The sequence below is a fragment of the Collinsella sp. SGI.184 genome (genome assembly GCF_050313415.1).
GTDB lineage: Bacteria > Actinomycetota > Coriobacteriia > Coriobacteriales > Coriobacteriaceae > Collinsella.
Genome location: NZ_JBNPLJ010000002.1, coordinates 1 through 115,343 on the forward strand (window position 1 = coordinate 1; position 115,343 = coordinate 115,343).

The following is a 115,343-nucleotide window of genomic DNA, read 5'->3' on the forward strand; positions in this document are numbered from 1 at the left end:
CATCGATAACGGGATACGCTTTCCGTTTCGGCGTCCGCGGGAAACTGCGTCCCGGAATCCACGCTCAGACCGGGATACGGTTTCCCGATGGGGCGGGTTTCGGAAAGCGTGTCCCGCTCTGGGGGCTCATTCCGGGATGGATTTTCCGCATGGGGGCTCATCTGGAAACTGCGTCCCGTTCTGTTGACTGATTCCGGGACGCAATTTCCGCTAGGACGGTGTTACGGAAGCTGCATCCCATTCTGAGGCTGCAATCTGGGATACACTTTCCGGAACGGCGTTCATGGGGAAACTGCGTCCCATTCATGCACCGTAGCCCGCCTTCCTCGGCAGACTCTGCAAACAAAAACCGGTTGGAACGAGAATTCCAACCGGCTGCGAAGCGAGATTATGTTGGGCCGTCTACGACCGTGCGCCTTCGAGGAAAAAGCGACGGCTAAAGTAGTTGTACCAGGTGACCAGGAACGTGGCGATGGCCTTCATGGCCTGGTAGCCGATGCTCAAAAACGTGACGCCCACAAACATGTACAGGTCGTTGAGGCCCAGACCGATCACCGACAGGATGGTAAAGATCGTGAACTCGCGCTTACGGCTCATGCCCTCGCGATGGTCGAACACGTACTTCATGCTGAGCCAGTAGTTAACCACGACGGACGTGGTAAACGAGACCGTCGTGCTCATCAAAAAGTCGAGGTGGAACAGCTCGACGAGCGCAATAAGCATGCCCCAGTCGACGCCAAAGGAGATAAGGCCCACGACAGCGAACTTGAGGAACTGCTTGGTATGAGGTTGTGCCAGCGCGTTACGCACGTAATCACATCCAATGCGTTGATGAATCGAGCAACGAGATACTTTAGAGCTTTTGCATGGCAAACGTAAGGTCTTTGGCAAGAACTATACGAACTCGCCAAATATTCAAGAGGTAATCTGCAAACGTTGCAAATCTACCCGTAAACGAGCAAGGCCCAGGCAACGCTGCGCTCGACGCGCGTCATCCGCAGGTCCCCGTAGTGCAACGAGGAGGCCGAGCTATTTGGTCTGCTCGCCCTCTAGGAAGATCTTTCGCGTTACAAAGTTGTAGACCATGACGAGTGCGGTAGCGCAAATCTTGGCGATATTGGCCTCGAGGCCCAGGCCGGCGTTGAGGGCAAGCACGATGCCGTCGTTGAGCGCCAGGCCAATAACGGATAGCACGACAAAGATGATGAACTCGCGGCGGCGGCTCATGCCCTCCTTGTGTGCAAACACGTACTTCATGCTCGCGACGTAGTTAAAGATGAGCGAGACGATAAAACCGCTGGTGTTGGCGATCAAGATGTTGAGGCCCAGGCCGTAGTGGAGCAGATTCATGATGCCAAAGTCGATGACGGTGGCAACGACGCCGACGACGCCAAACTTTATGATCTGCGCAAGGAGCTTTTGCATGGTACCTGCCTTAGGGTGGCGCCGGGGCGCCGCGGGGATGACAAACCCAGCAAGTTTAACCAATCCCCGCAGGCGGGGCTAGGCGCGCTCCTCGATAGCACCGTTTCTATATGCATCGAGGAGTTGGCGCAGGTCTTGGATCTGACTGCGAATCTTGACGCCGGTATCGGTGTCGCTCACCATGCGGCGCCGGTCGGCCTCGTCAAAGCGGTTGGTCTCGCTTTCGATGTCGACATTGCGGGTGAGCGCCTCGGCAACGCTGGTAAAGGCCTGGTGCGACTTGAGGCGGCATCCGCGCGAGCTCGAGATGAGCGTGTAACCGGCGATGCCCGTTTTGGGGTGGTAGGCGCGACAGAAACCGCCGTCGATGACCAGCAGCTTGCCCTCGGCGCGGATGGGCTGCTCGCCCTTGGTGGTCTTGACGGGCGTATGGCCGTTGATGATATGGCCCGTCGGCGAGCAAGCCATGGGGGCGACGCCAAACTCCCGCATGATGTCGTCGCAAACGGACGAGGACGTGGTGAGCGTGTAGTACGGGTCCATCGGCTCGACCCACGTGCTCTTGTCGGCAATGTAGGCGCGCTCGAAGGTGCGCACCACGCGTCCGCTGGCGGGTGAGTTAAAGCCGATCCACAGGTACCACATCCAGTCGAGGGCATCGCGGTCGCCGACGCGCCAGGCGCGGCGGGCGATATAGTCGCAAAAATCAAAATAATCGCGGCCGGCGTGCCAGGTACCCAGGCAGTTCATGCTGCTAAAGGTGCCGTCTTCGTTGAGCGGTACGCAGCCGTGGAACAGCAGATTGCCGTTGGCGACCTTATACATGGAGCCGTGGGTATAGAGGAAATCGATGTGGCGATGCAGATGATCGGCGGTGACAAATTCGGACACGAGCTTGTCGATGATGTGCTGCTCCTCGGGCGTGAGCGTGTAGGGGTCCGTTGGATCGACGGTGGGGAAGTCGTTGGTCGTGAGCGGCCACACGCTGCCGTCGGCGAGGGTGACCGTGCCGGTGTCGTGATCGACCTTGTCGAGCAGAAGACGGTCGGCCATGTCGAACTCGGGGTGGCGCTGGATAATCTGGCCCTCGAGCTTAAAGAGCAGAACGTTGATGGCTTTGATGAGCGGGCTGATGGGCTCGCCGGCGGTATAGGTGGCGTTGGCAAAGGCGACAAGCTCGCGCAGCGAGATGCCGTAGTCGTTCTCGAGAATCTCGTAGTTGTCGTAGCGCAGGTTGTTGCGTAGCACCGTGGCGATGCAGGCGGGCTCGCCGGCAGCGGCGCCCATCCACAACAGATCGTGATTGCCCCACTGAATATCGAGCGAATGATAGGTGAGCAGGCGGTCCATAATCTTGGCCGCGCCGCCGCCGCGGTCGAAGATGTCGCCCACCAAGTGCAGGTGGTCGACGGCGAGGCGCTTGATGAGTGAGGCGAGCGACTCGATAAAGTCGTCGGCGCTGGCGGTCTCCAAGATAGATTCGATAATGCGCTCGTGATAACGCACGCGGTAGTTGTTCTCGTCCGGATGCGTGTGCAGCAGCTCGTCGATGATGTAGGCGTAATCGCGCGGGATGGCCTTACGTACCTTGGAGCGGGTGTAGCGGCTCGAAAGCGAGCGGGCAACCACAATGAGCTGGTTGAGCATGGTCTTGTACCAGGTGGGCGAGTCCTCGTGCCGGCTGCGGACCAGATCGATCTTCTCGCGCGGGTAGTAGATGAGCGTGCACAGCTCGCCCTTTTCGTTAAAGGAGAGCGTGTCGCCAAAGATTTCGTCGACATGCTCGCGCACGACGCCCGAGCAGTTGTTGAGGATGTGCATAAAGGCTTCGTACTCGCCATGCACATCGCTCATAAAATGCTCGGTGCCCTTGGGCAGGTTGAGGATGGCCGAGAGGTTGATGATCTCGGTGAATGCGGATTGCTCGGTGGGGAACTGTCTCGACAGCAGGCGCAGATACTTGAAGTCTTGCGGATTGCGATCGAATGCGACCATGAAACACCTTCCGATGTGGTTGGTAAAACCGATAAACATCGTCAAACGTTTATCAGTATGCGCTGCTTTTGTTTCGATTGGGGTTAGGAGATTGAATTGTTGGCCGAACGGTTTGCTAAATCGATTTAGTCAAGGTAGATATGGCGGTTGAGTGGAGACGTAGGGTCGTTTTTGCAGGCGCATACCTCCGGGATCGCTAGAGATGATGACGGTAAAGATGTTCACTACCTTTGGTTCAATTTGGTAAATAACGGACATTTGTACCGTATTCACGCATGCTGTGCGATAATTTGCGCAGCAATGAGTAAGGAGCCTCATATGAGTGATTTTGTCCTGACCTGTGAATCCGCTGCCGATCGAACCCGTGAGTTCTTTGCGTCGCGCAATATTCCTGTCGTGTGTTTTCATTACGAGATCGACGATGTTGTCTATACGGACGATCTGTATCAGTCGATTACGCCGGACGAGTTTTTTGCTCAGATTGCCGCGGGCGCCATGCCCAAGACGTCTCAGGTGAGCGTGGGTGAGTACGAGGAGTTTTGGGAGCCGTTTGTTGCCGAGGGTAAAGACGTGCTGCACCTGACGTTGTCGTCGGGTATTTCGGGCACGTATGGATCGGCCTGCGTTGCGGCGCAGATGCTCGCGGATCGCTATCCCCAGGGCGGCAAGGTGCGCGTCATCGATTCGCTGGCGGCGTCTTCGGGCCTTGGCCTGCTGGCGGAATGTGCCGCCGACGTTCGCGATAGCGGCGCTTCGCTCGACGAGACGGCCGCTTGGATTGAGGAGCATAAACTCAACCTTCACCACTGGTTCTTCTCGACCGATCTGTCGAGCTACCTGCGCGGCGGTCGCATTTCGGCCGCGAGCGCGATCATCGGCACGGCACTCAAGATTTGCCCGCTTATGACGGTCGATTGCGAAGGTGAGCTGGCGCCGCGTGAGAAGATTCGCACCAAGAAGCGCGCGATTTCCGAGATGGCTAAGACCATGATGGCACACGTGCAGGGCGGTGCGGATTATTCGGGTAAGTGCATCATGTCGCACTCGGCGTGTCGCGAGGATGCCGAGGCAGTTGCGGCGCTGATCGAGGAACAGGTTCCGCAGCTTAAAGGCAAGATTGAGATTAATGACATCGGTGCTCTGATTGGCTCGCATACCGGACCTGGTACGGTGGCGCTCTTCTTTATGGGCGACAAGCGCGTGGACTAACGTTTGTGGGCTGGCTGACGGTTTTAACGGCTACGCCTGTCCTCCTGACATTTGATAGCAGAAAAAGGCCCGTCCCGTTGTTTGCGGGGCGGGCCTTGCTGTTGCGGCTAGCGTTTCTTTCCGCGGAAGAAGAAACCGTGTAGCGAGGGCTTGAGTCCGCGGTTGGCACGACGCTCCTCGATATGATCGTGGATCGAGGCGACGCGTTCGATGACCTCGTCGGGAATCGGCACGTCGGGATTCATGTTCTCGACCTGGCTGACCTCGGCGGCGGCGACCTGGTCGATAATGGGCACATCGTCGCGCGAGATGACAGGCGTGGCGTCTTCCTTCATCTTGCGGTAGCGCTCCATCATGTCGGTTTGCAGCTGCTGGGCCGAAGGCGGCGTCCAGATGATAGCGTTGGCGCCGGCGGCGATGGTTTCACGGATGCTCTCGGGCGTCTTGCCACCCGGTGCGATGAGCGGCAGGCTGGGATAGTGCTCTCGCAGCTCGCGTAGGACCTGGGGTGTGTTTTTGCCGGCGGCGATGTTGAGGATCTTGGCCCCGGCGCGCACCTTGGCGTGGGCATCGTCATCGCAGCGAACGACCGTGGCGATGACGGGGATGTCGGCGATGTTGGTGATGTGCTCGACCATCTCGGCGGTAGCGGGGGAGTTGACCACGCAGCCCGCCGCGCCTTGCATCTCGGAGACGGCCGCCATCTGCACGGAGCGCTTACCGGTGGTGGTACCGCCGCCAACGCCCACAAAGACCGGGCACTCGGCAACAGTCAGCAGCGCCTGCGTAATGGCGGGCTGCGGCGTGAAGGGGTAGACGGCAAACACGGCGTCGGCATTGGAGTTGCGGATGACCGCCACGTCGGTGGTGTAGATGAGCGATTTGATGCGGCGTCCAAAGAGCGTAAAGCCGCTGGCCTCCTCGATCTCATCGGGCATGCGGAGGGCCGCCTTGCGCAGGCGCCCATCGATGGGCAGCGGCTCCATGGGCAAAAGGCCGCTGGGGGTTACGGCCACCTGGGGCTCGGTAAATTCGTCCGCAAGCTCAACCTCTGAGAAATCGACCGAGGCGACGATGTCCTCGTGAACCTCGGCGGGAACATCGATGGGGGCGTGGTCGTTCGTCGCGGCGGGCGTGTCGAAGGAGCTGGTGGCGACAAAAGCGTCAACACGCTCGTTCAAATCGTTGAGAGAATCCATTGCGGTCCGTTTCTATAATGTGCGGTCGGCAGCGTGCGACCGGCGCTACGTTGCTAAAACGTTTGACGAGTTGATTTTTCCCCGCCGCGCTATCCGTTAGACCGAAGGGCCGCGAACGTGAAGGAGCTGTGGTGGCGGGAATCGAGGTGCTATCTTGGATGTCCCGTATACAAAAGAGAGGTGACGCGGTATGGAAATCTCGACATTATTGGGCTCGATTGGCCTATGCGTGGGCGCAATCGTAGCCGCCGCGGTCATCTACTTTGTGGTTACGGCCATTAAGAGCAAAAAGGCCGAGCGCAAGGAACGCGAGGCACTTAAGCGGCACCGTGACCAGCAGGACAGGCGCGCACGGAGATAGCTTGTTGAGTTGGTCCGTGCACTAACTGCGTTTTCGGATCAGAGCGATGTAGAAGCCCTCAAAGTCGCGGCTGGGCGGGATGGTCAGCGTGCCGGGCATGCCGTTGGCGACGGTCGAGACGTGGCCGGTGGCGATGGCCTCGGTGAGGGCGTTGCTCTCGACGCGTGGCTCTTCGCCAGCTTCCTGAGCACGGCGCGTTTCGCTTTCGCTCGGCGTGCCGTCGAGGGGGATGAGCTCGCAGTCCATGTGTTTGTCGAGGGCCTCTTGCAGGGCGTCCTCGTTTTCCTGCGGCATGATCGAACAAGTGGAATAGACGAGCGTGCCGCCTGGCTTGAGGGCGCCCATGGCGCGGTCCAGAAGCGCGCGCTGCGAGCGGGCGCACTTGCAGAGCAGCTGCTCGGTCAGGCCGCGCAGGCTTTTCTCGTTGCCGCTGATGACGGTGCCCGTGCCGGTGCAGGGGGCGTCGAGCAGGATGCGGTCAAAGCGAAAGAACTCGTCAAGCTCACGTGCGTCGATGCGCATGACGGGCACGTTTTTGGCGCCCTGGCGGCCCAAGTTGGCCTCGAGCTTTTCGGCGCGGGGAATGCTCATCTCGCAGGCGGTGAGGTGCGCCTGTCCCCGGGTAAGGGCGGCGATCTGCGTCGTCTTGCCGCCGGGGGCCGCGCACATGTCCAGGATATCCTCGCCGGCCTGAGCGCCCAGCACCAAAGGAGGCATCATGGACGACAGGCTCTGCAGATAGATTTTGCCGTTGCGGTAGATGTCGAGATCCCACAGATCGGATACCTGGGCCTCGGGCAGGATGAAAGCGTCCGGGTACCAGGCAACGGTTTGGTGGGCGATGCCGGCTGCGTCGAGCGCGGCGGCGATGTCCTCGGCGGTCGCCTTGAGCGTGTTGGCGCGCAGCGTGACCGGGCGTGTCGCCGCGGCGCCAAAGCCCTCGATCATGAGCTCGGCATCGGCAGGCGCATAGGCGCCGGCGACCGTGTCGACCATAAAGCGCGGCAGGTCGGCGGCGGAGTGTTGGGCGGCAAGCTGGTCGGAAAGCTCGGTAGCGGCAAACTGCCTGAGCTTGAGCTCGGGCTTAACCTGCTTTTTCTGCTTACGACGACGCGGCTTGGACATCCGTCTTTCCTTCCCATTCCATTAAAAGTAGTCAATTTGGGACGGGGCTATTTTAGCTGCCCGTCCGTTTCGGCAGGCGTTGCAGTTAAATTTGGGACGGGGTAGCTAAAATAGCCCCGTCCCAAATTGACTAGTCTGCCTTGGCGTTTGTCTAGTACTGGCTCTCGTGCTTGCTAAAGAAGTCGAAGCGCGGGGGCAGCGGCTTTACGCGGTGCTCGCCGGGCTTCTCGCCCAGGCTCTCCACAAACTCATCCGTGGAGGCAAAGATGTTATCCCAGCTAAAGAAGGCGACCGGGTCAACGTCGAAGTACTCGCAGATGAGCTCGCAGCCGGCCGGCACAATACCGTGCATGAGCACGGTCGCCACGCGCAGCTCGGTAAAGGCGTCGACCAGCGCCTGCGTCATTGCGGCGTTTGCCTCGCTACCCTCGAGCTTGTTGGCAGCCTTGGAGGCATCGCTCCAGCGCTTGTTGGCGGCACGCAGGTAGTCGTCGCACACGGCGAGCGCGCGGTGCGTCTCGAACTTGTACATGGCCTGCTCAAAAGCGAGAGCTGCCTGCTGGGCGGCTTCGACAACGGTGGCGGAGGCGGCGCCGGCGGGGATGCAGCCGTTGCGGTAGGGGCTCTCGTCGCCCTCCTTGACGGCGACGCCGTAGAAGCAGCTGCGGGCCAGGCGGTTGAACACGCCGGTCAAAAGCGCGCTCTCCTTAAGGGCCGGGTCGATAACGCGCTTGTCGTCGCAGGCGCGCACCTCGTTGCCGTCCTTGTCCTTGCCGGTCACGCGTGTGTCATATGCCTTGGGGCTAAAGCTCACCGGCTTCTCGGACAGGCCGAGCGACAGCCAATGCGCGCGCATCTGCTCGCAGGTGTAGTGGTTGAGCAGGTCGTCTGCCGGCGGGGGAGGCGTCTGCGAGGACGAGCTGGCCTTTTTGCCCATGTAGAGCAGGTGATAGCAGGCGCTGACGGTGCTCTGCGTGAGGTTCCAGCCCAAGGCCTCCCACATGGCGGTCTGCGCGATGCAGTAGAAGTAGATGTTGTCCTGACCGATAAACTGGTAGATCTGTGCGTCATCCGAGCACCACCAGTCGCGCCAGTCGAGCGAGCTGTGCTGGTAGGTGGGCGCGGGGACCTGCGTGGAATCGGCGGCGGGCTCGCCCATAAGGGCGGCATCCTGGGCGGCGACACCTTCGGTCACGCCGGCGGCGCGGGCGTCGCGGGCGAGCACGGTGCGGGTGTAGCTGATGGGCGCCCACAGGCTCTCGGGCCAGCACCAGCAGGTGACGTCGGTCACGCCATCGACCTCGGGCACCGGAACGCCCCAGTCGATGTTGCCGGTGATGCGGAAGGGCACGAGCGCCTTGCCGCTACGGAAGCGCACGCCACCGTTGGTGAGCACCGCGTGGGCGTCGTCGCGCTCCTTCCAGCTGGGGAAGGTGACGGTAAAACTGCTCTTGTTGCCCTCGGGCTCCAGCACGGTGTGCTCGGGGAGCTGGTCCTCGACGGCGTCGAAGGCCTCGCGGAACTTGTTCTGGATGTAGAGCTGTGCCGGCAGCAGCCACTCCTCCATGGTCTTGGAGACCACGGAGCGAACCTGTGGGTTCTGGGCGAGCTTGGCAGTATAGGTCTTCATAAAGTCGAGGTAGGCCGGCAGGTCGAAGTAAAGGTTGTCGACCGGGCGCAGCTCGGGCACCTCGCCGGTGAGCTGGCTCTTGGGTGCGATGAGCTCCTCGGGCTCAAACTGGTGGCCCAGGTCGCACTCGTCGGCATAAGCCTTCTCGGACTTGCAGCCTTGGATGGGGCAGCGGCCGATGACCTGGCGACCGTTGAGGAACGTGCCGGCCTTGGCGTCGTAGAACTGCAGGGTAGAGCGCTTGGAGATGGTGCCCTGCTCGTGCAGGCGCTCGATAATCTCGGCGGTCACCTTGTTGTGAATCTGCGCAGCCGGCTCAAGGCCCGAGCCGCCGTAGATGTCGCAGCTGATGTTGTAGTTGTTGAGGGTCGCGGCCTGACGAGAGTGATTGGACTCGACATACTCGCTAATGGACTTATCGTAGCCCTCGTTCTCCTTGAGCTTGCGGTAGCTCTCCATGATGGGCGAGCCGTAGCAGTCGGTGCCAGAGGTGAAGATGACGTTCTCGCGGCCCAGGCGGTCGCGCAGGAAGCGGGCGAAGAAGTCGGCCGGAACAAAGACGCCGCCAACGTGGCCAAAGTGAAGGCCCTTGTTGCCATAGGGCTCGCCGGCGGTAACGATGGCGCGGCGAGGCCAGCTGGGACGGTCGTTCATGGAGTATTTGGATGCCATGGGACTCCTTCGCATATGGTAAGAGCGTGGCCGGGCGCAAGGCCTGGCGACGCGGTGGTCAATTCGTGCATATCGTTCGACATTATCGCACATGCGGGCGGGTGCGTGGCAGGGGCGCTATCCTAAGATGCTATGAATGAGATTTCCAACATACATGCGTTTGAAGACGAGGATTTCCTGCACGCTTGCTTTGTGTGGGGGATTGCCGTGCTTGGTGCATTTGCCGTGTGCCTGGTGCCGGTGTTTGTGCTGCTGGGCGGGCCCGCGGACTTGGATGCGGCTGACGCGGGTGGCTGGATGGCTGTCTTGGGCTGGATAGGTGGCTTGGCTGCGGTTTCGGCGGCGTCATTTGCCGTGCACGAGTTGGTGCACGGCGTGTTCTTTAAGCTGCTGGCTCCTGCGGGCGCACAGGTGACCTTTGGGGCGAACCTCGAGACGTGCATGATCTATGCCTGCGCCGAGGGCGTTGTGTATTCGCGCCGGCGGTACGTGGCAGTTTGTCTGGCGCCGACGGTTGTCGTGACGACAGCGTTTACCCTGGGGTTTGCGTTTTCGGGCTATCCGCTGCTGTGTTACCTGGCAGCCGGCTTGCATTTGTCGGGCTGTGTGGGCGACTGGTACTACGTGCGGACCATTTTGCGCGACCGCCGCATTGTCGCCTGCGAAGATACGTCCTTTGGCGTGCGCTTTTTTGGTCAGTAGTCTTTTTGGGACGGGGCTATTTTGACTACTTTCCTGTTGATGCAGGTATTTGGAACTGCTTGACGTCAAAAGTAGTCAAAATAGCCCCGTCCCAAAAAGACTACCCTGGGCAAAGATTGGGAGGAGATGTCCATGAAGCCGTTGCTGTTGCACGCCTGCTGTGCGCCGTGCTCGCTCGAGCCGGTTCGTCTGCTGCGTGAGGAGGGGTTTGAGCCCACGATTTGCTGGACCAACCCCAATATTCAGCCGCGCGATGAATGGCAGCGCCGTTTGGACGAGCTGCGCCGGTGGTGTGCCGATGGCGACATCGAGCTCATCGAGGCGGGGGAGGACCACGAGCGCTGGGAGGCCGGCGTGGCCCCGCTGGGCGCCGATCGACCCCGTCGCTGTCGCGCGTGCTATGCCCTGCGTCTTGCCGAGGCATGCCGTGTGGCCCAGGAGCGCGGGCTTGAGTTTGTGGGCACGACGCTCGCCGTCTCGCCGTATCAGTTGTTCGACACCTGCAATGACGTGCTTGAGCGCTTGGCGGCGGCACATGGTCTCACCCCGGTCATTCGCGATTTTCGCCCGTATTATCCCGAGGCGACGCGTCGTTCGCGCGAGCTGGGCATGTATCGGCAGAATTATTGCGGCTGCCGATTCTCGGCCGTCGAGGCGGCCATGGACCGCGCCCGCATCCGCGACGAGCGCAAAGCCGCCAAAAAGTAGTTCTTTTGGGCTGGTAGCCTGCTAGGATGTAGAGCGGATTTTAGCTATATAAGGAGTATTCGACGTGTCTATGCGTACCGATGATTTTGACTACAACCTTCCTGAGGAACTGATTGCCCAGGCTCCTGCTGAGCCGCGTGACTCCTGCCGCCTGCTGGTGGTGGATCGCAAGGGCTCCCAGGCGGGAACGCCGCTGGAGCATGGCGGCACCGTCGAGCACCGCATCTTCCGCGACATCATCGACTATATCGAGCCGGGTGACGTGCTCGTCATCAACCAGACGCGCGTGATGCCGGCCCGTCTTATCGGTCGCAAGGCCGGCTCGGGCGGCGTGGTCGAAACGCTGCTGCTCAAGCGCCGCGAGGACGTGGATCCTCTGGGTCACGTTTGGGAGTGCCTGGTCAAGCCGGGCAAGCGCCTAAAGCCCGGCGCTCAAATTGAGTATTGCGCCGGTGGCGCCCATGCGCCCGAGGGCGCGCCCGTGGTGCTGACGGCCGAGGTCGTCGACTTTGTCACCGATAGCCGCGGCGGCCGCCTGGTGCGTTTTGAGCCAGCCGGTTGCAATGCCGCCGGCGACCCGCGCACGCTCGATGAGGCCATCCATGCTGCCGGCCACGTGCCGCTGCCGCCCTACATTACCGATTACGAGGGCGATCCCGAGAAGTACCAGACCGTCTACGCCATGAAGGAGGAGCACTCAGCTGCCGCTCCCACGGCGGGCCTGCACTTTACTCCCGAGCTCATGGCCGCTATCGAGGCCAAGGGTGCGAAGTTTGCCGCCGTCGAGCTCGAGGTGGGCATCGATACCTTCCGTCTGGTGGAGGAGGACGACCCCACGCAGCACGTGATGCACACCGAGCGCTATCACGTGTCGCAGGAGGTTGTCGACGCCGTGCATAAGGCTAAGGCCGAGGGGCATCGCGTGATTGCTGTCGGTACCACCGCAGTCCGCTCGCTCGAGAGTGCGTTTGACGCGGACGCGCCGGTGTCCGATCCGGCTGTGACGGCGCGCTATTTTGAGGGCCGTGAGGACGGGGCCGACACGCTCGGCCGTGGTGACATCGTGGCGCGCGAGAACGCGACAACGCAGCTCTACCTCATGCCCGGCTCGACCTATCACGTGGTCGACGCGCTGATCACCAACTTCCATGTTCCGCGCTCCACACTCATGATGCTCGTGAGCGCACTTGCTAGCCGCGACCAGATCATGGATGCCTATGCCGTCGCTATCGAGCAGCGCTACCGCTTCTTCAGCTTTGGCGACGCCATGCTCATTTGTTAGTTACGCGGTTCTACGAACCGCGTAACTGCTCGACGCTGCGCGGGCCGCATTTGGACAATCTGACGTTCAACTTCAAGGGCGCGACCAGAAGGTCAGCGCCCTTTCGTTTCACGTCACCTTGCCTCAAATGCGACCCGCTCGCTGTCGCTGGCAAAACATCGGCATTTCTTTGGTTGTCAAGAGATTGCCGTTCTGGCGGGTTTTCGCTGACTTCGCCAAATCATTGGCGTTGCCGTGGTTCAACCTGCCAAAAAGGGACAGGTTTATTTTGGCAGGTTTTATCTGGGCAAACGTTGTTGGTGCAATGGGGACTGCTTTATATGCACCAAGTTGGTGCAAAGTAGCCTGGCCCCTTTGCACCAATCAAAACGTTGCGGTGAGTGTTTTTTGGCAGCTGGTTTACTTGCTCGCGAACAGCCAGATCAGGACGATCACGAGGATTACGGCAACAATGCAGACGATTGCGCCGGTGAATTTGACGCGTGAGTCGCGGGTGCGCTCGCGCACGTCGTTCTCGGCGGCTTCGAGCTGAGCCACTTCGCGCTCGGTTTCGGCACGCTCGTCCTTATCGCGAGCCAGGGAGCCCGCGAGCGATTCGGTGATCTCGGGATGGTTGTGCACCTCGGTCGCCTGCTCGATGATCGACTGCGCATGCGCGACGTCCGCCTGGGCATTGGCGATAGCCTGCTCTTGCTCTTGACGCGCTTTGTCCTCGGTGACGATCTTCTCGCGTAATTCGCGCTGGCGCGTTGCAGCGGCCGCCTTTGCGGTCTGCAGCTCGTCGCGCGCGGCATCGGCCTCGGCCGTCACGGCCTGATGGGCGCGTTTGGCGTCGGCGATGGGGGCTTGCGCCTGCTCGACGGCGTGCTCGGCGGCTGCGAGCGAGTGCTCAAGATCGGCGGTGATGCGCGGGACATCTTCCTCGGCTTTACGCAGGGCATCAGCCGTGTCGGAGATCTGCATCGAAAGCTCGCTGGTGCGCACCGTATAGTTGGCGGGATTTGCCGAGGGATTGCGCTGCAGCTCGGCATACTCGCGGCGCAACGTTTCGAGTTGAGCACGCGTGGCGTCGACGGTTTGCTGCGCTGCGGCAACGCCGGCGTCGCGCTCGGCCTGTACCTTGTCGCGGATGCGCTTGGAATCTTCGAGACGTCGTACGAGGCGGTTACCGGTCTCGCGCGAGCTGGCTTCGCGCGCTTCGACGGCATCGAGTGCGGCTTTGAGACGCCGCTCGGTGGCGTCGTCCTCTTCTTTTATTTGTTCGAGCTGCGCTTTGAGCTCTGTTGTCTTGGCGGCATGGGCGTCGCGGCCGATTTCTGCCGCCGCGGCGGCCTTTTGTGCCGTGTCGATAGCGTGGCGCTGCTCGGCGACGATTTGGTCGTAGCGGCCTGCGATATCCTGGCGCGTCTCGAGCTCCTCGCCTTGATCGGCGATGCGCTGATCAAGTTCGGCCAGATGGGCACGAGCATCCGCGAGCGCCTTCTTTGCGGCGTTCATCTCGCGCATGGCAGAGGCGCCCTGGGCGATAAAAGTGCCTACGGCGTTTGCTGTATTTGAGACGGCGGTTCCCAGATCGCGGCTGGCTGCAGGGGCGTGTGGAGCGGTCGGGTGACCGGCGTCGGCCGTACCCGCATCGGGCGCCTGCGACGTGGCGATATTGCCGGTGCCACCCTCGATCACGGAAAAGCCGGCAGTGTGCGGGTCGACTGCATCTGCGCCAATTGTAGGGTGCTCGAGCTGTAAGAACGAAGGTACGGTGCTGCCTTGGTCGGCAACGGGGGTCTCGCCAGGCACGAAGGTCGATGCGGCCTCGGCGGCCTTCTCTTCTTCGGCGTCCACATCGGCGTCGGCCACGGCGTCTTTCATCGCTTTGACGGCATCCATCATGGAGTCCATGACGGCATCGAGCTCTTCTTCCGAAGACACCTCGATGGGGCCTGCCGCCTGTGACGCGGGGTCCGCGTCGGGCTCGGCGTCGTTCGACTCCGGTTGCTCGCCTTCGTCATGCTCGACGGTATCGCCTGTGTCTGTTGCCTTATCCGCACCGGCGTGCGCATCTTCGGCGGATGCATCGACGGAAGCGGCGACGCAGGTAGGAGTGCTGCAGCCGTCGGCGGCGTCTGCGGAATCATCAATATGCTGCTGAGTCTGGGGGTCCAGCTCGTCTGTCATAGGCATGTGCTCCTCATCGTTGATTGTCACCCTATGATAAAGTCTCGCGCCGGCATCCCGCGCGCCGCAGCAAAGTTTCAAAACGTGTTCGATGGCTCGCTTGGATAGCAAAAATTTGGCCGCTCTATTCAGTTTGCGCTTGACATTCCCTTCTCCGAAAGACGTTATGCCGTTCACCTGCCGCGGTCTTTATAATGGTTTGCGTATGAACCGCAACCAAGGAGTTCCAGTTTATGGACCAGAGCCTATTTAAATTCGACCTGATCGCTGAGGATCCGACGACGCATGCGCGTGCCGGCGTGCTGCACACCCCGCACGGCGACATCGAGACGCCGATCTTTATGCCCGTGGGCACCAAGGCAAACGTCAAGGGCATTCCTACCGAGACTGTCAAGCAGCTCGGCGCCCAGATCGTGCTCGCCAATACCTATCACCTGTCCATGCGTCCCGGCGAGGACACCATCGCCGAGTTGGGTGGTCTGCACAAGTTTATGAACTGGCATGGCCCCATCCTCACTGATTCCGGCGGTTTCCAGGTGTTCAGCCACAACGACGCCGTCAAGCTCACCGACGAGGGCGTGCGCTTTATCGTCAACGACTACGACGGCCGCCACGTGTTCTGGACGCCCGAGGACAACATGGAAATCGCCATGAAGCTCGGCTCTGACATCTGCATGCAGCTCGACCAGTGCCCGGGCTATCCCGCCACGCGCGCCTACGTTGAGCGCGCCGTTGAGCTGTCGAGCATGTGGGCCGAGCGCTGCTATAAAGCTCATACCCGCGACGACCAGGCGCTCTTTGGCATCGTTCAGGGTGGCATGCATCTGGACCTGCGCCTGCGTTCGCTGCGCCATCTGGAGGAGTGCGGTGACTTCCCCGGTTACGGCATTGGTGGCTACTCGGTGGGCGAGGACCACGAGACCATGTTTGAGACGCTGGCACCGCTCGCGAGCGAGTACATGCCCAAACATAAGCCGCGCTACCTGATGGGCGTCGGCAATCCGACGACGCTCGTGCGTGGTGTAGGCGTGGGCATCGACATGTTCGACTGCGTGCTGCCGACGCGCACCGGCCGCATGGGGACGGCGTTTTCGAGCGAGGGTCGCCTTAACTTCCGCAATGCCCGCTTTGCGCACGACGACGGCCCCATCGATCCTACCTGTACCTGCCCGGTGTGCACGGGCGGTTACAGCCGTGCGCTCATTCGCCACATGGTCACGCAGAAGGAGATGCTCGGCGGCATTTTGCTTTCGATGCACAACATCTACTACCTGCTCAACCTTATGCAGCGTGCCCGCCAGGCCATTATCGAGGGCCGTTACGGTGCGTTCGTGAGCGACTGGATGAACAGCCCCGCGGCAGTGGATTACTAAGAGCTGCGGGTGCGCTTACGGGGGCGCTCGCGCGGTGTCGAGGCTACGTGCCAATCGACCGTGCGTAGCCGGCGCCGGGCATCGCATGCGTCGGCATCGGTTGCACGACCTCTGACCGATGCCTTGCAAGCGCTTGATGCATCGTGGGTACCATACCGAATGGTTGATGTTCGGGCGGGTGTTTGACGCATGGCGTCGACCCCGCTCGTTTCTATTTTCGATAGGAGTATCCCATGATTAAGAATGAGAACGTCGAGGGCGAGCCGGCCTACGACGAGACGTACCGACGCGGCCCCGTGGTTATGCGCGGCCCTATGATTCCTAAGGACAACACCTACGCCAACCTGCTGGCGCCCGAGGACTCGACTGACTGGTTGCACGCCGACCCGTGGCGTGTGCTGCGCATTCAGGCCGAGTTTGTCGATGGCTTCGGCGCGCTTGCCGAGCTCGGGCCCGCGGTGACCATCTTCGGCAGTGCCCGCACGCCCAAGACCGATCCGCTCTACAAGGCGGCGCGCACGGTCGGCCGCAAGATCGCGCAGCGCGGCGTGGCGGTTATCACCGGCGGTGGTCCTGGCATTATGGAGGCGGCCAACAGGGGAGCGGCGAGCGCCAACGGCAAGTCGGTCGGCTTGGGTATTGAGCTTCCGCACGAGCATGGGCTCAACAAATACGTGAACCTCGGCATGGACTTCCGTTACTTCTTTGTGCGCAAGACCATGTTTGTCAAATACAGCTCGGGCGCCATCGTGTTTCCCGGTGGTTTTGGTACGCTCGACGAGATGTTTGAGGTGCTCACGCTGGTGCAGACGCACAAGGTCAAGCGCATGCCGCTTGTTTTGGTGGGCAGCGAATACTGGCAGGGCCTGTTCGACTGGCTCAACGGCCCGGTGATGGATGCCGGCATGATCAGCCCACTCGATCCAGACCTCGTCCACATCACCGATGACCTCAACGAGGCCGTCGATATTGTCCTGAGCGGGCTGATGTAGGGCGAGCGTGCCTGTCGTTGTGGAATGTGAACGGCAGACTGATGCTATTTAACATCAGCCTGCCATCTAAACGGGGTATACTGATGCAAAAGACGAGGGCGAGGAGGTCGCATATGTCTACTGCAGCGGTTAAGCCTACGACGGTTCGCATCGAAGAGGGGCTCAAGGAACAGGCGACTGAGTTCTTGGATACGGTTGGTCTGAGTCTCAATTCGTATCTCAACCTTGCTGTCCGGCAGCTGGTAAATCAACGAAAGATTCCTTTTGAGATCGTAGGAAGGGCGGAGGTGCCCAATGAGGCGACGAGGCGCGCCATGGTGATTGCCGAGGCTCATGAGTTGGGGATTTTGCCGGACGACAGCCCGTCATTCAATAACGCCGATGAGCTTATATCGTTCCTCGATGAGGGCTAGCGATGTTTGAGATTAAAGTCGAGGCTCAGTTTAAGGCGGATTACAAACGGACGATGCGCGTCCATCCGCAGCTAAAAACCGAGTTTAAGGCGGCAGTTGCAGAGCTTGCGGCTCACGGCTCGCTTCCCGCGGAATATGGCGCCCACGAGCTTTCAAACCCGGGTGGCAACTACAACGGCCACATCGATTTCCATCTATCCGATGGCTTGGTCGATGTGGTCGTTCTCTACTTGCCGCATAAGACTAATCCGGTGATCAGACTGGTCAGAATGGGCTCACATGATGAGCTATTCCAGGGCCCACAGGGCTGAGTGCCCGTTTTTAAGTTGCGGTGGAATAGGGATTGATTTGCGGTTGATAAGCCAAAAACAGTCCCTATTCCACCGCAAGTGGTAAAGGTGCCCCTAGTGGATGGGCTGGTAGCGGGGACAGTAGCTGATGGCGATGGCGTCGACGCCTACGTGGGTGGCGATGGTGCAGCCGATGGGGCCGGTGCCGGCGTCTACGTAGTTCTGGCCTGCGAGCGCTTGGTTGACGAGCTCCTGCTCCTCGGCGGCGCCGGTCGTGAGCACACGTACGCTGGAGCCCGGGTGCTCGGCCAAAAATGCGAGGCAATCTGCCATGGTGTTGGTGACGATGCGCTTGGCGCCACGACCCTTTTTGATCGCCTTGATCTCGCCCGATTTCCACTCCGGCGAAACGGCCAGGCGAATATTGAGCATCTGCGTGAGCTGGCCGGCGAGCTTGGGCGCGCGGCCGTTCTTAACGAGGTTCTCGAGCGTGCGGGGAATCAGCAGCAGATGGGCGTCGGGCAGCGTCGCGCGGATCTGCGCTTCGGTCTCGTCCAGGCTGCGGCCGTCCTCACGCATGGCTAGCGCGTACTCCACCAGCAGGCCCTCGGCACCCGAGCCGGTGCGCGAATCGATGCAGCGCACGTCGAGCTCGTGCGCTTCGGCCGTCAGGCTGGCGTTGGCATAGCAGGCGGACCACTCACTGCACAGTGAGATAAAGATGGCGCTATCGTGGCCGTCGGCGCGCACGCGGTCAAAGAGTGCCTTGAACTCGCCGGCGCTTGGCTGCGAGGTGTGCGGCAGCTGTTCGGATCCGGCCATGCGGGCGACGTATTCCTCGGCGGTAATCTGCACCTGGTCGAGCAGGTCTTCGCCTTCGATAATCACATGAAGTGGAATCACGTAAATGCCGAGCTCTTGGGCGCGGGCGGGGGAGATGTCCGACGTGGAGTCGGTTATGATGGCAAAAGACATAATTGCACCTTTCGTTGGGGCGCGACGGCGCCGCCTTCTGAGAGCAAAGTGCGACAAGTATAGTAGAGTCGCTCTACATTGCTAGGTTCAATTGTTGAATAGTCAACAGTTTGAAGTGTCGGTGTGGAAATCTTCAACTGGGGAAGAGGGATGTCGATGGAGGCACTGGAGATATGCAAGCGGCCGGTCGTGCTGTTTGATTTTGACGGCACGGTGGCCGATACGGGCCGGGCGGTGATGACCTCGACGCGTAAAGCGCTGGCTGCGCGCGGGTTTTCTGAGGCGCAGATGGGTGACCTGCGCCGCATGATCGGGCCTCCGTTGTGGAAGAGCTTCCACGACTTTTACGGCTTCTCGCGCGAGGAGTCGCTTGTGGTGGCCGACGAGTACCGTGCCTTTTTTGATGAGCTGGGACCGGAAGAGTACCCCGTGTTCGATGGAATCCCCGAACTGCTCGATGGCCTGGCCGCCCAGGGGCATCACTTGGCCGTGGCGACGTCGCGCATGGAGGCAAAGTGCATCGACATGGTGGGCGAGCTGGGGCTTTCGCAGTTTGAGGCGGTGGTCGGTATGAATCCGCCGCAGGGGCGCGAGACCAAGGCCGATTCGGTTCGCGATGCCCTGGCGGCGCTCGGCGCGACGGCGGACGATGCCGTGATGATCGGCGACCGCTTTAACGATGTGGAGGGCGCGCACGCAAGGGGCGTGCCGTGCATTGGCATCTATTCGGGCGCGGCGGTGCCGGGCGAGCACGAGGCGGCGGGTGCCGATGCAGTGGTGCACTCGGTGGCCGAGCTTGCTAAACTTTTCGCCATCTAATGACGTTATGCGAGGGGCGGGTGTGGCCGTCGCTCATTGGTAAGGAGGTCGTCCATGAATCAGGTGGAACAGAGCGTTACCGAGTATGTCGACGAGATCTGGGAAGATGTCGTTGCCGATATCGAGCAGCTGGTGAGCTATCCGTCCATGGCCGTTGCTGCCCATGCGGAGCCCGGTGCGCCGTTTGGCCGCCCGGTCCGTGATGCGCTCGATTGTGCGCTCGGCATTGCGCAAAAGCTCGGCTACCAGACGAGCGACGACGAGGGCTATGTGGGCATCGCCGACATTCCCGGCCGCGGCGATAAGCAGCTTGCGACCATCTGCCATGTGGATGTGGTGCCCGCCGGTCCCGGTTGGAACACCGACCCGTTTGCGATGGAGCGCCGCGAGGGCTGGCTGCTCGGTCGTGGCGTGATCGACGACAAGGGCCCGGCCGTGTTGTCGCTCTACGCCGGTGCCTACCTGATCAAGCACGGCATTGTGCCGCGCTATACCTTCCGCGCGCTGCTGGGCTGCGATGAGGAAGTGGGCATGTCCGACGTTCACCATTATCTGGAGAACCACGCAGACCCCGACTTTTTGTTTACGCCCGATGCCGAGTTCCCGGTCTGCAATGCCGAGAAGGGCCAGTTTGGGGCGACGTTTGTGAGCTCCAAGATTGACGGCGGGCGCATCGTATCATGGAGCGGTGCCGAGGCGAGCAACGCCATTCCGTCGCAGTCTATCTGCGAGCTCGCGATTGCCGCCGATGAGCTGCCGGCGCCCGTTGAGAACGCCGACCGCCTGGAGATCACGGCGCTCGATAACGGGCATGCGCGGATTTTCGCCCACGGTATTGGCGGTCACGCTTCGATGCCCGAGGGAACGATCAATGCCGTCGGCCTCATCGTGGCGTATCTGCGCGAGGCCGAGGACGCGTTTGGTGCACGCGACGAGCGACTGCTGACGCCCGCCGAGCACGAGTTTGTCAAGTTTCTGACCTTTGTACATGCGGATGCCTATGGCCACGGCCTGGGTATCGACGCGACGAGCCCGGCGTTTGGCCCGCTCACGTGCAACCCCGGTGTTATCCGTGTGATGGATGGCCATATTGAGCAGGTCATCGACGTACGTTTCCCCGACAGCACGAGCGCCGATACCATCTGCGAGCAGCTCGAGCCGCTCGTGGGCCGCTTTGGCGTGACGTGCCGCGTGGGTCGTGCAAAGGTGCCGTTCTCGGTGTCCGCCGACGATCCGGCCGTGAAGGCGCTTATTGATACCTATAACGAGTTTACGGGCAAGCATGCCGAGCCCTTTGCCATGGGCGGCGGCACGTACGCACGCAACTTTGCCCGCGCCGTGTCGTTTGGCCCCGAGGAAACCGGCCTGGAGCTGCCCGCATGGGGCGGCCAGATGCACGGCCCCAACGAGTGCGCCAACGAGGAACAGCTCAAGCAGGCGCTCAAGATCTACATCGTGGCGATTTTGCGCTTGAATGAGCTGGAGCTTTAAGGTTACGCGGTTTCCTAATCTAAGTTGCGATGGAATAGTTCCTAGAATGGGCCATTTGATGGCCAAGCAGGAACTATTGCACCGCAACTTTGTTTTTATTGGTGTAAAAGGCGGGCCATGCTTGGGGGCGGGTTTGTTATTCGTCTGTAAAGCCGAGTCGCGCTTGCGGTAAGGGTCTATCAAATGCCCGTAAGAAACCGCAGTTGGCGCGGGCACCGCCCGATCGAGGCTGTATCTTTCCAAACAGCAAAGCGGGCAGGGTGCCCGCGAGTCGCATGTATGAAAGGAAGATCATGCTCGATCAGGCTTATTCTCGTCGTCAGTTCCTCGGCCTCGCTGGTGGTCTTGCCAGCTTCGTGGGCCTCGGCCTCGTTGGTTGCGGCGGCGCAGGCGCTTCCAACGCCGCCGACAAGGGCAGCGCCGCTGCCGAGTCCGTCTCCGGCGAGGTGACCTACGACGGCGCCTCCTCGTTCCAGGCTCTCGTCGAGGCCGCTGCCGAGAAGTTCATGGACGCCAACCCGGACGTCTCCGTCTCTGGCTCGGGCAACGGTTCGGGCAAGGGCCTGACCGCCGTTGCCGCCGGTACCGTCACCATCGGTAACTCCGACGTCTTCGCCGAGACCAAGCTCGAGGCCGACCAGGTCAAGAACCTCGTCGACCACGAGGTCGCCGTCGTGGGCATGGGCCCCGTCGTCTCCAAGAACGTGAAGGTCGACGACTTGTCCCTCGAGCAGCTCAAGGGCATCTTCTCCGGCCAGATCACAAACTGGAAGGAGGTCGGCGGCGACGACGCCACCATCGTCGTCCTCAACCGCAAGGCCGGCTCCGGTACCCGCGCCACCTTCGAGGCCGCCGTCTTTGGTGACGAGGCCGTCGACTTTAAGGGCGACGCCGAGCTCGACAAGTCCGGCGACGTCCAGACTCAGATGGCCAGCACCGACAACGCCATCTCCTACCTCGACTTCTCGCACTTCGACGACTCCAAGTTCAACGCCATCAAGGTTGAGGGCGTGGAGCCCAAGAGCGCAAACGTCACTGACGACTCCTTTAAGATCTGGGCGACCGAGCACATGTACTGCGCAAAGGACGCCGACGATGCCACCAAGGCCTTCTTGGAGTTCATGCTTTCCGACGACGTCCAGGGCAAACTCGTCGAGGAACAGGGCTTTATCCCTGTCTCTGCCATGAAGGTCGTCAAGGACGCCAGCGGCAAGGTCTCCGCTAAATAAGTAATCGCCCCGGAAAGGTTTGCAATGGCAAAACAGCTGCCAAAGCGCGACCTTGAGAACGTGGGCCTGGGCGTCACGGGCGCGTGCGTAGCGCTCGTGACGCTTGTCGTTGCCGCGCTCATCTTTATGGTCGCCCAAAAGGGCCTCTCGGCTTTTCTCAAGGACGGCGTTTCGGTCGTCGAGTTCTTTACCGGCACCAAGTGGGACCTGGCCAACACGGCCAAAAACGGCCTGCCCTATACCGGCGCCCTGCCCCTGATCGTCACCTCGTTTGCGGTCATGGTGCTCTCCACGCTTATCGCGCTGCCCATCGCCATCGGCTCTGCTATCTTTGCGGTCGAGATTAGCCCTAAGTTTGGCTCCAAGGTGTTTCAGCCGCTTATTGAGCTTTTGACCGGCATTCCCTCGGTCGTCTTTGGCCTGGTCGGCTTTCACGTGGTCGTCGGTCTTATGAAGAGCGTTTTCCACGTGAGCACGGGCCTGGGCATCTTGCCCGGCGCCATTGTGCTGGCCGTCATGATCTTGCCGACGATGACTACCCTTTCGGTCGATGGCCTGCGTGCCGTGCCCGATAGCTACCGTCAGGGTTCGCTCGCGCTGGGCTACACCCGCTGGCAGACCATCTGGCACGTGGTGCTCAAATCCGCCATGCCGTCGCTCATGACCGCGGTCATCCTTGGCATGACCCGCGCCTTTGGCGAGACGCTCGCCGTGCGCATGGTTATCGGCGGCATCGAGGCCATGCCGACGTCGCTGCTGTCGCCGGCCTCCACCATCACCACCACGCTCACCACGTCCATGGCGGTCTATACCGAGGGCTCGGCCCAAGACGACGTCCTGTGGGCGCTCGGTCTGCTGCTGATGGGCATGAGCCTCATCTTTATCCTGATCATCCACCTTATCGGCCGCAAGGGGGCGAAGGCTCGTGGCTAGCACGCGCATTCATATCGACGAGGCGAGACTCAGGCGCGTCCAAAAGCAGGACCGCATCGCCACGGGCGTGCTGGCGGCAATCGTCGCCATCGTCATGCTCATCGTCGTCTCCATGGTGGCCTATATTCTGTTCGAGGGCATCTCGACGCTGTTCCAGCCGGGATTTCTCACGCAGCCCGCGCGCGCCAACGGAACCCAGGGCGGCGTGCTCTACCAGCTGTTCGACTCGTTCTATCTGCTGTTGATCACCCTAGGTATCTCGGTGCCCATCAGCTTGGGCGGCGCGGTCTTCCTGGTTGAGTACGCGCCGGACGGCCCCATCCGTGACATCGCCTCCACCGCCATCGAGACGCTGTCCTCGCTGCCTTCCATCGTCGTCGGCATGTTCGGCTTTCTGGTGTTCTCGGTGCAGCTGGGCTGGAAGTACTCCATCATCTCCGGCGCCGTCGCGCTCACCATGTTCAACATCCCCATCCTGGTGCGCGTGATCCAGCAGGCGCTCGAGGACGTGCCGCAGGCCCAGCGCGATGCGTGCCTGGCCATGGGCCTCACCCGTTGGGAAGCCACGCTGCACATCCTGATCCCCGAGGCCATGCCCGCCATCGTGACCGGTATCGTGCTTTCGGCCGGCCGCGTGTTTGGCGAGGCCGCGGCGCTGCTCTTTACCTCGGGCATGAGCTCGCCGGTGCGTCTGAACTTCTTGAGCTTTAACCTGTCGAGTCCCACCTGTGCCTGGAACGTGTTCCGCCCCGGTGAGTCGCTCGCCGTGCACATCTATAAGATCTACGGCGAGGGCAGCCCCGAGGCACAGCAGATTGTTTGGGGCACCGCGGCACTGCTGATGATCTGCGTGCTGCTGTTTAACGTAGTCGCCCGTATCGTGGGCAAGCAACTGGCAAGGAGGATGACGGCCGAATGAGCGAGATAAATGCAACGCCCGCAACCGAGGCGGCCGCGTCCGAGACCCAGGACTTTTTGTTGAGCGTGGGGGAGAGCGAGAAGCGCGTGCGCGTAAGCGGCAAAGCCGTGAGCGACGAGGTCGTGCTTTCCACCAAGGACGTCAACGTTTACTATGGCGACCACCATGCGCTGCACGATACGTCGCTCGACTTTCACAAGGGCGAGATCACGGCGCTCATCGGGCCTTCGGGCTGCGGTAAGTCGACTTTTTTGCGCAGCCTCAACCTTATGAATCGCGAGATTCGCGGCTGCCGCGTGGAGGGCGAGATCAACTATCGCGGGCGCAACGTGAACACCAAGACCGAGAACACCTACGAGCTGCGTCGATCCATTGGCATGGTGTTCCAGCAGCCCAACCCCTTTCGCAAGTCTATTCGCGACAACATCACGTTTGCGCCCAAACGCCACGGCATTACTGACCGCGACGAGCTCGATCGCATGGTCGAGGAAAGCCTGCGCGGCGCGGCGCTGTGGGACGAGGTCAAGGACAAGCTCGACAAGAGCGCCTACGCGCTTTCGGGCGGCCAGCAGCAACGCCTGTGCATTGCGCGCACGCTGGCGCTCAATCCCGACGTGATTCTGTTTGACGAGCCCTGCTCGGCGCTCGACCCTATCTCGACGCTGGCGATTGAGGACCTGATGTCATCGATTGTTGCCGATCGCGCCATCGTCATCGTGACGCACAATATGGAGCAGGCGTCGCGCGTGTCCAACCGCACGGCGTTTTTCTACATGGGCGATATGGTCGAGTACGACGAGACCGACGAGATTTTCCAACGGCCCAAGGATAAGCGGCTGAATGATTACCTCACCGGCATGTTCTCCTAGTCCGGGACATGCTTGAGGCCCGCGGCGGCCATGCTTGCCGCGGGACTGATTGGAGAGGCGGGTCATCTCTTACGGGAGATGGCCCGCCTTTTTGCTCTGCGACCGAAACGACCACCACAAAGGGGGCAGGCACCTTCGTGGTGGTTTGGGGTGGGGCTCGCTGCTATCATGGACAACGTTGAATTTCTACGAAGGAGCAGGGCATATGGCGATTCTTTTGGGATGCGATTCCGTCAGCCTAGAGTTTCCCACCAAGCATATTTTCGATAGCGTGACGCTTGGCGTGGACGAGGGTGACCGCATTGGCATCGTCGGTAAAAACGGCGACGGCAAGTCGACGCTGCTGAGTGTGCTCGCCGGTACGCTGGACCCCGACGACGGCCGCGTGACGCATCGACGCGACACGACGATTGGTTTGCTCGGCCAAAAGGACAACCTGGTCGATACCGACACCGTGCATCATGCCGTCGTCGGCGACACGCCCGAGTACGAATGGGCGTCGAGCCCGCGTACGCGCCAGATCCTGGCCGGCCTTATTAGCGATGTGCCCTGGGAGGGCACGGTGGGCGAGCTTTCGGGCGGTCAGCGCCGTCGCGTGGACCTCGCGCGCCTGCTGATCGGCGACTACGACGTGCTCATGCTCGACGAGCCCACCAACCACCTGGACATGCGCACCATCAACTGGCTCGCGCGCCACTTAAAGGCCCGCTGGCAGCGCGGCCAGGGCGCCATGCTCGTGGTCACGCACGACCGTTGGTTCTTGGACGAGGTCTGCACCAGCATGTGGGAGGTCCACGACGGCCAGGTCGACCCCTTTGAGGGCGGCTACTCCGCATATATCCTTCAGCGCGTAGAGCGCGACCGCATGGCCGCCGTTACCGAGGAGCGCCGTCGCAACATGGCGCGCAAGGAGCTCGCATGGCTGAGCCGCGGCGCACAGGCGCGCTCCACCAAGCCCAAGTTTCGTGTGGAGGCCGCTCGCGAGCTCATCGCCGACGTACCGCCCGTGCGCGACGAGCTGGAGCTCAAGCGCCTGGCGGTGAGTCGCCTGGGCAAGCAGGTTATCGACGTGGTCGACGTGGACGCCGGATATGCCGATACCGACGGCGCGCCCAAGCAGGTGCTCACCGACGTGACCTGGCTCATTGGTGCGGGCGACCGCTATGGTCTTTTGGGCGAGAACGGCGCCGGCAAGTCCACACTGCTCGATGTGATTCAGGGCAAGATCGCGCCCCTGCGCGGCCGCGTGAAGATTGGCCAGACGGTGCGCTTTGGCGTGCTGTCGCAGCAGCTCGAGGAGCTCGAGCCCTACATGGGCGACACGATCCGCGAGCTGCTCAGCAACTACAAGAAGTACTACGTTATCGATGGCAAGGAGACCTCGCCCGAGAAGCTCTGCGAGCGTCTGGGCTTTACGACGCAGCAGCTCTGGAGTCGTATCGGCGATCTTTCGGGCGGACAGCGCCGTCGCCTGTCGCTGCTGCTGACGATCCTGGACGAGCCCAATGTGCTCATCCTGGACGAGCCCGGCAACGACCTGGATACCGACATGCTGGCGATTGTCGAGGACCTGCTCGACGGCTGGCCCGGCACGTTGATTCTGGTAACGCATGACCGCTTTTTGATGGAGCGCGTGACCGACCAGCAGTGGGCGCTGCTCGACGGCCACCTGACGCACATGCCCGGCGGCGTCGACCAGTACCTGCGCCTGTGCAATGCCACCGCCGAGGGCGAGCCCGTGGGTGCGCCGAGCGCCAAGACCGGCACGTTCGACACCGGTGCCGCGGCAGCTGCGGCCGAAAAGCCCAAGGCGAGCGGTCAGCCCAATGGCCTTTCCAACGCCGAGCGCCAGAAGCTCCGCCGCGAGGTGAGCTCGCTCGAGCGCAAGATGGAGACGCAGCGCGCTCGCGTGGAGGAGGCCGAGGCCGCGATGGCGCAGGTCGATCCCACCAACTACACGGCGCTGGGCGAGCAGCAGGCAAAGATCGACGAGGCTCACGCCGCTATGGACGAGCTGGAGATGGCGTGGCTCGAGGCGAGCGAGAAGCTCGAGGGCGAGGAGTAGACGAGGATGATCAAAGCCGCGTTTTTCGATATCGACGGCACGCTACTGAGCTTTAAGACGCACCGGATTCCGGCGTCGGCTCAGCAAGTGCTCGACAGCTTTCACGAGCAGGGGATCGCGTGCGTGATCGCCACGGGCCGTCCGACCTACCAGATGCCCGATTGGCTGTTCGATCTTGGCTGGGATGCGTATATTACGCTTTCGGGCCAGCACTGCTTTGATGCCGAGGGCGTCTACCGCAGCTGTCCGATTGATCCGGAGGACGTTGCGGTGATTGTGGACCAGGTGGCGCAGGGGCGCTATGACTCACTGTGCATGCAGGGCGAGAACTCGTTTGTGAACCGCCTGTCCGAGCGCGTGGTGACGGCCGGTAGCAACGCGGGAATCGTCTACCACGAGGAGCCGTTTGAGCATGCCTTCGATGCGCCGGTTTACCAGTTTTGCGCCTTTGTGGATCCGGCCGACGAGCATATCGTGACCGATGCCGTGTCGCATTCGCTCACCACGCGCTGGTGCGACCTGTTCTGCGACATTATTCCGGCCAACGGCGGCAAGGACCTGGGCGTGGCGGCGACGCTGGAGCGCCTGGGCATCGACGCGAGCGAGGCGATCGCCTTTGGCGATGGCGAGAACGACCTGTCGATGTTTGCCGCCGTGGGCACGAGCGTGGCCATGGGCAACGCGCAAGACACGGTAAAGGCTGCGGCGAGCTACGTGACGACCGCCGTGGACGACGACGGAATTTACAACGCCGCAAGGCACTTTGGGCTGCTATAGCTGCGGCTCGGCACGTGGGGACGTTCCTTTTCTGCCGGCAGTTGGGGACGCCCCTTGCGCGTGGTGTGCCGCGTCGCCCGGCCGGACAGCCACGTATGCTACAGGTTCTTGACACCCATCGCGCGCATGGCGTTCAGGATGGCGATGATCGCCACGCCCACGTCGCCAAAGACGGCGAGCCACATGTTGGCAATGCCTAGTGCCGCAAGTACCAGAATCAGCATCTTAATACCCAGTGCAAAGATGATGTTCTGCCAAACAATCGTCATGGTCTTGCGAGCCACGCGGATCGCGCGGGAAATGTTGGACGGCTTGTCGTCCATGAGTACAACGTCGGCGGCCTCAATCGCGGCGTCGGAGCCCATGGCGCCCATGGCAATGCCCACATCGGCACGGGTGAGCACGGGCGCATCGTTGATACCGTCGCCCACAAAGGCGAGCTTGCCCTTGCCCGATTCGGTCGCCAGCAATGCCTCGACGCGCTCGACCTTGTCACCTGGCAGAAGCTGCGCGTGAAACTCATCGACTCCCAGCTGATTGGCCACGGCGGCGGCCACTTCCTCGCGGTCTCCCGTGAGTATGACGGTGCGCTTGACGCCGGCGGCGTGCAGCTCGCGAATCGTTTGCTCGGCATCGGCCTTGACGGTGTCGGCAATTACGATGTGACCGGCATAGACGTCATCGACCAGCACATGGAGGATAGTGCCGACGACTTCGCAATCGGGCGCTTCGATGCCGGCAGCGGCGAGCATCTTGGCGTTGCCGACGACGACGTGCTTGCCGTCGATGGTCGCCGTCACGCCATGGCCCGCGTCGTTGGCGGATTCGCATACACGCTTGGGGTCGAGTTCGCCCTGGAAGGCGGCGCGCACCGACTGCGCGATGGGATGGTCGGAGAACGACTCGGCGAGGGCTGCGACTTCAAGCAGCGATTGCTCGGTATAGCCGTCCTCGGGGTGCACCGCGACGACCGAGAACGTGCCGTTGGTGAGCGTGCCGGTTTTGTCGAAGACGACGGTATCCACATCGGCGAGCGCCTCGAGGTAGTTGGAGCCTTTGATGAGAACTCCCAGCTTGGACGCGCCGCCGATGCCGCCAAAGAAGCTCAGTGGCACGCTAATTACGAGTGCGCACGGGCAGCTGACGACGAGGAAGGTCAGGCCGCGCAGGATCCAATCGGACCAAGCACCGGTCACCAGGCCGCCGCCGAGCGCGAGCACCGCTGCCGCGCCGGTGACGGCGGGCGTGTAGACGCGGGCGAACCGTGTGATGAAGTTTTCGGTGCGTGCTTTCTTTTCGCTGGCGTTTTCCACAAGCTCCAGGACGCGCGCGACGGTGGACTCGCCAAAGGGTTTGGTGGTGCGCACGCGGATAAGACCCGTCATGTTGATGCAGCCGCTGATGATATCGTCGCCGGTCTTGGCGGTACGGGGGACTGACTCGCCGGTGAGGGCGGCGGTGTCGAGCTGTGTCTCGCCATCGACGATAACGCCGTCGATGGGCACGCGCTCGCCGGGCTTGATGACAATGACGGTGCCGACGGCGATGTCATCGGGAAAGACCTGCTCGAGCGTGCCGTCAGCCTGCTCAACGTTGGCGTAATCGGGCGCGATGTCCATCATGGCGCTGATCGATTTGCGGCTCTTGCCCACGGCGTATGCCTGGAACAGCTCGCCGACCTGGTAGAACAGCATAACGGCGGCGCCTTCGGCCATGTGCGGGTCGGTATCGGGGAAGAGCACCATGGCAAACGCGCCGATGGTCGCGACGGCCATGAGGAAGCTCTCGTCGAAGGCCTTGCCGCGGCGGATGTTGCTGAATGCCTTTTGGAGCACGTCGTAGCCGGCAATCAAAAACGGCACGAGGAACAGCACAAAGCTGGCGTAGATGTTGCTGGGCTCTCCAAATGCGATAGTGAGGGCGCCGAGCTCATCGAGGGCGTACACCACGACAAAAATACCCAGCGCTACCAGGATGCGGTTGCGTTTATGTTCGAGTGACTCTTTTTTCTTGCGCTTCTTCTTTTTCTTCTTGGGGTCGGCGGTGGCCATGACTCGTATCCTCCCATTTGAATGTATGAACACCCGCTCATATAACATCGCGACAAAGGCCGCGACAAGCGCGGCCTTGCGTATCAGCGTATGCGCAGGCTAGAGAATGATCTCGCAGTCCGGCTCAGCGTCGGCGGTGAACTCCACGACGCGATCGAGGACCTCGTCGAACTCAGCGTCGTCGGCTTCGAGCGTCAGCTTCTGAGTCATAAAGTTGACCGAAACGGATTTGACGCCCTCGAGCTTAGCCAACTCGTCCTGAAGCTCACGCGCGCAGTTGGCGCAGTCGATCTCGTCGAGCTTGAACTGCTTTTTCATGATGGGTTCCTTTCCCTGTATTTGCGGCTTGGGTGCAGACCGCGCTGGTACCGTGGTTGGTCGCTATTCGCAGATGTGGCTCATGCCTTGGTTGAGCATGGTGTAGACATGATCGTCGGCGAGCGAGTAGAGGATGTTGCGCCCGTCGCGCCGGAATTTAACCAGGTGCGACTGTTTGAGCGTGCGCAGCTGGTGCGACACCGCGGACTGCGAGGTCGCAGTCGCCTCGGCGATGTCTGCCACGCAGAGCTCGCGGCCCATGAGAGCGTAGAGGATCTTGATACGCGTGGTGTCGCTGAAAACCTTGAACAAGTCGGCAAGGTCGTACAGCAGCTCCTCGTCGGGAAGGTCCTCGGGCGAACAAGTGGTGGGGATGTCGGGCACGATGGCGGTGTCGATGTCGGTCCTTATTTCATCGGCGTGTTCGCTCATTGCAATATCCTTTCATATGAACATGTGCTCATATAACTTACTTCCGAGTATATGAGCGCATGTTCATATGTCAATATAATTTGCGAAATTTTTTGCTATCGGATGGCTCTAGAGGCGGCTAAGGGCATTGGTTGGTGCTGATAAGGCCGCCGATGCCAACGTGGGTACCCTAGCGACGTGCAAAAACGGGAGTTTTCAGCATCGACGAGGGGTTATTTATTGCATGATACGGCGTCGTTTGCCGCCACAGGGCTTTACTGGAGTGCAAATGGCAATAGATATTCCTCAGCTGTTGCCTAACTTACATCGAAAACAGCGGCTTCGGTGCAAAATGGGGCAATTCGGCCGCCCTCGGATACTCGGCTCTGCTGAAAACTCCCGTTTTTGCACGTCGCCGGGATACCCACCTTGTCAGTCCGCCTCTGTTCTGGCCCCGTACACCCTGCCTTCGGGTGTGGAGGTGCTTGTTTGGGCGAACTCTGGGCAATCCAGCTCGATGACTTGCATGTCGTCGATGGCCGGGACATCGTTGATCGTCGGGTCGTCCAGCGAGATGCCCTCGAGCACTGCGCGCTCGAGCTCAAGTGCATTACCCTGCGCTGCGTCTTGACGGAGGAGCTCCTCAATACGCTTCTTTTCCTCGATAAATCTCCTGAGCACAAATTGTCGCAGCTCTTCTTGCTTGATTGCGAAATCTTTGGGCAGGCGCGATGGGCGAATGCCCTCCTTTCGCTGGATTGCCTCCATAACCCTGGCGAAGGCGCTGGCGTGCATAAAGGAATAGCGACTGACGGTAATGATTCCGTAGCCCATGGACGCCAGCGCGTTCTTGCGCTCTTCGTCAATGGCGCGGTCTTCTTCGGCATCGTGCTGAAATCCGTTGTATTCGATGTCGGTTCGGGACCGCTTGAGATATGCATCCATATAGAACTTTTCGCGCCGCGTGAGATTCTTTGCGGCAGCTGTGACCTTTACTTCGTAGTCGGTCTCGATCTCGCTAATGCCAAGACCGCCCTCGTGCCTGGGTAGCGTGAGCATCATGACAAACGCCGTTTCCATCGGCGATCGGCATCCGTCCCGCACGCATTGGATGGCTTTTCGGGCAAGTTCGAGGCCCTTGCAGTCGATGAGGGAGTTAAAGAAATGTTTAAGGCTCGAAGTCGAGGTGAGCGCGAAGCGCTCGGTATAGGATGTCGAGGCATCGTGCCCAAGGGAATAGGCTCCACACAGTTCGAAGTAGTACTCCACAAGTTCTCGAAAGGGAAGATAGGTTGCGGCCTGAAGCGCACAGAGTTCGACGCCGACAATATAGATGTCGTCGGCAAGCTTGATAAAGCGCGAGCCCGCGAATCGCTTGGATGATACGTGGCACTTGCAGCCCGTCATGCTGCGCACGTTTGCGCGCTCGAACACCGTTGTATCGAGCGGCGCGCCGTCATCAAGAGCTACGTTGTGCCTGGCGAGCCAGTCGGCGGCAGAGTCGAGCAGCTCCTTGCTGGGGCGCGCCCCGTAGATCTTGGCAGGGCTGCAGGGCTCGGTGCCAATTGCGGATACCGAGTATGCGGCTTGGTAGACCGCTTTTGCCGTGTTATGTGAAAGCACGATACTCATACAGATAGCATGGCAGACCAGGCGGCGGGGCTCGCAATGAATGCCAAGGCAAAATGGCGCGGCATAACAAAAGCTGTCCAAGCGCTTGACGCCAATGATGGAGAAAGATGCTATTTGTAGCATTGTCGCAGCTCGCTGACTACGCAGACCTCCACAACTGATGCTGGTCAGCATCGTTTTGATGCAAAGACGGCGTCAACAAAAATGTGCAATTTGGCTTGAACATGAGCAGATGAAGTTCTTGGTTATGCGGCGGCTAGACATCGGGGGCTGGAGGGCCGCGTTGTACGGCGCGAAAAACGGGCCGATATCCGCTTGGACATCGGCCCGTTTTTGCGTCGCTTGAGAGGAGCGCCTCGGCGTGTCGCTTTTGCGCGGGGCGCTATGGTCCGGCAAGTATTGCTCGCGAATGGCGCCTCTGCTTGGCAATCTACTTGGCAAACAGGTTCTTGAGGTTGAACTCGGCCTGCACCGTGCGGAGCATGAGGTCGGTGTCGTCGAGGCCCAGGTGCTGCTCGTTGGCGTCGGGCGCGAGGGTGCCGCGACGGCGTGCCCAGTTCTCGAGCGCGGCGGGCGCGGACTCGCGGGGGAGCGAGCGCACGTCGGCGTCCAGGCTGCGGCAGATCTGGCGCGAGTCGATGACGATAATCTTGCCGGCTCGGCGCGCCTCGGCATAGCCGTCCAGATGGATCTTGAACCAGCTGTCCTCAAAGGCGGCGTTGTGCGCCATGTACGGGTATTTCTTCATGAGCTTGAGCAGCTGCTTTTGCAGCTCCTTGTTCTCGCGGAAGGGCGTTTTGCCGTCGATGTCGTCCCAGGTGATGTGATGGATATTCGACAGCGGCACATCTTCGCCGCGGTAGATATCGGGCAGGCCGCAGTAGTGTGCCTCGGCGTCGTGCGGGATGGCGTCGCTGGTGAGCTCCATGATCTCCCAGCCCACGTTGATGATGTAGCCGCGCTCGGGTGCACGGCCGGTGGTCTCGATGTCGATCCCGAGCACCGTGCCCTGGATGGGCTTGCGGGCGTACGCCACGCCGAGCGCATCGCGGTCGCCGCGGATCTCGCGCATGACGGACGCGGCGGTGCGCTTTTGCATCTTGCCGATGGCGGCGCAGGTATCGGCGTCGGACAGACCGCGCGAAAGCGTCACGGGCGTCACGTTGCGCAGGCGCGCCTCGCCAATCTGGTCGCATAGGTCGCGGTTGCGGTCGGCCAGGTCGCGCACGGTGGCAAAGTCGAAGCCAGGGTCGCCCTCGGCGGTAAAGTACTCGGTCTCGAGCACCTTGAGGGCCTCTTCGCCTTTTTGACGTTCGGACTCCATGGCGGCGTGATCGCCATAGATGAACATGGGGATAAACGGCTGGCGCTCGTATTCGAGTGCTTGCGAAACGTTCATATACTGCTCCTTGGACGGGCCGCGTCGTGCGGCTCGGGGTCATTGAGATGTGGCGAGATGATAGTTTACCACATGCAACTATTGGCATCACGCCTAGGACAACTACAATACCCTAGTTGACCGCTAGGACTTTTACAATGCTGCCGAAAGACACGAAAGGTTCCATCCGTCATGGATTTGCTGATTGATATTTTGCTCGACGCCGGCAAGGACACGCTCTCGCTGGTGCCGTTCTTGTTGGTGACATATCTGGCCCTCGAGACGTTAGAGCATGTGGCGGGCGATCGCGTCAACGGCGCCATCAAGCGTGCCGGCGCCGCTGGCCCCGTGGTTGGCTCGTTGCTGGGCATGGTGCCGCAGTGTGGCTTTTCGGCGATGGCGGCAACGCTGTACGCCGGTCGCGTCGTGACGTTGGGCACCCTGGTGGCGGTGTTTCTCTCGACTTCCGACGAGATGCTGCCACTGCTACTTGCCGAGCAGGTTCCCGTGCAGACCATGGCGATGCTTTTGGCTTCGAAGGCGCTGATCGCGCTGGTCACGGGCTTTATCGTGGATGCCGTCATTCGCGGCCTGCGTCGCAACGCCCGTGCTCATGCGGCGATCCGCCGTACCGTGTTGGGAACCGCTGCCAATCCGGCGCACGTTAACTGCGCGCATGACGATCACAGCGGCGGTGACATCATCGACGAGGTGGCCGAGGCGGGCGTGAGCGCCGACCACATCCATGAGCTGTGCGAGCGCGACCATTGCGGTTGTGATGAAGACGAGGATGAGCGTGACCACGGACATGGCCACGACCACGGACACGAGGGCGAGCACGAACACCACCACGGTCACTCCCACTCACACAAAGGCGCGCCTGTCCTGTCGATTATCCGCAGCGCGATCTCGCACACCGTACAGGTTTCGGTATTCATTTTCCTGGTGACGCTGATTCTGGTCGCCGTGCTCGAGACCTTCGGCGAGTCCGCGATCGAGCAGTTCCTGCGTGGCAACGAGACGCTCGCTGTCCTGGGTTCGGCGCTTGTCGGCCTCATTCCCAACTGCTCGGCGAGCGTGGTCATTACGCAGCTGTATCTGGAAGGCGCGCTGCAGCTGGCACCGATGCTCGCCGGTACACTCATTTCTGCCGGCGTGGGTTACCTGGTGCTGTTCCGCACCAACCGCAGCGCTCGCGAAAACGCGGTGTTCCTGGTCATGATGTACGTCATCGGCGCGGGCTGGGGTCTTATCCTTTCCGCCTTTGGCCTCTAAGTAGATGTTTGAGGTATCCCGTAAAAACTGGGGCATGCCTCAAACATCTACCGCCATGACCGGCGTTGGATGCGCGCCAATCGCCAAAACAAAAAGGTAGATTTTTAGGCATGTCCCAAAAATCTACCTTGGTTAGCGCAGCAGGTCGGTGAGGTTGCGCTTAAAGCGGGCGCGGTCTTCGCTGGTGAAGGCTGCCGGTCCACGGGTGCGACCGCCGGCGCGGCGCACCTTCTTTTCTTCGTGAGGAATAAACAGCTGCATATCGATGGTGGCTTTGTCGTACACGCGCCCGCGCACGCCGATGGCGGCGGCATCGCGACCGAGCACCATGCTCGCCAGGCCAATGTCCTGTGTCACGACCGCATCGCCTGCCCGCAGACGCTCGATAATGGCAAAGTCGGCGCTATCGGCGCCTACGCTCACGTCGAGCGTTGTGACCCAAAAGCCACGTCGCGCGTGCTCGGCATCGCGCGGGTCGTCACGGCGAATGTGCCGCTCCAGGTTTTGCGTGCTGTTGCCGGCGACAACCACGGCAACACCCGCCCGTCGCGCGCAGTCGATCGACTCACGCGTGACCGGGCAGGCGTCGGCATCAATAAACAGCGTTCGCGGCATCTAGTGCACCAGCTTGCCAAAGCGGATAGCGCGAATAACCAGCGTCACGCCAAACACCAGGAGTGCAGCGCCGGTAAAGATGACGAGCATCTTTGCCGACCACAGCGGATAGATGAACACGAACACGCCGGCGATGATGGAGAGCGCGCCGCTCAGGATGGCGAGGGCGCGGTTGGAAGAAAGCTCGGACTCCAGAATCGACATGATGCCCTCGACAATCCAGCCAAAGCCGGCCACGACCACCACAAGCGTGCTGAGCGTCGCGGTCGAAAGCGCCTGGTTGCGCAGGATCACCACGCCGCCCAAGATGATGAGCAGGTTGGCGAGGATGCTCGTGACGCGCCAGCCGGCGGGCAGCAGCGGCTCAAAAATGGCGGTGAACAGCCTGACGCCAGCCGTGATCACAAAGTAGAAGCCCAGTACGGTCGTCAAAAAGACGAGGGTCTTAGCGGGTGCAAACAGCAGCGCGATGCCGGCGATGAGCGCGATGACACCCGTGGCGGCGTAGATCCAGCGCACGGCTTTAATCGCCTTGCCTGCCATGCTTTTCTCGTCAAATCCAAACAGACTCGATTGTTGGTCGTCATTTTTAAAGATGCCCATGAGGCCTCCTTTCTGTGCGGCGTAAGCCGCGATCGTTACAACCAGTATCGCCTAAAGGCGCTGGCGTATGGGCCGGGGAGGGCGAAACGCAACTCAAAGGCCCCGATTTGTTTCCGTTGTTCCCCACGTTGCGATTTTCTATTCAACAGGTGTAGAACATTGCAGCCCTGTTCGTTATTGCCTGCGTTTTAGGTTAGATTTTCCTAAGAACAATTGGCTTTTTGGGGGTCCCTATGAACGAAGCAGTTCCCGCGGCGCCGTCGAGCGCCGAGTCGATGGCAAAGCAGGGTTGCGAAAAGCTTGGCCTGGATGCGTTTGATGCGCTGGTCCGTCGCGCCCGCACATGCCGCCGTTTTGACGAGTCCATGCGCGTGCCGCGCGAGTTTTTGCTCGAGCTGGCAGAGCTGGCGCACCTGGTCCCCTGTGGCGCCAATGCTCAGCGCTTGCGTTTTCATGTGGTGAGCGGTGCCGAGGACTGCGCTCGCGTGTTTGACGAGCTTGCATGGGCCGGGGCGCTCAAGGACTGGCCGGGTCCTGTCGAGGGCGAGCGTCCGACCGGCTACATTGCAATTCTTGCCGAGCGCGCCGTTCCCGGCAAGCCCGCCGCGCCTATCACCGAGGTCGACACGGGCATCGCGGCTCAGACGATGATGCTCGCCGCGCGCAGCGCAACGCCCGAGGTGGCGGCTTGCATGTTCAAGGCCTTTACGCCCCGCGCGATCGATGCGATGGGGCTCGATAACGACAAGTACGAGCTCAAGCTGATCATGGCCTTTGGCGTGCCGGCCGAGACCCAGGTTATCGACGCGATCGATTCCAACCCCGACGGTTCTATTAATTACTGGCGCGACGAGGCGCAGGTGCATCACGTGCCCAAGCGTCCGCTTGCCGACGTGCTGGTGTAGTTGCGTCGTTGCGGCGCGATCCGGCGGCAAACCACCACAAAGGTGCCTGTCCCCTTTGTGGTGGTGCGAGGGGAGGGCGTGTGTCCGATCTGTATTTGGTTCGGCATGGGCAGACCGAGCTTAACGTGCAGAACATTTTGCAGGGCTGGCAAGACTCGCCGCTCACGGAGCGCGGGCGCGAGCAGGCACTGGCGACGCGCGCGGCGTTTGAGGCGCGCGGCATCTCCTTTGACCACGCGTATTCGTCTCCGTTGGGTCGGGCGCGCCACACGGCCGAGCTGATCGTTGGCGAGGATCTTCCCATAGAGCCGGTCGATGATTTGCGCGAGTGGCGCCTGGGCACGCTGGAGGGCACATCAAATCGCGATATGCCGCCGCAGCCCTGGGGCGATTATCCGGTGGCCTTTGGTGGCGAGTCGGAAGGCGAGCTTCGGGCGCGCATGGTCGCGGCGCTGTCCCGTATTATGGCCCGACCGCAGCACGATCGTGTGCTTGCGGTCTCTCATGGCTCTGCCTGCCAGGAGTTTCTTAGATGCGTGACCGGCGGGGGAGAGCAGCCCGACAACGGTGCCGTGCTTCATTTTGGCTATTGCGACGGGGCGTTTTCGCTCCTTGATTGGTAACGAACGAAAGGACCCCTATGAACAAAGATCTGTATCTGGTCCGTCATGGACAGACAATATTCAACCTTAAACGCATTATTCAGGGATGGAGCGATTCGCCGCTCACGCAGTTGGGCTGCGAGCAGGCGGCGCGTGCCGGTATGTTCTTGCGTGCGCGTGGCGTTGAGCCCGATCACGCCTACACCTCGACGCTGCACCGCACCGAGCAGACTATCGCCAGCCTGTGGCCGGGCCTTGCCTACGAGCGTCTGGATGGCCTGCGCGAGTGGTTCTTTGGCGACTTTGAGGCCGAGCGCGTGATGCTGATGCCCGAGCGTCCGTGGCGTGAATTTTATCGTCAGTTTGGCGGTGAGGGCCAGATGCAGGTACGCGAGCGCATGGTGACGACGTTGACCGATCTTATGCGACGCCCGGACCATTCGTGCGTGCTCGCGGTGAGCCATGCCTCGGCCATCAAGGAGTTTTTGGATCACTCTAGGGGAGCGGCGGCCGACGAGCGCGAGCGCGTGCCGGGCAACTGCTCGGTTCTGCATTTTGCGTTTGACGATGCAACCGATACGTTTGAACTGGTCGAAGTCTTTACGCAGGAGGATTACGCGCGTGAGCTGGGGCTAGAGCCGCTCGTGGCGGCAGCGGGCCCGCGGCGTGGGTAGCGCGGGCGTTGCGGCGCGGTTTGCCGGCGTAATTGTTTGATGCGAAAGGGGCGGGGATGCATGCGCATGTATCCCCGCCCCTTGCTTGTTGAGCTGCCGAGTCTTTGTGCTGGGCGTTTAGGCCCCGTTAGAACCGTGAGATCTGGTGAGTGAGCAGACCCGTCGGAACCTGCGGCGCGCCGCCGCTGACCTGCGCGGCGGGGAACAGCACGGCCACGGTAAAGTTGAACGGCTCTTTGCCCGTGTAGGTGCCGGCTGCGCGGGCCTCGTCTGCCAGGAGCTGCGCCGCCCCTGCCAGCGCGGCAGCGTAGGCGGGGTCGTCTGCCGGCTCCGGCTCCGGTGCCTGATCGAGCATGGCTCGGATGGCGGCAACAGCGTCCTCGCGCTTGACTTCCCATACGCGATGCGTAATACCGGCGGGGTCGGTGACGGCGTAGAGCGACGCGCCCTCTTTGGCGGCGCCCAGGATGATATCCATGACGGGCGACGCCTCGTAGGCGAGCGACACGGGGCGCGGCTGCACCTTGAGCTCGGCGATCGCGCGCGCGGCGGCGAGTGCGTCGACGCGCGCGGCGGCGGCCTCGTCGCTACCCGTCAGCACGCCGACCGGGCAAATTGCCACAACGCCCGTCACGCGCCCTGGCTCTCCGGAGCATTCGTACACGTAATACGCCGCACCCGGATCCTTGAGCATGAGCCCATCGGCAATCGCACCGCGCAGGGCTTCGTTGTTACTCAGAATGCTGTCCATCGCAGGCAGCGCCTCGAGCGCACGGTCCTGAGCCGGGCGGATGCAGGGAAACGGAAGAGCTTTCATGGACAGTCCTAACGCGCGAGTCGGTTTGTTCGCGGCTTATTATGCCCCAACTTGGCTATTCGCGCCCCAGAGCGTGTTGTCGGCGAGCGCGATCAGCACCCGCTGGCATTGAACGATGTCGGCGTGGGGCACATATTCGTTGGGCTTATGGGCGAGCGCGAGCGAGCCTGGGCCATAGCTCATGCAGTTGCGGTTACCCGTCTTGCCGGCAATGACGGCAGTGTCGGTGTAGCCGGTAAAGAAGCCGACGGTCGCGTCCGCGCCTGTCACGTCATCGGCGGCACGCTTGAGCGCGGCTAGAAGGGGAGAGACCGGATCGCGCTCGATGGCGGGGCGGTCGCCTGTCACGGTATAGCTTCCATGGCAACCGGGGACTGTGGCTTCGGCGCCGGCGATGGCCTGCTCTACCATGCGCGTCGCGGCGGCCGTATCGGTCGGCGGTGTCAGGCGCATATCGACCCAGACCTTGGCACGGTCGGGCACGACATAGGGGCGATAGCCGCCCTCGATCTGTCCAAACGTGATGGTCGAAGCCCCCAGCTCATCATGCACGGGCAGCGCCGCGAACGCATGGCGCAGCGCACAGACGGCCTCGGCCATGGCGGCGACGGCATCCGCTCCCTTCCAGGGCTGGCTCGCATGCGCCGTGACGCCGGTCATCTCGATCTCGAACCACGTGCGACCCTTGTGCGCCACCTGAATCTGTCCGTCGGTGGGCTCGATGTCCAGCACCCATTCGCGCGAGCCGACCCAGCCGGCATCGATGGCGGCCTCGGAGCCGCGCATAAAGTCCTCTTCGTCGACCGAGCAAATAAGCGAGAAGCCGCGGTGGGGCAGCTCGCCCTCTGCCGCCACGCGCTCGAGTGCGTGGACAAGCGCGGTAATGGCGCAAGCCAGGCCGCCCTTCATGTCGCAGGCGCCGCGGCCATAGAGTTTGTCGTCTCGCACGGTCGCCCCGAGTGGCGGTGTGTCCGCGTTCCAGCCATCTCCTAGGGTGACGGTGTCCATATGGCAGATATAGACCAGCCGCGGCTCGTCGCTCACACCCGGTACGGTGACCATAAGGTTGCGGCGCCCGGGGAGTACTTCGAGCTCTGCAATCTGCACGGCATCGAGTGCAGGACTATCAAGCTGCGCCAGCTGCTGTTCAATGAGCCTCTTAATGAAGTGTTCGATCTCTCCTTCGTAGGCGCCCGGGTCCGAGCTATCAATCTTCACGAGCTCCTGCGTAAGCCGCCAGGCAAAGTTCTCATCAACCATATGCAACCTCACAATCAGTTTGCTTCCAAAACCGATTGTAAGCCACCTGGAGGATTCGCGACGTGTGCGTAGCAGTATTAACCGTTCGCAGGCCGAGCCATCGCGTTTGGCGTCCGGGCAGGCTCACAAACGACGCAATGGGTACGTATCCTTCATGGACGACATGCTGTGCGACATATCTGCCTTTCGGTATCACCGGATACCTCCACAGGTCTTGGCAATAATGCCGGACCTGCCCGATTCTGCGGACGATCCGCGCAGGGAGCATCTTTGTGAGCACCCGCTTGTCAAGCATTTCCTGGGCACCCCGTTACACGTGTTGGCGCGGGGCGGCTGCGGGCGTAAGGGCGGCCGCATTGTCAGGCATGTTTGGAACGGGGAGAGGCCGTTTGGCTCCGTGCGGCAGACAGAGTTTGGCCTTGATGTTGCGTCCCCGCTCTTTACCCTGCTGACCCTGGCTTCCTCGGTCTCAAATGAGCGCCTGATCATGTGCATGTATGAGATGTGCGGCACCTTTGCCGTGTGCAAGATTGCGCCTCAGGTAAAGTCGGCACTTGAGCAGGCGTATGGGAGCCGGTGGGGTGACGCACGGTTGGGCTGGGAAAACGTAAAGGATACCTCGGGGAATCCAACGGACCTGTGGAAGCGACCTCCCTTGATTGAGCTCTCTGAACTTACAGAATTCGCCAATAAGATCCAGGGGCTCCGCGGTGCTAAATCGTTCACGCGTGCCGCGAAATGCATTACGGGGGTTGTGGCATCGCCGCTCGAGGTCCAGGCTTCGATGCTGTTTGGCCTTACGAGGTTGCGCGGCGGCGAAGGGCTGCGCCTTACCAATAACGTCGAGATTCGCATGACGCGCAGCGCCCGCCTGATTTCGGGGCTTGATAGGCGCTACGCCGATATCTTGCTGTCAAATAAGGACGGCAGCAGAGAGTGCTTGGTTGAATGTCAAGGTAAAGCCATTCACGGATCCATAGAATCCAAGATCTCGGACTCCGATCGAACGACGGCCCTTCAAGCGATGGGATATCCTGTCGTTCTGATGACCTATGGTCAGCTGGTCGACTCCGATGCCTTCCGCGTGGTGATGGAACTCATCATGTCCTATCTCGATGTGCCGTTGAAAGACAAGACGCCGCGGCAGCAGGAGCTCGAACGGCGGCTTCGTGAGGAGATTTTTATCGATTGGGCGGGAATGTAGCCGTGCGGGTGGAAAACGGTCGCGTGAGCTAGGGTTTGGTTACGAAAAGGCTTCAGTTGCTCTTTGAAATAGGCTTTAAAAACGCTACCCAGAACAAGTTATTTCGGAAAATGGACAGTCAACTTAAATTTGGCATATAGAGATCGATTTTTACCTACTAAAACCACTGATAAAGGTGTTTATCAAAGCAAGTGTGCTCAGCGACTTGGGCCTAACCGTCGATTATCCGAAATAACTTGTTCTGGGTAGCACTTTTCCAACCGTCGGGAACAACGAAATTCGCCCCCATTTCGTTAAAACGGGGGCGAATAGACTTCGTGGCTTGTCTGGCAGGCTTGGCGACGGCGCTACTTGATCACGCGTACGCGATACATCGACGGAATCTGCTTGAGCGCCTCGATGGTGCTGCTGTCCAGGTGCTCGTCGGTGTCGAACATGGTGTAGGCGTTCTCGCCGGCAGACTCGTTGGTCATGCGCTGCACGTTGGCGTTGTCCTTGGCCAGGATGGCCGTGATCTGGCCGATCATGTTGGGCACGTTGGCATGCAGACAGGCGATGCGGCTCGCGGCGCGCGCCTTGCCCATGCTGCAAGCGGGGTAGTTGACGCTGTGCGCGATGTTGCCGTTCTCCAGGTAATCCTTGAGCTCGCTGATGGCCATATCGGCGCAGTTGGCCTCGGCCTCGCCGGTGCCGGCGCCCGAGTGCGTGGTGATAAACGTATTGGGCATCTTGACCGTCTTGGGCGTGGCAAAGTCACAGCTAAACCAGCTGAGCTTGCCCTCGCGCAGGGCGGCGTCAACGGCGTCCTCGTCAATGATGGTCTCGCGCGCGTAGTTGATGAGCACGGCGCCCGGGGCCAGTAGGTCGATCTGCTCGGTGCTGATCATGCCGATGGTGTCGGCCTTGCTGGGCACGTGCACGGTGAGGTAGTCGCAGCCGCGGCAGAGGTCCTCGAGCGTGCCCACGCGCTGCACCTCGCGGCTCAGTACCCATGCGTGCTCGACGGAAATGAACGGATCGTAGCCGTAGACGTCCATGCCCAGATCGACGCAGGCGTTGGCGACCTTGGAGCCCACGTTGCCCAGGCCGATGACACCGATGCGCTTGCCCTTGAGCTCACGGCCCACAAAGGCCTTCTTGGCCTTCTCGGCGTCGACCTGAATCTCGGGGTCGTCGGCGTTGTCGCGCACCCAGTTCATCGACTGCACCACGCCGCGGCTCGAGAGCACCAGCATGCCCAGGACGAGCTCCTTGACGGCGTTGCTGTTGGCGCCGGGGGAGTTAAAGACGACGACGCCCTTCTTGGCGTACTCCTCGACGGGGATGTTGTTGACACCGGCGCCGCAGCGGGCGATGGCGCGGATGCCCTCGGGCAGCTCGTAGCCGTGCAGGTCGGTGGAGCGCATCAGGATGGCGTCGGCCTCCTCGGCGGTGCCCACAAACTCGTAGCCCTCGCCAAACTCGACCTTGCCGTCTTTGGTTATGTCGTCGATGGTTTTGATCTTGCGCATGAAAAACTCCTTAGCGGGTTTGTTTATAACAAGTGGTTCGAAGTGGCTGGTCGGCCCGCGGGTTGCGGGCTAGTTAGATCGCGGACTCAAACTATGCTGCGCTTCGAAGTCCTTCATGTACGAGGCCAGTGCCTTCACATCTTCCATGGTTACGGCGTTGTAGACGCTGGCGCGCATGCCGCCCACCAGGCGATGGCCCTTGACGTTTTGAATCTGGTGCACGGCCGCGCCTGCGACAAAGGCCGCGTCGAGATCGGCGTCGCCGGTGCGGAAGGTGACGTTGGCGATGGAGCGGCTGCCGGCCTGCGTGGTGCCATGGAACAGCTCGCTGTGCTCGAGCAGGTCATAGAGCAGGTTGGCCTTGGCCCAGTTGCGCTCGGCCATGGCGGCGAGTCCGCCGGTCTGCTCAACCCAGCGGAATACCTTGCCGCATACGTAGATGCCAAAGGTGTTGGGCGTGTTGAGCATGGAGCCCTTGGCGGCCTGGGTCTTAAGGTCCAGGTACTGCGGCGTCTGCGCAAAGGCGGGGCCATCGGCGATGAGGTCGTCGCGCACGATGACCACGGTCACGCCCGCGGCACCGGCGTTTTTCTGCGCGCCGGCATAGATGAGTCCGTAGCGCTCAACGTCGAGCGGCTGCGACAGGAAGCAGCTCGAGACATCGGCGACCAGCGGCACATCGCCGCAAGCGGGCAGCTCGTGGTACATGGTGCCAAAGATGGTGTTGTTCTGGCAGATGTAGACGTAGTCGAGCCCGTCGCCCGCGGCCTCGGCGGCAATGCGCGCGTTGATATTGGCCATGGTGGGAATGCGGTCGAAATTGGTGTCCTCGGAGCTCGCGAGCAGCACGGCCTCGCCGTACTTGGCGGCCTCCTTGTACGCCTTGTTGGCGAAGTTGCCGGTGACGACGTAGCCGGCGCGGCCGCGGCGCATGAGGTTCATGGGGATGCCCGCAAACTGCAGCGTGGCGCCGCCCTGCAAAAACAGGACACGGTAGTTGTCGGGGATGCTCAGCAGGCGGCGCAGGGTTGCCTCGGCGTCGTCGATAATCTGCTGGTACATGCTAGATCGATGGCTCATCTCGAGCACGGACATGCCGCAACCGCGGTAGTCCATCATCTCGTCGGCGATCTCGGCGAGCACGCTTGTAGGCAGCGCGGCCGGGCCAGCTGAGAAGTTGTGCACACGTGCCATCTTCTAGTTCCCCTCGTAGTCGTTTGAACGTTCGGGATACTTTAGCACAGTGGAGCGCCCGGCGCGACCGCATCACGGTAAAACTCGACTGCGCCGCTATGATTTACAGGATGGTTACATGGGGGAGAGGGCCTACTCCTCCGGCAAGTCCAGGTCTGCGAGCGATGGCATCAGGCTCTCCAGGCGTTTGATTTCTTCGTCGAACATGGCGTTGAGCTGTTCTTGCTTGACCTCGAGCTCGTTTTGCATGTCGGCTTCAGCGGCGGCGGACTTGTCTGCAAAGGCATTGAAGTCACCCTGCTTGCGCTCGAGGATCGACATGATGCGCTCGTCGATCGTATCCTTGCACAGCAGACGATAGACCAGTACATTGCGCGACTGGCCCATGCGGTACGCGCGCGAAATGGCCTGGTTTTCGATCGAGGGCTTGTACTGCGGCTCGCACAGCACGACGACGCTTGCCGACTGAATGTTGAGGCCCGTGCCGCCCGACTGAATCTGCGCCACCAGGACGGAGCCCGCGGGCGCCGCGTCAAACGAGTCGATAATCTGTTGGCGTTTATTGAGTGGGGTAGAGCCGCTAATGGGGCCGTAGCACGCGCTGCCAAAGGCATCCTGCACCACTCTGATGGTATCGAGGAAGAACGAAAACACCAGGACCTTGCGGTTTTCGTCCTTGGCATCGGCGACAATCTCGCGCAGGCGTTTGAGCTTGGACGAGTCGCTGGGGTCTGGGGCGTTCCACGACAGCCGTCGGACCTGCATCGGGTTTCGCATCCGCAGGGTTAGGTAGTACTGCTGGAGTTCCGAAGATCCCATCTGGCACCACTCGCTGTTTTCGATAAGGTCGGGCAGCTCCGAGAGCACGTCCTCGCGCTTGCGGCGGTAATAAACCGGTGCCAGGGCATCTCTAAACCCCGCCGAACTAAATCTGCTGGCGTATTTGCCCGCTTCACGCGCAGCCTTTTTGTTGAGATGCGACACAAGCCCGATCATCTCGTCGACCTTATTCTCGAGCGGCGTGCCCGACATAAATAACACGTGCTTAGCCTGCTTGCACAAGTTGAGCGTGTTGATGCTTCGCTTGGCGCTCGGGTTTTTAATGTAATGGGCCTCGTCGACTACGACTAGGTCGAGTTTCACTGACGGGTCCAGCTCAATATAGCTTGTGCTCTCATAGTTGGTGACGCCCACATCCAGCCCCGCCAGCCATGTCCTTGCATGGAGATCCTTCGCGGGCCCGTGGATTTTAATGCATGTAAGGTCGCTGTGCTTGTGCACCTCGCGCACCCAGTTTTCGAGAACACTAGCAGGGCAAACGACCAAGAACTTCTTGGCACCCTTGTTTTTGAGTGCGGTCATCACGGCGATAGCCTGGACCGTCTTGCCCAGACCCATCTCATCGCCCAGCAGCGCGTTGCCTTGGTGCAAGATGTAGCGGACGCCCCATGTCTGGTATGTACGGAGCTCGCACTTAAGGCCCGTGGTGTCGAACGACGTCGTTTTAATCTGGTTGGCGAGCTTCTCGGGCAGGCCATATCCGTTGGAAGTCGAAGAAAACGCCTTGGGCATCAGCTTTTCGAGTAGGCTATACACGCGGATAGGATCGGCCCCGAAGAGTTTCCACACGGTCTTTTCGTCCGGCTCGATTAGGCTCTGACTCGCATAGCCATTGACCTTCTCGAGCTCTGCGCCGTTGATAAGATCGTTGAGCTTTTCGTACGCGCCGTAAACCGTGTCGCGATCCTTGTAAAAGAGCCAGGTGTACGCATCGAGCGCCGGCAGAATCTGGCCTTGCAGCTCCGAAAGCTCTTCGGTAATGCGCGCGAGCGCAGCCTTGGCCTCGCTGAGCAGATCTTCGAGCTCAAAGTACTTATAGACTTCCTGGAGAAGTGCCGTGTCCTCTGGCTTTTTATTGTCGGGGGTCAGTTTTATCTTGCCGCTTTTGGCAAGCATGTCGACCTGCTGTTCAATGGCATCGACAATTCTGCCGGCAGCATTTTCGCTAATGCCGTTAATCTTGCTTAGTTCCCAACGCTGGCCATAGTTGTCCCAGGGCTGCCTTTCGCGCCCGCGCAATCTTCCGTACATAATCTTGCCGAGCGTTGTGTACCCGGCGTCTTTAAGGCACTTAACGCGAACGCCTGGAACTAGATCTTTAAGCATGTCGACCGATTGCTCCGAAACGTAGTGCTGAGCGTCGGCGTGGCGGACCTTGTCTACTTGTTTACGGATTTGGTTTTGGCTGCGCCTACGCTTTTCTTCCAGTTTGGTAATCGCGCGCTCGGGAATTTTGTCTTCGGCGCCATAGACCGCTGCTTCAATTTCGTTTCTGTTGGGCTTAGCGTCGGATGAGAAAAGGTTCTCGCCGGCGTCCTCGGCGATAACCCTTACGGCCCTTTGCTTGGTTTCCGGTCCAAGTGGGATGCTTGGGTCCATGCCGAGGATACTGTTCGCCTGAAGACGTCCATCTTTTATAAACTTGCTATTGGAGTTGTCCGTAAATTGCACGAGGCGCCGATACGCCGCTTCCGTCGCTTGCTTATCAGCAGCATTCAACAAAAGCCAGCGGAGCCTGCCGCAGTTTTGACTGACAAGGCTGCAGGCATCGGAAATGTCGTGGGCGTCACGTATTGCGGATTCGTAGAGTTCGGCAAGTAAGGCGGACTTATAGTAGCGGGCGGCTAAAAAGAGCGCGTCGCGCATATGGGTACTCTTCGGTTTGGGTCGATAGAGCTCGCGGATTGCGTCGGCGCATTCATTCGCCACGCGTACGAGCTTTTTAACGTGTTGGTCGTCTTCTGCAAATTCGCCACGACAGTAGAGGTCGTATGCCGTCTTGATCTTCTGATCTGCCAACTTCTTTTGCGTGCTCGCCGGTGTTTGAAGGTCGGCGATTTTAATCCGTCGAAGTTCCTTGTTTAGCGTGTCCGTTTTGGCTTGAGCGATCGCGTTCCTAAAGTTGTCGGGTCCGTATATCGTGGCCTTCGAAATAACCTCGATATCGCCCAATAGCTCCTGGGCCTTCGAGACGACGGCTTTTGCTTCGCTGGGGCTAAACGGTCTTGCCATTACGGACTCCTGAAGATGTGCGGACAAGTTGAGACGCGTGAGACGCGCGGCGCGTCCGCGCGACAGGTCCATTTTAATTGCCTTGGTGCCAAGGAAAATGAAAGGGCCTTCAGGCGTGCGCGATCGCCGTTCACCGATTAAAACTACCGCTCATCTGCATATGCACAGTTGATTTATTGCACAACAAAATGTTGCTAAACAAAAACGTTCGCAAGTGGCGTATGAAGTAATCATTGGCATAATTCTTCCTTTTTTCCAATACAGCTAGTGGGTTGTTTGGGGAATATCGGGGGTCGTTTCTGTATGGACAACAATGCTGTGAGTGCAACAAACATTTCAATGGACGTAGACGCGTACTACGAGTCGCTCATTCTGGATGCGGTCGCGCAGGCCGATACCCCACTGCACGAAGCGCTGGTGCGCTCGAGCGTGTATCGCACCATCAATGACTCATACGAACGTGCACTAGCCCAACTAGTTATAGGTGGCGAACTTTTATACGCTAACGGCGAGTACAGCATGGCGCCCGGTGCGGCCAAGGAGGTGGCGGAACTCGCAGAGGAGCCGGTGGCTGCTGATGCCATTGAGCTTGAGGCTGTTAAAAGCGAAGATGCCGAGGGCGAAAACACTGGGGACGAGGACGTTGACGGCACCGTTGTTGATGACGAAAACGTTGAGTCTGAAGAGGCTGCGCCTGAGGCCGTTGAGTGCGATGCCGAAGAGCCCGCAGCCGCAGAGCCTGAGACACTTGAGCGCGCGGCGGCGCCGTGGGCCGACGACGCCGATATTGTAGAGCCCGAAGCGGTTGAATCCGTTACTCCTGAGGGCCCTGCACCTATGGCTTTTGGTCCCATTTCGTTGCGTGCAGATTCGACCCTTGTGCAGTTGAAGGTTAATGGGCGCAGCTGGCCTATCCCTGTTGCCGTGGGTGTTTCGTATGACAAGAAGCCGGCCGACGGTCTGTCTCTCATGGGATACGAGTCGCCGACGGAGCCTGCAGAGGTGGCGGACGAGCAGCAGGAGCCGGCTCAAGTCGACCAGCAGGAGCCGGTGCAGCCTGAGTGTCCCAGGTTCACGCTGTCTTCCGAGCCGCAGCAGCTGGTTATTTCCTTCTCGGATGGCCTTGAGGCCGAGGCCGCCACCGAGCTCGAACAGCCCGCGCTTGTGCTCGAGTCTGAACTTGAACCCATTAAAGAGACCGTGACCGTCGCGGACCCCGAAGCCGAGATTGCGCCCATTTCTGAATCCGAACCAGAGCTCGAACTTGAGCCCGGCGTCATGGCTGCATCTAAGTTTGAGCCTTCCGAGGACGCCGTTAAAAAGCTCGAGCGTCCCAAGTACCTGAGCGGTTGGGACGACCCGCGCTGTGTGTTTGATACCGAGACCCAGGTTGCCTTCCTCGACAAGCATGAGATTCACGATGTGTTTTGCCTTGTGCGCAAGCTAGGCAAGGCTGAGGACGAGACCTTACGCATTGCTTTCGAAAAGCATCTTACCGCCTATGCTTTGCCGCTATCTCCGCAGTATCGCGCACAGGCGCCAGAGCTCGGCAGACTTTCGGGCAATGCGAGGCTGACATTTGACATCTATGGTAATCTGCGCAGCATTGGGCGTGATTACCGTGCCTACGCGAACATTAAAGGACCGATTAGCGAAACACTTAGCACGGTGTATACGAGTGGCGGCGCGCCGCTTTCGCTGTGGAACCTTTCGATTACTCCGGCAATTCAGCGTAAATTAAAATGGACCCTTAAAATATACGACCTGCCTACGCTGCTCACCTACAATGCTACGGCGTTACGGAGAAGCGGCCTCACATCTTCTGAGGTTGGTTCGATTATCGATGCTTTAAATGAGTGGCCATCGGGTCGTTTGCAGCTGGGAAAAACCAAAGACGAAATGGAACTTGCCCGTCTGGCTGCAATAGGGGGCTGGTATCCAGCTGCTGGCACGCCGCTCGAGCGCGTCGAGGCAGTTAACCGTCTTGTCAGGGATACCATTAACCGTCTGCAGCGCGAAGGCCTTGCCGTAAACGAGCCTTCGTTCCGTCTACTCTTTTGTACCAGGCTGGCGGGTAGGCTTGCGACGGGCACTAACGAAGAGGACGCTGTCAATTCGGCGCTCGCGAGTCTCAAAAGTGAATATCCCGCCTTTAGTGCAGCGGTAAAAACGTTTGAGCGTCTGAACTTTGAGCTGCCTCAGGATCAAGAAGATATTGAGGCCAGCAATACGGAATCTACCTGCGAAAATGCCGATTCGGCAGACGACGTTATTACGTCGGTCGATGAGGTTCAACCGGACTGCGAGGTGGATGCTCAGACGGAAGCGCTTGAAGCGCAGTCCGATGACGAGTCTGAGCAGCCGCCGGTGCAAGATCTTACGCTGGAACAGGCGCTTAAGCTTGCCGTGGGCCAGGACATTGTAAAGTTCAATAGATGGTTCACGGATCTCGCATACCAGGATCGCATCCTGATGGGCTATATGCTCATCGATGACAAGCCGGCTCGCTGGATGGATAACCTTGGCAAGTCTGCTTGGAAAATCCGCGAGCGTTACGATGCCCTTATGGCGGGGCGACCAACGTTTGACGTCGATACATTTGGTCCGCTCTTTCATACGTATAAGCTTTCCGCCAAGGAGTTTTACGGCCTAACGCAAACCGCACAGCCTGCATTCCTGTATATGAAGCGCGTATACGGACAGGGCACCATCCCGCTTAAATATGCACAGGTCGATAAGGACCTTGCGCCGTCTGTATGCGATGTGGTTCGCGCGTACTTTGCGAGCATGGAAACCGAAAACGCTGACGAACCGGCCGAGGAGAAGGCCGCGCCGGTGGAGCAGGCTGTCGCGCCGACACACGAGCCCGAGCCTGCGACCGAGCCCGAGCCCGCGCCGACACCCGAGCCCGAGCCTGCGACCGAGCCCGCGCCGACACCCGAGCCCGAGCCAGACCAGATGCCTGACCCTGCCGCTCTGGAGCCAGCTCCCGCCCCGGCCCCGGAACAGCCGGCAAAGCCCTTTACCAGCAAAATCGAAGACCTCACCGGCAAAGGTCCTATGTCTATCGAGGCGTGGCTGGCGTTGCTGCCCGCCGACGATGCCGACCTGCTGCGCTGGGTCTTTAGCGACAAGCCCCTTATGGATTACCCTCACAAGCCGGCCGGACTCGGTCCTCTGCGTCGACGTCGTGATGACCTAATCAGCAACCGTCCGCAATTGGACGAGGATCAGTTTAGTTCGTTTTACACGTGTTACGACCTTACCGTGGAGACGTTTTGCGAGATAACACAGGCGTCTCCGATGGCCTTTGGCTATCTGAAGGCCATTAAAGTCTCGAACAGGTTTAGTCTTCGCCGCGCCGCCAATGATCCGACATTGCCGCAGGAGTGGCGTGACAGGATAGCGCAACTGCACCGCCGTCCTGCCGCGGATACACTTCGAGCGCCTGTAAACATTGAAAAGGACAACGCCTCCCAGCTCGAGCAGATTGCGCGTAAAAAGCTGGGCAGCTTCTCCACGCGCGGTGCCGCGCTACGTGCCTTTGCCGAGACCGGAGCTGTTGAGGAATACCACACGCTCAAAGACATCCGCATCAAGTACCAGCGGTTTTTGGATGATAACAAGTGCGGCTTTAAACAGATGTTGGTGATGCCTTCCGAAGACACCAAGTGCCTTAACGAATTACGCGGCACCGGAAGTTTTTTGGTGGCGCGTGGCAACAAGATACGCTCCTACAAGGTCGACAGCCGCTTCACGTCCGAGTTGCGTCAGATCCTGACGCTCGCCGCCGGGCGCAATATCGAGTGCGGCACGGGTCTTATCCTGCGCGAGAACAAGGAGTTGTGCGACCTATACGACGTGCGTGATGACGAGGAGCTCTACGAGATTATCCGCACGTACGTGCGCCCGGATACGGTGCACGGTTTGCGGACGGTTGTGTCCCCCGTGATACGCTTGGGCGAGACGGATCGCAAGCGTCAGATGCTCGATGTACTGCGCGACGCGGGCACCGAGCTGTCGCGCGAGGAGTTTGCCCAGCGCTACGCGGACAAGTACTGCATAGACACGAAGACGGTTCGCAGCAACTACCTGCGCGACATGAACGCATATCTGCGCAACGATCGCTACTCGTATGTCGATGTCGACCTTTCTGCCGAGCAGCAACAATTCATCAAGGACATGGTGCCCGAAGACTACGTATCGCTGCCGTACGTCAGGGCGAGCTTTATTGCTAAGTTTGGCTCCACGTCCGGTCGTCTCATTAACGATCAGACGCTCGCGCCCCTGGGCTTGGAGGTCTCGAGGGACCTGATTATTAAAAAGGGCGTTGACCTGCGGAAATCGTTTGAAAAACTGCTTATGTCGCGCGATAGCTTTGCCTATGGGGCGCCGGGGTTTGGTGATGAAGTCATTAACCACCAGGACTTTAGGCTGGCAATAGCTCAGTTGCTACGCAACTTCACCTTTATCGAGTGTAATCACGGTTCATTTATTTCGCTCAAGCACCTAGAGGAGTCGGTGGGAATTCGACGCACAGACCTAAGCTCATATGCATATGCCGTTTCTGGTCGTACGGAGTCGGGCGTGCCATTTACAGTGGCAAGCCTGCGCAAGCAGGGCTTTGAGCACAAGCTCGATGCTGTGGCAGAGGAGTGCGGCTTTGACGATGCGTTTTTCGACTCGATTGTTGTGTACGGGCTGCCGCAAGAACAGATTAGGCGCACCCGCTTTGGCGGCACCTACATGTTCTGCCGAAAGGAAGGGAGTTTCTCCATTGCCGATGCGGTCGAATATGTCGCCAAGCAAAGGGGTCCCATTGGCGTAGACGACCTTATCGATGTGTTCCAGGACGATTACGGTGTGGTCTTTAACGCTTACGACATCATCAGGGCGGTCAAGGACAAAGACCTGTTCTACAACGAGGACCTTGACATGGTCATGCCCAACAAGGAAGCGAATGCAGCTTACCTGCGCGAGCTGTATATCAAAAACAACCAATAGGAGGAGTCAACATGAACCTGCTCGAAATGATCGGCGACGGCGTCAACATTAAGCCGACCGGTGCCAACCATAAGATTGTGATTGACGGCAAGCCCGAGATGTATCCCGTTTACAGCATTAAGCTCGAGTTCCTGCGCTATAACGTGCAAAACGACCGCATCGCCTCGTGGATTAGCCGCTATAAGGCCGAGCATGGCGAGGGTGCGTTTAATGAGCTGGACGTCGCGGCCTGCAACGACATCATTGAGGGCTTTATCGTCGACAGCAATAAGGATGCCATCGAAAAGACGCAGCGTAGCATTGCCCTGCGTTCGCAAGAGCGCCCCGGCGTGGTGCTGGCCGACGGCCTGATCGTCGACGGCAACCGCCGCTTTACCTGCCTGCGTCGTCTTGCCGCCGAAAACCCAAGCTTTGGCTGGTTTGAGGCTGTTATTCTTCCCGAGAGCCTGGGTAACGATTCCAAGAAGATCAAGATGCTGGAGCTTTCGATTCAGCATGGCGAGGAAGAGAAGGTCGGCTACGATCCCGTCGACCGCCTGGTGGGCATCTACAACGACATCATCAGCTCCAACTTGCTCTCGAAGGAAGAGTATGCCCAGTGCATTGGCGTTGAGCCCAAGGAGCTCGAGAAGGAGATTGTAAAAGCCCGCTATATGAACGAGTTCCTGGAGTTTGCCAACGCCAAGGACCAGTTCCACCTGGCGCGCGAGCTCAAGGTCGCCGGCGTTATCAACGAACTGCAGGGCGTGCTAAAAAAGTGCAAGAGCGACGATCAGGAAGAGGACGTTAAGAACATCGTCTTTGCCAACATGATTACCGAGCCGCAGGGCGACATCGTGCGCTTTGTCCGTAAGATCAAGCCGATTTTGGAGGGCCCCGATGCGGACCGCTTTATCGAGCGCGAAAACGAGCTGGCCTTTGAGGTTGCCGAGCGCCTGAAGAACAAAGAGATCGTGACCTCGACCGACATCGCCGAGATCCGCGACGATGTTCAGCTGGCGACGGCCTTCCGTGAGGTTATGGAGTCGGCCGAAAACACCACCAAGATGAACAAGGCCCTCAAGTCGCCTTCGCTCTCGATCATTCGCGCCATCAGGGATCTTGATCAGGTGGAGGAATCGACCTTTGGCTTGCTGCCTGCGGACGAGATTGCCAATATCGCCGCCGAGGTCGCCAAGCTCGAGGCGAGGGTGCATATGATCAAGGACAAGATCTCGTACAGGATGGGCGGCGAGGAAGCCTAAATGAAGCTGCGCCTCTCGTATAGCGACGGCATTTCCGTCGTGCCGCTCGACATGACGGTTGAGCAGCTGCGCCGCGAGCCGGTCTGGAAGATTCGGCTTTCGGCGTTGCGCCGCTATGCACCGAGCTATCGAGAGGCGGATGTACTCTTTCCGCTGGCGATTGACGACCCGGGCGCCAAGCGCATCGTCGAGCTGCTGCAGCGGGCGGCAAGCTTTGGCGTGGAGTGCCAGGTGGACCCCGACTTGCTGCGCGGCCTTACGGCACGTGAGGACTATCTGCGCGAGAAGGCGCGCGTGGGCCTGCTGATCAAGGCGCACGATGAATCGGTGGCCGATCGCTTTGATGAGTTCCGCCGCGCCGAGGACACCCTGATGCAGCGCCCACTTAAGGACCGCCAGCTGTGGGACGCGTTCTTTATGGGCGCCATGGGCCGCAGCGCCAACTTTTCCGTTCCCGGTTCGGGCAAGACGGCTTCGGTCCTGGGCACGTTTGCGTACCTGCGCGAGCGCGACCTGGTCGACCGCATCATCGTGCTTTCGCCTAAGAATGCCTTTGGCTCGTGGCGTGATGAATGGGCGGCTTGCTTTGGAGCCGACCGCCCGTTGCGCTCGCTGTGCTTCCACGACCCCGAGTTTCGCGGTCGTTCCACGCGCGATAAGTGCAGCACCCTGCTGTTCGACTACAAGCGCTACGACATGATTTTGCTCAACTACGAGTCAGTTGCGCTGGGGGAGGTGGCCGCTCGCATTGCTGCCGATCGCGCCCTGGTGGTGTTTGACGAGGTGCACAAGGTGAAGCGTGTGGGTGGCAAGCGCGCGGCGAGTGCCGTGCAAATTGCCGCGGCGGCTCCATATTTTATTGCACTGACGGGTACGCCGATTCCCAATTCGTTTGAGGATCTGTACAACCTGCTCCATTGTTTGTGGCCGCGCGACTACAACTGGTACTTTGGCATGAGCGCCAATGCCCTTAAGTCGACGAGTGAGGACGACGTTGAGCATATTAACGAGTCCATCGCGCCGTTCTTTTGCCGCACCAATAAGCATCAGTTGGGCGTGCCGCAGGCCAACGAGGACCATCTGGTCGATGTGCCGGTGGAACGCTGGGAGCAGCAGCTGTTCCAAAAGGTGCTGCGTACGCTTTCGGGTGAGCCGTTCGAGATGATTATTCGCCTGTTGCAGCTTTCGTCCGATCCGCGCATGCTGGCCGAGGACCTGAGCGCCGGCGACTATGCCGACCTGTTCGATGGTGAAGTGCAGACGGGGGCGGGCAAAGCGCTGGAAGGCCTGCAGGTGGATGACCGGCCCACAGCCAAGATGGTCGCCTGCCTGGACCTGGTCGAATCGCTGGTAGCCCAGGGCAAGTCAGTCATCGTGTGGTGCATCTTTAAGCGCAGCATTCGCAACGTGGTGCACGAACTGCGCGAGCGCGGCATTACGGCCCGCGCCATCAGTGGGTCGACCGATATGCCCAAGCGCGCCCGCATCATCGATTCGTTTAAGGCGGGGGAGACGAGCGTGCTGGTCACCAACCCGCACACGCTGGCAGAGTCGGTCTCGCTCCACAGCGTGTGCCATGACGCCGTCTATTTTGAGTGCAGCTACAACCTGGTGCACCTGCTGCAGTCCAAAGATCGCATTCACCGCCTGGGCCTGCCGCAAGAACAGTACACGCAGTACCACTATCTGCGCGCTGTGTACGAACGCCGTGGCGGGCCTTGGTCGCTCGACCGCAACATCTACGAGCGATTGCAGCACAAAGAGCAGGTCATGCTCGACTCGATCGACCGCGGCACGCTGGAGCCCGGCTATACCGACGAGCGCGATCTGGAGCTGGTGTTTAAGGGCCTGTTCGATGACGAGGAACAGCGGAACGAGATCAACGACCACGACGCCGCGGACGATACGCAAGGACGCAAGGAGATGTAAACGATGCAGAAAGCCTTTCCCATCTTTGCCATGGAGCTGTTTTGCGACGGCTGGCTGTTTTTGACGCATTCCGATGTGACGTGGGATGGGTCGTCGCACGCCGTTAAGCGTATTCGTATCAATGCTGACAAAAGTGAGCGGCTCCTGAGCCATGCGCGCGAGCACTTTACGGATGTTCCGAGCAACATCGATTTGTGCCAATACGTCGGTGCCACGTTAGAAGAGCTCGAGAAGCATGCCGAGCCGGTTGTTCCCCGCGACGATGTTTCGCCCCGCCTGCAGTTGCTCTTTGAGGGCGACTTGACGCCCATTACACTGGTGCAGCTGATGTGCGTGGGCGACTGGCTTTCGGTGCGTCAAGGCAATGAGGGCGAGATCCACGTTACCTACGACGAGCGTCTGGCTCAGCAGATTTCTGGGTTCGGCCTGTTTATGGCGAGCTTTGTCGAGTCGCTTTGCTCGCAGAGCACGATGTTGAGCGACGGATCGGTTGCCACGGTGTTCGAGGCAAGGCCGGCAACGGAGCCGGGCATATGCGCGTTTTTGGAGATGGGTGATGCGGTTTCCGCGGAGCCCGAATCCGAGGAGGCGCTCGACGTTGAACAGGAGCCCGAGCCTGAACCTGAGCCAGAGCCTGTATCGGAAGTCGCCCCTACGCCCTCTGCAAAAGAGCAGGAAAAGCTGCGCATCGCAAGGGAGGTAAAGACCGCGCGCGACAAGATGGAAGAGCTCGACAAGGCACGTGTTGCTTTGCTCAACCAGCTGCTTGTGCTGCGCCATAAGCATGAGCAGCTTTCCAATCAACGTGGTTGGAATACGATAGTCGAGATGGGGGAAATCGGCAGGCAGATCGATGCGCTGAGCGGTCAGGTCGACCAGCTCGACGAACAGCTCCGCGACGCGCGCCTTGCCTACGCCGAGACGCGCGCAGCGTCCATACAAGCACTTAGAGAACTGGGCCAATAGTGTGCATCCCTTGGGGCTCCGCGTATTCGTTCGTGTTGTTTTGATTGGACCGCTGCGGTCGTAGTGCTATGGCTACCGCTCGCACTTGTTACTCAACAAATGATGAGGCAGGCGGGGTAAGTTATTTCAAATAAGCAGCGAAAGCGGGGCAAGGAAGGTTGGGCCAAGTTCGAGACGTCTTGGTGAAGATCAAGTAAGACGCTTGCGGAGGAGCGTGTTGAGATATGGAAGAATATATGATTGGTGAACTGACGGAGACAACTTCGAACGTGGTACACGATTCTCATGAGATTCTCTTGGGGCAAGCCTTGCCGGTTGCGAGCAATAGTTCGCCGAACAAACTCTTCGAGGGCTCCGTTTATGCAGATGACACCATAAGCTGTCTAGTTTTTCCTACACGCTTTTTGAATTACTGTGGCAGGGAGGGTGTCGATAACGTCGCGGGAATCGTCTCCAAGCTGGACAAGCTCGATGGTGTTCGCGGCATGGGCGCCGGTTCGGCTCAAGAAGTCCGTGAGCTCTTGTTTGCGGCGGCTGGGCTTTGTGATTCTCCGCTTTCGTCGGTCCAGCTAGGTGTTTTGCGCAGCGTCTCTTCTTGTCGCAAGCTCTCCTTTGATATGTACGGATGCCTTATCGTTCTGCCGATTCAAAAACAGAGCGAATCGGATCCGTTGGCTAATCGCCTTATTGTTAACTTGCATTTGCCTGATCCCGTTAAACGACGTTTGGAACTTAACGGTATCGAGAACGTTGGTGCGCTCAATTCTTGTGGATTGGAGGGGTTGGAAAAAATCCCCCATTTAGGAAAAACGTCAATCAAGAAAATCGTCGACGCGGTATCGGACCTCTATTCTTCTTCGGATGCCCCTCTTCCCGATTGGTGCGGGGGTCCTGTTGAGCAAATTGATGTGAGCGATTATCTGGAATCGCTGGGCGTCGATGTGCGTCGTGTGCTCGATGAACTCTGGAATCGTCTTGTTGATCGGTCTTATCCGTTGTTTCGTTCGTCCTTTGCCGTATTTATGGGTGAGAAGGCCCGCGCGTTGATTGAAGACGGTCATTCCAGCGATAGAGCTGTGTCGACGCTTTTTGATGAGATTGAGAAGGATTCGAAGACGCTTGTCTCGTGTGAGCATTTCCTTGTGAGCGAAATCAATCGTCAGCGAGAGAATATCGGCGGTTCCTTTGTCGAGTTTATGGTTCCTGATGGTGAGGTTTGGGATAGTGCCGCTTCCAGCGTCGTAAGCCGTTTTGAGGGGACGATAGATTTCGACTATGATGCGCGATTGATTAGGACGCATCGGTATTCAATTGACGAATGGCTTGCTCAATTGGATGAGCGCCAAGCAAGCATGCTTAGGATGCGGTTTGAAGGCTCAACGCTTCAGGAAGTTGGTGACGAGCTTTCGGTTACGCGAGAGCGCGTACGCCAGGTCTGTGACAAGGCGTTCGATAAACGTCCTGCCCTGAGGGCTGATGAATATCGTTTGCTAACGGATCGGTACGCCATGAGTCCGAGCCAGTTTGTAGTGATAACCGGTCTTGACGAGGCTGACTATCATTATCTGAAGATGACTTCGAAAACCAAGGCTTCCCAGCTTCGTCCGCTATCTCAGGCGCTTGATGACACGGATTTGTCGTCCGAGCTGCGTGACGCTCTTGCCGACCAAGCCATGTTCGACGATATCCTTGTCGTCGATGGCGTTCGCGTGCCACTCAATAAGGGTGCTATCGTTTCGTATATTTTAAAGTCGCACCAATCCGATGGGCCCATGAGTGAGCATGGTCTTTTCGAGCTCTATTGCTCGTTTATCGCCTCAAACAATCTTTCGAATGTGTCGAAACTCGACCCAACGTCCGAGCGTGCTTTTTGCGCATGCCTTGACCGTTTCGACGACGTTATGGACGCACGCGTTCCCAATGATGATGCCGGTGAGCGCGGGGGCGTTCGCTATTACAAGGCATCGGGCTATGATTTCGCGCCGCTTCGCGCTGCTGTTGCATCGATTTCGGGCATGAACATAGAATGCTCAACGGCACTCCTTACAACGCTTGACCCTATCGCCAGGCTTCTTGAGGCGTTTGATATTCAAAACGAATACGAGTTGCACTACGTTCTCTCGCGTTGGTGCGCCCCAATTGAGAACGTGACGTTTTCTCGCGTTCCTATGTTGACGCTGGGCCACGCCGATCGAACCGTTCAGATTCTCGGGGTCATAAAAGACATCGGTCCGGCGGATATCTTCGAGATCTCTCAAGAGTATGCGCGCCGCTATGGTGTTCGAGAGTCTACCTTTAGGGGTAGCTTTCTCAACGGGTTCGAGCGCTATTGTAGGAACGGGCTCTATTCGGTTGAATCGATTGATTTGAGCGATGAGCAGGAGCATGCTCTTGGTGAGATTCTTGAGCGCGCTACTTCCGGATGTTCCGTAGCGATGGTCGAGTCCGAGTTTAGGCGCATCTACCCTGAATGGCACGGTGCCCTTTTAACCGATGAAGTCGCGAGGACGTTTGGGCGACGTCTTGACGGTGGAATCATCATGGTCGCTTCCGAGGACTCGCATGTTTTCTTTGCTCAGCTGATTGCTAAACATGACCGTTTCCGGTTGGGAGAGGGGGATTTTTCCCAAGAGGTTATCTCGGCCAAGGATTTTGTATCTGAACTCCGCAAGGCCGAGCGTTCGTTCTCGATTATTGAGATTGCCGATGGGGAGTATCTGAGCATCCGTGCGTTTGAAAATGCACCACATCCCGTTGATGCAGATATGATGCGAGCTTGTTTGAGCGCAGCAATCGAAAAGATGGAGCCTAGGAAACCATATGGGACGAAGGACTTAAGGGGGCTTGGTGTCTTCGATGTGCTGGTGAACACGATGGAAGACCTTGGTCTTGACGACTATGTTCTGCGCTCAATCATGATGCAGGGCTATGTCGGCGGTCATCTAAAGCGCACGTCGATAAAGGGCGTGCCGGTATTCTGTAAGGGCGTTCGCACCTTCTCGGTTCCCAATTTGATGGTGTGGCTGCTTGAGCGCTGCGGTTCTATGACCGTTGGCGACATGTCGGCGCTTATCTACGATGGCTACGGGGCAAGTTTCTTACCGACAACGCTTAGAACCTACGCTAAGGGAAATGGCATCGGTTTCGATCCTCTGCATGATCTGCTCTTCTCTCGTGCGCCCTTGGATTCCGAGTCTCGCGCAAGCGCTGTCTCTGAGCAGCTGTCTGCCTTTTTCGATGCAACCAACGGTTCTGTTCTGCTCTGGCACGATACCTCACGTGCTTACGCGGGGATTCTGGATAGCATCGAACTTCCCGAAGATGTCGTTCTGATTCGCGAAGATAGGCTGGGATGTTCCCAGGCGCTTCGCGAGATCAATAATCTTGGGCTTGACGAGCGCGCGCTATTTTATCGGACATCGCCCCATATCGTTGATTCCCGTGACTGGTTTGTTGATATCGAGGCACACGCGGAGACCTTCCATCCAGTGTTCAGCGGTGTCGAGGAGCAGTTAGTGTCGAGTCAAATCGACGCTAAGCCCAATACTGTTTTCACCGATGGTGATGGTGCGTGGCTTGAAGACCGCATTGAGTCTGATGCTGAGCTTGTCGAGGGGACGGAGACGGTATTCGCGCCCGAGCTTGAACCTGAGAATGAAATCGAGCGCGAGCTCGCGATTGAGACCGAGGTTAAGCCGGGGCCTGATGCCTCGCCGGCATCGACGTCAGAAGCATCGGTTGCGACCGAAGTGGCAATTAATCCCGAGCAAGTCCCTGGGCTAAAGGCTTCGCCGAATTTACCTCGTCTTGAGGAGCCCTGGTATCCCATCGAACAATTTGCGCTGCTTGCCGGCTGTGCGCCTACCGATGCCTTCAAGATCGAGTATTTTGCATACCAGGCGCGGTACACGGTTTACTCAGATTGTGCATTCTCAAGTTCATTCGAGAGCCTGTATGAGTGCTATCTCTCGCTTATGAAGGGTGCAGTTGTTGATGTCTCCTCTTTGCCGAGCGTCTTAGCCGAGTGCGCCTCATTTAAACAGTTTGTTTATCGGGCATTGCGACAGGGCGACCTATTTGCGTACGACGATTCGAGCTGGGTTACTCAGGCTGGCTTGGCTGACCTTGAGATTACTACGAGGGACTTGTATGAGTTCGCTGAAGGGGCCGTCAGCCATGGCGCTGAAGACGGCATGCCGTACTTTACGGTGCCGTGGCTTAAGCGCAAGGTATCGAACCTTTCGCTTCTTGAGTATGAGCTGTCCGACAGGTTTTACGAAAGCGTCTTGTCGGCTCAAGACGAGCTGTTGGCATCCGGAACCATGGCTGGTGTGAAGTTCTTTGCGCCGCGAGGATATTCTATGAAGGGGTGTGATTTCATTTGTTCGATTGTTGCGCGCGAGGTGTCGATTGATTTGGACGATTTGGTTGATGACCTCGAGCATGATTACGGCATCGTCATGACTCGAGCTCAATTGTCCCATCTTGTCCGTAAAGCTGGGCTGTTCTATTCACCTGAGTTCGATCGTGTCTATATCGATCATGAACGTTTCGTTTTGGAAGTGGAGTAACGCTATGGATATCAATCAGTTTATTGAAACCGGTGTAGCCGAGGGCTGGCTGCGTAAGACCAACAACAGCGATCGTAAGTTCATCAATGGCCAGGATCAGGATTGTCCTATCTATGAGGTGCGAATCGACAAGCTGCACTACAACAAGCAGAACGGGCGTATTGCGACCTATATCAGCCGCTATAAGGCAGACCATCCCGAGGGGCTGCCTTCCGACCAGGCCGCGCTTGATAATCTGATACAGGACATGATTGATGCCGACAATCCCAAGCGTCTTAGGACCACGATGCTCGATATCAAGGCGAAGGGTCAGCAACAGCCGGCTATTGTTCTTTCGAACGGTGTGGTCATCGACGGTAACCGCCGTTTCACCTGCCTGCGCAAGCTTTCGGTCGAAGAAGGCGGCATACCGCGGACCATGCGCTGCTTTGTGTTCCCCGATACCTATGATGACAAAGCAATCAAGGGTCTTGAGCTCGAGATTCAGATGGGTGAAGACACTAAGCAAGACTACGATGCCATCTCGCGCCTGGTCGATATTGACTGGTGGGTCAACGGTGGCAACATGACTGCCGAAGAATATGCTCGTCACGCTAATATCAAGTCAAGCGAGATGAAGAGCATGCTTGAGCAGATTCAGATTATGAAGGAGTTTCTTGAGTTTGTTGAAGCTCCCGGTGCGTTCTATATTGCCCAGGACCTTAAGCTTCAGGGTCCCATCGAGTCACTCGCGAACAGACTTAAAAAATGCAAGAACGCCGACGACCGCGAGGACATCAAGAACATCATCTTTGCGAATCTTGTCATGACGACGCTTGGGGACCGTACTCGTAGCGTACGCGATATGATTGATAATCTTATCGAGGATGAAAGATTCCGCGAAGAGCAGAGCGAGCTTGCCGTGGAGGTGCTTGAGAAGTTCGAAGATCTGCCGGAGGGGACCAAGGTCACCACTGAATTCCTTCGCGATCACATCGCTTCGGATAAAGACCTCAAGGGTGAGGTTAAGGCATCGCAAGAGAAGGCCCGCACCAAGGCCGGCAACCGTAAGGTCAAGAACGGGCAGGTTCGTGCGGTGCGTGATGCAGTGTCCAATCTCGACGGTGTCGATGTGGACCTGCTACATAAACTTGAGCCCGAACAGCTTTTAGATATGCAGACGGGGCTGAACGAATTGCTCCAGCGGGCTGAAGAGCTGTCCCAGGCGATACAGAAGGTCCAGGAGGCCTAGCCCATGCGTTTGTATGCCGCCGGCAATAAAATACTGCTCGACCCGGAGCCGCTCACGGCTAAGGAAGTTGGACGCAACGCGCGCTTCAAGGCGCAATTTAAGCGCTATGTGATGTGTGAGCTTGATGGCAAGTTTCTGCTGAACGAGATCGGTAATTTCACCGAATTCGATAAAATTGTCAGCTCTCTTTCTCGTCTTGCGTCGCGCCTTAACGTCGATTTAACCATCGATGAGGATCTTGAGAAGAGCTTTGTCCGGGTCCGCGAGCTTGCCGAGGAACGCTCACGCCTGGGCAACGAAATCAAGCGTGGCGACCATAAGCATGATGCACGCTTGGCCGAATTTTCGCGCATGGTCGATGCCACCATGGTGCGCCCACTCAAGGATCGCCAGATGCGAGATGCGTTTTTCTTGGCGACGATGGGGCGCGCCGGTAACTTTTCGGTGCCGGGTTCGGGCAAGACGGCGACGGTGCTGGGTGCCTTTGCCTTTTTGGCTGCTCGCGGCAAGGTCGACCGTATCATGGTTGTGTGCCCTAAGAATGCTTTTGATTCTTGGGCAACGGAGTGGCGACTTTGTTTTGGCGAGAAGTGGCGGCTCAGTTTGTTTACAACTCAAGACGACGCCTATAAAAAGCTGGGAAGGGCAGACCGCCGCCGCTATATTCGCACGAGTGTGGGCGGTCGCAATCTGCTGCTCGTGAACTATGAGGCCGCTCCAACCGTGACTGAGGAGCTCAAGCAGGTCGCCGGCGACCGGACACTGCTTGTTTTCGATGAGATTCACCGTGTTAAACGCGTTGGGGGTAAGCAGGCAACTGCGGCCCTCGCCATCGCAAGCGAGGCACCCTATACCTTTGGCCTGACAGGTACTCCGATTCCCAACGGCTACATCGATATCTATAACTTCTTGAATATCTTGTATCCGCGTGAGTACGCCAACTTCTTTGGCTTTGAGAAGAGCGAGCTGAAGAATGCCGATGAGGCGGACATGGAGATTATTAACAGAAAGCTCCAGCCATTTTATTGTCGCACCACTAAAGACGACTTAGGTGTTCCCAGGGCAGAGCCTGACGAGCTGATTGATGTCGATGCCGATTCGCGTACCAGCATGCTACTCGGTGTGGTCAAAAATCGATACCGCCGAAACAAATTAACTCTAATGCTACGTGTGCTTCAGCTTGAGAACAATCCGCTTGACTTGCTCGAGACGCTCGATCCCGAGGAATATCGCTGGATTATCGAGGAGGATGAGGAAACCGGCGAAGTTGAGGCGGTCGACTATTCAGACCAGATTGTGGGCATGATTCGCTCGGCCGGAGCCTCCTCTAAGCAGAGTCGTTGCATCTCTCTGATTGAGGATCTTGTGTCTCAGGGGCGCCCGATTATCGTCTGGTGCATCTTTATCAAGAGTATGGCTGACTTACGTCGCAGGCTGTTTGATTGTGGTATCGAAGCGCGCACCATTAATGGCCAGGACGATTTGGTCTGCCGCTCGGAGGATCTAGACGATTTTCGAGCAGGAAAGTTTCCCGTGCTCATTACGAATCCACATACGCTGGCCGAATCCGTCTCGCTGCATTCCATCTGCCATGATGCTGTGTATTACGAGTACAGCTTCAACTTAGTGCATCTGTTGCAATCGCGCGACCGAATCCATCGCCTGGGCCTGCCGCAGGATCAAAAGACAAACTATTATTACCTTTGCGAAGACTACGATTTGGGCAAGGCTGAGCCTTGGTCGCTTGATCATGAAATCTACGACCGTCTTAAATGGAAAGAGGACACGATGCTTCGTTGCATTGATGCCGACATCCTTGAGACGCAGCCGACGTCGCAAGAGGATCTCGAGGCGATTTTTGCTGGACTGTTTGATGATGAATAAACGGGGTCGACTATGAAGCCCACTGATATACCGTTCCACGATTCGACTATCTTTCAAGCAAAGCCTTTTCAGGGGTTAGTTTATGATCGATTTCCAATCTTGGTTAATCTGTCATTAGGATGTTGGGCTTAGATATTTGGGTGTGCGCTTATTGCTGTATGCCGGTTTTAGATACAGCTAGTTGTGAAGGAGGGCTATGCGTGCGCGTCTTCTTAATTGCAAGGAGAGCCATGTCCATCCGTACTGTTACTATTTCTTTCTAAATGATTTTCGTAAGGATAGGCATATATGCGCACAACCGAAACACCTTCTCCTCTCATAAAGTGGGCGGGCGGCAAGCGTCAGCTGCTTGACCGTATCGATTCCCGGCTTCCAGCTAAATATGGGCATTACTATGAGCCCTTCTTTGGTGGGGGTGCTCTCTATTTTCATCTTCAGCCCAAAGAGGCGACGATTAATGATCTTAATCAGGCGCTTATCAATCTTTATGAGTGCGTACGAGATGAGCACGATAACTTCGTTCGAACGCTTTCAGAGATAGATGCAGCCATTCCGCATGATAAGGCCGAAGGTAAAGCGTACTACTACGATATGCGCAGCAGATATAACGAGCTTCTCTCCCTCGGTACTTATACCGTTGAGACGGCGGCCCTCATGGTTTTCATCAACAAGCACTGTTTTAATGGCCTATACCGCGTTAACGCTAAAGGTGCGTTTAATGTGCCATACAACAACTCATTAAGGGCTTCGTTCGAAGCCGAGAATGTCAGTTGCGTTTCTGATGCTCTTGCCCACGCCAATATCATGTGCGGTGATTTTGAAACCGCCGTAAAGGATGCTAAAGCGGGCGACTTTATCTTTTTTGATTCACCTTATGCACCGCTTAAAGAGACGTCGTTTGAGGCGTACACAAAGGAAGGGTTTCTGGAGGAAGATCATCGACGTCTTGCTAGTTTATATCGCGAGCTTGACACCAGAGGCTGCCTTCTCATGTTAACAAACCATGACACGCAGCTTATTCGCGAGCTTTATGATGGTTTTCGCATTGACGTTGTCGATGTGAAGCGTGCCATCAACTCGGATGCTTCTAAGAGATGTGGTACTGAAGTAATCATTACTAACTATCTGGAACGTTAGACATGAAAGCATTCTATGAAGACAACGCTTCGCGACTACTGCTCGGCGATTCCTTTGAGGTTATGGCTTCCTTGCCTGATGGATCTTTCGATATGATTTTTGCTGATCCTCCGTATTTCCTTTCGAACGATGGCATTTCCTGCTCGGGCGGAAAGCAAGTGAGTGTTAACAAGGGAGAGTGGGACAAGGGCGTCGATGTTGATTTAAAGCATGATTTCAATCGGCGTTGGATTCGCGAGTGCTATCGTTTGTTGACGCTTGAAGGAACTATCTGGATTAGCGGCTCGTTTCACAATATTTATTCATGTGGAATGGCGTTGGAACAAGAGGGCTTTCGCATACTCAATAACATAACGTGGCGAAAGCTCAATCCACCGCCGAATCTTGCATGCCGGTGTTTTACGCACTCGACCGAGACTGTGCTCTGGGCAAAAAAGAACAGCAAAAAGGCAAAGCACTACTTCGATTACGCTTTGATGAAGGAGATGAATGGCGGTAAACAAATGAAAGATGTCTGGGAGGGGCCGCTTACGCCAAAATCTGAAAAGGCGTGCGGAAAACACCCGACCCAAAAGCCGCTATATTTGCTGGACCGTATAATTGAGGCATCGACTCAAGAGGGCTGTCGCGTGCTCGACCCGTTTGTTGGCAGTGGCACCACTTGCGTGTCTGCAAAAAAGCTTGGCCGTTATTCGACGGGAATTGATTCCTCGTCAGACTATCTCTCAATAGCCGCAGAACGACTCAAGAAGGAGGCTGCGCCATCATGGCTCACAATAACAGAGACTTCAATGAATGGTTAAGTCAGTTCAAGTCCACTATCGCTAGTTACGACTACTACGTTGATTTTGACAAGGTGGTTGCCAATGCCGAGAAGCATAAAGCCGAACTTTACCTAATGAACTCGCTGCTCGGATCCCAGGCAATTGAGTCCGATTTTATTGCCTTGGTGGAGGAATACCCGAAGGTGCTCACTATTATTCCCACGCTTATTGCTGTTAGGGCTACTGAGGTGCCTGTCTACGAGGCTGGCGCTCTGAGGTATTTTAGTTTCAAGAAGAATAACGACATGCGGGTGCAGGACTATGTCGACTTCATGCGCTCGACTGGACTCTTTGGCCTCATGGAGAATCACGTCATTACCAATCTTCAAGATTACGTGACGGGAATTGAGGTCGGCCTCGACTCGAACGGGCGCAAGAACCGCGGAGGCCATCTTATGGAAAATCTGGTCGAAAGCTACTTGACGGTGGCTGGCCTTGTGCGCGGTGACATTGACGGGGGCATGGAACTCGACGATGTTCAGGTGAGGAAGGGAATCTACTATAAGGAGCTCAAGGCGAGCGTTATGCAGCGTCGCTGGGGTATTGATCTCGGTGAGATAACCAACGGCGGGACCGTTGAAAAACGTTTCGATTTTGTTGTCCGTAACGCGCGCGGTATTTTTGGTATTGAAACCAATTTCTATTCCAGCGGAGGCTCCAAGCTGAACGAGACGGCCCGTTCCTACAAAGAGATGGCTCAGGAGTCTGAACAGATTGATGGCTTCCAGTTTGTGTGGGTAACTGACGGAGGCGGCTGGAAGAGCGCTCGCAACAATCTTCGTGAGACGTTCGAAATCATGGACACCATTTACAATCTCGCTGAGCTCGAAGACGGGGCTTTTGAGAGACTGTTTTCATAAGTTCGAGCGGCAATAATTCGCCTGCAGCTTATGTTGCCGCGTTCGTCAGTTGAGAGGTTTCACCATGAAGATCGATGTGGACGTAGACCAGCTGCGCGAGAGTCTGCTCGATCGCGCGGGGAGTGCAGCGGGCGTGGGCTTTCCGGCCGCCATGCTCGACGTAGTGGATATCGAGGATGAGTCGCCCCAAGAGCTCCTAGCCCGAGCCGAACGCGAAGGCCTCGACCTCCGAGATCTTGCCGCGGGCGACGATACGGACGACGGCTGGTAGCCACAGCCGCCCCTCAACCTTATCCCCCCAATAACTTGCGGTGAAATAGGGACTTAATTGCGCTTTAGAGTGCATAAACAGTTCCTATTTCACCGCAACTTTTTTGATTTGTGCCGTTATTAAAGTCTGTGGTAACGTTCGGGGCTCAAAAGGTACCGCTCGCACTTGTTGCTCAACAAATGGCGTGGTCAGCTGGGCTAAGTTAACACATGTCGACATTGGTCGCGGGGCTGCTTGCCATAGGTGAACTCACTTAATTACGTGACGAGCATCCTGAATGTAGCGTTATGCGCTTTTCCGGACAAGGCCTATCGATCATTCGACTTGTCTCAGTACGAAAGGACGGGCAATGAGCAAGGATTATCTCACAATTAGGATATACAGCACGAAAGATGCTCGGGAAGCTATTCTTGGACAAATGGCTGACAACCTGAATGCATCTTTCGAGATTCCTGAGGATCCTCAGGTGGGGGTTTCGTTTTCTGGTGATAGCCGTCAATTGTTTGATCTTTTGGGCTGTAGCGAGACTGACCACATTGGCCCCGATTCCCATAACGTTTATTTCGGACGTGACGATTACATTTCCAAGTGGAAGGATTTTCCGGAGCGCAAATTTGGCGATATCGTACGGCTTGAACTGCTTATTGAATGTAAAGTCGATTGGTATGGCAATGCCGTCGATTTGGATATCGAAGAGGTTGTCAATCTCCTCCCAAACGTTTTGAAGGGCATTTCTTGTGCCGTCGATGTCTATGACTGTAGCACTGGCTGTCCCAAGTACGACAGTCCTCTCTTTCATAATGGGCAGACAAATGAGCTAGCTCAGGTCAAGTTTTCACCCGATGACCTCCGCCATGCGAATAAAAAAGGTTTTGCATATGGTAAACACCTTATTCACGGCTATCGGGCCAACGCCGTTGCAGCCCTTTGCTCGCGGCTATTGTTCGGAAAATGCGATCATGTCGATCCGCCCTACTTTGCCTCTCTGGTTGCCGATAACGATGTCGAGAAGATTACGGCCATTGTGGAAGATCCCGACTATGCGTTTATTGAGGACTACATTGAATGGGACAAGCTTTTCAAAAAAGGCCATTTCGACGGAGCTATGACGATACTGAGGCTGAAGGATGTAAAGCGGACCATGAAGCAGCCCGGGTTGCTGCTCGCGCACTTTGTTGCACTCGACGATATTGATAGCGTCGAAGTAATTCTTGATAAGGTCTCTATCGGCAAGCGTTCTAAAACTGGTATCTGCAAAGAGCTGCGCAAATATCCCGATAATGCCTCCAAGCAGCTTGTTATCGACCGCCTTGAGCTACCAGAAGAGGAAGCACGCTATGACGATCCCAATTTGAGGGATCCGCTTGAGCCGGTAAAGCCCTGTGCCGGCTATTTTGAGGCCGAAACGCAGTACCTCGGTGTTCGTGTGACTCTAAAGGACGGAACGGTTCTAAAGGATGGCACGATTGACTATTGGCAGTACATAGGCGTCAAGGCGACAAAGCAGAGAAACGAAGCGCGCCAAAAGCTGTTCGGCCTCTGTAAAACCGGCAATGATGTCGTTCGCGCGCTCTGCGTAATGTTCCCCACTTCCACAGAGTGGGTCAAGACTGTTAAGACCGCCAATAGGCCGCTGGAAAAGGAAGCTTTCTGCGGCTTGCTCGGCGATGTTGCGCGGGGGTTGAAGGCAGTCGAATCCGTCGACCAGATTGACAATATCGTGGCGCTGGGAAGAACATACGGCCCAGACTTTTCGGTGACGACCGACATCGACCCGCAGCTTGACACGTTCTATGAGCCCACGTGTTTTGACGACGGTGGAGTGTCCGGCTGGAGCGCGATCGATATGTATGACGACTTTACCGAGAACGCATGGGACCTCAAGTGGGATTTCACCACAGGGGAGTGCGTTTACGACAAGGGTTAGGGCGCTGAGCGCAACGGTTCCTGTGGGATGATGCCGAGCGATTGTCTGAAGTTGCATGGGGGGTGGCAATGCGCGCCCCCCATGCTTTTCGAGTTCGCTGAAATCGGCCTGTGGCTACGACGCCAGCGTGGCGATGACGGCTTCGTCGCCGGCGTATATGAGGGTGTTGCCGTCGGGGATGATCGTTTGGCCATCGCGCTTGAGCATCACGACGATAAACGGGTGCTTGCCTTGCGGCACATCGCGGAGACGCTGGCCGGCCAGGCGACCGTGGGGCGTCACGGTGACCTCGCGCAGTGTAACCTCGGCACGTTCTTCAAACGTTGGCGCGGCCATCACCAGCAGGTCACCTTCCTCGATGACGGTATCGCCGTTGGGCAGCACCGGGTGCGCGCCGTCGCGCAGTACCAGGGCTACGAGCATGTCCGTGGCACTGCCGATGTCCGCGAGCGAGCGACCGGCAAACGGATGGCCCGCGCCCACCTTGAGCTTGACGAACGACATGCCGTCCTCGTCGCGGTAATCGTTAAAGGTTCGGCGCACGTCGCCTTCCGCGTCGATCATATCGAGCTTCTTTGCCACCGCAGGCAGCAGCGAGCCCTGCACCACAATGCTCGCCACGGCAATCACAAACACCAGGTCAAACAGGTCGTGACCGCCGGGAACACCGGCCACCACGGCAAAGAGGCTAAACACGACCGAAGCCGCGCCGCGCAGGCCCGCCCAGCTTACGAGCGCCACCTGGCGGGGGTTTGTCTTATAGGGCGCCAACAGCAGACCGACGGCGATGGGGCGGCTCACAAAGAGCATAAACGCCATGAGTGCCAGGCCCGGTAGTAGCATTTGCGGCAGGCGCGCGGGCGTCACGAGTAGGCCGAGCAAAAAGAAGATGGTCATCTCGGCCATCTCGGTAAGGGTGTCAAAGAAGTGCGCCAGCTCGACCTTACCGGTGATGTCGCTCGCACCCAGCACAATGCCGGCAAGGTACACGGCCAAAAAGCCGTTGCCGCCCAGATAGCTCGGCAGCGCGTAGACGACGATCGCCACGGCGAATAAAAAGATAGTCTGCGCGCCCTCGGCCGTTGCGTGTGCGCGCTCGATCAAGCGGCCCGATGCCCAGCCGATGACAAGGCCCAGGCCCATACCCAGGATGATCTGCTTGGCCAGCAGCACGGGGATGTTGATGTCGCCGCCGGCCGCAAGGGTTGCAAGCACGGCGGTGAGCATGTAAGCGACGGGGTCGTTGGAGCCCGATTCGACCTCGAGCAGCGAGTCAGTGCCACCTCTCAGCGACAGACTGTGCTCGCGCAGCACGCTAAAGACGCTCGCTGCGTCGGTCGACGCCACGACCGAGCCCAGCAGCAGGCCGCCGATCCAGTCGAAGCCTAGCGCGAAGTGTGCAAAGGCGCCCGTGATGCCGGCGGTAATAACGACGCCGAGCGTGCTCAGCAGCACTGCGGGTACGGCGACGGGCTTGGCGCGGTCGATGTTGGTGTTAAAGCCGCCGTAGAACATGATGAACAGCAGCGCCGTGCTGCAGACGGTTTCGGTGAGCGCGTAGTCGCTAAAGTCGATGTGCGCCGGACCGTTGACGCCCAGCAGCATGCCCAGCGCGATAAAGATGAGCAGGGTGGGGAAGGGGAGCTTTTTGCCGACGGGTTTGATGGTCAGGCACAAAATGATGACGAGGCCTATAAAGAGAAGTATCTGGTTCATGGATAGTGTCCGCTCCTGGGAGGTTGGCGTGGCACGGTCAGTTATCTGCGGTTATTTGTACCCAAAGATGGTGGGTTTATGGGAACGGATTGCGGGCGTGCGCATTTTCGACACGAGGCTGCGGCGTGTGCGAAGCTGGCCGGGAATCAGCTGCCGGCGGTGCACCGAGAACGGCGCGCGCGGGCGTGCGGCTGCTAACGACCGTTGGCGACGCGTGGCCCTTCCCAGCTTTATTGCAACGGAGTACAATGGATAACGTTTAAGTTCAACTTGAAGTTTTAGTTGTGGCTCCGGGCTTCGGCCGTAATGCAGGGAAAGGCGTTCCATGGCGATCTATGTGACATCTGATGCTCACGGGCACGTGCGCGCGCTGGACGAGGCCCTTTCCAAGATTTCGCTGGCGTCCGACGACACGCTGTACGTGTTGGGCGACATGATCGATCGCGGGCCCGATCCGGTCGGCGTCATCAACTTGGTGCGATCGCTGCCCAACGCTCGCGTGCTTAAGGGCAACCACGAGCAGATTATGCTCGACGCGATCATTGGCCAGGACCCGCTTGATGCCGAGACCTGGGATATCAACGGCGGTTGGACCACGCGCCAGCAGCTCAACGAAATGGAGTTTGAGGCATACGAGGAGCTGGTGCGCTGGGCTGCCGCCCTGCCGCTCTATGCGGTGGCAGAGACTGCCGAGCGTCCGTATCTGCTGGTGCACGCCGGTATTCAGACCGAGGCAGCGCGTGCGTTTTTGCTTGAGCATGGTGCCGATTGCGGTGACGGCAGGGGAGCGGTCGATGCCGATAGCGAGTTGCTGCAGCAAATGCTCGCCGTGCAGTCGTCCGATGACTTGCTGTGGATTCGCCATGGCTATTGGGATGCCCCGACGGGGCTGCTGTCTGCCGAGGGCAAGGGTCCGGTCGTGGTGAGCGGCCACACGCCCACGGTGTCGCTCGGGCGCTATTGCGAGGTAGGCGGCCTGGCGGGACTCGATGAGGAGTCGGGGCGCGGACAGATGGTGCGCCTGGGCGGCGAGGATACCGCCGGCGTTCCCGACCGCATCGACATCGACTGCGCCGCCGCCACCGGCTCCGAGTTCGGCCGTGTAGGCATTCTGCGCCTAGACGACGGGGCGGAGTTCTATGCAAACATTCTGCCCGGCGAATAATCGGTGCAAAGGGTAGCTAATTTGGGACGGGGCTTTTTTGACTACTTTTGCCCTTCTGCCCATCAAATGATTTTTCTGGGGCGGGGATTACATAATCATTTGGCTGCCCGCTGGCTAAGTGAGTAGACTATTTTGGAAATGCTGAGCACCCAACATGTTTGCTTCAACAAAACCGCAGGTCACAGACTTGTACTTTGTCGGTGTGGTCGGGGATTCGGTAAAAGTCTACTCACTTAGTTTTGCGTGATGCATATTGTCCGCAACAAGACCCCAGCCCGGGTAATTCCATCGCAAATTCCGGTGGCCGAGGCAGCTAATTAGACACCGTACGGGTTGCGGGCTCGTTCTATGCGCTGGCGAATGTGGGCGTACTCGACAATCAACAGCACCAGCAGTAGGGCCATGATAGCCAGGTAGCTCACGACGGCACCCATTAGCCCCAGTAGGTTGATGAGGACCATCGGCACCACCACGCTCACGGCAAAGCAAATGAGGTAGATCTTGGTGACATCGCCGGCGTGGCGCAGCACTGTGATAATGGCGTAGATAAAATCGATGGCTGCGGTGATGCCGCCGGCGACGACCATCAGCAGCGCCAATGTGTGGTAGCGCTCAAAGTTGAGGCCGTACATAAAGCTCATAAGGGGAATGCCGGGGCCTGCCATAAACGCGGCGCATGCGCCAGTGAAACCCAAGATCAGCGCCATGACGGCGACAATAATTAAGTCAAAGCGGCGACGCTTGCGCGGGTTAGCCCAAATGCTCGACAAACGCAAGAGCTGCGGTTTATAGATAAATCCAATGCTCAGCAAAATGGCCTGCGCCGGAAAGAATAGGGCATTAAAGTACAGCTGATATTTGTAGGCCAGCGTGCCTTCCATCACAAATTTGGGCATGCTCTCGATAAGGTTAAACAAAAAGAGCGCGCCAAAGAGCGGGGCGCACTGCGCAAAAAGGCGGCCGACTTCGCGTATGCTCACGCGACGCGATTTTTCGGTTTCGAGCAGGGCGAGCGGGGCGGTGACCAGCACGAGTGAGGCAATGGCGGCGACGCCCATGGCCATGGCCGCAATGGGCATGCTGCGCGTAAGGAACAGCGCCACGCTAAAGACCGCGATGACGCCGACGGAGCGCAGCGTTTGGCTCATGCCGGCCAAATAGAGCTTGTCGGCCTGCTGCAGGCGGCCCTCGTACACGTCGGCGATGCCGTCGATCACCTTATAGAGGTAGACGCCCAGGCCGATCGTCGCCATCTGCGCGTCATAGCCGCGGGCGCTGCTGTACATGAGGCCGCAGCCTAGGGCGAGAGCTCCGCAAAGCCAGCGGTTGAGCTGGTAGGAGGCAAAGGACGTCTTCTCGTCGATGTCCGAGACCTGAAAATTGCGCACGCCGTAATTGCACGCGATCATGATGAGCGTGCCGGTGACAAAGGCGATGGAGAACTTGCCGGCTTCTTCGGCCCCCACGAGCTGCGTAGACACGATAGTGAGCAGCGGAAACGCCATGCCCCACACGGCGGTGCCGAGGGTGTTCCAGAGATAGTCGCGGCGGGTGGCGTGCTCCTCGTATTCGGCTTCCTGCATGGAGAAACCGCCGCCGTAGACGGCACCGAGCAGGCGGTTCCACCAGGCGTTGACCATACGGCGGACGGGACCGGGCTCGCGATCGCGCTCGCGCCGACGGCGTGTGGCTTGGCCGCTATTTGGCCCGCCGGCGTTACGCTGACTCAGCTCCTGGATACGCGCGAGCTCTTCGGCCGTGTGGGAGGCGGGGAAGAGGCCGTTCTCGATGCGGCCGCCCTGGGCCTTTGCGGTGCCGCCTCTCGATATAGCGGGGTTGGCGATGCCGTTGCGGCGGGCGATGGCGCGGCGGATGCTATCGAGGGGCGAGATGCTCAAGGCGGGTCCTTTCTATTGCTGCGTTCTAGTATAGACGCGACGGTGTCACTCATGTTTTTGAACGGATTGTTCAATATTTTCGGGGGGCGGCAGTAAATTGTCGGTGAGCGTGCGGTATCCTGTTGAAGTTATGTGATACCACGATGCCGCCCGCGCGGCACCAAGGAGCTTCTACCTATGGACGTCGCCGCATTCTTGCTGGCTCTTGTGCCGATCATTTGGCTTGTCGTGATGCTGCTGTGCTTTAAATGGCCAGCTTGGAAAGCCGCCATCGGATCGTTTGTCCTCTCGTGCGTGCTTGCCTTCGCATGGTGGCACCTGCCGGCAGCGCAGATTGCGACCGCCTCGCTCGAAGGCTTTTTGATGGCCCTGTGGCCCATCGTTTTGGTAATCATCGCCGCGGTGTTCACGTATAACCTGTGCGTTCGCACGGGCGCCATGGACGTGATCGGCAGCATGATCACCTCCATCAGCAGCGATCGCCGTCTTCTGGCGCTGCTTGTGGCCTGGTGCTTTGGTGGCTTTATGGAGGGCATGGCCGGTTTTGGCACCGCCGTTGCTATTCCCGCCGGCATGCTCGCGGGCCTGGGCTTTGAGGCCGTGCCCGCCGTGCTCATCTGTCTGCTGGCCAACGGCGTGCCCACGCCCTACGGCTCCATTGGCATTCCCACGGTGTCCGTTGCCGGTCTGGTGGGCCTGGATCCGCTACATTTGGCGACCGTTCAGATGGTGCAGCTGGCGCCTTTCTTTGCGATGATGCCGTTGTTTATCGTGCTGGTTGCGGGTCGTGTCGCCGATGACCAGGGTAATGTTGCGGGCGTTGCCGAGCGCCTGAACGGCGTGGCGGGCATCGCCGTGCTCTCCGGCGTGTCCTTTGCCGGTGCGGCGCTTGTCGTTGCTATGTTTGTGGGTCCCGAGCTTGCCGTCGTCGTCGGTTCCATCGTTTCGCTCGCGCTGACAGCTGCGCTTGCCATGCGTGCCGAGAAGTCGGGGCATCTGGACGCACGCTTCCACATGAATATCGAGGCCGGCGAGCAGCTCACCGCTAAGTCGGCGCTTTCGGCTTGGTCGTGCTTCATTTTGATCTTTGTGCTGCTGTTGGGAACGTCTAACCTGGTGCCTGCCGTGCATGCTGCGCTCGCACCGTTTGCGAGCCAGGTGCAGGTGTATTGCGGCGAGAACCCCGGCACGCTCACGTTTTCGTGGATCAACACGCCGGGCGTCTGGATTTTCCTGGCGGCGTTTGTCGGCGGCGCCATTCAGGGTGCTTCGCCGCGCATGATGGGCAAGGTGCTGGCCGCGACCGTCAAGCAGATGATGCCGACGGTCATTACCATGCTTTCGGTTCTGGGCTGTGCCAAGGTTATGGGCTATGCGGGCATGATCTCTTCGATCAGCGCGTTTTGCATTGCGGTCGCCGGTGGCCTGTACCCGATTCTGGCTCCGTGGATCGGCGCGGTCGGTGCGTTCGTGACCGGTTCGGGCACGTCTTCTGGCATGCTGTTTGGTCCCATCCAGAGCCAGGCTGCCACCGCGCTGGGCGTGAGCGACTACTGGATGGTCGCGCTGAACGCGCTTGGCGTCGCCGCCGGCAAGATGATCTCGCCGCAGACGCTTGCCATCGGCCTGGCCGCCGTGCACGTACGCGGCAAGGATGCCGAGCTCCTGGGCGCCGTCCTGCCCTACGCCGCCGGCATGCTGGTCCTTATGAGCGCCATCGCCATGCTCGGCCAAGGCCTGCCGCTATAGTTGGCACTTAGGGACGCTCCTTTTGTGCCGGCATCCGGGGACACTCCTTGAATGTTGCCTGTTCAAGAGTATCCCCAACGACTCGTCGTTTAAGAACGTCCCCAATGACTACTCAATGACTAGGCCGCTTGCCTGGGATTTTTGACCGTTGGGCGGGCTTGCCGCCCTTGCCGCAAAAGCGTTTTTGCATATCGGGTACAACGGGCTTTACGTGAGTAAAGTGCGCGCCGCGCCCGCGAGGCGCGTTTTTAAAGGAGGCCCCATGCCTGGTGTTACCCCTGCAGAAGTTCTGTCCAACTATGGTATTACGCTGGTCGAAGATCCCGCCGAGAATCAGCCGCGTCTGCTGGTCGATCTACCTGCTGCGGAGCTCGTCGAGCACGCCATCCGCCGTGAAGAGGGCCGCATGGCATCCAACGGCGCGCTGGTAATCGAGACGGGGGAGCGCACCGGCCGTTCTCCCAACGACCGCTTTATCGTTGACACCCCCGATGTTCACGACAAGATCGCCTGGGGCGCCGTCAACCGCCCGCTTTCGATTGAGAGCTACGAGGCCATCAAGGCCGGCATCGTTGACTACCTCAACGAGCGCGACGTGTTCGTCACGCGCGGCATGGCGGGTGCCGACCGCAACCACACGCGTCGCCTGCTCGTTGCCTGCGAGCGCGCGAGCCAGGCGCTCTTCATTAAGCAGATGCTCGCCCGTCCGCTCGCTCGCGAAATTGCGCGCACCGGCGAGCCGGACTTTTGCGTGCTCGCGGCACCCGGGTACCAGTGCGACCCCGCCATCAAGGGCCTCAACTCCAGCGCCGCCGTGGTCATCAACTTCCAGGAGCGCGTGATTCTGGTTGCCGGCACCGGCTACTCCGGTGAGATTAAAAAGTCCATCTTCAGCGTCATGAATTACCTGCTGCCCGTCGAGGACGATGTGCTGCCCATGCATTGCTCGGCCAGCATGGATCCCGTCACGCACGAGACCGCCGTGTTCTTTGGCCTGTCCGGCACCGGCAAGACCACGCTTTCGGCCAATCCCACGCGCCTGCTGATCGGCGACGACGAGCACGGTTGGTCCGACATGGGCATCTTCAACATCGAGGGAGGCTGCTACGCCAAGTGCGAGGGCTTGGACGAGTTTCACGAGCCCGAGATCTTCAATGCCGTTCGCTTTGGCGCGATCTGCGAAAACGTGGTGCTCGACGAGAACCGCAAGCCCAACTACGATGACGTCTCGATCACGCACAACACGCGCGTTGCCTATCCCGTCGAGCATATCCCCAACGCGTGGACCAAGGGCATGGGCACCACCCCGAGCGTCGTGCTGTTTTTGACCTGCGATGCCTTTGGCGTGCTGCCGCCTATCTCGCGCCTGACGGCCGATGCCGCCATGTATCACTTTGTGACGGGCTTCACCGCAAAGATCCCCGGTACCGAGGTCGGCGTCACCGAGCCCACGCCCACGTTCTCCTCGCTGTTCGGAGAGCCGTTTATGCCGCTCGACCCCATGGTCTACGCCAAGATGCTCGGCGAGCGTATCGCCGACGGTCGCACCCGCGTCTATCTGCTCAACACCGGCTGGATTGGCGGCGGTTATGGCGTGGGCCATCGCATCGAGCTTGCCTACACGCGCGCCCTGGTCGCACGCGCCCTCGACGGTACCATCGAGGACAGCGAGTTCTTGCACGACGATATCTTTAATGTCGACATTCCCACCACGTGCCACGGTGTGCCGGACGGCATCCTGGTGCCGCGCCAGTACTGGCAGAGCACAGCGCGCTACGACGAGGCCGCGCACAACCTGGCGGTGATGTTCGAGGAGAACTTCGAGAAGAAGTACTCGCACCTGCCCGAGTCCGTCAAGGCCGCCGGCCCGCACGCTCAGGTGTCCGCCGAGGCCCGTCATCGCGGCCGCGGCCTACTGGGACTCCGCCACTAGCGTCGCCTCGAGTCCATATCCACCACAAAGAGGCAGGCGCCTTTGTGGTGGTTTTGCTCGTGTGGATGACTCGGGTTACAATGCGCCTGACATATCGTCCCCTTCTCCGGATGGGGACAGCGTAAGCGCTCTTGTGACGGCACCGTAGGACTTTGAAGGTGGCCGTTGTAAGGGCGCTTTTTGTTTAGGTGCCCTCGCTCGGGCGCGCACAATGAAAGGAGCACGTATGAAGAGCTTTGTTGCCGAGGATTCATTTTGGGAGCTATTTCCACAGGCGGCGGTCGGTGTTGTGGTCGTGGAGGGCATGAAGCCCGCGGCTCAGATTCCTCAAGAGGACGTGGACGCGATTGCGGCGCTGCTCGATCGCGCCAATATCGATGCGGAGCGTCATCTGACAAGCGATACCATCAGCGAGAACGCGCCGGTCAAGGCTTGGCGCGAGGCCTATCGCCTGTTCAAGACTAAAAGGGGCGCCCGCTGCTCAATCGAGAACTTGCTCAAGCGCGTGCTCAAGGGCAAGCCGGTCGGTCATATCACACCGGCGGTGGATATTTACAACACGGTGTCGCTGACCTACGCGCTGCCCGTGGGAGGCGAGGATTTGCACGCGATTGAGGGAGACCTTCGCTTGAAGGTGACCGACGGTGGCGATGCGTTCCTGCCGCTTGGCGAGGAGGCAGATGATCCGACGCTGCCCGGCGAGCTCGCCTACATCGATGATGCGGGCGCCGTGTGCCGCTGCTGGAACTGGCGCGACGGCGTTCGAACGGCTCTGTCCGACGATTCTGCCGATGCGTTCCTGGCGATTGAGTGTGTAGAGCCCGAGCGAATGGGGGACTGTCAGGCCGCGATCGATCGCTTGGCCGAGCTGCTTGAGCGCTATCTGGGAGCGACGGTTGTCGTTAAGACGCTTGTGACCCGCGATAACCCGCGCGTGGAACTCTAGCTCGGGCCAAACCGCCACACAAACCACCACAAAGGTGCTGTTCCCTTTGTGGTGGTTTTTATGTTGATGGGTTAACAATTGCGATATTTGGGTACGGGGGTTCGGGCATGCGGCTAAGATGTTTACCCGTTAGCATCATGCAAGCGAAAGGCGGTCGTCTCCCATGCAGCAGAACGACGAGACACGTTTTGAGGATTTTGTCGGACTGATTAGCGGGCTCTACAAGGAGATCCAGCGCATTAAGGCATCTGAGGGAGCAAGGCTGGGTCTTAAGGGTTCCGATATCATGTGCCTGTACTATCTTGAGCGCAGCAAGGACGGCCTGACTGGTGCCGACCTCGCCCGCATGGCAGGCGTGACCCGCGCTGCCGTCTCGCGCACGCTGGCGCATCTGGAAGAGGGCGGCTACGTCGAGGTCGACGATTCGGGCGATGCCGCCGTTAAGTATCGCGCCCCGGTTCGCCTGACCACGTTGGGCGGCGAGAGCATGAATGAGGCCGATCGTATTATTCGCGAGGTGCTCGACGCCACCGGCAAGGCCATGGGCGTGGAGCAGCGCGAGCAGATGTACGCGTCGCTGCGTACGATTCTCGACACCCTGCGCGAGCTGTAGGGCAGCCTAGGCATTTGCTTCCCATTAACAACTGCATCGTCCCGTTTGAGCGCGTATACCGTGCCGGGGCATTGCTGTCAAAATTCCCTGCGCGGGACCTGCGCAAGAAAGGATTCGCTATGTCCGTCCGCATTATTACCGATTCCGCAAGCGATATGTCGCCGGCGGAGCACCCGGCACTGGCTGTTTTGCCACTGTCCGTCACCTTTGGTACCGATGTGTACATGGATGGCGTCGACATCGATCACCAGCGCTTTTACGAGATGCTCGTGGAGCGCGATGAGCTGCCCAAGACCGGTCAGGTCAACCCGTACGCGTTTTCGCAGGCTATCGCCGAGGTTCGTGAAGCCGGCGATGAGGCCGTGATTATTACCGTGGGCGCTAAGCTTTCCGGCACCAATCAGAGTGCCCGTACCGCACTTGCCGAGGCCCCGGGCGGCGATGTGTTCGTGGTAGACAGCAACAACGTCACCCTGGGCGAGCGCGTGCTGGTCGAGTATGCCCTGTGCTTGGTGGACGAGGGCCGTAGCGCGGCCCAGATCGCGGCGGCGGTCGAGGCCGTGCGCGACCGCGTGGTGGTTATCGGCCTGCTCGAGACGCTGGAGTACCTGGTGCGCGGCGGTCGCCTGTCTGCTGCGGCCGGCGCCGTGGGTGCGCTGCTCAACGTAAAGCCCGTGGTGGCCGTCGAGGACGGTCTGATCGTGCAGCTGGGCAAGGCGCGCGGTTCCAAGAACGGTCGCAACCTGCTGAACCAAAAGATCGAAAAGGCGGGCGGCGTCGACTTTTCCATGCCGCTGGCGCTCGGCTATACGGGCCTTTCGGATGCGGTGCTCAAGAAGTATATCGAGGACAGCGCCGCGCTGTGGGCTGGCCACACCGAGGGCGAGCTGCCCGTTCACACCATCGGCGCCACCATCGGCACCCATGTAGGCCCCGGTGCCGTAGCCGTAGCCTTCTTCCAGCCTGCCAACTAACCGACCTGCCAAAAAGGGACAGGTTTATTTTGGCAGGTTTTATCTGGGCAAACGCTACCTGCCATGCCATGTGATTCCTCGGCGATGACGGGGTTGCGGACCATCGGCCGCACGGAGGCCGCAAATGATCCGCAACCCTGCCGTCCCCGAGGGATCATTTGATTTATGCTGTTGCGGGCGGAAAGGAGCATCGATGGCGTCTGAGGGCTTTTTTGAGCGGGTGTACGAGGTAGTCGAGCAGATCCCTGAGGGGATGGTTGCCACGTACGGCCAGGTGGCGCTGCTCGCCGGCCGTCCACGAAGTGCGCGGTACGTGGGCTATGCGCTGCACAGCAATCCGCGCCCTGGTCAGATTCCCTGCCATCGTGTGGTGTTTGCCGATGGCAGCATTTGCGAGGGCTTTGCGTTTGGCGGCCCCGATGCTCAGCGCGAACTTCTGCTGGGGGAGGGCGTGACGTTTGTCGACCCCATGCACGTCGACTTGGCCGCCTGTCGTTGGCCAGCAGGGCTCTAGCGGCTCTGCCGTGGCCAAAACCACCACAAAGGTGCCTGTCCTCTTTGTGGCGGAACGCTGGCTCCATTGATGTTTCCCCAGATAAAACCTGCCAAAATAAACCTGTCCCTAATTGGCAGGTTTAACGGGGTTAACTTATGCAGAAGGTGTGGCGGCACGATTTGACGCTGTAAAGTAAACAAAGGCGAACTATATTGTATGCAGCAACGGAGCAGGCAATAGGCGATGAAAAAGCCTGCCCTGTTGAGTTTGATTCGCATTCCTCCCCTCTGTGCGATTCAACGGTGTACTTCAGGAAAGCGCCCGTCGGCTGCCATGGTCGGCGGGCGCTTTCCTGTAGGCATGGGGCAAACCCATCAGGTCTGTTATCCCATAATGAGGTACTGACGTTTGGTTTTAGGGGGGGCACTAACTTTGATTGTTAGTCCCGCTTACAGCAACCGATCTTGGTAAATCCCTGCGGCGCTTCTTCGCCTGCGGGGATTCTTGGGCTGTCGCTTCCCAGATATGCTTCTACATGCCGCGCGAACGCTTGCCACGACCACTCGTCTTTATCGGCCTCAAGCCGATCGGGAGAAATCGCGTTGAACAGGCATGTTGGAATCTCGTGCTCGTGCAGATTCTTAGCGATACACGGTGTGCAGCCCTTCTCGTGGTTGACAGGGTTAAATGGGCATTTCCGGTCGTTGCAGGTACAAAACGCAACTGAGCTCATGGGACTCCTTCCGGTCGGTCGGGTCTGCCGTAAAAGCTGCCGCATGTTAAACAATAGGGTGTCATTGCTTAACAGGATATAGCCTCAAGGTGCTTGCGACTTAGGGGTTCTGCCAAGCGGCTGAATATCTCGGCGACCGACCTCTGAAGAAAACAAAACCGTCGCAACGAGGATTGTGCCAATCGCGGCGGTTTAGTTTGAGTGTTGTTTATTGCTCTCGACTAGTACACCATGCCCATGGCGTCCTGAACCTCGGCCAGGGTCTGCTCGGCGATCTCGTTGGCACGACGGTTGCCCTCGTGCAGCACGTCCTTCACATAGTCCAGGTCGTTCTCGTAGCGCTGGCGACGCTCGCGGATCGGTGCGAAGTACCCGTTGACGGCCTCGGTCACGTACTTCTTGAGCTGGCCGGAGCCACCCATGCCAATCTCCTCGGCAATCTCGACCTCGGAACGGCCAGTGCAGATGGCGGCGGTCGAAAGCAGGCCGGACACGCCGGGGCGGTTCTCGGGATCAAACGTAATCATGCGTTCGGAGTCGGTCTGGCTCTTCTTGATGCGCTTGGCCGTCTCCTCGGCGGTCATCGAGATATTGATGGCGTTGCCGTAGCTCTTGCTCATCTTGCGGCCGTCCAGGCCGGGCAGCAGCGGGGCCTCGGACAGCAGCGCGTCGACCTCGGGGAACACCTTGCCGTAGCGGTTGTTAAAGCGGCGGGCGATGGTACGGGTGAGCTCGATGTGCGGCAGCTGGTCGCGACCGACGGGCACAACGTTACCCTTGCAGAACAGGATGTCGCAGGCCTGGTGTACCGGATAGGTGAGCAGAAGGCCGGTGAGCTCGTGGCCCGAGGCCTCCATCTCGGCCTTGACGGTGGGGTTGCGCGCCAGCTCGGCCTCGGAGACCAGCGACAGGAACGGCAGCATGAGCTGGTTGGCGGCGGGCACGGCGGAGTGCGTGTAGATCATGGTCTTGTCGGGGTCGATACCGCAGGCAAGGTAGTCCATGACCATGTTATACACGTTGTCCTGGATGTGCTCGGTGGTGTCGCGGTCGGTGATGACCTGGTAGTCGGCAATGAGCACGTTGGTCTTGGCGCCCATATTCTGCAACTCCACGCGGCCCTTGAGGGTGCCAAAGTAGTGGCCTAGGTGCAGACGGCCGGTGGGGCGGTCGCCGGAAAGCATGGTGAACTTCTCGGGCGTCTTGGCCAGGCCCTCGCGAATGGCGTTGCTCTTTTGCAGCGCGACTTCGTAGCTGTTCTCGTTTGGCATGATTGCTCCTAACGTATGTTCATGGGTCAAGATGATAACGCGTTTATTGAGAGGGGCGGGCGAAAGTGGGCAAGGGGGTGGTAAGGCGAGACATGCGTGGCGGTCGAGGCGCGGTCACGAGCGGCCGACGGTAAGCAGAGTGACCTTCTGCAGCAAACCTTAATGCCTGTGGTGGCGCTCTTCCTTACGCTCCTCGGCCGCTTGCTCCTCCTGCTTAAAGGCGGGGTCGTCGGGGGTTATCAGCTCGTCTTCGTGCGTGCGCTTGTTGTAATGGTGGCGTAGCACGGGCTCAAACAGGTGCAGGTGCTTGGCGAAGGCTGCCGAGCCAATGCCAAGGACGGTAAAGATGAGCACGCGCATGGGGACTTCGACCTGGTTGATGGCGGCCGCACCGGCCGAAAGCAGGACACACCAGGCATAGATAAGCAGCACAGCCTGCTTTTGGTTATAGCCCTCTTGAATGAGGCGGTGGTGGATGTGGCCTTTGTCGGCCTGCCCAATGCTAATGTGGGCGCGCTTGCGGCGCACGATGGCGCTAAACGTGTCGATGATGGGCACACCGGCAACGATGAGCGGAATGATAAGCGAGGTGAGCGCGGCGGTGCGGCTCACATTAAGCAGCGAAATGGAACCCAGCGCAAAGCCCAGCAGCAGCGACCCCGAGTCGCCCAGAAAGATGCTCGCGGGGTTGAAGTTGTAGCGCAAGAAGGCCAGGCAGGCGCCAAACAACGCGATGGAGAGCGCGGCGGCATCGATGCGGCCCGAGAGAACGGCCATCGAGAACATCGTGAACGATGCGATGCCGCAGATGCCTGTGGCCAGGCCGTCAAGGCCGTCGATGAGGTTGATGATATTGGTGAACGCCACCAGGTAGACCACGGTGATGGGGTAGGCAAGCCAGCCGAGCATGATCTCGCCGGGGGCAACCGGGTTGACGATGACGCCGATTTTTAGGCCACCCACGCAGGCGATGAGCGCGGCGAGGACCTGGCCGGCGAGCTTTTGCTTGGGCTTAAGCTGGAAGACGTCGTCGATCGCGCCGGTCGCAAAAATGACGGTAAAAGAAAGCGCTAGCATGGGGTAGCTAATGTGCAGGCGCGGATGCGGGACCAAGACGGGCGGCCAGCCCAGATGCCAGGTGCCCATAATCTGAACGATGCAGGCAACGACCAGGCCCAAAAAGACCGCCGTACCTCCCAAGCGCGGGATGGGCTTGGTGTTGATACGGCGTTTTGAAGGATAGTCAACGGCGTCGAGCTTGATTGCCAGACGTTTAACCAGGGGCACCGTGAGGAAGGTCGTGATATATGCCGCGGCTGCCACGCAAAGGAACGGTATGTAGCTCGTGGATGAAGCCATGTATCAAAAACCGCCAAGCGTCGAAGGAAAAGGTCAAAGGATGCCATGCCGCAAAGGGTATAGCTGACCCATGATACTCGACCAAAGGGGGTGCGGGGAATCGCGCCAATCGATAATCACGTGCTTACCAGATATTGGGATGGTGGCGGGGGTTCTGCCGAGTGCCGTTGGGTGTCATACGGGATCTGCGATGGCTATTTTTGGCAAAAACGGCAAAAGAAAACCACCCCCCACGTTACGAAAATGAACCCACCTAAAACAGGTGGGTGCCCTCATCGACCGTTCCAGCGTCCTTAACAACGAAGGATACCTGTACTACGTACGACTGTGTGGGCTCCCTAAATAAACGCGACGGTTCACCCAGTTGCTCCGCGGGGGGCGGAATAGCTACATCATAAAGCTGCACTTTATCGATTCCAGTCTTGACTTTACAAAAATCGTGTCGGACGATTACGGCGCCTTGGGCTCGAGCCGTCTGCGCGGTTGGTCCTTTTGCGTTTGAGCTGCTGAATCGTTGTTTTGGAGCATGTTTTTATGCCGACGTCGTTGACCGAACTTTTTTCGCCCGCCTGCCATTTGTGTCCGCGCCGTTGCGGTGCGGCGCGCGATGAGGGCGCACGCGGCGCATGTGGCGCTAACGACACGCTCAAGGTGGCCCGTGCGGCGCTTCATATGTGGGAGGAGCCGCCTATTTCGGGCGAGGCCGGTTCGGGCACGATCTTCTTTAGCGGCTGCTCGCTCAAATGCGTCTATTGCCAGAACCACGAGATCTCGACGGGCAATTTTGGGCTTGAGATTATGCCCCAGCGTTTGGTCGAGATTATGCTGGAGCTGCAGGACCAGGGTGCCAACAATATTAACTTGGTGACGGCGACGCACTACGCGCACCTGCTGCCGGCTGCGATTGCCGCGGCACGGGCGCGCGGACTGGTTGTTCCAATCGTCTACAACACAAGCGGTTATGAGCGCGCGAGTGCCGTGGCGGCGCTCGGCGATCTGGTCGATGTGTGGCTAACCGACTTTAAATATGCCGATGCGGGGCTTGCGCAGTCGCTCTCCCACATTAAGGACTACCCGCGTGTGGCCGTGTCGGGTTTGGCGCAAATGGCGCGCGAGATTGAGCGCCGTGGGGGAGAGCTGGTGGACGAGGACGGGCTCATGAAGCGCGGCATGATCGTGCGCCACCTGGTGTTGCCGGGGCATGCGGACGATTCGTGTCGCGTGCTAGACCTGGTGTGGCAGACGGTGGGTGATGTGCCGATCTCGGTCATGAACCAGTACACGCCCAACGCGCTCATGCGCGAGCAGGGCGGCGACTTGGCGCGAGCCGTGACGCGCGAGGAGTACGAGCGGGTGCTCGACCATGCCGACGACCTGGGCTTTACGACGATGTTCTGGCAAGAGGGCGGCGCGGTAGACGAGAGCTTTACCCCAGCGTTCGACACCACCGGCGTCCTCACCAGCGCAAAGTAGCGCTTTTGAGCAGTCTTTTTGGGACGGGGCTATTTTAGCTGCCCCTGCCGTTAATCGTCCAAATCGTTTTCGCTATCTGCCTGGGTAGCTAAAAAGCCCCGTCCCAAAAAGACTGCTCCCGGTGGGGGTCGAGCTACCATCCGAAAAGTAGTCAAAAAAGCCCCGTCCCAAAAAGACTGGGTATTGGGCGTTGACAGTTGGCGAGCCGTAGGTAAAATATCAACTTGTCCTGGGGACGTAGCTCAGTTGGGAGAGCGCTGCCGTCGCATGGCAGAGGCCGAGGGTTCGACTCCCTTCGTCTCCACCCTTGGATTTGATAAGCCGCTGACATTGTGTCGGCGGCTTTTTTTGAAAGAAAGGGCTGCACCATGGCCGAGCTTGATTCCCAACCATTGTCCGACGAGGAGCGCGCCGAGTTGGAAGAGCTCCGCGCTGAGAAGGCCCGCCGCGAGGCCCAGGAAGAGGCCCGGCGCGAGCGTGAGGAGCTGGCCGCCCTGCGTGCCGAGCATGCGAAGGCCGAGGAGGCCGCTGCCAAGGCCGCATCCGAGCCTGCGCCTGCTGCACCCAAGCCTCAGCCTAAGAAAGCCGCCCGCCCCAAGCCCGCCGAGCCCAAGCCGAGCCGTGACGAAATGACGTTTGCCCAGCGCATGGTCACTTCCAAGGAGCCCACGGCCGAGGGCGAGATCCCCGGTATGGCCCCGGCTCAAAAGATCATCATCGCGCTCGCCTTGGTCGCGTTTGTCGTCTTTATGGGCTACACGATCATGACCAGCATGGGCCTGCTCTAACCGATTTGCATCGGGCGTCATGTCCGCATGCTCTGCTCTCGTCCAACCCTCAACCTCTGCACAACGCATCCGAAAGGTCGCCCCATGGCTTTGACCGACATCTCGCATCCCACCGACATCGCAATGCTCACCGATCTGTACGAGCTCACTATGGCCCAGGGCCTGTGGGAGAGCGGCAAGGCCAATGAGCAGGGCTGTTTTACCGCGTTTTACCGTGACCATCCGTTTGGCAGCGCCTACGCCGTTATGTGCGGCACCGCTGAGCTGCCCGAGCTGGTCGAGAACCTTCGCTTTACGCCCGAGGATATCGACTACCTCGCATCGCTCCAGGCCCCGGCCGGCGGCGCGATGTTCAAGCCCGAATTCCTCGACTACCTGCGCGATTTTCGTGCGCATGTAAACATCGACGCCGTCCCCGAGGGCGAGCTCGTCTTTCCGCGCGAGCCCATGGTGCGCGTCACCGGCCCCGCGCTGGAGTGCCAGCTGCTCGAGACGGCGCTGCTCAACATCGTCGGCTTCCAGACGCTTGTCGCCACCAAGACGGCGCGCGTGGTGCTGGCGGCGGACGGCCGTCCCGTGGCCGAGTTTGGCCTTCGCCGCGCCCAGGGTCCCGATGGCGGCCTGGCCGTCGCGCGCGCGAGCTACGTTGCCGGCTGTTCCTCTACGTCCAATGTGCTCGCCGGTCGCCGCTACGGTATTCCCGTCTTTGGCACGCATGCGCACAGCTGGGTGATGAGCTTCGATTCCGAGCTCGAGGCCTTCCGTGCCTTTGCCAAGTCGAGCCCCAAGAACTGCACGCTGCTCATTGACACTTATGATGTGCGCGAGGGCTGCGAGCATGCCATTACGGTTGCCAAGGAGATGGAGGCGGCGGGCGAGCGTCTGTCGGCCATTCGCATCGACTCAGGCGACCTCGCCAAGCTGTCCAAGTATGTCCGCGGCCGTTTCGATGCCGAGGGCCTGCCCTATGTGGGGATCTCGGTTTCCAACGATCTGGATGAATACACGATTCAGTCGCTGCTCGACCAGGGTGCGCCCATCGATAGCTTTGGCGTGGGCACCAAGCTCGCGACCTGCTACGACCAACCGGCGCTGGGCGGCGTGTACAAGCTTTCCGCCCGCCGTGCGAGCGAGGCGGACCCGTGGACGCCGGTGGTCAAGCTCTCCGAGCAGCCCTACAAGCGCACGATTCCAGGCGTGCAGCGCGTGCGCCGCTATTACGACGGCTTTGGCGGCCCGGTCTGCGACATGATCTATGACGAGGACCATCTGGCGGGGAAGGGCGCCGCACGCGGCAATACCCTCGTGGCCGTGAACGATGCCGCCCTGGTGACCGACGTGTCCGAGCTTGAGTATCGCGAGCTGCTGGCGCCGATCGTGCGCGACGGCAGCGCTGTTGCCCCGCGCGAGAGCATCGAGGCCGCACGCGAGCGTTGCGCTTGGGCGCTGGACCATCTGGATCCGGTCTACAAGCGCTTCCTGTACCCGCAGACCTATGTGGTGGGCATGGAGCAGGGCCTAGCGCAGGTGCGCGACGAGCTCGTGCGCAAGAACATGGCCGCGGCTTCTGCCTTCCCCTGGGCTCGCTAATTTTGTTGGGTGTAGGGCGGAATTACGTTCCCTCTGCCGTCAGCCCGCCCGAACCCTCAACAGTTGATTGGTTTGACGTATGACGACTTCTTATAAAACGATGGTGGTAAAGATCGGTTCGTCCACGGTGGTGGGCGCCGATGGCAAGGTCAACCGCGCCTTTATCGGCGGGCTTGCCGATCAGGCTGCTGCCCTGCGCAAGCTCGGCTGGCGTCTGGTCGTGGTGAGTTCGGGCGCCATTGCCTGTGGCTATCCCGTGCTGGGCTTTGACCGCAAACCGGTCGGTGACCTGCCGAGCCTGCAGGCCTGCGCCTCGGCCGGTCAGTGCATCATCTCGTCGGCCTACGACGAGGAGTTCCATGCGCGCGACCTGCTCACCTCGCTCGTGCTGCTCACGCGTCACGACACGGCCCGTCGCACGTCCTATCTGCACGCGCGCGACGCGCTGCTGCGTCTGGTGGAACTGGGCGTGGTGCCGGTCGTCAACGAGAACGACACCGTTACCGTCGACGAGATCAAGTTTGGCGACAACGACACGCTGGCGGCGCTTGTGGGCTGCCTGGTTTCTGCCGACCTGTGCGTGACGCTCTCGGACATCGATGGCCTCTATACCGCCAATCCGCACGAGGACCCCACGGCCGAGTTCGTCCCGGTCGTGCATAAGATCGATGCCAAGATTATCGCCTCGGCGGGCGATTCTTCCACATCGGTTGGCACAGGCGGCATGATTACCAAGATCCGCGCGAGCCGCATCCTGATGACGGCTGGCATTCAGAGCGTGATTTGCTCGGGCGAGGAGCCCGATGCGCTCGTGCGCCTTGCCCGCGGCGAGAGCGTGGGCACGCTGTTCGATCCGCCGGCGGAGCGCCTGGACATTGCGCCCCGCAAGCTGTGGATTGCACTGGGCGACAAGGCGCATGGCTCGGTGACGGTCGATGACGGCGCCGCGAAGGCGCTGATCAGCCGCGGTTCTTCCCTGCTTGCGGTGGGTATTCGCGAGGTCGATGGCACGTTTGCCGAGGGCGATGTGCTCGACGTGTGCGACCCGAGCGGTATGGTTGTCGCCCGCGGTATCGCCGAGGCCGATTCGGACGTGCTGGAGCTTGCAGCCGGACGCCGCCAGGACCAGATTGCCGGCAACCGCTTGCTGGCAGACTTGGCCGAGAAGCCCGCGATCCACCGAGACAACTTGATCGTCTTTGCATAAAGAAAGACAGCGCTGCGGATCGTTTCCCGCAGCGTTGTCTTTCTCGTGCCGGCACTTGGGGACGTTTCTTATGTGCCGGCAGGTGGGGACACTCCTTTGCTAGAAGATTCGACGCAGGTCTCCGCGGTTGAGGGCCTCGTCGAAGAGGTGCTTGAATACCACACTGCCGTGCAGGCCGTCGTGCTCGAACTCGTTGGTCACCCAGGCATGTGAGTTGCCCACGCGGCTGAGCGTGTCGAGCTGCAGGCCCGAATCCACGTACATGTCGTCGAAATACACCGCGGCTTGGAGTGGCACCTCGTTGCAGGCCAGGCGCTGCGGGTCGTAAATCTTGTCCCAGCTGGTGTCTTCCATCAGCAGGTCCATGGCGGGCTTGAAGGGCTTGAGCTCGGGCATCTGCTCAAACATCCACGGGAACATGGCCTCGCCGGTAAACATGAGTGGGCGCGCGAGGGTGTCGAACTCGGCACGATGGGCCTTTTCCTCGGCGGCTGCCCAGCCAATAGGCATCGTGTCGCCATCGGCGTAGATGAACTCCTGCAGCGTCCAGTACAGCGGATTCGTGCGCGTGTTGGTGCGCTCGAAGGCGCGCATCAAAAAGCTGTCTGATACCGAGGAGCCGCAGCTCAGCGTACCGTCGCCATTAACAAACGCGTGGTCGATAATCCAGTGCATGCGCTCAAAGCTCGGCTTCATGCCAAAGTCGCTGCCCATGAGCTGCAGGCGCTCGACCGTCATCGGCGAGCCGTCGGGCAGCGCGGGCTTTTGCTCCTCGAGGGCATCTGCCAGGGCCGCCACGCGCTCGACGTCGGCGGGGTAGCGGTCGTAATACTGCTGAGTCTTGGCCGCCATACGCGGGAAGGTGTGCGCGTAGACCTCGCTGGCACTCGCCGGCACGTGCGGAATGCCACCGCAGGTAAAGCTCGCCGTCACGCCCTCGGGGAAGAGCGACAGATAGCTCAACGTCAAAAAGCCGCCGTAGCTCTGGCCGAGTGTGACCCAGGGCTTGCCGCCAAAGCCCACCAGGCGCAGGTACTCAAAGTCGCGCACGATGGAGCTGGCGAGGTGGCGCTTGAGAAAATCCGCCTGCGAGCGGGCCGCATCGGAGCCTGCCGCCTCGGCGCGCTCGCCCAGTGCGGCAATCGTGCGCCCGTCTACACAGCTGCTGCGCCCGGTACCGCGCTGGTCGGGCAGGACGACGCGGAAGTGCTTGACGGCCTCCTCGATCCAGCCGTCGCTTGTGGGCGACAGCGGACGCGGGCTCTCGCCGCCGGGGCCGCCCTGCAAAAAGAGGAGGAGTGGCAGGTCGTCGTTGATACGGTCGGGAGCGCAAACCACGCGGTAGAAAAGCTTGATGCTCTCGGGTGCGCCGGCGATGGGCGCCGGCATGGCGCCGCGGCGCATGGTGCTGCCGACGGCCAGGACCATCGGCTCCAGGCCGCGCCAATCCAAGGGGACGTCGATGCTGTGGTCCTCGACATAGAGGCCGGGGACGTGGTACGAAGTGATGAGGGCCATGCGGTACTTCCGTTCGTTGCGGTGTTTCGGGTTGACCAATTCTACCGCCATGCGCGAGGGCATGCACAAATCGGCTACCATGGTTGGCAAACTTCTAAGAGAAAGGGCCGTCCATGTCGGTCGATATAGCCACGTATGTCCACGATCTTGCCGTTGCCGCCAAGGCAGCGTCGGCCTCGCTTGCCACGGCGAGCGACGAGCAGCGCCAGGAGGCCGTGCGCGCCATGGCCGCGGCGCTGCGCGATGGCGTCGATTCCATCGTCGCCGCCAACGAGCTCGATATGTCCGCTGCGCGCGATGCGGGGACCTCGGCGGGGCTCCTCGACCGTCTGCTGCTGACGCCCGAGCGCGTCGAGGGCATGGCCGCCGGCCTGGAGAAGCTCGCTGAGCTGTCCGATCCTGTCGGCCGCGTGCTCGACCACCGCGTACTTGCAAGTGGTGTGGACCTCACCCGCGTGAGCGTGCCGCTGGGCCTGGTCGCCATGGTGTATGAGGCGCGCCCCAACGTGACGGCCGATGCCGCGGGCATCTGCATCCGCACCGGCAACGCCTGCATTCTGCGCGGCGGTTCGCTGGCCTATCACTCGTGCGCCATGATTTCCGAGTTGCTGGCCGATGCGCTCGAGGCCAAGGGTTTCCCGCGCGAGGCTATCTCGATGATCGAGTCCACCGATCGCGAGGCCACCGGCGAGCTCATGAAGCTTCGCGGTATCGTCGACGTGCTTATTCCGCGTGGCGGTGCGGGCCTGATCCAGCGCTGCGTGCGCGAGTCGCTTGTGCCGGTTATCGAGACGGGCACGGGAAACTGCCACATCTACGTGCATGAGTCGGCCGACTTTGATAAAGCGCTCAACATTATCGTTAATGCTAAGACCCAGCGCGTGGGCGTGTGCAACGCCGCCGAGTCGCTGCTTGTGGACCGCGCCGTGGCAGATTCGTTTTTGCCGGCGGTCGTGGCCGTGCTGCACGACCACGGCGTGCTGATTCACGGCGACGAGGCCGCGTGTGCCGCATGCGCCGACGCCGGTCTTGCCGAGGGCGATGACTTTGTTGCCGCAACCGAGGAGGACTGGGGCCGCGAGTACCTGGCGCTCGAGATGAGCGTGAAGGTCGTGGCGAACGAGGACGAGGCCATCGCGCACATCAACCGCTATGGCACTATGCATTCCGAGGCCATCATCGCCGAGGACGCGGACGCCTGCGAGCGCTTCTTGGATGAGATCGATGCCTCGGCCGTGTATGCCAACGCCAGCACGCGCTTTACCGACGGCGGCGAGTTTGGCCTGGGCGCCGAGATCGGCATTTCGACCCAAAAGCTCCACGCCCGCGGCCCCTTTGCCGCCGAGGCCCTCACCACCTACAAATACAAGCTCCGCGGCACCGGCCAGGTCCGCCTCTAAACCTACCAAAAAGGGACAGGTTTATTTTGGCAGGTTTTATCTGCGGTTTTGCCGGGCGACGCGTTCGCCCGGCTTTTTTCTCCGTATGCCTTTTCTGCCTTTCGGCTTGAGTCGCGGCGATATACGATAGTGACACCGTGTCCTAGCACCGACTCACCTGGAGGTATTGCCATGTCCCAGACGCTTTCCGCCGGAATCACCCGCGACCGTGCGTTCGAATTGCTCAACGAGCACAACAAAGATCCGTTCCACATCACCCACGGCGAGACGGTCGAGGGCACCATGCGCTACTTTGCGCGCGAGTTCGACCCCGAGAACGAGGAGTTTTGGGGCATCGTCGGACTGCTGCACGACCTGGATTGGGAGGAGCATGAGGACGACCCCGTGAACCACACCATCTATGCGGCCGAGATCCTCGAGGGCGAGGGCGCATCGCCCGAGCTCATCCGCGCCATCCAGACGCATACCTCGGACTTCAATACCTCGCTGCCCAAGCCCGAGCTGCAGATGGAAAAGATCCTGTTTGCCTGCGACGAACTTACCGGCCTGATTGGGGCTGCCGTCATCATGCGTCCGAGCAAGAGCGTCATGGACTTTACGACCAAGTCGCTCAAGAAGAAGTTCAAGGACAAGCGCTTTGCCGCCGGCTGCTCGCGCGACGTGATTACGCAGGGCGCCGAGATGCTGGGCTGGGAGCTCCCCGAGCTTTTCGACCGCACCATCGCGGCCATGCAGTCCTTCGCGCCCGACCGCGACACCTTCCAGGCCTAACCTGCCAAAAAGGGACAGGTTTATTTTGGCAGGTTTTATCTGGGAAAACGCTTCCGTTGGACGTTATTCAGCGGAAGCGTTTCTGTTTAACATGGTGGCGCTTGCGAATGGCGGCGCCTCGCGGCAGGCAGTTGCGCTTCGCCGTACCCGTAACTCGGCAAACGCGACGTTAGGACGCGTTCTTGATAATCCATGTTCCGAGTCCTGTCAGCAGCTGAACCTGCTTAACGGTTAGCCCTTGTTTTCGAAGCGCGAGAATCGCCTCATTGCGAAGTGGCTTGGAGACGGATTTGAGTTCCGTCGGAGCGCATCCTGCGACACTCTGCACGATTGCCGTGCCAAATGAATATGGTTTCCCATAAGGCACCAAGCGATAAGCTCGATATTGTGTTTGGGGAGGATTGCATCGAGGATCTGAAGCATGGCGATTCGGTCCTCGGCATCGTCAAACAGCAATTGCCCTCCGTTTCCACGCAACGTGACGTGGAAATAACCGGTTGGTGACTTTGAACGAGGTTTTCTCGGCATGGCCCCTCCTTTAGCTTGGATGGGCTGAAGATACCTCATTCGGGGGCTTCGGTTGTCGAGATTCAGTTCACCGACTATAGCTGCTACCTGCCGAAATGTTATTGCGTTTTTAAATTGATGCTTTTTAATGGTAATTGAGCAAGACGGGTGCGCTTGTTGTGGATGCGGGCGTTGGTTGCGTCGATCTGGACGGCCCTCGCGTGATGTCATCACAAATGGGCTTCACGCATTTTCGCGGCGATAGAAAAATGGCCGGGGCTTACAAACAAAACGGAGCACCCGACCATTTACCAATTGTTTGTTAACGTTTACCCAGATAAAACCTGCCAAAATAAACCTGTCCCTTTTTGGCAGGTCAGTTGAGGGCGGCTTGGGATAGGCGGGCTTCGGCGTCCTCCTCGGTGACGCCCAGGGCCACGGCAATCTCCTCGATGGAGCGGCGCTTGGCTTCCTTGAGTACGCGCATGTAGTAGGAGCTGGGCTTTTTATCTGCTTCCTCGGCCTGGCGAATACGGTGCATCATGGTTTTTGCCACGCGGACCGTCTCGGGCGCACCCAGCTTGAGCTGCTGCTTAAAGTGCGTCTCCTCGAGCGAGCTGTTGCGCTCGGTAAAGGTGTCGCACTCCAGCTCGTCGTAATGGCTCAGTAGGTGCTCGGCATCTTGCTGGGAGATGGCGGCATGCAGACGGTCGGCCTGCGCCACGGGGTACATGAGGATCGTCTGCGCATGTCCCTGCTTGGTCTCGAGCAACAGCATGGGCTGCGGTGTGTCTTCCCTAAAACCGACGACGGTGCAGACTCCCTGACCCGGATGAATGACGTGTTGACCGATTGAGAACATGCTACCTCCAACTTATACGAATTTACGTATGTCTAGAATACCACGCTGACGTGCGCAAACCCTTACTTTATGCAGGAAAAGCACACAAATCTGATAGGTAAGAGTATTCGATATTCTGAGCTGCCCATGCAGATGTTTATGCATTTTCGTCGGGTGCACAATCAGCAGGCAGACCGCCATCTTTGAATGGCCTTGCGACAACTGTGGTCAATTTTGTGCATATGCAATATCGATTGACTTTACCCTGCGACAGTAGTTACTGCTTGTGATAGAGTGCTGCAAACTCTGGCTTTTGCCCTACGAGTGACCAAGAGCTCGGGGGCTTTAACACAAGGAGGATCTATGCCCGAGAAGATTGAAGAGCTGGTACGCGCTGCGCTTGCTGCGGCCCAGGAGGCCGGCGACCTTTCCGCATTTGAACTTGACGATTGCGCTATCGAGCGACCGGCTGACACTTCTCATGGCGAGTGGACCTCCACCATGGCCCTGAAGTCCGCCAAGCTGGCTCACTGCGCCCCGCGCAAGATCGCCGAGGCCGTTGTTGCCCATATGCCCGAGGATTCCGCGATCGAGAAGGTCGAGATCGCCGGCCCTGGCTTCATCAACTTCTACCTCTCCGTCGCCGTCAAGAACGCTATCTTCGGCGAGGCTCGCGAGAAGGGTATGGACTTCGCTAAGTCCAACGTCGGCGGCGGCCTGAAGACCCAGGTCGAGTTTGTCTCCGCCAACCCCGTCGGCCCCATGCATATTGGCCATGGCCGTTGGGCCGCTCTGGGCGACTCCCTCTGCCGTGTTATGGACCATGCCGGTTACGATATCCAGCGTGAGTTCTATATCAACGACCACGGCTCTCAGATGAACACCTTCGGCAACTCCATCAGCACGCGCTATATGCAGCTTGCCGACATCATCGCCAAGCAGGGCGTGGATATCGACGAGGCTCACAAGCTGCTGATTGCCGACCGCGATGCCTTTGTTGCCGACGAGAACGACGAGCATCCCGAGACCCATCCGTATCAGGACAACTTTGCCGAGACTCTGGGCAAGGACTCCTACGGCGGCGACTACATCATCGATGAGGCCGCCGAGTTCTGGCGCACCGACGGTGACAAGTGGGTCGACGCCGATCCGCAGGAGCGCATGGAGAGCTTCCGCGAGCGCGGCTACGTAAAGATGGTCGACAACATGCGCGACCTTTGCCACGCCGTCAACTGCGACTTCGATCGTTGGTTCTCCGAGCGCTCGCTGTACGTGAAGGACACCGAGGGCGAGACCGCCGGCACCTCCGCCGTCGACCGCGCTTTTGAGAAGCTCGACAAGATGGGCTACCTCTACACCAAGGACGGCGCTCTGTGGTTCCGCTCCACCGACCTGGGCGACGACAAGGACCGCGTCCTGATCAAGTCCGACGGCGAGTACACCTACTTCGCCTCCGACGTCGCCTATCACTGGGATAAGTTCCAGCGCGTCGACCACGTCATCGACATCTGGGGCGCCGACCACCATGGCTACATCGACCGCGTCCGCTGTGTCTGCGACGCTCTTGGCTATCCCGGCAAGTTCGAGGTTCTGCTGGGCCAGCTCGTCAACCTGCTGCGCAACGGCAAGCCCGTCCGTATGTCCAAGCGCAAGGGCACCATGGTGACCCTGCAGGAGCTTGTCGACGAGGTCGGTTCCGACGCCGCCCGTTACACGCTCATCTCCAAGAGCTCCAACCAGATGGTCGACTTCGATATCGAGGCCGTTAAGAAGCGCGATAACTCCAATCCGGTCTACTACGTGCAGTACGCTCACGCTCGTGTGTGCTCCATTCTGCGCCGTGCCGCTGACGTTACGCCCGAGCAGGCTGACGAGATGGGCATGAAGGCCGTCGCCGCTAAGGCCATCGGCGAGAACGTCGACTACTCGCTGCTGACCGACCCCACCGAGCTTGCCCTTTCGCGTAAGCTCAACGAGCTCACCGACCTCATCGCCAGCTGCGCTCGTGACCGCGCCCCGTTCCGTCTGACGCACTTTGCCGAGGAGCTCGCCGGCGACTTCCACAGCTTCTACGCTGCCTGCCAGGTGCTTCCGAGCGAGGGCCGTCCCGTCGATCCCGAGCTTTCACGCGCCCGTCTGGCCGCTTGCGACGCCGTCCGCGTGACGCTCGCCCTGGTGCTCACTCTGGTTGGCGTTTCTGCACCCGAGCAGATGTAATCTACGGGTCGTTTGACCGTGTAGGTTTGGCTTTGCTGAGCCCTATAAGCCCGATCTCCATGCGGAGGTCGGGCTTTTTGCGTTTGGCGGGGCTTTTTGGCGTGTTGGAAAATGCTACAAAAACGCAACTATACCGGTTTACGGGGCTGAATCGCTGCCTGGCGACCATATCAACAGCAGCGAAAATAAAATCGCAGGTAGACGGCTTGCCGAATATTAAAAATGCAGGGTATGGTTGGCTTACGCCGTTCTTGCACCGTAATCCGCGATCGTTTTGAAAACGACCCCTTGGGGACGGAGGAAAACGGATCATTTTTGTCCGGTGGGAGAGCGGTGCGAAACCGTCCGCCACGAATCGGGCTTATCTACTACGTTTAGTCGCATACCCCGAACCATGCCGAAAAGTACGATATTAAAACCGCAGGTAGCGGGCTTGCGATTTTAGGAAGATCGAGGGGGTGGTCAGGGGTCGCGGGCCAAACGTAGTAGATAGGCGCGTTTCGTGGCGCGGCTATTCCGGATGCCACGGCTTCACTCCTCTGGTGCGACAGAGGAAGCGCTTTTGAGGGAGAGTGTCCCTTTTGACCAGTTGTATAAGAACGTCCAATGACTAAGTTGCAGGTGGTGGCGGTTGTGTTACACTAACGCTGCGTATTTGACGCAATCATCTCGATACAGATCAATGATGCCCGTTGTGTTTTGAACGGAGCTAGACTGTTTAGCCGCCCTGAAGGTTTATGCAGGGAGCATGTGATCGCAGGGCTTTAAAAGAAAGTTGAGCAAACACTGTGTCTGATCAACAGCAAGAAAATGCAATAAGCACGGCACAAACCACTCCCACTGCACCGGTTGCGTTGGACCAGATCGCGAAACCCGTACCGTCGCAGGCGTCGGTCCCCGAGACACACCAGAACGCTGCCTCGGCTTTGAGTGAGAACCCTGTTCCCGTCGCGCCTGCTACCGGGGAGGAGGCTGCGCCCGTGAAGCCCAAGCGCACGCGTCGTGTGGCCAAGCCCGCTGCGGATGGCGATGAGGCTGCAAAGCCCAAACGCCGCACCACGCGCACGACGCGTGCCAAGCGTCCGGTTTCCGCCGAGGTTTCGGCGCCGCTTTCAGATGAGGTTGCGCAGGCCCGCGCGCTTGCGCAGATCAGCGAAGCCCAGGTTGTTCGTGCTCGCCGTCGTGCCGCCGAGCGCGATGCCGCGGCTCTGACCGAACTCGCGGCTCCGTCCGCCCCCGAGGCGCCTTCGGCTCCGGCTCCCGAGCAGGTAGCAGAAAAGCCGGCTCCGCGCACGCGCCGTCGCACGGCGGCCAAGGTCCAGCAGGCTGCCGAGCAGGCTTCGTCCGATGCCGCCGAGACCCCGGTTCGCTCTGCGGCGGTGGAGGACGCTTCCTCTGCTGAGTCTGTCGTGCCTGCCGAGGCCGGCGGTGCATTTGTCGTCGATCCTGCTTTGCGCCCGCATCGCCGCGGCCGCAAGCCCAAGGCATTTGTCGAGGCGGAGAAGGCGGCCGCTGCCGCGGCTTCTGTCCAAGATGCCCCGGCGTTCGTCGAGCCTACAGCGGCTGCCGTGGTTTCGGCCGTGGGTGCTGATGTTCCTGAGGTCGCTGTTTCTGCCGCTGCCGAGTCTGCCGACGTTCGTCCCGGGCGCAGCCGTCACACCGCAGCCAAACGCCCAGCTAAGGCAGAGGCGAAGTCCGGCGCCGAATCTGCGGTAGCTGAGTCTACCGAGGCGAGTGTCGACACGACTCCCGAGACGGAGGGCACCGATCGGTCGGCAGGCGAGAAGCCCAAGCGCACGCGCAAGAAATCTTCCAAGACCAAGTCTGCCGAACAGCAGGGGGATGCTGAGCAACAGCCCGAGTCCGACGCTAAGTCGGACGGCGAGACCCCGGCGACCGCCGATGCGCCTACGACGCCTGCCGTCGAGAGCGCTGAGGCCGAAGAGGGTTCCCGCCCCAACCGCCGTCAGCACAAGCGCAACGATGAGCGCAGCGAGCGCAAGGATGATCGCAACAACGACCGCCGCAGCCGTCAGCGCGACCGCAAACAGCGCAACAAGGAGCGCAACGCAGCTCCGACCGAGCCAACGCTTTCGCGCGAGGAGCTCGCGGCCATGAAGGTCGCCGAGCTGCGCGAGAAGGCCAAGGAGTTCGAGATCGAGACGACCGGCAAGAAGAAGGCCGAGCTCGTCGAAGAGATCTACACCACAGCCGCGAAGGCCGAGGGCTTCCGCGATATTAAGGGCATCCTGCAGATTCGCCCGGACAGCTCCGGCATCATCCATGCCCACGGCTACATGAAGTCCAATGACGACGCCTTCGTGCCCGCCTACCTCATCCGCTCCGCGCGTCTGCGCACGGGCGACGTGATCGAGGGTTCGCTTCGTCCCTCGCGCGGCGGCGACAAGCGTGCCGGTCTCGCCAAAATTACGACCGTCAACGGTCTTGATCCTGAGCAGGCCCGTAACCGCCCCAAGTTCGGCGATCTCACGCCGGTCTACCCCAATGAGCCGCTGCGCATGGAGCATGGCAAGGATTCCATTACCGGTCGCGCCATCGATATCGTGTCGCCGATCGGCAAGGGTCAGCGTGGCCTGATCGTGTCACCGCCCAAGGCCGGTAAGACCACGATTCTCAAGAAGATCTGCCAGTCTATCTCGATCAACAATCCCGAGGTGCACCTCATCTGCCTGCTCGTCGACGAGCGCCCCGAAGAGGTCACCGATATGCAGCGCTCCATTGAGGGCGAGGTCGTGGCCTCGACCTTCGATATGCCCGCCGACAACCATACCCGCGTGGCCGAGCTCGTCATCGAGCGCGCCAAGCGCATCGTGGAGTTGGGCGGCGACGTCGTGGTGGTTCTCGACTCCATCACGCGTCTTGCCCGTGCGTACAACCTGGCGGCGCCCGCCTCGGGCCGCATCCTTTCGGGCGGCGTCGATTCGGCGGCCCTGTATCCGCCCAAGCGCTTCCTGGGTGCTGCCCGCAATATCGAAAACGGCGGCTCACTCACCATCCTTGCTTCCGCCCTTATCGATACCGGCTCCAAGATGGACGAGGTCATCTTTGAGGAGTTCAAGGGCACCGGCAACATGGAGCTCAAGCTCGATCGCGATCTGGCCGACCGCCGCATCTTCCCGGCCATCGACCCCGTTGCCTCGGGCACGCGCAACGAGGACCTGCTGGTCGACGAGCAGATGCGTCCGTTTGTCTTTGGCCTGCGCCGCATCCTCGCCGGCATGAACAATACCGAGCGCGCGGCAGCATCGTTTATCAAGGGCCTCAAGGGCACCAATACCAACCAGGAGTTCCTGGTGCGTTCGGCCAAAAAGCACAGCGACTACGAGCAGATGTTCTAGTCCGTCCGCTGCACGCGACAGCAACCATAGACATGCCAGAAGGGCCGGGGTTTAGATCCTGGCCCTTTTCGTATAGCCGCTCGCCAACGATTATTGACCTCACGACCGGCAAGCAGCGATTTTCCCGTTTCAATTCCGCTTCGTCGCTTGCAATCCCCAAGGGTGTTTCGCATAATAGCAGTTAAGCTTCGCGACGGAAAACGCAGATGAAACGAACCTTATACCGTTGCTTTGGGGCTCAGGCCCCGCTTCATCTTCTCTCGCGCAGCCAACTGAATGATGCGATTTGGGTGCTGGAAGATGGGGAGAGCTCATGGCTTCTTCTGATGCAACACAACGAGCAGTCCTTGCCGGACTTTCCTGCGGGATCGGCCTTGCCGCACCCGTGGTCGTGTATGCCGCTACACTGCCGTTTTCGTCAATCAACGAGACGGTTGTCGCGGGTGCTGTTCCCTTTGCCGTGGGCGCAGTGGCCGGCGTGGGTATCTATGCCGCCTCGCTGGGTATCTCTGAGTATCGTGCGGAGCACGATGGCCGCCTGTTTGAGCCCGATGCCGTGGGCGGAGCCGCTCAGTTTAGTCGGACCTACAACGAGTTCAAGACCGCCTCTATTCCCGTTCAGCAGGAGGAGGCTGCTCCCCGGGCTGCTTCTCCTGTCACTTTGGACGAGCAGGGTCAATCCTCTTCGCTTCTCTCCGGTCTGACCGGCGCGTTTCAGCGCCGTCATGCCGATGATGGCGTTCCGACCATCGCCCGTGCCGCCAACGCCATGGACGAGGCCGATGCCTGGGCTATGATCGATAGCATGCTCGACGACGATTCGCCGGTTAGCTGCGATCCCGCTCGCTCGCGCGATGTCTACCAGGTCGCAATTGACGAGCTCACAAACGGTGAAAAGACTGGCTCCTATAACCGCGACGACATCGCTGCTGCCGCACGTGCCGTCTCGGGCTCTCATGCCGCCCCTGCGGGCAGCACTGCAGCTTTCGTGGCGCTTGTGGCCAACGCTGCCAATAATGCCGCCTATAACGGTGCTTCTTCGGCTGCGTACACCTCTGCCGCGGCGGCCGCTTCGACCGGCCAGCAGGGCGCAGCTCAGCCGGCTCCTGTCGCCGACCCCCTTGCCGATGAGCCCCTGGTTGTCGACGAGGAGACCATCGCCGCTCGTCGTGCTGCCGAAAGCTCGCTTTGGGGCGCTTCGGCCCAAATGCAGGCCGCGGAGGCGGTGCCGTACAACGCCAAGCTCGCCAGCATGCCCATCATTTCCGATGCCAAGGGTGTGGATCTCGCCGATTTGGACGAGCCCGCCGCCATCACTGCCTCTATCGATGCCCAGAATCGCGTGGATACCGACAGTCTCCCCGATGCCTCCCTCGAGGAAGATATCCCCATGGCCGATTATTCGGGCCACGAGGACATGTGGGCCGCCGCCATGGCGATCATGGCCGAGGTCGCCGAGCCCGCCCCCGCGCCGATGCCCACGCCTGCGGCCTCACCTGTGTCTGTTGCTCCCGTCTATGTCGGCCGCCACAGCTCCGTGTTTCCCGAGGATACCGCGCGTATCTCGCGCGAGGGTATCGAGCGCGCCGAGGCTATCGCCGCCGGCGTTATGGAAAACCGTCGCCACGAGCGCGTCAATCAGATCCTTGAGGAAGAGATCGAGCGCCTGCAGTCCTCTACCGCCAAGCGTACGGGCCGTGCCTATTTGAGTGTTATCGAGGGCGGTACCGCCAGTTTTACGCCGCTACGTGCCGAGGCCTAGTTCTGCATGATTAAGATCGATCGTAAGTGGGCGGTTGCGGCCTGCGCCATGGTGTTGCTGATTTGGGGCAATTCACTGGTTCCCGGCACGGGGTCCGGCTCACTGAGCCTGGCGATCATGGAGGACGTCCGCGGGCTATTGCATAGCTTGAGCCTGCCGTATGAATGGGTAACCAACTTTGTCGTCCGCAAGTGCGCACACTTTACCGAGTATATGGTGCTTGGTGTTTTGGTGACACATGCCTTTGATATCGAGGGTCGACGCACTTTTGACAGACTGCTTCCCACGGTGGTTTTTCTGTTGCTGGTCCCCTCAATCGACGAGACGATTCAGTTATTTGTGCCGGGGCGCGCCGGCATGATTACCGACGTGATGATTGACTGCTGCGGAGCGGCTACCGGCGTCGTGCTCCGATATCTCCTCCGATCGCTTGTATGCACCAAAAAGGCCGCCTAGGACGTTTTGCTTGGTCCTAGACGGCCTTGTGCGTTTGGGGGCCCTGCAGGACGCGATAGCGTTGTCTGCGCGTTATACGGGCCCGGCAATACCGTGTGTCGTTGGTGCACCCTTTACTGGAGCGCCTGTGCGCCAAGGGCCAGACAGCCCATGATGCCCTGCTTACCCTCGAGGCTGTTGTTGACAATGTAGGTATCGATGTCGTTGACCTCGGGCGTGACGATATAGCCGTTGAGCATCTCGGCGCACTTTTTGCGGGCGAGCGGCACGATGGGGGTGTGGTCGGCCACGCCGCCGCCGATGATGATCTTTTGCGGCGCATAGCACAGCGTGTAGGTCATGAGCGCCTGTGCCAGGTAGCCTGCGAGCAGGTCCATGGCCTCCGGGTCATCGGCCATGTCTCCGGCGCTTTTGCCATCCCAGCGCTTTTTAATGCCGGGGCCTGCGATGAGGCCCTCGAGGCAGTTGTCGTGGAAAGGACAGCCGCTGTGCTCGCCGATGGTGTCGCGCGGATCGCGTGTGACCAGGATGTGCCCTGCCTCGGGATGCATCATGCCATGAACGAGCTGGCCGCCCGAGAGCACACCGGCGCCCACACCGGTGCCGATGGTCAGATACACCACGTCGGTGAGGCCCTGGGCGCAACCAAAGGTGACCTCGCCCAAGCAGGCGACGTTGACGTCGGTGTCGTAGCCACAGGGAATATTGAGCTCGTTTTGGATGGTGCCCAGCAGGTCAAAGTAGCGCCATGCCGTCTTGGGCGTCTCCAAGATCTTGCCGTATTGGGGCGAGGCAGGGTTGACTGCAGTGGGGCCAAAGGCGCCGATGCCCAGCGCGGCGATGCCCTTGTTTGCAAACCATGCGTTGACGGCCTCAACGGTCTCCTGCGGGGTCGTGGTTGCGATCTGCTCACGCTCCAGGACCGTACCGTCTGCATAGCCCGTGGCACAGACCATCTTGGTGCCGCCGGCCTCGAGCGCTCCGATAAGCTGCTGCTCTGCCATAGTATTCCTCCCCCTGGGACGAGTTGCTCCGTGACTAAAGTATAGCGCTTTAAACTAATTAAGAAAGCGCTATAAAAAGAAGCCCCACAACGCGCGTGCGGTGTGGGGCTTCTTTGGGTGCTTTAGTTGCCGGGCCGTCCTTACCCACGCGGCTTGATTTTATCGCGTAGCGACTTGAGGTTCTCCAGCGCCGCGTTAATCGTCTCGTCTCGCTTGGCAAAGTGGAGGCGAATCAGATGGTTGACGGGCTCACGGAAGAAGCTCGAGCCGGGCACGGCGCCCACGCCCACCTTAGACGCGAGGTCCTCGCAGAAGTCGAGGTCGCTGTCATAGCCAAACTCAGAGATGTCCATCATGACGTAGTAGGCGCCCTGCGGCACGTTATGCTCAAGACCAATGCTATCGAGCCCCTGGCAGAACAGATCGCGCTTGGCTGTGTAGAGATCGAGGACCTCCTGGTAATAGCTGTCGTCGAAGTTGAGGGCGGTGACAACGGCTTCCTGCAGGGGAGCGGCGGCACCCACAGTGAGGAAGTCGTGGACCTTCTTGATGCGCTCGGTAATCTGGGCCGGGGCGATGGTGTAGCCCAGACGCCAGCCGGTGATGGAGTACGTCTTGGACAGCGAACTGCAGCTGATGGTGCGCTCGAACATGCCGGGCAGCGTGGCTATATAGACGTGCTCGTGGGGCGCGTAGACGATGTGCTCGTATACCTCGTCGGTGATGCAGTAGGCGTCGTACTTTTTGCAGAGATCGGCGATAAAGGTGAGCTCTTCGCGCGTAAAGACCTTGCCGCAGGGATTGGAAGGGTTGCACAGGACGATGGCCTTGGGGTCGTTGTCGCGGAAGGCCGCCTCGAGTGTCTCGCGGTCAAAGTCGAATGTGGGCGGGTTGAGCGGCACGTAGATGGGCTCGGCACCCGAAAGGATCGTGTCGGCGCCGTAGTTCTCGTAGAACGGCGAGAAGATGACGACCTTGTCGCCGGGGTTGGTGACCGTCATCATGGCAGCCATCATGGCCTCGGTGGAGCCGCAAGTGACCACGATGTTCTGGTTGGGGTCGATCGGCATGCCCATAAAGTGCTCCTGTTTGGCGGCAAGCGCCTCGCGCATGGCCTGGGAGCCCCAGGTGATGGAGTACTGGTGGTAGAGCGGTTTGGGATCGGTGGCGATGGTGCCCAGGCTCTTGAGCAGCTGCGCTGGGGGATCAAAGTCGGGGAAGCCCTGCGAGAGGTTGACGGCGCCGTACATATCGGAGATGCGCGTCATGCGGCGGATGACCGAATCGGTAAACGTTGCCGTGCGATTGGAGAGTTCTTTCATGCTTGTCCTTTCGAACATCGGGGTGGGGCAAGTTTACTCCTGTGGAACCGGTGGGATTTGCTCGAAATGGATCCGAAAAACTCTTTTCAAAATTCTTGAAAATTGGGGCTTGCGTCGCGTGGCGTTCCTTGCAATAATAGTCGAGCGCGAAGCGCACAGGACACGGTGGGTGTAGCTCAGTTGGCTAGAGCGACGGGTTGTGGTCCCGTAGGTCGAGGGTTCGAGTCCCTTTACCCACCCCAGTTCTTGCTTCGTGTTGATATCGGGTCGTTAGCTCAGTTGGTAGAGCAGGGGACTCTTAATCCCAAGGTCCAGGGTTCGACCCCCTGACGGCCCACCACACGATATCTCCTCTAAAGTCCGCTACTAAGGACTTTAGCTTTGGGTCGTTAGCTCAGTTGGTAGAGCAGGGGACTCTTAATCCCAAGGTCCAGGGTTCGACCCCCTGACGGCCCACCAAAGCATGTTAAGACGGTCAGCGAAAGTTGGCCGTCTTTTTTGTTGACCTCGCATGGGGTCGAACCCGAAAGGGCGCGGAGCTGAGGAAATGCGTGAGCATTTACCAGCGCAGCGCGCAAGGCGCGAAGCGCCGCAGCGGCCGCCTGCGCAGCAGGCTGACCCCCTGACGGCCCACCAAAGCATGTTAAAGCGACTGGCTTCGGCTGGTCGCTTTTTTGTTGACCTCGCATGGGGTCGAACCCGAAAGGGCACAGACGCTTTACAAGTCGAGCCTGCCCTGGGGGTCGGTGAATCCGTCTGTGCCCTCCTTGAGTTTTTTCTCGTCTGCTTTCACGCGACGTTCGAGCTTCTTTGTATCCTCGGCAGGCGGTAGATTCTCGGGGACAATTCCACGGTCGATGAGGCTGCCACGTACAATGGACCCCGTGCCACCTCGAGCTCACGGGGCCCATAGATATCGATTAGTTGTGTTCTGCTTTAGATGGGTGTCTAGTTTAGTCCGCTCGATAGTGCGATCCGAGGCTTTCGGTCCGTTTGCGCATGGCTTTGACCATTTCCTGTGCTAGTTGAATCTGCGATTGCAGGCGGGCGAGGGCTGCGATTTCGCTGTCCTGAGCTTTCTGTGTGCTCAAGGTCGTTGCCTCCGTCTTCAAGCCCTCAAGCTCGTGTAGTGCCTTGGATAGGCCCCCTTCGGTGCGGTTGATCATGCAATAGGTACTCATCGTGTGCTTAAGGCCGCGGGTCAGGCGCTCGGCGTCTGTTGTGGCAATGCCATGCTGGGGGAGGGCGACATCCGCCTTTGGGGCCACCTCAGGTGCATTCTGTGCTGTTTGGGCTGCCGAGGCGCCCGCGATGCGCCCAAACACGATGCCGTTGGCGCTTGACAGGCCACCAATGCGATCGGCCCCGTGCATGCCGCCTGTCGCCTCGCCGCAGGCATAGAGGCCCTCAACGCCCGTGTATGCGGTCTTGTCGATTTTGATGCCGCCATTGGCGGCGTGGGCATACATCGCCACACGCATCTCGTCGGTCGGCGCGATGCCGTGCTCGTCTTGTAGCCAGGTGGCAAAGGTCTGCACAAACTCGGGGACGTCCTCGCGGGGGAAGTCGTAGTGGAGCGCCAGACCTTCAGCACCCGCTTGATCGATGGCAAGATCGATGGCGCGGGAGGCCAAGCGCGAGGTGAAGGGACCATATCCGGAGCGCTGGTCAAGCAGATCGTCTAGCTTTTCGTCGGCGATATCGACCGGCTGGTCTACATGTACGTAGCGCCAGGTCTTCTCGTTAAAGACAAGGTTGCGCTTGGGCTCGATGAAGCCCGGCATCATCTGCATGAACTCTATATTAGTGAGCGTTGCGCCGTGTGCCAGCGCGATGGCCTGCGAGGAGCTGAGCACGTCGGCGGAAGTGAGGCTTCGCTCGAACAGGCCACCCGTGCCGCCCGCAGCGATGATAGTGGCCTTAGCTGCCATAGGTACGAGATGCTTGTTTGTGCGGTCGTAGAGTACGGCGCCGATAATCTTTCCGGTTGTGTCCTCAACAAGGTCGATAAGCTCGTGGCGGGGGAGTAGGCGAATGCCGAGAGACTCGATCTGGGCCGCACACGCGTCCTCAAGGGGCTTGCGGGTGAGGCCGCGCCATATGCGCGTCTTATGGTCAAAGCAGGGGATAAATTGCTTCTGCAGGGCGCTCTCGGCGCTTTGCGGGCGTTGGAGCTCAACACCTAGATCCTGCTCGAGCCATTGGATGGCCTGGGGAATGCCGTGGACGAACGTCTGGACGAGCGTAGGGTCGGCGACGCCGCCGCCGACGGCTTGGATGGTGTCGATGAGATTCTGTTCGTCGTCTTCGTTAACGGGACCGATGAGACCTAGGCCCCAGGTGCCCGGGAAGAAGCTCGATCCACTCATGGTCTTGCCGGCGCTTGCGACGGCAACGGTCGCGCCCGCGCGCGCCGCTTCTATGGCGGCACAAAGGCCCGCAATGCCAGATCCTATTACCAGTACATCAGTCGATTCCATGGGATTCCTTTCTCGTCCGGCGCATTTTCGCATGGGTGATCGACTAATGCGATGCAAAGGCCGCGCTATTCGGTAAAGGGCGAATATGGCAGGTGGACGTCATACGCATTCGCTGGCTTCGTCTCCGGGCATCTCGTATTTCGCTGCAACTGATATATCGGACATCTATTTTGGAGTAGTCAATTTGAGACGGGGCTTTACGAGCTGTCCTGCGCCTCGGGTCGATCCGCTCGCCACGAAATGGGCCTATCTACTACGTTTGAGCGGTCACCCCCCAACCATACCGAGAATCACAAAATTAAAACCGCAGGTAGACGGCTTATTGATTTTCAAAAAACCCGGCTATGGTCGACCTGCGCTGGTTAAACGTAGTAGATGGGCCGGTTTCGTGGAGCAATCCAAAGCGATTGGCTGTTTTGGAATAAAAAAGAGCCGCTACCCGGGTGGATAGCGGCTCCGAAGCTCAACTATATGAGCATCGCGCGGGCGCGATTAGGCCTTGAGGGCCTCCTCGACGGCGACAGCGCAGGCGACGGTAGCACCGACCATGGGGTTGTTGCCCATGCCGATGAGACCCATCATGTCGACGTGTGCAGGCACGGAGGAAGAACCGGCGAACTGGGCGTCGGAGTGCATACGGCCCATGGTGTCGGTCATGCCGTAGGAGGCAGGGCCGGCGCCCATGTTGTCCGGGTGCAGGGTACGGCCAGTGCCGCCACCAGAGGCGACGGAGAAGTACTTCTTGCCAGCCTCGATGCGCTCCTTCTTGTAGGTGCCAGCGACGGGGTGCTGGAAGCGCGTGGGGTTGGTGGAGTTGCCGGTGATCGAGATGTCGACGTTCTCGTGCCACATGATGGCAACGCCCTCGCGGACGTCGTCGGAGCCGTAGCAGTTAACGGCAGCGCGGGGACCATCGGAGTAGGGGATGGTCTCGACGACCTTGAGCTCGCCCGTGTAGTAGTCGAACTGGGTCTTCACGTAGGTGAAGCCGTTGATGCGGGCGATGATCTGGGCGGCGTCCTTGCCCAGACCGTTGAGGATAACGCGCAGCGGCTTCTTACGAGCCTTGTTGGCGTTCAGAGCCAGGCCGATAGCGCCCTCAGCGGCAGCGAAGGACTCGTGGCCGGCCAGGAAGGCGAAGCACTCGGTGTCGTCGGAGAGCAGCATAGCGCCCAGGTTGCCGTGGCCCAGACCGACCTTGCGGTCCTCGGCGACGGAGCCGGGAACGGTGAAGGCCTGGATGCCCTCGCCGATGATGGCGGCAGCCTCAGAAGCGTTCTTGGCGCCACGCTTGACAGCGAGAGCGCAACCGAGGGTGTAGGCCCACTCGGCGTTCTGGAAGGCGATGGACTGGGTGTTGTTGACGATCTCACGCGGGTTGAAGCCCTTGTCGGTGCAGATCTGCAGAGCTTCCTCGAGGGAGGCGATGCCGTTGTCGGCGAGGCACTTGTTGATCTTGTCAGCGCGGCGCTCGTAACCTTCGAACGTAACAGTCATAGTTATTTCCCTCCCTTTCTACTCGTGAACCGGGAACACGCTGGCGACGGAGTGAGTCTCCTCGTCGGTGCGCGGGTCGATGTACTTGGCAGCGTTCTCCCACTGACCATAGTGGCCCATGGCGCCAGCGATGGCCTCCTCGGGGGTCTTGCCGGCCTTGACGGCGTCGGTGAACTTGCCGAGGTTCAGGAACTCGAACGCGATGATCTCGTTCTTGTCGTTGAGAGCCATGCGGGTGACGTAGCCCTGAGCGAGCTCGAGGTAACGAGCGCCCTTGGCCTTGGTGCCGAACATGGTGCCGACCTGAGAGCGAAGGCCCTTGCCGAGGTCGTCGAGGGAGGCGCCCACGGGCAGGCCGCCCTCGGAGAACGCGGTCTGGCTGCGGCCGTAAACGATCTGCAGGAAGATCTCGCGCATAGCAACGTTGATGGCGTCGCAGACGAGGTCGGTGTTGAGGGCCTCGAGGATGGTCTTGCCGGGAAGGATCTCGGAAGCCATGGCAGCAGAGTGGGTCATGCCCGAGCAGCCGATGGTCTCAACGAGGGCCTCCTCGATGATGCCGTCCTTGACGTTCAGCGTGAGCTTGCAGGCGCCCTGCTGAGGTGCGCACCAACCCACACCGTGCGTAAGACCGGAGATGTCGGAAATCTCCTTAGCCTGGACCCACTTGCCCTCCTCGGGGATGGGTGCGGGGCCGTGGTATGCACCCTTGGCAACGGGGCACATGTTCTCCACTTCCTGTGAGTACTGCATGCCTCTCCTCTCTATCGTGTTGGCGTCCCGTCTGGAGGTCGTGGCTGGTGATTGCCGGGCGACCCTTCGAAAGGGACATGACATGCAGCCCCTATAATACCGCGAAATGCACGGAATATTCGGCGAACGGCGCAGTTTTCGTAGCGAGAAACGCGGAACTTTCAATTGAAACGATTTAACAAGCTTGGTTGCGGTTATGCGATACGTTTTAGGGGGTCAGTTCTGGTCAAGTTATTGGTTAGTTCTTGCCCATGTTGCGGTGTCTAGCCTGTGGTTATGATGCCATTCGCCGTCGGTTTGCCGCCTTTTACCGTCGACGGGTGCCATTTTGCGTGAATGTTTTGATGGCACGTTTCAATCGTGATGTATTGGACGGTAAGCAGGTCCCGGCGAAGGGAGCGCCATGCAGCGTGTTTGGAAAACGATCACCGGTTTTTACCATGTCTGTGCCCGCGGTATGGGCAGTCAGCTGATCTTTGAGAGCGACGAGGACCGGTGGGAGTTTTTGGAGCTGATGCGCGACTGCTGCCGCGATGCCCAGGTAACGATTGCGGCGTGGTGCCTCATGGGCGACCATGTGGATCTGGTACTTTTGGATTATGAGGACAACATGAGTGCAGCCATGCAACGCCTGCTGTTGACGTATGCTCGTCGGTTCAATAAGCGTACTGGGCGATCGGGCTGCCTGTTCCGGGAGCGTTTTGAGCGCCGCTCGCTCGATACCGACCGACAGGTGATGGAGGCTGTTCGCTCCGTTCACGCCGATCCGCAGGATGCGGGCATCAACCTAATTGAGCGGTATCCCTGGAGCAGCTTTGCGGAGCATCTGCGCGTTTACGACGGTGACGAGGCAGATGCTAGGAGGGTGTTTTCCGATCCTTCTTGCGTGCTTGAGCTTTTTGGTTCTGCCAAAGCCTTTATTGCCTATTCGCTTTCGACGCCCGACGGCGGCGATCCGGCGATGCGCGATTTGGTAGAGATGGAGTTGGAGCGGCGCGCCTTTGCCGACGAGTTGGCGAAGGGATGCGGGGTTGCGCTCCAGGGGGTTAAAGCGGCGCCGCCGGCGCAGCGCAGTATCGTTATTCTTGGCTTGCACGATGCTGGTTTTACGGTGCGCCAGATTGAGCGGTATACGGGGATAAGCAAAAGTACCGCTTCTCGTATTGTGCGCGCCCGTGCTCGAACGGCGGTGCGGACTGATGACAGCCTGGGATAGGGCTGTCTGCCCACTGGGACCATCATTCTAAATGCTTGGACGTTAGCTACACTTCTAAATATGCATAGAATGATTGCCGTCTTGCATAAAACAATAGCTCAGTCCGGTTTTGCCCGTGCCTACCCCCGTCCACGCCGTGCAAAAAGCGGAGTTTTCAGCATCGTAGTGCTGTCGGAACTGCTATAGCCTTGCAACTTGCGGGCCCCGAGACAATTATTTGTCTGCCAATACGCCCCGAAGCACGCGTTTGCGTCCCCGTAGACCGTAATGCCTGTTCTAAAACGCAATATATACGCGCCCGAAGGCGCTAATCTATGCTCGTGATTTGTATGCACATAGCTTGGCGTGCTGAATACTCGCAAAAATGCACGCCGCACCCTATGGGACCCGTCTGCGGAAGGCAGGAGGCGAGCCGGAGCCTAGTAGGACGGTGCCTGGCGCTTTGCTCGGCGTGCCCCGTGGCCCTGTGGCAAGCCTTTGGTACTGTGAAAAACGCTTGTGCTTGCGGTTGGCCGTGCGATAAATGAAGATTGGGCGCCGGAAGCGTGGCTGCGCGTGCGCTCGTTATGAAAAAGCCGAGCCGCCCGTATCGGGCGGCTCGGCAATCAAAAACCTTGGATTCGGGGCATCCGTTACTGGTTAGCCTGACCCTCGAGCATGCCGTCGAGAGTTCGCCATGCGAGCTCAGCGCATTTGACGCGGGCGGGCATGTGTGAGATGTCCTGGAGCTGAGCGGCCTCGTCTAGGTCTTCCAAGTCTTCCTCGGAGAGCTCCTCGCCACGGATCATGGCGAGGAAAAGCCCTGCCAGACGACGAGCCTCCTCGACCGTTTCGCCCGTGATGAGGTCGGCCATGATGTCGGCGCTGGCCTGGCTGATGGCGCAGCCGTGCCCGGTAAAGGAAGCCTCCTCGATTACATCGTTCTCGACACGCAGCTGCAGGGTGAGCTCATCGCCGCAGCTGGGGTTGATGCCGTCGTGCTCGTGCGTGGGGGCATCCATCTCGTACTTGTAGTCGGGGTGGGTGTTGTGCTCCATAAACGTGGTGGAGGTGTACAGATTACCCATTGAACGTGCTCCAAACGTGATGCAGGCCGGCGATGAACTTATCGATATCGGCCTTGTCGTTGTAGAAGGCCACGCTGGCGCGGCAGCAGGCAAGGTTCTCGACGCCCAGCCAGGTGAGCAGCGGCTGCGCGCAGTGGTGGCCGGCACGGATGCAGACGCCGTCCATGTCCATGATGCTCGCGACGTCGTGAGGGTGGATGCCCTTGACGTTAAAGCTCACGACCCCGTGGTGGTTGTCCCAATAGATGGAGCCGATGATCTGGACAAAGTCGAGCTGCATGAGCTCGCCCATCAGGTAGTGGACGAGTGCCTGCTCACGGGCCTGGATGTTTTCGTAGCCCACCGTGTTGACCAGGTAATCAAGCGCCGCGCCCGTGGCGAAGACGCCGGCGGCGTCCTGCGTGCCGGCCTCGAACTTCTCGGGGACGGGCGCCCAGACGGCGTCCTGCTCGGTGACCGAATCGATCATCTCGCCACCGGTAAGCATGGGCGGCATGGCGTTGAGCAGATCCATCTTGCCCCACAGCACGCCGATGCCCATAGGACCCATGGCCTTGTGCGCGCTAAAGGCAAAGAAGTCGGCGCCCAGATCGGCCACGTTGACCGGCATGTGCGGCAGCGACTGCGCGCCGTCGACGACCAGATAGCCGCCGTACTTATGCACGAGCTTGCCGAGATTCTTGACCGGGTTCTCGACGCCCAGCACGTTAGAGATCTGACCCACGGCCAGAATCTTGGTCTTGGGGCCAACCTTGGCAAGCACTTCCTCGGTCGTGAGCTGACCGGTCTTGGTGGGGTAGAGGTAGACGAGCTTGGCGCCGGTCTCGCGGCAGACCTGCTGCCACGGAATCAGGTTGGAGTGGTGCTCCATGATGGTGATGACGACCTCGTCGCCGGGTTCGAGCACCGTGGGCGCAAAGCTCTTGGCGACCAGGTTGAGCGACTCGCTCGTGTTGCGGGTGAAGACGATCTCATTAGCCTGGGAGGCGCCGATGAGGTCGGCGATCTGCTGGCGCACCTTCGCGATGGCCTCGGTGGCCTCGACGGACAGCGAGTACAGGCCGCGCAGGGGGTTGGCGTTCATGCGCTGGTAGAAGTCACGCTCGGCGTCGAGCACGCAGGCGGGGCGCTGCGCGGTGGCGGCGCTATCGAGGAAGGCGATCTCGGGGTGCTGCTGGAACAGCGGGAACTGCGCCTTGTAGGGGTTGGTCTCGATGTCGACGGTAGGCCAGCCGCGCGAGGCCTCATCGCTGGCGTCGAACTCCATGGGCTCGGGGGCAGTACAGGTATCGCATTTAACGTGCTCGGTGTCGATCATGCGAGCTCCTCCTCAAAGTTATCGATCAGGTTGTTGCCCAGGCGGACGACGGCGCCGCGGGTGCGCTCGTCGGTCGCGGAAAGTGCGGCGTCCTCCAGCTTGGCACGGATGAACAGGTCCTCGGCGGCATTTTGGTCAAGGCCGCGGCAGGCGAGGTAGAACAGCTGCTCGTCGCGGACGTGGCCGATGGTGGCGCCGTGGTTGCCGGCGACGTCGTCCTCGTCGCAGAGGATGACGGGAACGGTCTTGTTGTCGACGCCCTTGTTGGCCAAGAGCACCGTCTCGCGCTCGGTGCCGACGGCACCCTTGCAGCCGTGCACGAGATCGATAGTGCCGCGGTAGACCTTCTTGGACGTGCCGGTCAGCACGCCGTTGGCATCGATTTCGCACTCGGTCTTGCGGCCGCGGTGACGAAGCTCGTAGTTAAAGTCGCGCACCTGCTGGCGGGCGCCCAGGTAATCGGTATCGATCGTAACCTTGGCGGTGTCGCCCAGCAGGTCGCCGGCAAGGCCGGTGGCGCTGGCGCCAGCACCCAGTACGGTGTGCTGCACGTTGACGCGCGCGCCCTCGTCCAGGAACAGGCCGGTGTCGTCGAGCGCGATCCAGCTGTCGTCGAGCGTCTGCGTGCAGGTCATGTTGACGGTGGCGTACTCGTGGGCGCACACGCGTAGCACGGAGCCCACGACGCCCTCGCCGGTAACGGGGGAGTCCAGGGCGATCTGCAGGTCGAGCGTTGCCTGCGGGCGGGCGACGACATCGATGGCGGCAATCGCAGCCGCGGCGTCGACGCCACTCACGCGCACGGTAACCGTGGCACGGCCGTAGGCGGGCACATCGATGACGATGTGCTTGGTGGCATGGTCGGCCAGATAGGCGTAGGCGGCCTCGCCCATGCCGGTCTCGAAGGCTTCAGCGGGGGAGAGCTCCTCCTCGAGCTTGATGGCACCGGCCTGGTAGACGGAGGTGGCAGGCACGTCGAGCTCGGTCTCGGGTGTGATGCGGGCGCGGTCGGCGGCGTCGCCGGGGGCAGAGGCGCGGCGCTCGGGGAAGCGCTCGGCCATGGCGTCCATGGCGGCGTCGAAGGCTTCGGCCGTGCCATGGATCTGCTCGTCCAGGCCCTCGACCTCAACGGCCTCGGCGGGAGCGGAGGCAAGTTCGTCCGAAAGCTCGAGCTTAGTCTGGTTCATCTTGAGCCAGCCCCATGTGGCGGCCGGCATCGCATTGACGCCCCCGATCTCCTGCAGCACGCCGTCTCGGGGCTCCGACCCTCCTCGCGTACCTTTAGTACGCGTCGTCGGGCTCGTCGCTCCCGATACGTCGCACTGCAGAAGCTCGGATGACGTAAATGCGTTCGGCGTGTTCGTGGCCTGTTTCATTATCCGATCGCTCCTTCCATCTCGAGCTTGATCAGGTTGTTCATCTCGACGGCGTACTCAAGCGGCAGCTCCTTGGAGACCGGGTTGGCAAAGCCGTTGACGATCATGGTGCGGGCCTCTTCCTCCGAGATGCCGCGGCTCATCAGATAGAACACCTTGTCGTCGCCAATGCGGCCGATGGTGGCCTCGTGGCCGATGTCGACGTTCTTGGCGCGGATGTCCATGGCGGGGATGGTATCGGAGCGGCTCTGGTCGTCGAGCATGAGCGACTGACAGCTCACGGTTGCCTTGGAGCCCTCGGCCTTAGGCGTGGCCACGATGGAGCTGCGGAAGGTCTGGATGCCACCGCTCTTGGAGATGCCCTTGGTCTCGACGGTCGCCGAGGTTTCGGGCGCGTTGAGTACGACCTTGCAGCCGGTATCGAGGTTCTGGCCGGCGCCGGCAAAGGTGATGCCGGTAAAGCTCGAGCGGGCGCGGCGGCCGTTGAGCACGCTCATGGGGTAGAGGTAGCCCACGTGGCTGCCGAAGGAGCCGCTGATCCACTCGATGTCGCCGTCCTCGTCCACTCGCGCACGCTTGGTGTTGAGGTTGTACATGTTCTTGGACCAGTTCTCGATGGTCGAATAGCGCAGGTGCGCGCGCTTGCCCACAAAGAGCTCCACAGCGCCGGCGTGGAGGTTGGCCACGTTGTACTTGGGCGCGGAGCAGCCCTCGATAAAGTGCAGGTCGGCGTCGTCCTCGACGATGATGAGCGTGTGTTCAAACTGGCCGGCGCCCTTGGCGTTGAGGCGGAAGTAGCTCTGCAGCGGAAAATCGAGCTTGGTGTCCTTGGGCACGTAGACAAACGAGCCGCCCGACCATACGGCGCCGTGCAGGGCCGCAAACTTGTGGTCGGTGGGCGGGATGAGCGTCATAAACTTCTCGTGGATGAGCGGCTCCCACCGCGGGTCGTGCAGGGCCTCCTCGATGCCGGAGTAGACGATGCCCATTTTGGACGCGGTGTCCTGCATGTTGTGGTAGACGAGCTCGGAGTCGTACTGCGCGCCGACGCCCGCCAGGTAGCTGCGCTCGGCCTCGGGGATGCCCAGGCGCTCAAAGGTGTTCTTGATGTCGTCGGGCACCGACTCCCAGTCGTGCTTTTGGTCGGTGTTGGGTTTGACGTAGGTGACGATGTTGTCCATGTCCAGGCCCTCGATGGAGGGGCCCCACGTCGGGTCGGGAAAACGGTTGAAGATCTCGAGGGATTTTAAGCGCAGGTCGAGCATCCACTGCGGCTCGTCCTTCTTGGCGCTGATCTCGCGCACGATGTCGGGCGTGATGCCGGCGTCGAGGCGCTCGAATCCCTCCTCGCCATAGGTGAAGTCGTAGAGGCTGCGGTCGATGTCCGCGACCTCGGTGCGGTTCTTGGTCATTGCGTCGCCCCTTTACGCCTGCTGCTCGGCAGCGACGGCCTCGGCCTGGGCGCGCTGCTCGGCGGCCTCGCGCTCGAAGGCCTCAAAGCCGTTCTTGTCGATCCAAGGGATCAGCGAGGCGTCGTCCTCGCGCACGATGTGGCCCTTGACCATAACGTGGA

At 59.7% G+C, this 115,343-nt stretch carries 89 protein-coding genes and 4 tRNA genes (1 of these 93 running past the window's edge); 56 read left to right on the forward strand and 37 right to left on the reverse strand.

The window, feature by feature from the left end:
- Positions 1-402: 402 nt before the first annotated feature.
- The 3 genes from ACQRAJ_RS00710 to ACQRAJ_RS00720 form a co-directional block, all read right to left on the reverse strand.
- On the reverse strand, positions 403-810 hold the full coding sequence (locus ACQRAJ_RS00710) for a GtrA family protein (protein ID WP_370450581.1): 408 nt from the start codon (positions 808-810) through the stop codon (positions 403-405).
- 219 nt (positions 811-1,029) lie between these two features.
- Positions 1,030-1,425 (reverse strand): GtrA family protein, encoded by a 396-nt coding sequence (locus ACQRAJ_RS00715; RefSeq protein WP_427728966.1) that lies wholly within the window; start codon positions 1,423-1,425, stop codon positions 1,030-1,032.
- A gap of 78 nt (positions 1,426-1,503) precedes the next feature.
- Positions 1,504-3,420: a fructose-1,6-bisphosphatase gene (locus tag ACQRAJ_RS00720; RefSeq protein ID WP_427747413.1), complete on the reverse strand. Its 1,917-nt coding sequence runs from the start codon at positions 3,418-3,420 to the stop codon at positions 1,504-1,506.
- A gap of 318 nt (positions 3,421-3,738) precedes the next feature.
- On the opposite strand from ACQRAJ_RS00720, the gene ACQRAJ_RS00725 reads away from it, so the two are divergent.
- Positions 3,739-4,629: a DegV family protein gene (locus ACQRAJ_RS00725; RefSeq protein ID WP_427747414.1), complete on the forward strand. Its 891-nt coding sequence runs from the start codon at positions 3,739-3,741 to the stop codon at positions 4,627-4,629.
- Between the two features lie 107 nt (positions 4,630-4,736).
- On the opposite strand, the gene ACQRAJ_RS00730 is transcribed toward ACQRAJ_RS00725, so the two are convergent.
- A complete protein-coding gene (locus ACQRAJ_RS00730) occupies positions 4,737-5,828 on the reverse strand; it encodes a hypothetical protein (protein ID WP_427747415.1) in 1,092 nt (363 codons plus the stop codon).
- A gap of 190 nt (positions 5,829-6,018) precedes the next feature.
- Here ACQRAJ_RS00730 and ACQRAJ_RS00735 point away from each other — a divergent pair, with 190 nt between their 5' ends.
- Entirely contained in the window at positions 6,019-6,189 is a 171-nt protein-coding gene (locus ACQRAJ_RS00735; RefSeq protein WP_427747416.1) for a hypothetical protein, read from the forward strand.
- 21 nt (positions 6,190-6,210) lie between these two features.
- Here ACQRAJ_RS00735 and ACQRAJ_RS00740 read toward each other — a convergent pair whose 3' ends face one another.
- Both ACQRAJ_RS00740 and ACQRAJ_RS00745 read right to left on the reverse strand, forming a co-directional pair.
- Positions 6,211-7,314, reverse strand: coding sequence for an RsmB/NOP family class I SAM-dependent RNA methyltransferase (locus ACQRAJ_RS00740; protein WP_427747417.1), 1,104 nt, complete (start codon positions 7,312-7,314; stop codon positions 6,211-6,213).
- 151 nt (positions 7,315-7,465) lie between these two features.
- On the reverse strand, positions 7,466-9,616 hold the full coding sequence (locus ACQRAJ_RS00745; RefSeq protein ID WP_427747418.1) for a methionine--tRNA ligase: 2,151 nt from the start codon (positions 9,614-9,616) through the stop codon (positions 7,466-7,468).
- Between the two features lie 132 nt (positions 9,617-9,748).
- Here ACQRAJ_RS00745 and ACQRAJ_RS00750 point away from each other — a divergent pair, with 132 nt between their 5' ends.
- The 3 genes from ACQRAJ_RS00750 to queA all read left to right on the forward strand — a co-directional run bounded on the left by ACQRAJ_RS00750 (position 9,749) and on the right by queA (position 12,308).
- Positions 9,749-10,318 (forward strand): DUF3267 domain-containing protein, encoded by a 570-nt coding sequence (locus ACQRAJ_RS00750; RefSeq protein WP_427747419.1) that lies wholly within the window; start codon positions 9,749-9,751, stop codon positions 10,316-10,318.
- A 132-nt stretch (positions 10,319-10,450) separates the two neighbouring features.
- Entirely contained in the window at positions 10,451-11,026 is a 576-nt protein-coding gene (locus tag ACQRAJ_RS00755) for an epoxyqueuosine reductase QueH (protein WP_427747420.1), read from the forward strand.
- 70 nt (positions 11,027-11,096) lie between these two features.
- Positions 11,097-12,308, forward strand: a complete 1,212-nt coding sequence (gene queA, locus ACQRAJ_RS00760; protein ID WP_427747507.1) for a tRNA preQ1(34) S-adenosylmethionine ribosyltransferase-isomerase QueA — start codon at positions 11,097-11,099, stop codon at positions 12,306-12,308.
- Between the two features lie 399 nt (positions 12,309-12,707).
- On the opposite strand, the gene ACQRAJ_RS00765 is transcribed toward queA, so the two are convergent.
- Positions 12,708-14,480 (reverse strand): hypothetical protein, encoded by a 1,773-nt coding sequence (locus ACQRAJ_RS00765; RefSeq protein ID WP_427747421.1) that lies wholly within the window; start codon positions 14,478-14,480, stop codon positions 12,708-12,710.
- Between the two features lie 233 nt (positions 14,481-14,713).
- On the opposite strand from ACQRAJ_RS00765, the gene tgt reads away from it, so the two are divergent.
- The 4 genes from tgt to ACQRAJ_RS00785 all read left to right on the forward strand — a co-directional run bounded on the left by tgt (position 14,714) and on the right by ACQRAJ_RS00785 (position 17,569).
- Positions 14,714-15,853 (forward strand): tRNA guanosine(34) transglycosylase Tgt, encoded by a 1,140-nt coding sequence (gene tgt, locus ACQRAJ_RS00770; RefSeq protein ID WP_195622157.1) that lies wholly within the window; start codon positions 14,714-14,716, stop codon positions 15,851-15,853.
- Between the two features lie 233 nt (positions 15,854-16,086).
- The gene (locus ACQRAJ_RS00775; protein ID WP_154515782.1) at positions 16,087-16,845 is read left to right on the forward strand and encodes a TIGR00730 family Rossman fold protein; all 759 of its coding nucleotides are present in this window, start codon (positions 16,087-16,089) and stop codon (positions 16,843-16,845) included.
- Between the two features lie 113 nt (positions 16,846-16,958).
- Positions 16,959-17,258, forward strand: a complete 300-nt coding sequence (locus ACQRAJ_RS00780; protein ID WP_427728982.1) for a type II toxin-antitoxin system RelB/DinJ family antitoxin — start codon at positions 16,959-16,961, stop codon at positions 17,256-17,258.
- Positions 17,259-17,260: 2 nt separating this feature from the next.
- Positions 17,261-17,569, forward strand: a complete 309-nt coding sequence (locus ACQRAJ_RS00785) for a type II toxin-antitoxin system YafQ family toxin (RefSeq protein ID WP_427728984.1) — start codon at positions 17,261-17,263, stop codon at positions 17,567-17,569.
- A 93-nt stretch (positions 17,570-17,662) separates the two neighbouring features.
- Here the strand turns inward: ACQRAJ_RS00785 and ACQRAJ_RS00790 are convergent, their stop codons facing one another.
- Positions 17,663-18,523: a DegV family protein gene (locus ACQRAJ_RS00790; protein ID WP_427728986.1), complete on the reverse strand. Its 861-nt coding sequence runs from the start codon at positions 18,521-18,523 to the stop codon at positions 17,663-17,665.
- Between the two features lie 156 nt (positions 18,524-18,679).
- On the opposite strand from ACQRAJ_RS00790, the gene ACQRAJ_RS00795 reads away from it, so the two are divergent.
- The 8 genes from ACQRAJ_RS00795 to ACQRAJ_RS00830 all read left to right on the forward strand — a co-directional run bounded on the left by ACQRAJ_RS00795 (position 18,680) and on the right by ACQRAJ_RS00830 (position 27,625).
- Positions 18,680-19,342, forward strand: coding sequence for an HAD hydrolase-like protein (locus ACQRAJ_RS00795; protein ID WP_427747422.1), 663 nt, complete (start codon positions 18,680-18,682; stop codon positions 19,340-19,342).
- A 54-nt stretch (positions 19,343-19,396) separates the two neighbouring features.
- Positions 19,397-20,833 carry a M20 family metallopeptidase gene (locus ACQRAJ_RS00800; RefSeq protein ID WP_427747423.1) on the forward strand — a complete coding sequence of 479 codons (1,437 nt, stop codon included), beginning with the start codon at positions 19,397-19,399 and terminating at the stop codon, positions 20,831-20,833.
- 293 nt (positions 20,834-21,126) lie between these two features.
- Positions 21,127-22,062, forward strand: a complete 936-nt coding sequence (locus ACQRAJ_RS00805) for a phosphate ABC transporter substrate-binding protein (RefSeq protein ID WP_154515770.1) — start codon at positions 21,127-21,129, stop codon at positions 22,060-22,062.
- A 24-nt stretch (positions 22,063-22,086) separates the two neighbouring features.
- Positions 22,087-22,995 (forward strand): phosphate ABC transporter permease subunit PstC, encoded by a 909-nt coding sequence (gene pstC, locus ACQRAJ_RS00810; RefSeq protein ID WP_427747424.1) that lies wholly within the window; start codon positions 22,087-22,089, stop codon positions 22,993-22,995.
- Positions 22,988-23,914 carry a phosphate ABC transporter permease PstA gene (gene pstA / locus ACQRAJ_RS00815; protein WP_427747425.1) on the forward strand — a complete coding sequence of 309 codons (927 nt, stop codon included), beginning with the start codon at positions 22,988-22,990 and terminating at the stop codon, positions 23,912-23,914. The genes pstC and pstA overlap by 8 nt, the downstream gene beginning before the upstream one ends.
- Positions 23,911-24,783: a phosphate ABC transporter ATP-binding protein PstB gene (gene pstB / locus ACQRAJ_RS00820; RefSeq protein ID WP_427747426.1), complete on the forward strand. Its 873-nt coding sequence runs from the start codon at positions 23,911-23,913 to the stop codon at positions 24,781-24,783. Before pstA ends, pstB begins: the two co-directional genes overlap by 4 nt.
- Positions 24,784-24,988: 205 nt before the next feature.
- The gene (locus tag ACQRAJ_RS00825; protein ID WP_427747427.1) at positions 24,989-26,848 is read left to right on the forward strand and encodes an ABC-F family ATP-binding cassette domain-containing protein; all 1,860 of its coding nucleotides are present in this window, start codon (positions 24,989-24,991) and stop codon (positions 26,846-26,848) included.
- A gap of 6 nt (positions 26,849-26,854) precedes the next feature.
- Positions 26,855-27,625 carry a Cof-type HAD-IIB family hydrolase gene (locus tag ACQRAJ_RS00830; protein WP_427747428.1) on the forward strand — a complete coding sequence of 257 codons (771 nt, stop codon included), beginning with the start codon at positions 26,855-26,857 and terminating at the stop codon, positions 27,623-27,625.
- Between the two features lie 98 nt (positions 27,626-27,723).
- On the opposite strand, the gene ACQRAJ_RS00835 is transcribed toward ACQRAJ_RS00830, so the two are convergent.
- The 5 genes from ACQRAJ_RS00835 to ACQRAJ_RS00855 all read right to left on the reverse strand — a co-directional run bounded on the left by ACQRAJ_RS00835 (position 27,724) and on the right by ACQRAJ_RS00855 (position 33,436).
- Complete coding sequence (locus tag ACQRAJ_RS00835; RefSeq protein WP_427747429.1) at positions 27,724-29,676, reverse strand: heavy metal translocating P-type ATPase; 1,953 nt, start codon at positions 29,674-29,676, stop codon at positions 27,724-27,726.
- 99 nt (positions 29,677-29,775) lie between these two features.
- Complete coding sequence (locus tag ACQRAJ_RS00840; protein WP_117583778.1) at positions 29,776-29,994, reverse strand: cation transporter; 219 nt, start codon at positions 29,992-29,994, stop codon at positions 29,776-29,778.
- 63 nt (positions 29,995-30,057) lie between these two features.
- On the reverse strand, positions 30,058-30,426 hold the full coding sequence (locus ACQRAJ_RS00845; protein ID WP_427747430.1) for an ArsR/SmtB family transcription factor: 369 nt from the start codon (positions 30,424-30,426) through the stop codon (positions 30,058-30,060).
- Between the two features lie 411 nt (positions 30,427-30,837).
- Positions 30,838-32,028 (reverse strand): hypothetical protein, encoded by a 1,191-nt coding sequence (locus ACQRAJ_RS00850; RefSeq protein WP_427747431.1) that lies wholly within the window; start codon positions 32,026-32,028, stop codon positions 30,838-30,840.
- A gap of 439 nt (positions 32,029-32,467) precedes the next feature.
- The gene (locus tag ACQRAJ_RS00855; RefSeq protein ID WP_427747432.1) at positions 32,468-33,436 is read right to left on the reverse strand and encodes a 3'-5' exonuclease; all 969 of its coding nucleotides are present in this window, start codon (positions 33,434-33,436) and stop codon (positions 32,468-32,470) included.
- A gap of 171 nt (positions 33,437-33,607) precedes the next feature.
- Between ACQRAJ_RS00855 and ACQRAJ_RS00860 the strand changes: the two genes are divergently transcribed.
- On the forward strand, positions 33,608-34,690 hold the full coding sequence (locus ACQRAJ_RS00860) for a putative manganese transporter (RefSeq protein WP_427747433.1): 1,083 nt from the start codon (positions 33,608-33,610) through the stop codon (positions 34,688-34,690).
- A gap of 132 nt (positions 34,691-34,822) precedes the next feature.
- Here the strand turns inward: ACQRAJ_RS00860 and ACQRAJ_RS00865 are convergent, their stop codons facing one another.
- Entirely contained in the window at positions 34,823-35,305 is a 483-nt protein-coding gene (locus ACQRAJ_RS00865; protein WP_427747434.1) for a YaiI/YqxD family protein, read from the reverse strand.
- Positions 35,306-35,908 carry an HdeD family acid-resistance protein gene (locus ACQRAJ_RS00870; RefSeq protein ID WP_118099399.1) on the reverse strand — a complete coding sequence of 201 codons (603 nt, stop codon included), beginning with the start codon at positions 35,906-35,908 and terminating at the stop codon, positions 35,306-35,308. It abuts the gene before it with no gap.
- Between the two features lie 233 nt (positions 35,909-36,141).
- On the opposite strand from ACQRAJ_RS00870, the gene ACQRAJ_RS00875 reads away from it, so the two are divergent.
- From ACQRAJ_RS00875 to ACQRAJ_RS00885, 3 genes are all read left to right on the forward strand, one after another.
- A complete protein-coding gene (locus tag ACQRAJ_RS00875) occupies positions 36,142-36,813 on the forward strand; it encodes a nitroreductase family protein (protein ID WP_427747435.1) in 672 nt (223 codons plus the stop codon).
- 80 nt (positions 36,814-36,893) lie between these two features.
- Positions 36,894-37,436: a histidine phosphatase family protein gene (locus ACQRAJ_RS00880; protein WP_427747436.1), complete on the forward strand. Its 543-nt coding sequence runs from the start codon at positions 36,894-36,896 to the stop codon at positions 37,434-37,436.
- A gap of 17 nt (positions 37,437-37,453) precedes the next feature.
- Positions 37,454-38,089 carry a histidine phosphatase family protein gene (locus ACQRAJ_RS00885; protein ID WP_427728002.1) on the forward strand — a complete coding sequence of 212 codons (636 nt, stop codon included), beginning with the start codon at positions 37,454-37,456 and terminating at the stop codon, positions 38,087-38,089.
- Between the two features lie 127 nt (positions 38,090-38,216).
- Here the strand turns inward: ACQRAJ_RS00885 and ACQRAJ_RS00890 are convergent, their stop codons facing one another.
- Together ACQRAJ_RS00890 and ACQRAJ_RS00895 are read right to left on the reverse strand one after the other, a co-directional pair.
- Entirely contained in the window at positions 38,217-38,906 is a 690-nt protein-coding gene (locus ACQRAJ_RS00890; RefSeq protein ID WP_427747437.1) for a DUF1015 family protein, read from the reverse strand.
- 39 nt (positions 38,907-38,945) lie between these two features.
- Entirely contained in the window at positions 38,946-40,166 is a 1,221-nt protein-coding gene (locus ACQRAJ_RS00895; RefSeq protein ID WP_427747438.1) for a M20 family metallopeptidase, read from the reverse strand.
- 154 nt (positions 40,167-40,320) lie between these two features.
- Here ACQRAJ_RS00895 and ACQRAJ_RS00900 point away from each other — a divergent pair, with 154 nt between their 5' ends.
- The gene (locus ACQRAJ_RS00900) at positions 40,321-41,370 is read left to right on the forward strand and encodes a hypothetical protein (protein ID WP_427747439.1); all 1,050 of its coding nucleotides are present in this window, start codon (positions 40,321-40,323) and stop codon (positions 41,368-41,370) included.
- 347 nt (positions 41,371-41,717) lie between these two features.
- Here the strand turns inward: ACQRAJ_RS00900 and ACQRAJ_RS00905 are convergent, their stop codons facing one another.
- The 3 genes from ACQRAJ_RS00905 to ACQRAJ_RS00915 form a co-directional block, all read right to left on the reverse strand.
- Entirely contained in the window at positions 41,718-42,881 is a 1,164-nt protein-coding gene (locus tag ACQRAJ_RS00905; RefSeq protein ID WP_427747440.1) for a phosphoglycerate dehydrogenase, read from the reverse strand.
- A 69-nt stretch (positions 42,882-42,950) separates the two neighbouring features.
- Entirely contained in the window at positions 42,951-44,075 is a 1,125-nt protein-coding gene (gene serC, locus ACQRAJ_RS00910; RefSeq protein ID WP_427747441.1) for a 3-phosphoserine/phosphohydroxythreonine transaminase, read from the reverse strand.
- A gap of 132 nt (positions 44,076-44,207) precedes the next feature.
- Positions 44,208-47,147: an SNF2-related protein gene (locus tag ACQRAJ_RS00915; RefSeq protein WP_427747442.1), complete on the reverse strand. Its 2,940-nt coding sequence runs from the start codon at positions 47,145-47,147 to the stop codon at positions 44,208-44,210.
- Positions 47,148-47,465: 318 nt separating this feature from the next.
- Between ACQRAJ_RS00915 and ACQRAJ_RS00920 the strand changes: the two genes are divergently transcribed.
- The 12 genes from ACQRAJ_RS00920 to ACQRAJ_RS00975 all read left to right on the forward strand — a co-directional run bounded on the left by ACQRAJ_RS00920 (position 47,466) and on the right by ACQRAJ_RS00975 (position 68,995).
- Complete coding sequence (locus tag ACQRAJ_RS00920) at positions 47,466-52,151, forward strand: hypothetical protein (protein ID WP_427747443.1); 4,686 nt, start codon at positions 47,466-47,468, stop codon at positions 52,149-52,151.
- Between the two features lie 11 nt (positions 52,152-52,162).
- Positions 52,163-53,395 (forward strand): hypothetical protein, encoded by a 1,233-nt coding sequence (locus ACQRAJ_RS00925; protein ID WP_427747444.1) that lies wholly within the window; start codon positions 52,163-52,165, stop codon positions 53,393-53,395.
- The gene (locus tag ACQRAJ_RS00930; RefSeq protein ID WP_427747445.1) at positions 53,396-55,324 is read left to right on the forward strand and encodes a DEAD/DEAH box helicase; all 1,929 of its coding nucleotides are present in this window, start codon (positions 53,396-53,398) and stop codon (positions 55,322-55,324) included.
- Positions 55,325-55,327: 3 nt separating this feature from the next.
- Positions 55,328-56,290 carry a hypothetical protein gene (locus tag ACQRAJ_RS00935; protein ID WP_427747446.1) on the forward strand — a complete coding sequence of 321 codons (963 nt, stop codon included), beginning with the start codon at positions 55,328-55,330 and terminating at the stop codon, positions 56,288-56,290.
- 224 nt (positions 56,291-56,514) lie between these two features.
- A complete protein-coding gene (locus ACQRAJ_RS00940) occupies positions 56,515-60,861 on the forward strand; it encodes a sigma factor-like helix-turn-helix DNA-binding protein (RefSeq protein WP_427747447.1) in 4,347 nt (1,448 codons plus the stop codon).
- Positions 60,862-60,865: 4 nt separating this feature from the next.
- A complete protein-coding gene (locus tag ACQRAJ_RS00945; protein ID WP_427747448.1) occupies positions 60,866-62,092 on the forward strand; it encodes a ParB N-terminal domain-containing protein in 1,227 nt (408 codons plus the stop codon).
- A gap of 3 nt (positions 62,093-62,095) precedes the next feature.
- Positions 62,096-63,976 carry an SNF2-related protein gene (locus tag ACQRAJ_RS00950; RefSeq protein WP_427747449.1) on the forward strand — a complete coding sequence of 627 codons (1,881 nt, stop codon included), beginning with the start codon at positions 62,096-62,098 and terminating at the stop codon, positions 63,974-63,976.
- Positions 63,977-64,264: 288 nt separating this feature from the next.
- Entirely contained in the window at positions 64,265-65,113 is an 849-nt protein-coding gene (locus tag ACQRAJ_RS00955) for a DNA adenine methylase (RefSeq protein WP_427747450.1), read from the forward strand.
- Between the two features lie 2 nt (positions 65,114-65,115).
- Positions 65,116-65,916: a DNA-methyltransferase gene (locus tag ACQRAJ_RS00960; RefSeq protein ID WP_427747451.1), complete on the forward strand. Its 801-nt coding sequence runs from the start codon at positions 65,116-65,118 to the stop codon at positions 65,914-65,916.
- The gene (locus ACQRAJ_RS00965) at positions 65,880-66,797 is read left to right on the forward strand and encodes a type II restriction endonuclease (RefSeq protein WP_427747452.1); all 918 of its coding nucleotides are present in this window, start codon (positions 65,880-65,882) and stop codon (positions 66,795-66,797) included. The genes ACQRAJ_RS00960 and ACQRAJ_RS00965 overlap by 37 nt, the downstream gene beginning before the upstream one ends.
- Before the next feature lie 64 nt (positions 66,798-66,861).
- Positions 66,862-67,068, forward strand: a complete 207-nt coding sequence (locus tag ACQRAJ_RS00970) for a hypothetical protein (protein ID WP_427747453.1) — start codon at positions 66,862-66,864, stop codon at positions 67,066-67,068.
- A 349-nt stretch (positions 67,069-67,417) separates the two neighbouring features.
- Entirely contained in the window at positions 67,418-68,995 is a 1,578-nt protein-coding gene (locus ACQRAJ_RS00975; RefSeq protein ID WP_427747454.1) for a hypothetical protein, read from the forward strand.
- 114 nt (positions 68,996-69,109) lie between these two features.
- Here ACQRAJ_RS00975 and ACQRAJ_RS00980 read toward each other — a convergent pair whose 3' ends face one another.
- Positions 69,110-70,711 carry a potassium/proton antiporter gene (locus tag ACQRAJ_RS00980; RefSeq protein ID WP_427747455.1) on the reverse strand — a complete coding sequence of 534 codons (1,602 nt, stop codon included), beginning with the start codon at positions 70,709-70,711 and terminating at the stop codon, positions 69,110-69,112.
- 325 nt (positions 70,712-71,036) lie between these two features.
- Between ACQRAJ_RS00980 and ACQRAJ_RS00985 the strand changes: the two genes are divergently transcribed.
- Positions 71,037-71,876 carry a metallophosphoesterase gene (locus tag ACQRAJ_RS00985; protein WP_427747456.1) on the forward strand — a complete coding sequence of 280 codons (840 nt, stop codon included), beginning with the start codon at positions 71,037-71,039 and terminating at the stop codon, positions 71,874-71,876.
- Positions 71,877-72,193: 317 nt separating this feature from the next.
- Here ACQRAJ_RS00985 and ACQRAJ_RS00990 read toward each other — a convergent pair whose 3' ends face one another.
- Entirely contained in the window at positions 72,194-73,774 is a 1,581-nt protein-coding gene (locus tag ACQRAJ_RS00990) for a lipopolysaccharide biosynthesis protein (protein ID WP_427747457.1), read from the reverse strand.
- Positions 73,775-73,951: 177 nt separating this feature from the next.
- Between ACQRAJ_RS00990 and ACQRAJ_RS00995 the strand changes: the two genes are divergently transcribed.
- The 6 genes from ACQRAJ_RS00995 to ACQRAJ_RS01020 all read left to right on the forward strand — a co-directional run bounded on the left by ACQRAJ_RS00995 (position 73,952) and on the right by ACQRAJ_RS01020 (position 80,503).
- Positions 73,952-75,523: an L-lactate permease gene (locus ACQRAJ_RS00995; RefSeq protein WP_154515661.1), complete on the forward strand. Its 1,572-nt coding sequence runs from the start codon at positions 73,952-73,954 to the stop codon at positions 75,521-75,523.
- Between the two features lie 262 nt (positions 75,524-75,785).
- A complete protein-coding gene (gene pckA / locus ACQRAJ_RS01000) occupies positions 75,786-77,456 on the forward strand; it encodes a phosphoenolpyruvate carboxykinase (ATP) (protein ID WP_427747458.1) in 1,671 nt (556 codons plus the stop codon).
- 226 nt (positions 77,457-77,682) lie between these two features.
- On the forward strand, positions 77,683-78,402 hold the full coding sequence (locus tag ACQRAJ_RS01005) for a B3/B4 domain-containing protein (RefSeq protein WP_427747459.1): 720 nt from the start codon (positions 77,683-77,685) through the stop codon (positions 78,400-78,402).
- A gap of 163 nt (positions 78,403-78,565) precedes the next feature.
- Positions 78,566-79,015 carry a MarR family winged helix-turn-helix transcriptional regulator gene (locus tag ACQRAJ_RS01010; protein WP_154515655.1) on the forward strand — a complete coding sequence of 150 codons (450 nt, stop codon included), beginning with the start codon at positions 78,566-78,568 and terminating at the stop codon, positions 79,013-79,015.
- 119 nt (positions 79,016-79,134) lie between these two features.
- Positions 79,135-79,989, forward strand: coding sequence for a DegV family protein (locus tag ACQRAJ_RS01015; RefSeq protein ID WP_427747460.1), 855 nt, complete (start codon positions 79,135-79,137; stop codon positions 79,987-79,989).
- Between the two features lie 193 nt (positions 79,990-80,182).
- Complete coding sequence (locus ACQRAJ_RS01020; protein WP_427747461.1) at positions 80,183-80,503, forward strand: MGMT family protein; 321 nt, start codon at positions 80,183-80,185, stop codon at positions 80,501-80,503.
- Between the two features lie 421 nt (positions 80,504-80,924).
- Here the strand turns inward: ACQRAJ_RS01020 and ACQRAJ_RS01025 are convergent, their stop codons facing one another.
- The 3 genes from ACQRAJ_RS01025 to ACQRAJ_RS01035 form a co-directional block, all read right to left on the reverse strand.
- Positions 80,925-81,218 carry a DUF6485 family protein gene (locus ACQRAJ_RS01025; RefSeq protein ID WP_195838532.1) on the reverse strand — a complete coding sequence of 98 codons (294 nt, stop codon included), beginning with the start codon at positions 81,216-81,218 and terminating at the stop codon, positions 80,925-80,927.
- 221 nt (positions 81,219-81,439) lie between these two features.
- Positions 81,440-82,489, reverse strand: a complete 1,050-nt coding sequence (gene trpS / locus ACQRAJ_RS01030; protein WP_427747462.1) for a tryptophan--tRNA ligase — start codon at positions 82,487-82,489, stop codon at positions 81,440-81,442.
- A gap of 159 nt (positions 82,490-82,648) precedes the next feature.
- Entirely contained in the window at positions 82,649-83,848 is a 1,200-nt protein-coding gene (locus tag ACQRAJ_RS01035) for an MraY family glycosyltransferase (RefSeq protein WP_427747463.1), read from the reverse strand.
- Between the two features lie 534 nt (positions 83,849-84,382).
- On the opposite strand from ACQRAJ_RS01035, the gene ACQRAJ_RS01040 reads away from it, so the two are divergent.
- The 5 genes from ACQRAJ_RS01040 to proB all read left to right on the forward strand — a co-directional run bounded on the left by ACQRAJ_RS01040 (position 84,383) and on the right by proB (position 88,906).
- Entirely contained in the window at positions 84,383-85,321 is a 939-nt protein-coding gene (locus ACQRAJ_RS01040) for a radical SAM protein (protein WP_427747464.1), read from the forward strand.
- 231 nt (positions 85,322-85,552) lie between these two features.
- A tRNA-Ala gene (locus ACQRAJ_RS01045) sits at positions 85,553-85,625 on the forward strand.
- 64 nt (positions 85,626-85,689) lie between these two features.
- Positions 85,690-86,109 (forward strand): hypothetical protein, encoded by a 420-nt coding sequence (locus ACQRAJ_RS01050; RefSeq protein WP_427747465.1) that lies wholly within the window; start codon positions 85,690-85,692, stop codon positions 86,107-86,109.
- 84 nt (positions 86,110-86,193) lie between these two features.
- Positions 86,194-87,699, forward strand: coding sequence for a nicotinate phosphoribosyltransferase (locus ACQRAJ_RS01055; RefSeq protein ID WP_427747466.1), 1,506 nt, complete (start codon positions 86,194-86,196; stop codon positions 87,697-87,699).
- A gap of 79 nt (positions 87,700-87,778) precedes the next feature.
- On the forward strand, positions 87,779-88,906 hold the full coding sequence (proB, locus tag ACQRAJ_RS01060; RefSeq protein ID WP_427727946.1) for a glutamate 5-kinase: 1,128 nt from the start codon (positions 87,779-87,781) through the stop codon (positions 88,904-88,906).
- Between the two features lie 99 nt (positions 88,907-89,005).
- Here the strand turns inward: proB and ACQRAJ_RS01065 are convergent, their stop codons facing one another.
- Positions 89,006-90,424, reverse strand: coding sequence for an alpha/beta fold hydrolase (locus ACQRAJ_RS01065; protein WP_427747467.1), 1,419 nt, complete (start codon positions 90,422-90,424; stop codon positions 89,006-89,008).
- Between the two features lie 113 nt (positions 90,425-90,537).
- Between ACQRAJ_RS01065 and ACQRAJ_RS01070 the strand changes: the two genes are divergently transcribed.
- Together ACQRAJ_RS01070 and ACQRAJ_RS01075 are read left to right on the forward strand one after the other, a co-directional pair.
- Positions 90,538-91,824, forward strand: coding sequence for a glutamate-5-semialdehyde dehydrogenase (locus ACQRAJ_RS01070; protein ID WP_427747468.1), 1,287 nt, complete (start codon positions 90,538-90,540; stop codon positions 91,822-91,824).
- A gap of 171 nt (positions 91,825-91,995) precedes the next feature.
- The gene (locus ACQRAJ_RS01075) at positions 91,996-92,595 is read left to right on the forward strand and encodes an HD domain-containing protein (RefSeq protein ID WP_427747469.1); all 600 of its coding nucleotides are present in this window, start codon (positions 91,996-91,998) and stop codon (positions 92,593-92,595) included.
- An 883-nt stretch (positions 92,596-93,478) separates the two neighbouring features.
- Here the strand turns inward: ACQRAJ_RS01075 and ACQRAJ_RS01080 are convergent.
- Positions 93,479-93,964 carry a CarD family transcriptional regulator gene (locus tag ACQRAJ_RS01080; protein WP_427727935.1) on the reverse strand — a complete coding sequence of 162 codons (486 nt, stop codon included), beginning with the start codon at positions 93,962-93,964 and terminating at the stop codon, positions 93,479-93,481.
- 342 nt (positions 93,965-94,306) lie between these two features.
- Here ACQRAJ_RS01080 and argS point away from each other — a divergent pair, with 342 nt between their 5' ends.
- The 4 genes from argS to ACQRAJ_RS01100 all read left to right on the forward strand — a co-directional run bounded on the left by argS (position 94,307) and on the right by ACQRAJ_RS01100 (position 101,737).
- Positions 94,307-96,160, forward strand: coding sequence for an arginine--tRNA ligase (gene argS, locus ACQRAJ_RS01085; RefSeq protein ID WP_427747470.1), 1,854 nt, complete (start codon positions 94,307-94,309; stop codon positions 96,158-96,160).
- A gap of 980 nt (positions 96,161-97,140) precedes the next feature.
- The gene (rho, locus tag ACQRAJ_RS01090; RefSeq protein ID WP_427747471.1) at positions 97,141-99,519 is read left to right on the forward strand and encodes a transcription termination factor Rho; all 2,379 of its coding nucleotides are present in this window, start codon (positions 97,141-97,143) and stop codon (positions 99,517-99,519) included.
- A 313-nt stretch (positions 99,520-99,832) separates the two neighbouring features.
- Positions 99,833-101,281 carry a hypothetical protein gene (locus ACQRAJ_RS01095; protein WP_427727927.1) on the forward strand — a complete coding sequence of 483 codons (1,449 nt, stop codon included), beginning with the start codon at positions 99,833-99,835 and terminating at the stop codon, positions 101,279-101,281.
- Between the two features lie 6 nt (positions 101,282-101,287).
- Positions 101,288-101,737, forward strand: coding sequence for a VanZ family protein (locus tag ACQRAJ_RS01100; protein WP_427747472.1), 450 nt, complete (start codon positions 101,288-101,290; stop codon positions 101,735-101,737).
- Positions 101,738-101,850: 113 nt separating this feature from the next.
- On the opposite strand, the gene ACQRAJ_RS01105 is transcribed toward ACQRAJ_RS01100, so the two are convergent.
- Together ACQRAJ_RS01105 and ACQRAJ_RS01110 are read right to left on the reverse strand one after the other, a co-directional pair.
- A complete protein-coding gene (locus ACQRAJ_RS01105) occupies positions 101,851-102,741 on the reverse strand; it encodes an ROK family protein (protein WP_427727921.1) in 891 nt (296 codons plus the stop codon).
- Between the two features lie 140 nt (positions 102,742-102,881).
- A complete protein-coding gene (locus tag ACQRAJ_RS01110; protein ID WP_427747473.1) occupies positions 102,882-104,063 on the reverse strand; it encodes a pyridoxal phosphate-dependent aminotransferase in 1,182 nt (393 codons plus the stop codon).
- 165 nt (positions 104,064-104,228) lie between these two features.
- Here ACQRAJ_RS01110 and ACQRAJ_RS01115 point away from each other — a divergent pair.
- From ACQRAJ_RS01115 to ACQRAJ_RS01125, 3 genes are all read left to right on the forward strand, one after another.
- Positions 104,229-104,305, forward strand: a tRNA-His gene (locus ACQRAJ_RS01115).
- 22 nt (positions 104,306-104,327) lie between these two features.
- Positions 104,328-104,403, forward strand: a tRNA-Lys gene (locus tag ACQRAJ_RS01120).
- Between the two features lie 43 nt (positions 104,404-104,446).
- A tRNA-Lys gene (locus ACQRAJ_RS01125) sits at positions 104,447-104,522 on the forward strand.
- A 494-nt stretch (positions 104,523-105,016) separates the two neighbouring features.
- On the opposite strand, the gene ACQRAJ_RS01130 is transcribed toward ACQRAJ_RS01125, so the two are convergent.
- The 3 genes from ACQRAJ_RS01130 to ACQRAJ_RS01140 all read right to left on the reverse strand — a co-directional run bounded on the left by ACQRAJ_RS01130 (position 105,017) and on the right by ACQRAJ_RS01140 (position 108,793).
- Positions 105,017-106,543, reverse strand: coding sequence for an FAD-dependent oxidoreductase (locus tag ACQRAJ_RS01130; RefSeq protein WP_427747474.1), 1,527 nt, complete (start codon positions 106,541-106,543; stop codon positions 105,017-105,019).
- 492 nt (positions 106,544-107,035) lie between these two features.
- Positions 107,036-108,040: a GGGtGRT protein gene (locus ACQRAJ_RS01135; RefSeq protein ID WP_154518278.1), complete on the reverse strand. Its 1,005-nt coding sequence runs from the start codon at positions 108,038-108,040 to the stop codon at positions 107,036-107,038.
- An 18-nt stretch (positions 108,041-108,058) separates the two neighbouring features.
- A complete protein-coding gene (locus ACQRAJ_RS01140; RefSeq protein ID WP_006235554.1) occupies positions 108,059-108,793 on the reverse strand; it encodes an iron-sulfur cluster assembly scaffold protein in 735 nt (244 codons plus the stop codon).
- Between the two features lie 403 nt (positions 108,794-109,196).
- On the opposite strand from ACQRAJ_RS01140, the gene ACQRAJ_RS01145 reads away from it, so the two are divergent.
- The gene (locus ACQRAJ_RS01145) at positions 109,197-110,009 is read left to right on the forward strand and encodes a transposase (RefSeq protein ID WP_427747475.1); all 813 of its coding nucleotides are present in this window, start codon (positions 109,197-109,199) and stop codon (positions 110,007-110,009) included.
- A gap of 632 nt (positions 110,010-110,641) precedes the next feature.
- On the opposite strand, the gene sufU is transcribed toward ACQRAJ_RS01145, so the two are convergent.
- From sufU to sufC, 5 genes are all read right to left on the reverse strand, one after another.
- Complete coding sequence (sufU, locus tag ACQRAJ_RS01150) at positions 110,642-111,076, reverse strand: Fe-S cluster assembly sulfur transfer protein SufU (RefSeq protein ID WP_427747476.1); 435 nt, start codon at positions 111,074-111,076, stop codon at positions 110,642-110,644.
- Positions 111,069-112,394 carry an aminotransferase class V-fold PLP-dependent enzyme gene (locus ACQRAJ_RS01155; RefSeq protein ID WP_427747477.1) on the reverse strand — a complete coding sequence of 442 codons (1,326 nt, stop codon included), beginning with the start codon at positions 112,392-112,394 and terminating at the stop codon, positions 111,069-111,071. The genes sufU and ACQRAJ_RS01155 overlap by 8 nt, the downstream gene beginning before the upstream one ends.
- Positions 112,391-113,581, reverse strand: a complete 1,191-nt coding sequence (locus ACQRAJ_RS01160) for a SufB/SufD family protein (protein ID WP_427747478.1) — start codon at positions 113,579-113,581, stop codon at positions 112,391-112,393. The genes ACQRAJ_RS01155 and ACQRAJ_RS01160 overlap by 4 nt, the downstream gene beginning before the upstream one ends.
- A gap of 188 nt (positions 113,582-113,769) precedes the next feature.
- On the reverse strand, positions 113,770-115,182 hold the full coding sequence (gene sufB, locus ACQRAJ_RS01165) for a Fe-S cluster assembly protein SufB (protein WP_427747479.1): 1,413 nt from the start codon (positions 115,180-115,182) through the stop codon (positions 113,770-113,772).
- Between the two features lie 12 nt (positions 115,183-115,194).
- Positions 115,195-115,343, reverse strand: partial view of a Fe-S cluster assembly ATPase SufC gene (gene sufC, locus ACQRAJ_RS01170; RefSeq protein WP_427747480.1) — the 3' end only. It continues 652 nt past the right edge of the window; the window shows 149 of its 801 coding nt (coding positions 653-801); its start codon lies beyond the right edge, outside the window — the gene reads right to left on this strand; its stop codon occupies positions 115,195-115,197.

Coding starts and splice junctions, on each gene's coding strand:
- ACQRAJ_RS00715 (WP_427728966.1), bottom strand. CDS start 1,425: ATGCAAAAGCTCCTTGCGCAGATCATAAAGTTTGGCGTCGTCGGCGTC.
- ACQRAJ_RS00720 (WP_427747413.1), bottom strand. CDS start 3,420: ATGGTCGCATTCGATCGCAATCCGCAAGACTTCAAGTATCTGCGCCTG.
- ACQRAJ_RS00725 (WP_427747414.1), top strand. CDS start 3,739: ATGAGTGATTTTGTCCTGACCTGTGAATCCGCTGCCGATCGAACCCGT.
- ACQRAJ_RS00730 (WP_427747415.1), bottom strand. CDS start 5,828: ATGGATTCTCTCAACGATTTGAACGAGCGTGTTGACGCTTTTGTCGCC.
- ACQRAJ_RS00735 (WP_427747416.1), top strand. CDS start 6,019: ATGGAAATCTCGACATTATTGGGCTCGATTGGCCTATGCGTGGGCGCA.
- ACQRAJ_RS00740 (WP_427747417.1), bottom strand. CDS start 7,314: ATGTCCAAGCCGCGTCGTCGTAAGCAGAAAAAGCAGGTTAAGCCCGAG.
- ACQRAJ_RS00745 (WP_427747418.1), bottom strand. CDS start 9,616: ATGGCATCCAAATACTCCATGAACGACCGTCCCAGCTGGCCTCGCCGC.
- ACQRAJ_RS00750 (WP_427747419.1), top strand. CDS start 9,749: ATGAATGAGATTTCCAACATACATGCGTTTGAAGACGAGGATTTCCTG.
- ACQRAJ_RS00755 (WP_427747420.1), top strand. CDS start 10,451: ATGAAGCCGTTGCTGTTGCACGCCTGCTGTGCGCCGTGCTCGCTCGAG.
- queA (WP_427747507.1), top strand. CDS start 11,097: ATGCGTACCGATGATTTTGACTACAACCTTCCTGAGGAACTGATTGCC.
- ACQRAJ_RS00765 (WP_427747421.1), bottom strand. CDS start 14,480: ATGACAGACGAGCTGGACCCCCAGACTCAGCAGCATATTGATGATTCC.
- tgt (WP_195622157.1), top strand. CDS start 14,714: ATGGACCAGAGCCTATTTAAATTCGACCTGATCGCTGAGGATCCGACG.
- ACQRAJ_RS00775 (WP_154515782.1), top strand. CDS start 16,087: ATGATTAAGAATGAGAACGTCGAGGGCGAGCCGGCCTACGACGAGACG.
- ACQRAJ_RS00780 (WP_427728982.1), top strand. CDS start 16,959: ATGTCTACTGCAGCGGTTAAGCCTACGACGGTTCGCATCGAAGAGGGG.
- ACQRAJ_RS00785 (WP_427728984.1), top strand. CDS start 17,261: ATGTTTGAGATTAAAGTCGAGGCTCAGTTTAAGGCGGATTACAAACGG.
- ACQRAJ_RS00790 (WP_427728986.1), bottom strand. CDS start 18,523: ATGTCTTTTGCCATCATAACCGACTCCACGTCGGACATCTCCCCCGCC.
- ACQRAJ_RS00795 (WP_427747422.1), top strand. CDS start 18,680: ATGGAGGCACTGGAGATATGCAAGCGGCCGGTCGTGCTGTTTGATTTT.
- ACQRAJ_RS00800 (WP_427747423.1), top strand. CDS start 19,397: ATGAATCAGGTGGAACAGAGCGTTACCGAGTATGTCGACGAGATCTGG.
- ACQRAJ_RS00805 (WP_154515770.1), top strand. CDS start 21,127: ATGCTCGATCAGGCTTATTCTCGTCGTCAGTTCCTCGGCCTCGCTGGT.
- pstC (WP_427747424.1), top strand. CDS start 22,087: ATGGCAAAACAGCTGCCAAAGCGCGACCTTGAGAACGTGGGCCTGGGC.
- pstB (WP_427747426.1), top strand. CDS start 23,911: ATGAGCGAGATAAATGCAACGCCCGCAACCGAGGCGGCCGCGTCCGAG.
- ACQRAJ_RS00825 (WP_427747427.1), top strand. CDS start 24,989: ATGGCGATTCTTTTGGGATGCGATTCCGTCAGCCTAGAGTTTCCCACC.
- ACQRAJ_RS00830 (WP_427747428.1), top strand. CDS start 26,855: ATGATCAAAGCCGCGTTTTTCGATATCGACGGCACGCTACTGAGCTTT.
- ACQRAJ_RS00835 (WP_427747429.1), bottom strand. CDS start 29,676: ATGGCCACCGCCGACCCCAAGAAGAAAAAGAAGAAGCGCAAGAAAAAA.
- ACQRAJ_RS00840 (WP_117583778.1), bottom strand. CDS start 29,994: ATGAAAAAGCAGTTCAAGCTCGACGAGATCGACTGCGCCAACTGCGCG.
- ACQRAJ_RS00845 (WP_427747430.1), bottom strand. CDS start 30,426: ATGAGCGAACACGCCGATGAAATAAGGACCGACATCGACACCGCCATC.
- ACQRAJ_RS00855 (WP_427747432.1), bottom strand. CDS start 33,436: ATGAACGTTTCGCAAGCACTCGAATACGAGCGCCAGCCGTTTATCCCC.
- ACQRAJ_RS00860 (WP_427747433.1), top strand. CDS start 33,608: ATGGATTTGCTGATTGATATTTTGCTCGACGCCGGCAAGGACACGCTC.
- ACQRAJ_RS00865 (WP_427747434.1), bottom strand. CDS start 35,305: ATGCCGCGAACGCTGTTTATTGATGCCGACGCCTGCCCGGTCACGCGT.
- ACQRAJ_RS00870 (WP_118099399.1), bottom strand. CDS start 35,908: ATGGGCATCTTTAAAAATGACGACCAACAATCGAGTCTGTTTGGATTT.
- ACQRAJ_RS00875 (WP_427747435.1), top strand. CDS start 36,142: ATGAACGAAGCAGTTCCCGCGGCGCCGTCGAGCGCCGAGTCGATGGCA.
- ACQRAJ_RS00885 (WP_427728002.1), top strand. CDS start 37,454: ATGAACAAAGATCTGTATCTGGTCCGTCATGGACAGACAATATTCAAC.
- ACQRAJ_RS00890 (WP_427747437.1), bottom strand. CDS start 38,906: ATGAAAGCTCTTCCGTTTCCCTGCATCCGCCCGGCTCAGGACCGTGCG.
- ACQRAJ_RS00895 (WP_427747438.1), bottom strand. CDS start 40,166: ATGGTTGATGAGAACTTTGCCTGGCGGCTTACGCAGGAGCTCGTGAAG.
- ACQRAJ_RS00900 (WP_427747439.1), top strand. CDS start 40,321: ATGGACGACATGCTGTGCGACATATCTGCCTTTCGGTATCACCGGATA.
- ACQRAJ_RS00905 (WP_427747440.1), bottom strand. CDS start 42,881: ATGCGCAAGATCAAAACCATCGACGACATAACCAAAGACGGCAAGGTC.
- serC (WP_427747441.1), bottom strand. CDS start 44,075: ATGGCACGTGTGCACAACTTCTCAGCTGGCCCGGCCGCGCTGCCTACA.
- ACQRAJ_RS00915 (WP_427747442.1), bottom strand. CDS start 47,147: ATGGCAAGACCGTTTAGCCCCAGCGAAGCAAAAGCCGTCGTCTCGAAG.
- ACQRAJ_RS00925 (WP_427747444.1), top strand. CDS start 52,163: ATGAACCTGCTCGAAATGATCGGCGACGGCGTCAACATTAAGCCGACC.
- ACQRAJ_RS00930 (WP_427747445.1), top strand. CDS start 53,396: ATGAAGCTGCGCCTCTCGTATAGCGACGGCATTTCCGTCGTGCCGCTC.
- ACQRAJ_RS00935 (WP_427747446.1), top strand. CDS start 55,328: ATGCAGAAAGCCTTTCCCATCTTTGCCATGGAGCTGTTTTGCGACGGC.
- ACQRAJ_RS00940 (WP_427747447.1), top strand. CDS start 56,515: ATGGAAGAATATATGATTGGTGAACTGACGGAGACAACTTCGAACGTG.
- ACQRAJ_RS00945 (WP_427747448.1), top strand. CDS start 60,866: ATGGATATCAATCAGTTTATTGAAACCGGTGTAGCCGAGGGCTGGCTG.
- ACQRAJ_RS00950 (WP_427747449.1), top strand. CDS start 62,096: ATGCGTTTGTATGCCGCCGGCAATAAAATACTGCTCGACCCGGAGCCG.
- ACQRAJ_RS00955 (WP_427747450.1), top strand. CDS start 64,265: ATGCGCACAACCGAAACACCTTCTCCTCTCATAAAGTGGGCGGGCGGC.
- ACQRAJ_RS00960 (WP_427747451.1), top strand. CDS start 65,116: ATGAAAGCATTCTATGAAGACAACGCTTCGCGACTACTGCTCGGCGAT.
- ACQRAJ_RS00965 (WP_427747452.1), top strand. CDS start 65,880: ATGGCTCACAATAACAGAGACTTCAATGAATGGTTAAGTCAGTTCAAG.
- ACQRAJ_RS00970 (WP_427747453.1), top strand. CDS start 66,862: ATGAAGATCGATGTGGACGTAGACCAGCTGCGCGAGAGTCTGCTCGAT.
- ACQRAJ_RS00975 (WP_427747454.1), top strand. CDS start 67,418: ATGAGCAAGGATTATCTCACAATTAGGATATACAGCACGAAAGATGCT.
- ACQRAJ_RS00980 (WP_427747455.1), bottom strand. CDS start 70,711: ATGAACCAGATACTTCTCTTTATAGGCCTCGTCATCATTTTGTGCCTG.
- ACQRAJ_RS00985 (WP_427747456.1), top strand. CDS start 71,037: ATGGCGATCTATGTGACATCTGATGCTCACGGGCACGTGCGCGCGCTG.
- ACQRAJ_RS00995 (WP_154515661.1), top strand. CDS start 73,952: ATGGACGTCGCCGCATTCTTGCTGGCTCTTGTGCCGATCATTTGGCTT.
- pckA (WP_427747458.1), top strand. CDS start 75,786: ATGCCTGGTGTTACCCCTGCAGAAGTTCTGTCCAACTATGGTATTACG.
- ACQRAJ_RS01005 (WP_427747459.1), top strand. CDS start 77,683: ATGAAGAGCTTTGTTGCCGAGGATTCATTTTGGGAGCTATTTCCACAG.
- ACQRAJ_RS01010 (WP_154515655.1), top strand. CDS start 78,566: ATGCAGCAGAACGACGAGACACGTTTTGAGGATTTTGTCGGACTGATT.
- ACQRAJ_RS01015 (WP_427747460.1), top strand. CDS start 79,135: ATGTCCGTCCGCATTATTACCGATTCCGCAAGCGATATGTCGCCGGCG.
- ACQRAJ_RS01020 (WP_427747461.1), top strand. CDS start 80,183: ATGGCGTCTGAGGGCTTTTTTGAGCGGGTGTACGAGGTAGTCGAGCAG.
- ACQRAJ_RS01025 (WP_195838532.1), bottom strand. CDS start 81,218: ATGAGCTCAGTTGCGTTTTGTACCTGCAACGACCGGAAATGCCCATTT.
- trpS (WP_427747462.1), bottom strand. CDS start 82,489: ATGCCAAACGAGAACAGCTACGAAGTCGCGCTGCAAAAGAGCAACGCC.
- ACQRAJ_RS01035 (WP_427747463.1), bottom strand. CDS start 83,848: ATGGCTTCATCCACGAGCTACATACCGTTCCTTTGCGTGGCAGCCGCG.
- ACQRAJ_RS01040 (WP_427747464.1), top strand. CDS start 84,383: ATGCCGACGTCGTTGACCGAACTTTTTTCGCCCGCCTGCCATTTGTGT.
- ACQRAJ_RS01050 (WP_427747465.1), top strand. CDS start 85,690: ATGGCCGAGCTTGATTCCCAACCATTGTCCGACGAGGAGCGCGCCGAG.
- ACQRAJ_RS01055 (WP_427747466.1), top strand. CDS start 86,194: ATGGCTTTGACCGACATCTCGCATCCCACCGACATCGCAATGCTCACC.
- proB (WP_427727946.1), top strand. CDS start 87,779: ATGACGACTTCTTATAAAACGATGGTGGTAAAGATCGGTTCGTCCACG.
- ACQRAJ_RS01065 (WP_427747467.1), bottom strand. CDS start 90,424: ATGGCCCTCATCACTTCGTACCACGTCCCCGGCCTCTATGTCGAGGAC.
- ACQRAJ_RS01070 (WP_427747468.1), top strand. CDS start 90,538: ATGTCGGTCGATATAGCCACGTATGTCCACGATCTTGCCGTTGCCGCC.
- ACQRAJ_RS01075 (WP_427747469.1), top strand. CDS start 91,996: ATGTCCCAGACGCTTTCCGCCGGAATCACCCGCGACCGTGCGTTCGAA.
- ACQRAJ_RS01080 (WP_427727935.1), bottom strand. CDS start 93,964: ATGTTCTCAATCGGTCAACACGTCATTCATCCGGGTCAGGGAGTCTGC.
- argS (WP_427747470.1), top strand. CDS start 94,307: ATGCCCGAGAAGATTGAAGAGCTGGTACGCGCTGCGCTTGCTGCGGCC.
- ACQRAJ_RS01095 (WP_427727927.1), top strand. CDS start 99,833: ATGGCTTCTTCTGATGCAACACAACGAGCAGTCCTTGCCGGACTTTCC.
- ACQRAJ_RS01100 (WP_427747472.1), top strand. CDS start 101,288: ATGATTAAGATCGATCGTAAGTGGGCGGTTGCGGCCTGCGCCATGGTG.
- ACQRAJ_RS01105 (WP_427727921.1), bottom strand. CDS start 102,741: ATGGCAGAGCAGCAGCTTATCGGAGCGCTCGAGGCCGGCGGCACCAAG.
- ACQRAJ_RS01110 (WP_427747473.1), bottom strand. CDS start 104,063: ATGAAAGAACTCTCCAATCGCACGGCAACGTTTACCGATTCGGTCATC.
- ACQRAJ_RS01130 (WP_427747474.1), bottom strand. CDS start 106,543: ATGGAATCGACTGATGTACTGGTAATAGGATCTGGCATTGCGGGCCTT.
- ACQRAJ_RS01135 (WP_154518278.1), bottom strand. CDS start 108,040: ATGACTGTTACGTTCGAAGGTTACGAGCGCCGCGCTGACAAGATCAAC.
- ACQRAJ_RS01140 (WP_006235554.1), bottom strand. CDS start 108,793: ATGCAGTACTCACAGGAAGTGGAGAACATGTGCCCCGTTGCCAAGGGT.
- ACQRAJ_RS01145 (WP_427747475.1), top strand. CDS start 109,197: ATGCAGCGTGTTTGGAAAACGATCACCGGTTTTTACCATGTCTGTGCC.
- sufU (WP_427747476.1), bottom strand. CDS start 111,076: ATGGGTAATCTGTACACCTCCACCACGTTTATGGAGCACAACACCCAC.
- ACQRAJ_RS01155 (WP_427747477.1), bottom strand. CDS start 112,394: ATGATCGACACCGAGCACGTTAAATGCGATACCTGTACTGCCCCCGAG.
- ACQRAJ_RS01160 (WP_427747478.1), bottom strand. CDS start 113,581: ATGAACCAGACTAAGCTCGAGCTTTCGGACGAACTTGCCTCCGCTCCC.
- sufB (WP_427747479.1), bottom strand. CDS start 115,182: ATGACCAAGAACCGCACCGAGGTCGCGGACATCGACCGCAGCCTCTAC.